The sequence below is a fragment of the Nonomuraea sp. NPDC002799 genome (genome assembly GCF_053592075.1).
Genome location: NZ_JBSFVA010000020.1, coordinates 1 through 109,441, shown reverse-complemented (window position 1 = coordinate 109,441; position 109,441 = coordinate 1). Strand labels below are relative to the sequence as shown.

Here is a 109,441-nt window from a genome sequence, read left to right as displayed (position 1 = left end):
ATCGCGGGGGAGAACCCGCACGTCAATGCGTCGGTCTGCCTGAATCTCCGCATTGCAGGCGTCCTCAACGGCCTGCTTGAAGCCGGGGGGAACCTCGGGCAGGTTGAAGTCCATCCGAGCGATCCCAACGGTCTGCAGTTGGGGAGACATGGATTCGTCCATGTTGCCGCCGGTGACCAGGCAGCCGTAGTCCCTGAACACCACGCCGCACAGCACGTGCAGCCCCGAGTGCGTCCGCATGAGCGCCGAGCGCCGCTCGTCGGCCACCGCCGCCTCGACCACGGTCCCGGCGGGCGGGATGGGGTCACCCTCCACCGGGATCAGGTAGAGGTCGTCGCCCTTGCGTACCCCGGCGATGCGCGTCTCGACACCCTGCCACACCAGAACGCCGTGATCCGCCGGTTGGCCGCCCCCACCTGGATAGAATGCCGACCTGCTCAGCACGATCCCTTCGGGCGTCGCATCCAGCACGACGGCCTCGAAGTCACGCAGGCCCTGGTCCGCAAGCTCCAGCCGCTGCGTGCGCCCGTGGAGGTCGAAGGTCATGTCGGCAGCCTAGCGCCCGAGGTGGTAAGTGCGTGGCCTGAGGCCCTGGTCCCGGATCGCACCGGTCGTGGCGGTGCTGGGACTCATCTCGGGATGTGGCGCGGGCGTCCCGCCGATGCGCGCCTCGGTGGCGCCACGCGTCCCGGTGGCCGGGGCGCCACCGGTGATCATGTTCGTGGGTGACAGCTTCACCGTCGGGTCCGGTCCCGTGCCGCGCCGGCGGTCGTACGCGTCGCTGGCCGCGCGCCTGCTGGGCGGGCGGCCGGTCATCGCCGGCGCGGGCGGCACGGGCTTTCTGAACGAGGGCCGCGTCGGGCGTACGTTCGGGCGCTCGTTCGAGGAGGAGCTGTCCTGGCGGCCGGCTCCCGCGCTGCTGGTCATCTCCGGCGGCCACAACGACCGCCGGTGGAGCGCCGCCCGGGTGGGGCGCGCCGCCGCGAGCCTGCTGCGGCAGGTGCGCGGGCGCTGGCCCGGCACCAGGATCGTCATGGTCGGCCCGATCTGGCTGGGCGCCGCGCCGGAGAAGGCCTTCAGGGTGCGCGACGCGCTGGCCGAGGCGGCCGGAGGGGCGGGTGTGCCCTTCCTCGACCCGCTGCGCAGGCGCTGGCCGCCGGAGGCGCTGCTGCCGGACGGCGTGCATCCCACGTCCGCCGGTCACGAGCGCATCGCCGCCTGGCTGGCCGGCGAGCTGGCCTGATCACCAGGGGCCGTAGGGGCCGCTGTTGCCCCGCCCGCCCATGCCCTTGACGGCCGGCTTGACGTCCACGATGTAGATGGTGGCGGCGATGACGGCCAGGATCGAGAAGAAGCCCAGGCCGATGCCGATGAACTGCACGGTGCCGACGAGCAGGAACGCGTTGAAGTAACTCCACGCGCCCGCGCCGGAGAACAACGTCGCCAGCACGAGGATCACCAGCCACAGCGGCTTCTGGAGCTTGCCCGCCGAGACGAACGAGGCAGTCGGGATCCGGAGCGCGTGCACGAGCGCGTAGATCGACATGCCGAAGATGACGGTGGCGAGCACCAGGAAGAGAAGGTTGAAGACACCGTTGATCAAGTTCATGTTGTTGGCTCCGCCCAAAGGCCGCGATGAGATCCGGCTTCAGCCTAATGGGCACCCCCGACAGGCGGGCACCCCCAAAAGGAAAGGCCCGCCTCCCGATAGGTGAGAGGCGGGCATTCCGGTCAGATCAGGACTGTGCCTTGGTGGTGCGGGTCTTCTTGACCGGCTGAACAGGCTCGGCGACGGCCGGCTCGGCGGCCTCCGAGAGCTCTTCGAGCTCAAGGGCGGCCTCGCCGGTCGCCTGGCTGACGACCCGGCGGCCGCGGGTGGCGAAGTCCTCGTAGACCTCGGTGGCCTTGTGGCCGAGCAGGTCGGCGTAGTCGCGGGCCTTCTCGGGGAACTCCCTGGCGAAACCCTCGGCCTTGTCGGCGTAGGTGCGGGCCCGCTCGGGCAGGTCCTTGGCCAGCTCGGTCCGGCGCGACTGGAGCTTCTGGAGCTGCTCGGGCAGCTCGCGCAGCTTCTCCACGGCGTAGTCGCCGACACCCGCGACGACGTAGAACGGCTTGGAGTCGGTGAGCTTCTTGACCTCGGTGGCGAGCGTCATGGGTTAACCTTCCTTGGTTTCCTGGGTGCCGTTGCCGTTGCTCGAAGGCGCCGCGAAAGGCTCAAGGGCGGCGAGAAACTCCTCGGGCAGCGGTTCGTCGTCCGATGCGGAGTCGCGCTGGGGGCGAGCGTTCTGGGAGGTCTGCTCGTCCTCGGCGTGCCGCTCCTTGCGGAACGACTCATAGATGTCGATCAGCACCTGGCGCTGGCGCTCTGAAAGAAGCGCGTCGGCCCTGATCGCGGTGATCACGTCGCTGGGCGGCTCGCGGTCCTCGATGAGGCCCGCCTGCACGTAGAGCGCCTGTGAGGAGATGCGCAGACCCTTGGCGATCTGGTTGAGGATCTCCGCGCTCGGTTTGCGCAGCCCGCGCTCGATCTGGCTCAGGTAGGGGTTGGACACTCCTGCCGCCGCGGCGAGCTGGCGCAGCGAGATCTTCGCCTGCTGCCGCTGGTCGCGGATGTATTCACCGATCGAGCCGACTTTGGGTAGTGCCATGCCCCTAGTCTGCCGCGCTGTGCTTGCAATTGCAAACGCGGTGATTAACTCCAGCAAGCATCAGAGCTGGATAACCCACAGAAAGGGGGTGGTGGTGAGCAATGTCACAGACAGCGCGATGTAGCCGTAGCGCACCGACGCGGCCAGCTCGGGCCCCGGCTTGAGCAGGCGATCCACCCTGGCCATGACGTTGTGGGCGTGCACGCCCATCATGCCGTGCGGCGTGGGCATGGCGCCGGCCGTGCCGAACCGCAACAACGCCGTGGCGAGCCTGCGTGGCGAGCAGTAGCGGCGGGCACGGTCGTCGGCGGCCATCTCGATGAGCAGCTCCACCTGCGCCTGCGCGTCCGCGGCCACCTTGGACCAGGGCAGCGCCCGGCGCAGCGCGGCGAACGGCAGGAGCACCAGGTCGTGGCGCTCGCGTACGTGCGCGGCCTCGTGCGCGAGCACGGCCGCCATCTCGTCCTCCGACAGCAGCTTGAGCGCGCCCTCGCTGACCACGACCTGCGAACGCAGGCCCGGCACGCAGTAGGCCGCGGCGCTGGGATGGTCGAGCACCCGCACCCCGGGCACGCCCGGGTTTTCGTGGGAGATCAGCGCGAGCAGCATGCGGTGCCGCCGGCGCGCCCGCAGCGCCTGCACCCCCGCCGAGGCCAGCACCACGACCAGCACGGCGAACGCGGTGAGCCCCGCGATCAGCGCCAGCACGTGCAGCGGGTCCCACGCCCGCACGGGGGGCTCGCCGCGGATGAAGGCCACCAGGCCGGGCAGCACGCCCGTCCCGTAGGGCTGGACGGCGTAGGCCAGCATGGCGCCCGTGGTGGCCAGGCCCCAGGCCACGCCGACGGACTGCCAGACGATGATGGCCAGCCGGGGCGCCCGTGAGGTCCACCGGGCGGTGGTGAAACGCCAGGAGCCAAGCGCGCACGCCATCGCGAGCGCTGCCAGCATCGCTGCCGTGATCACTCTTCCTCCAGCTCCGTAAGGACTCTGCGCAGGAGCTCCGCCTCGGGGCCCGACACGGCCTGGGCGAAGCGGGTCAGGGCGGCCGATCGGTCGCCCGTCATGTCCAGCGCTTCAAGCATAAGCTCGGCGACGTAGGAGTCGCGGCTTTCGGCGGGCTGATATCTCCACGCGCGGCCGTCGCGGGTGCGCTCCAGGAAACCCTTGCGGGTGAGGCGGTCGAGGACGGTCATGACCGTGGTGGGGGCAAGATCGCGGTCGGCTATCAGTTTGCCGACCTCGCGGGCGGTCAGCGCGGTGCTCTCCGCCCAGAGGATGTCCATGATGCTGCGTTCAAGCTCGCCGAGACCCTTCACGCCCTTCAGCGTAGCTCTACAACCTGTCGAGCTGGCATTCGGGTCACACGATTTCCGGCCGTGCCGGCGGCGCCGCACCCGGTTTCCACGGGGATGTTTGCCTAGGACCCGCCGCCACTGCCACCCTCGGTGAGATGGACATCACGCTGGTGCGAGGCGACATCACCGAGCAGCGGGCGGACGCCATCGTCAACGCCGCCAACTCCTCCCTCATGGGCGGCGGCGGTGTGGACGGCGCGATCCACCGCCGCGGTGGCCCCGAGATCCTGGACGAATGCCGTAAGTTGCGGGCCTCCCATTACGGCAAGGGGCTGCCGACCGGTCAGGCGGTGGCCACCACGGCCGGGAGGCTGGGCGCGCGGTGGGTGATCCACACCGTCGGGCCGGTCTACTCGCGCTCGGAGGACCGCTCCGAGCTGCTGGCCTCCTGCTACCGGGAGGCGCTGCGGGTGGCCGACTCGCTGGGCGCGGCGTCGGTGGCCTTTCCCGCGATCTCGACCGGCATCTTCGGCTGGCCGATGGACGACGCCGCGCGGATCGCCCTGGCGGCGGTGCGGCAGGTGGACACGGGCGTGGCCGACGTCAGGTTCGTGTTGTTCGACGGCGCCGCCCACACCACGTTCGAGGCGCGCCTGTGGGGTCCCCAATGACGCCCGGGGCGCGCGCCTCTGTGCCACGTCAGGGCGCAGAACGTGGCGTCCTGGTCGAACAGCGCCGTCCCGTCGCTTTGCGACCGCTCAGGAAGGGCCGACCGCCGACCACGGCAGCGTCAGCTCGCCCAGCCGCCACCGCGCCGGCCCGCCGAGCGGCGGCCGCGCGGGCACGGGCCACGACCCTGACAGCGCGCGCACGGCGGCCAGCCAGCGCTGCCGCACCCCGTGGGCCCCGAACGGCGCGCTGACCGCCCAGGCGTGGTCGAAGTCGCGCAGGAACGCATGAATGCGCTCACCCGGCACGTTCCGGTGAATGAGCGTCTTCGGCAGCCGGTCGGCCAGGTCGGAAGGCCGCTCGAAGGCGTCGAAACGCGCGGAGAAGGTGATGGTCCTGGGCCCATCGGGCGCCAGGCCCACCCAGACCGCCCGCCGCCCGTTCTCGGACGAGGTGCCCTCGACCAGGACGCCGCCGGGGGCCAGCTTGCCGCAGAGCACGTCCCAGTAGCGCCACGCCTCGGCCTCGGCGTACTGCCGCAACACGTTGAAGGCCCGCACCAGCGCGGGCGGGCGCGGGACCGGCAGCTCGAAGCCGCCGAGGCGGAAGCTCAGCCCCTCCCGCTCGTACGGCGCCGCCACCGCCACCCGCGCCGGATCGATCTCGACGCCCACCACCTCGACCCCGGGCGCCACCCGGCGCAACCGGGTGAACAACTCCAGCGTCGTGGTGTGCGAGGCGCCATACCCCAGATCCACCACGAGCGGCCGCCCGGCCGCCCGCAACATCGGCCCGTGTACCGCGGCGATCCACCGGTCACAGCGGCGCAGCCGGTTGTGCCCGGTCGTCCCGCGGGTGATCGAGCCGACCGGCCTAGTCACTGACGCGGTGCACCCGGTGCTGCGCGGCCTGGGCCCGGGGGCGGATGACCAGCCGGTCCACGTTGACGTGGGAGGGCCTGGTGACGCACCAGGCGATGGCGTCGGCCACGTCGTCGGAGCTCAGCGGGCCGGGCACGCCCTCGTAGACGCGCGCGGCGGCCGCCTCGTCGCCCCTGAACCGGTTGACGGCGAAGCCCTCGCTCTGCACCATGCCCGGCGCGATCTCGATCACCCGCACCGGCTGCCCGACCAACTCCAGGCGGAGCGTCTCGACCATGGAGGTCTGAGCGTGCTTGGCCGCGCAGTAGCCGCCGCCGCCCTCGTAGGACACCAGCCCCGCCGTCGAGGTCACCGTCACCAGCACGCCGTCGCCCGACGCGATCAGTTTGGGGATCAGCGCCTGGGTCATGCGGAGGGAGCCGAGCACATTCGTGTCGTACATCCGCTGCCAGTCATCCAGCCGCCCGTCCGCCACCGATTCGAGACCGAGAGCGCCACCGGCGTTGTTGATCAGGACGTCGCAGCGCTCCAGCGACGCCGCCAGCGCGTCGACGGACTCCTGTGAGGTCACATCCAACGTCACCGGCCTGATCGAGGGGACGTCCACGGCCAGCTTGTCCAGCCGGGCACGGCGCCGGGCCCCCGCGACCACCTCGTAACCCTCGGCGGCGAGCCGCCGGGCGGTCGCCTCCCCGATGCCGCTGCTCGCCCCGGTCACCACAGCCGTTCTCCGCATGAGCCCCATCCTGCCAGGACACGCCGGAGGAACGCCTGTCGCACCCCACTGTGACCCGATGTCGGGAATGTCGCAAAAATCTGGACTGTTGTATCCCGCTTGGAGGTGGTGTCGAGTGAGGCGACGACGGGTCAGCCGGGTCGCGACGATCAGCATGCACACATCGCCGCTGGACCAGCCCGGCACGGGCGACGCCGGCGGCATGAACGTGTACATCGTCGAGTCCGCCAAACGCCTGGCCAGGCTGGGCGTGGAGGTGGAGATCCTCACCCGGGCCACGGCCCGTGACCTGCCGCCCGTGGCCGAACTGGCCCCGGGCGTCCTCGTGCGCCACCTGACCGCCGGGCCGTACGAGGAGATGGACCGGGCCGACCTGCCCGGCCAGCTCTGCGCGTTCCTGTCCGAGGTGCTGCGCACCGAGGCCATGTACGAGCCCGGCCGCTACGACGTCATCCACTCCCACTACTGGCTGTCCGGCCAGGTCGGCTGGCTGGCCAAGGAACGGTGGGGCGTGCCCCTGGTGCACACCATGCACACCATGGCCAAGGTCAAGAACCTCCTGCTCGCCGACGGCGACAAGCCGGAGCCCCCGGCGCGGGTGTTCGGGGAGCAGCAGGTCGTCGACGTCGCCGACCGCCTCGTGGCCAACACGGTGGACGAGGCCCGCGAGCTCATGGACCTGTACGGCGCCCCCGAACAGCGCGTGGCCGTCGTGAACCCGGGCGTCAACCTGACCGTCTTCCAGCCCGCCTCGCAGGGCGCCGCGCGACACCGTCTCGGCCTGCCCCAGGACGCGCACGTGCTGCTCTTCGTCGGCCGCATCCAGCCGCTCAAGGCCCCCGACGTGCTGCTGCGCGCCGCCTCCAGGATGCTCATCGACGACCCGTCGCTGCGCGGCCGCCTGGTGGTGGCCTGCGTCGGCGGCCCCTCCGGCAACGGCCTGGCCCGGCCGTCCATCCTCACGGAACTGGCCGCCGAGCTGGGCATCTCCGACATCGTCCGGCTGGTCCCCCCGGCCCGGCAGGAGGAGCTGGCCGACTGGTACCGCGCGGCCTCGGTGACGGTCGTGCCGTCCTACAGCGAGTCGTTCGGCCTCGTGGCCCTGGAGTCCCAGGCTTGCGGCACCCCGGTGGCCGCGGCGGCCGTGGGCGGCCTGCGCACCGCCGTACGCGACGGGGTGTCGGGCGTGCTCGTGGCGGGCCACGATCCGGCGGACTGGGCGCGCGAGCTGCGCCGCTTCGTCGACGCTCCCCGCTGGCGCGACCAGCTCGCCGAGGGCGCCCGCGCGCACGCGGCCGCCTTCGGCTGGCAGGCCACCGCCGCACGCCTCATGGAGGTGTACGGGGGCGCCGTCGCGCACCTCCACAAGGTGCCCGTGGCACTCACCTTCTAGCGCGTACTTTTATTCTGGACGGCATGCGCGATGTCGTCGAAGCAGCACTCAAGGCCGCGGACGTCTCCTACGACGAGCCGCGGCCCGGAGCGTTCCTCATCAAACTGCCCGGACACCACAAGCTCGCCACCATGACCTGGCTCATCGTCGGCGAGCGGGTGCTGCACGTCGAAGCCTTCTTCTGCCGCCAGCCCGACGAGAACCACGCGGAGTTCTACCGCTGGCTGCTGGGCAAGAACGGCACGACGTACGGCGTGCACTTCTCCCTCGACCCGGTGGGCGACGTCTACCTGGTGGGCAAGGTGCCGCTGGCCGCCGTCACGGAGGAGGAGGTGGACCGGCTGCTGGGATGCGTGCTGACGTACGCGGACGACTGGTTCGACCGGGCCCTGGAGCTGGGCTTCGCCTCGTCGATCAGGCGGGAGTGGGAGTGGCGGGCCAAGCGCGGCGAGTCGCTGGCCAACTTGCAGGCGTTCGCCCGCTTCGCCGACCCCGGCACCACAGGCGAACCATAGGATTGGCCGTATGGCGACTTTGGTGCTGTTGCGGCACGGCGAGAGTGATTGGAACGCGAAGGGCCTGTTCACGGGCTGGGTGGACGTGAGCCTGTCCGCCAAGGGCGAGGAGGAGGCCCGGCGGGGCGGCAAGCTCCTCGTGGAGGCCGGGATCCGGCCCGACGTCGTCCACACCGGCCTGCTGTCCAGGGCCATCCAGACGGCCCAGCTGGCGCTGGGGGAGGCCGACCTGCTCTGGATCCCGGTGAAGCGGAGCTGGCGGCTCAACGAGCGCCACTACGGCGCGCTGCAGGGCAAGAACAAGGCGCAGACGCGCGAGGAGTTCGGCGACGAGCAGTTCATGTTGTGGCGCCGCTCCTACGACGTGCCGCCGCCCCCGATCGCGGACGACGACGAATACTCCCAGGCCGGCGATCCGCGCTACGCCCTGCTGCCCCCCGAGCTGATGCCCCGCACGGAGTGCCTCAAGGACGTCGTGGACCGCATGCTGCCCTACTGGTATGACGAGATCGTGCCCGACCTGGCGGCCGGCCGCACGGTCCTGGTGGCCGCGCACGGCAACTCCCTGCGGGCCCTGGTCAAGCACCTCGACGGCGTCGGCGACGAGCAGATCGCCGGCCTCAACATCCCGACGGGGATCCCGCTGCGCTACGAGCTGGACGACGACTTCCGCCCGCTCCAGCGCGGCGGCGAATACCTCGACCCCGAGGCCGCCAAGGCCGCGATCCAGGCCGTGGCCAACCAGGGCCGCTGACCGTCCGCGCGCGGACTCAGGGCCAGGTGTCCCAGGAGGCCGACGGCGGATTGCCGGCGGCCTCGCTGAACCGTCTCGCCCGCTCCAGGCAGTCGGGACAGATCGGCTGGTCGGCCGAGCGGGACACGGCCTCGGGCCTGGCCGGCCGCAGTGTTCCTAGGGCCGACATGCCCGGCGGCAACCCCGTCTCGGGGTCGATGAGGAGCGTCTCCACCAGTTTCGGGTCATAGGTGAACGTGCGCTTGCACGAGCAGCACCGGCCCGTCATCGTCTCGCCTGGCTCGCCCTGCTCGTCGGCCATCTGCGTTCCGCCCTTCCGGCCTCGCGGCGGGCCTAACCCGTACGGCTTCCCGTGACCAGGTAAACGACGTCCTGGGCCACGCGGACCGCATGGTCGGCGTACCGTTCGTAGTAACGGCCGATCAACGTGATGTCGATGGCCGGCTCCACCCCATGTTGCCAGTCCTTCGCCAGGATCTTCTTGAACAGCCTCCGATGCAGTTTGTCCATCGCATCGTCGTCCTGCTCCAGCTCCAGCGCCGACTCCACGTCCCGCGAGATCACGCAGCTGCCGGCCTTGGTGACGAGGATCTCGGCGATCTGTCCCATCTCCAGGATGGTGGAGCGCAACTCCGGCGGGATCGCCGACTCCGGGTGGCGGAGCCTGGCGACCTTGGCGACATGGACCGCGAGGTCGCCCATCCGCTCCAGGTCGGTCCCCATACGCAGCGCCGTGATGACCGAGCGCAGGTCCACCGCGACCGGTTGCTGCCTGGCCATCAGCTCGAAGATCGACGTCTCGATGTCGGCGAACGTCGCGTTCACCTCCGCGTCGCGGGAGATGACGCTCTCGGCGAGCTGCAGGTCGGCGTCGAGGAGGGCCGTGGTGGCCCGGGAGATGGCTGAGCGGACCAGCCTGGTCATTTCGACCAGCCTGTCGGTCAGCGAGTCAAGTTCTTCATGGTACGCGTCGCGCATGTCGTCACCGTACGTGCCGATCGGTGAACGAACCCCTACAGCCAGATGAACTTTCCACGAAAGGGCCATTCATCCCCTGATGAGAGGGTCTGTACCTTGATGAACGCCGCCTACCATCGAGGACATGAGTGAGATGGCCATGAGCTTCGCGGCCCTGGCCGGGTTCGTCGTGGGCGCCCTGGCGGTCCTTTTCTATCGCAACCAGATCGAGGCGCCGAGCCGGACCGACACGGCCGACGGCGTGGAGTCAGGAGCGGCGCTCCCCCAGGGCGTCGCCTCCGTGCTGGCCGTGCTGCCCTCGTCCGCCGTGGTGCTCGACGCGCATGACCGCGTGTTGCGCGCCAGTTCGGCGGCCCGGGCGTTCGGGCTGGTCAAGGGCGACCGGCTGATGGCCGCCGAGTTGCTCGCACTGGCCCGGCAGGTGCGCCGCGACGGAGAGATCCGCGAGAGCGAGATCGACGTCGCGGGGCACAAGTTCGGCCAGGAGACCACCAACTTCGCCGTCCGCGTGGCCCCGCTGGGCTCCTACGGCCAGGTGCTGGTGCTGGCCGAGGACCAGACCGAGCGGCGCAGGGTCGAGGCCGTGCGCCGCGACTTCGTCGCCAACGTCAGCCACGAGCTGAAGACCCCGGTGGGCGCGGTGAGCCTGCTCGCCGAGACCATCCAGGACGCCGCCGACGACCCCGAGGCCGTCACCCGCTTCGCCGGGCGCATGCAGCACGAGGCCGCCCGGCTCAACTACCTCGTCCAGGACCTGATCACGCTGAGCAGGATCCAGGGCGCCGAGCCCATCCCCACCCCTGGACAAGTCTCCATCGACGAGTCCATCCAAGACGCCATCGACCACTGCAACACCAAAGCCGCCGCCAAGGACATCGACCTCGTCAGCGGCGGCACCGAGGGCCTGCGCATCTGGGGCGACGACGACCTGCTCCTCACCGCGCTGCGCAACCTGATCGACAACGCCGTCGCCTACAGCCCCGAGCACACCAGAGTCGTGGTGAGCGTGCGGCCCGCGGGCGACTCCGTCGAGATCAGCGTCAGCGACCAGGGCATCGGCATCCCCGAGGAGGCGCTCGAACGCATCTTCGAGCGCTTCTTCCGCGTCGACGCGGCCCGGTCGCGCGCGACCGGCGGCACCGGGCTCGGGCTGGCCATCGTCAAGCACGTCGCCGCCGCGCACGCCGGCGAGGTGTCCGTCTGGAGCAAGGAAGGGTCCGGCTCCACCTTCACGCTCCGCCTGCCCGCCTTCGGCGGCACGGCGGTGGCGGTACCACCCCCGATCCCCCTGGAGGCAGCCCGTGACTGAGCGGCGCGAAGCAACCATTGGACACGGCACCCTGCGGGGCACGAAGCCGGCGAAGGAGAGCTCATGACCCGCGTACTCGTGGTGGAGGACGAGGAGTCCTTCTCCGACGCCCTGTCGTACATGCTGCGCAAGGAGGGCTTCGAGGTGTCGGTCGCGTCGACCGGGCCCGAGGCGCTCGACACCTTCGACCGCAGCGGCGCCGACCTGGTGCTGCTCGACCTGATGTTGCCGGGCCTGCCCGGCACCGAGGTGTGCCGCTCGCTGCGGCAGCGCTCCAAGGTCCCGGTCATCATGCTGACGGCCAAGGACAGTGAGATCGACAAGGTCGTGGGCCTCGAACTGGGCGCCGACGACTACGTCACGAAGCCGTTCTCCTCACGCGAGCTCGTCGCCCGCATCCGCGCGGTGCTGCGCCGCCAGGGCGACGTCGCCGAGGAGCTGGAGACCGCGGTGCTGGCCGTCGGGCCGGTGCGGATGGACGTTGACAGGCACGTCGTGGCCGTCCGCGGGGAGCAGGTGCAGTTGCCGCTGAAGGAGTTCGAGCTGCTGGAGGTGCTGCTGCGCAACGCGGGGCGGGTGCTCACCAGGGGACAGCTCATCGACCGCGTCTGGGGAGCCGACTACGTGGGCGACACCAAGACCCTGGACGTGCACGTCAAGCGCCTGCGCGCCAAGATCGAGGCCGACCCGTCCAACCCGCGCTGCATCCTCACCGTGCGCGGCCTGGGCTACAAGTTCGACGCGGTGGAGGGGTGACGAGCCCTTGTTCCGGTACGCGTGGCGTACCGGAACAAGGGCCGTCGTCGTCTCAGTGAGTCTCTTCGGCGTGCTCGGCGGACGGCGAAGCGGACGGGGACGGCGTGGGGGCGGGCACGGCGTTGGGGGCCGGCGGGTAGTCCTTGAAGTCGCGGCTGCGCGTGACCACAGGCACGTTCAGGGACACGACACCGGCATTGGCGAACTGGAGGTCCAACTTCACGCTCTCGCCGCCCCTGAGGCTCTTGGGGATCGCCTCCAGCATGAGCTGAGGGGCCGGCTTGCCGGTGTTCACGAGCTGGTTGCTGGGGAGCTGGACCGGGGCCGTGACCTTGACGGTGCCCATGGCGCCCGCGGAGACCGACTGCAGCGTGTCGGGAGCGCCGGCGGTGTTGAGAATGTTCAGGTAGATCGGGGCGGAGCCGCGCCAGGCGAGCTGGCCGCCGGAATCCGGGCCGAGGATGAACGCCTGCGGGATCTGAATGCCACGCGTGCCGTAAGCGCCGTTATCGATCAGCACTTGCGCCTCGTTCGGGGCGTACGGCTTGTTGGTGGTGGCGTCGAATCCAGCCCCGCAGCCCGTGAGCACGGGGGCGGCCAAGAACGCGGCGGCTACGACAATCCAGCGACGGCTGGTCACGGGCGGGTACTCCTTGATCTTGCGCAGGTCTCGCGCGTGCGTGATGTGCGGGCACTCACGCGCCTATGGGGTACGCCTGAGTGCAGCGCCCACCATATCGACCCGAATGCATGGTCATATCCGCACCCCTGCAGGTCATTCGCTATGTCCGGAAATGCGATTCATAGAGTTGAGCGCTTGTCAAGCCCCAATATGCGGCTTTGACCTGCAGTTATGAGGGTTTCACTGTTCCGGGAGGCTGTGGATACGTGGTACTCTGGAGTACAGCGGAAGGGGTACTTGTCACATGACTTTCCAGGTCGGCGACACTGTCGTCTACCCCCACCATGGGGCTGCTCGGATCGAAGCAATCACGAAGCGATCCATCAAGGGTGAGGAAAAGACCTACCTGGTGCTCAAGGTCGACAAGGGCGACCTTACCGTCCAGGTGCCAGCAGAAAACGCAGAACTCGTCGGTGTGCGCGATGTTGTCGGTCAGGAAGGCCTGGAGCGGGTTTTCGATGTCCTTCGGATGCCGCACACGGAAGAGCCGACCAACTGGTCTCGTCGCTACAAGGCCAATCTGGAGAAGCTCGCGTCCGGCGATGTGAACAAGGTCGCCGAGGTGGTCCGGGACCTGTGGCGGAGGGATCGCGAGCGCGGTCTGTCCGCGGGCGAGAAGCGCATGCTCGCGAAGGCCCGCCAGATCCTGGTCAGCGAGTTGGCTCTGGCCGAGAAGACCAATGAGGACAAGGCTGAGGCCCTGCTCGACGAGGTTCTCAACTCCTGAACACGAATCTTCCACGGGTGGGCGTCGGAGTCGACGTCCACCCGTTCGCTTCGGGGCGCGAGCTCAACCTCGCCGGTCTGCACTGGCCGGGCGAGACCGGGCTCGCCGGTCACTCCGACGGCGACGCGGCCGCGCACGCGGCCTGCGACGCGTTGTTGTCCGCGGCCGGCCTGGGTGATCTGGGCCGGCTGTTCGGCACCGCGGACCCGCGCTGGGCGGGCGCCTCCGGTGCCGTGCTGCTCGAAGAGACCGCGCGCCAGGTGCGCGCCGCGGGCTACGAGATCGGCAACGTGGCCATCCAGGTGATCGGCAACCGGCCCAAGCTGGCGCCACGCCGCGAAGAGGCCGAGAAGGCCCTCAGCGCCGCCGTGGGGGCTCCGGTGAGCGTCAGTGCCACCACGACCGACGGTCTGGGGCTGACGGGCCGTGGAGAGGGCGTCGCGGCGTTCGCCACCGCCCTGGTGGTCAACCTTTCCTGAACGCCGCGCGTCTTTACGTTGGGATGCGTGAGGGTGTCCTGGCGGGGTCGTGGCCGAGCCCGCCGAGTGCGGAGGCGGCGGTTCGTCACTGGCGCGGTACGGGCCGCCGCCTTCCCATGTGGGTAGTTTGCCTGTTCACCGGGTAGGTGAGCCCCTAAGACATGTGAACGTCTCGGGGGGAGCTACACATGATCGGCGCGATTATTTCCGCGATAGTCATCGGCGCCATCGTCGGTGCGCTCGGCCGGCTGCTGGTGCCCGGCCGGCAGAACATGTCCATCGGCCTCACCCTCATCGTGGGCATCGTGGCCGCTCTGATCGGCACGTTGATCGCCCAGGCGTTCGGGTGGGCCGACACGCGCGGGATCGACTGGATCGAGCACATACTCCAGCTTGTGCTGGCGATCGCCGGCGTGCTCCTGGTGACCCGGATGGGCGCGGGACGCGATGGTGGACGTCCGCGGCGCACGCAGACCTGACCTGAACTGCGCGTTCGTAAAATAGGCGCATAAAAGCCGTAGATCGGGTAGCGAGCATCCCCGTGAGAGTGAACCGCTCATTCTCGCGGGGAGGTTTCGTACCATGACAATTCAGTCCATCCTTGGCGCCATCGTGATCGGCGCCGTAGTTGGCGCAATCGGTCGCCTGCTGCTTCCCGGCAAGCAGGCCATCGGGTGGATCCTCACCATCGTCGTCGGAATCGTCGCCGCGCTGGTGGGCACGCTGCTCGCGCAGGTGCTCGGTGTGGAGACGACCTCCGGGATCGACTGGATCGAGCTCGTGATGCAGGTCGTTCTGGCGATCGTCGGTGTCGGTCTGGTCGCAGGGCTACGGCGTGGTCGCAGGGTCTAGGCGGCGGATAGATGAACCCGTCCGGGAGTTAGCCTCCCGGACGGGTTCTTTCATTTCTCCGGCTCCTCAGGGCGGCGGGGGGTGCTGCGCAAGCGGCCTGAGGGCGCCGGGGTGCCGTCGTCGATCACGGGGTGGGGAGCGGTGTCCTCGTCGTCGCGGCGTTCTCCCGGGCCGGCTTGCGGGGCCTCGTCGTCGAAGACCGGGTGCGGCTGGGTGTCGGCGTCCTCGTCGTCCTCGTCGTTCCTGGCCGGGCGGGGGTGGACGAGAACGTCGGTCGGCTTGACGCGGTCACCCCAGCGGACGGGGCGCGTCTCGGGCTCGGGCTCTGGTTCGGGCTCTGGTTCGGGCTCGTGTTGAAGTTCGGGCTCGGGCCTTTGCTGGGGGATGGGCTCCGGCTGTGGCTCTGGCTCCGGTCCCGGCTCTGGCTCCGGCTTGGTTCTCGGTTGCGGGATGGGGTCGGGTGCCGGCTGGGGTTCCGGTCGCGGACGGGGGACGGGCAGTGGCTCCTCGTCGTCCAGGACCGGCCACTCGGTCACCCGCGCCGAGATCGGCGGGGTCTCGGGGGCGGCGGTGGGGCCGACCAGCGGGGTGGGCTCCAGCACGGGTGCGGGCGCCTCCGTGACCAGCGGAGGCGGCGTCGCCTCAGCCGATCTGGACCGGTGGAACGGCACGATGTCCGGCTCCGCCGCGGGCCCGCCGGCCCGCGCCGAGCCCCGATGACCCTGCACCTGCTTGATCAGCAGCAGCCAGAGCCACAGGGCCACGGCCAGCATGACCCAGGGGGCCAGGGCCACACCCACGGCCGTCGGCCGCACGTCGAAGGTGAACCGCACCGCCGTCGCGACGTTCGTCGCCGCGGCCGCGACGAAGAGCAGGACCAGCACGAACGCGGCCTGCACACGCACCACCGGTCTGGCGGGGCGCAACAACAGCACGGCGGTCAGCGCGACCACCAGCAGCGCGTCGAAGGCGGCGGGATAGAGGAAGGCGAGGTCCTGCCTGGCCTCGCCGGTGATGGCCAGGGCACGCAGGTCATCGAAGGTGAGCGCGCACGCGGCCCCGGTGAGGGCGGCGACCGCGACGCCGGCCAGGGCGATGCCCAGGCGACGAAGCATAGAGGGGGGAGTCACGTCCATGGCGGTTTCGAGCCTACAGAAGAATGGGGATCAAGACCGATCTAGGGAGAGACATGGCTGAGCTGTCGGAAGCTGCGCGCGACCTCCTGGACGCGCCGAACTACGCGACGGTGACCAGTATCAACCCCGACGGCGGGCCGCAGTCGAGCGTGGTGTGGGTGCGTACGGACGGCGACGACGTGCTCTTCTCCACCGCCAAGGGGCGCAGGAAGCCGCGGAACTTCGAGCGTGACCCGCGGGCCAGCCTGCTCGTCATCGACCCGGCGAACCCGTACCGCTATCTGGAGGTGCGCGGGCGCGTGACCGTGACGCCCGATCCCACCGGAGCGCTCATCGACGAGCTGTCGCGGAAATACCGCGGGCAGCCGTGGCAGGAGGAGAAGGCGGGCACGGAGCGGCTTATCGTACGAATCACGCCGGACAGGGTGGTGTTGCGGAGCTGATTTGTCGGCCCGACGGCGGGATTTATCGGCCTGATGGCGGGCCTGAGGCGTTAGCCTTGCCTTCGTGAGCCTGCACATCTACGACACGAGCACGCGCGCCATCCGTGAATTCGTTCCGGTCGAAGCCGGCCGGGCGTCGATCTACCTGTGTGGGGCGACCGTGCAGGCTCCCCCGCACATCGGGCACATCCGCTCGGGCGTCAACTTCGACGTGCTCCGCCGCTGGCTGGCACGTTCCGGATATGACGTGTCCTTCTGCCGCAACGTCACCGACATCGACGACAAGATCATTCGAGTCGCGGCGGCGGAGGGCGTGCCGTGGTTCGTCGTGGCCGAGCGCAACCAGCGCGCCTTCACCTGGGCGTACGACACGCTGGGCTGCCTGCCGCCGACCGTCGAGCCCCGCGCCACCGGGCACGTGCCGGAGATGATCACGCTCATGGAGCGGCTGATCGAGCGCGGCCACGCCTACGCCTCCGGCGGCGACGTCTACTTCGACGTGCTCTCCTACGCCGACCGCTACGGCTCGCTCTCCAACCAGAGGCTGGAGCACATGCGGGGCGCCGGCGACACCGACGACGAGTCCTGCAAGCACGATCCCCGCGACTTCGCCCTGTGGAAGGGCGAGAAGCCCGGCGAGCCCACCTGGCCGACTCCCTGGGGCCCCGGGCGGCCCGGCTGGCACCTGGAGTGCTCGGCCATGGCGACGAAGTACCTCGGGCCGGCGTTCGACATCCACGGCGGCGGGATCGACCTGATCTTCCCCCACCACGAGAACGAGATCGCCCAGTCGCAGGCGGCGGGCGACGGCTTCGCGCGCAACTGGATGCACAACGGAATGGTGAAGATCGGCGCGGAGAAGATGAGCAAGTCGCTCGGCAACTCCCTGCTGATCCCCGAGATGGTGCAGAAGGTGCGGCCGGTGGAGCTGCGCTACTACCTGGCCGCCCCGCACTACCGCTCCTCGATCGACTACTCGGAGGAGGCGCTGCGCGAGGCCGCCGCCGCCTACCAGCGCATCGAGGGCTTCGTGACCCGGGCCGCCGAGGTCATCCACGACGTGGACGCCGACGCGCCGCTGCCGCAGGCGTTCGCGGACGCGCTCGACGACGACCTGGGCACGCCGCAGGCGCTGGCCGTCGTGCACGAGGTGGTGCGCGAGGGCAACGTGGCGCTCGCGAAGGGCGACAAGGAGGCGGTGGCGCGGCTGCTCGCCGAGACCCAGAACATGCTCGACGTGCTCGGCCTCGACCCCCGCTCGCCGCAGTGGCGGGGGGCCGGGTCGGATCTGAGCCCGGTGGTGGACGCGCTGGTGGCGGTGGCGCTGGAGCAGCGGAAGGCGGCGCGGGAGCGTAAGGACTACACGGCCGCGGACGCGATCAGGGATCAGCTCACGGCGGCCGGCATCGTGGTGGAGGACACTCCGCACGGGGCTCGGTGGGAGCTGAGCCACTAGCCGGTTGCTCGTGATACTTCCCCCCGACGTGTCACGTCCAGCGCGTATAGCGAGATACGGTGCCGTCTCCAGCGCCTTGTCCCTCCTCAGCGACCACCGGCTCGCCGAGCTCGTGGACGCGGCCGGCGTCCTCGGCTCCGGCATCGGCGGCTCGTCCATGCTGGTCGAGGTCGAGGGCGTGCCCGTCTTCGCCAAGCGCATCTCCCTCACCGACCTCGAACGCCGCCCGGCGAACGTGCGATCGACGGCCAACGTGTTCGGCCTGCCCGCCTTCTGCCAGTACGGCGTCGGCAGCCCCGGTTTCGGCGCCTGGCGCGAGCTCGCGGCGAACATCATGACCACCAACTGGGTGCTCGAAGCGCGCAGTGAGGCGTTCCCGCTGATGTACCACTGGCGGCTGCTGCCCGGGGCGGCGCCGGTGATCGAGGAGCACGCGGACCTCGATCGGACCGTGGCCTACTGGGGCGGCTCGCCGGCGGTACGCGAACGGCTGGCCGCGCTCGCCTCCGCGTCGGCGAGCATCGTGCTGTTCGCCGAGTACATCCCGCTCAACCTGCACGACTGGCTGGCCGCGCAGCTCGCCGCCGGACCCGAGGCCGTCACCTCGGCCGCCGCGCTGGTGGACCGGCGGCTGCGCACCGATGTGGCCTTCATGAACGCGAACGGCCTGCTGCACTTCGACGCCCACTTCCGCAACATCCTCACCGATGGTGAACGCCTCTACTTCGCCGACCTCGGGCTGGCCACGTCGCCGCGCTTCGAGTTGTCCGCCGGCGAGTCCGACTTCGTCATCCGGAACAGCAGCCACGACCAGGGTTATACGGTGATGCACCTGGTCAACTGGTTGGTCACCAACGTGTGCGGAGTGGCCAATCCGCCGGTCGGGGGTCCCGCTCCGCGTAACGAGTACATCCGGCGGTGCGCGGAGGGGGAGTGGCCCGAGGGCGTGCCGGAGCCGATCGCGACGATCATCAACCGGTACGCGCCGGTGGCGGTGGTCATGAACGACTTCTACTGGGACCTGTTCGGGGAGAGCCGGGCCACGCCATACCCAGGCGACGCGGTCACGCACGCCGTCGCCCGGCTGGACCGGGCTTGACGCTGCCAATTGCCGCAAGTCGGCAGGGGTCCAACCTGCCGCAAGTCGCCGCCCAGAGCAGCGGCGACCGCCGTCAAGATCCCCAATGGAAAGAGCTGGGCGGCGGTCCGAGTACCCTTGATGACATGGCAGCAGGCGGTAGGGGCTCGGGCAGGCCCGCGAAGAAAAAGGGCCCGTCCAAAGGCGCCGGAGGGCAGGGCCGCCGGGGCCTTGAGGGCAGGGGTTCGACTCCGCCTGCCGAAATGCGTCACTGGTTCAAGGACAAGGCACGTACCGAGCGCATCTCCCGCGAGGACCGCGGGGAGCCGCGGCGTCCCGCTCCGGGCACCAGGCAGCGGCGTTCGGAAGACGCGCCCGAATACATCGGCGGTCGCAACCCGGTGCTTGAGGCCCTGGTGGCGGGGGTGCCGGCCAACGCGCTCTACATCGCCCAGCGCCTTGAGGGCGACGACCGCGTACGCGACTCCATCAGGGTCGCCACCGAGCGCGGCATCGCCCTGCTGGAGGTCAGCCGCGACAAGCTCGACCGCCTGACCGAGGGCGCCGTGCACCAGGGGATCGCACTGCAGATCCCCGCCTACGACTACGCGCATCCGTCGGAGCTGGTGGAGCTGGCCCAGGACGCCGCCGAGACGCCGCTGATCGTGGCCCTCGACTCGGTCACCGACCCGCGCAACCTGGGCGCCATCGCCCGCTCGGCCACCGCCTTCGGCGCCCACGGGCTGCTCATCCCCTCCCGCCGCTCGGCCGGCGTCACGGGCGGAGCCTGGAAGACGTCCGCCGGGACCTTGGCCAACCTGCGCGTCGCCCGCGCTTCCAACCTGACGGCCGCCCTCCGCGAATACCGGGAGGCGGGCCTGTTCGTGATCGGCCTCGACGGGGCCGGCGCCACCGACATCGGCGACGTCGACCTGCTGACCGAGCCGCTGGTGGTGGTCGTGGGCTCCGAGGGCAAGGGGCTCTCGCGCCTGGTCCGGGAGCACTGCGACGTGGTGACCCGCATTCCGATGCAGGCGGCTGCCGAGTCGCTCAATGCTGGAGTGGCGGCTGGGGTGGCGTTGTACGAGGTTGCTCGTCACAGGCGTCGCTAAGGTCTACACTGGTAGGCCGTGCCGACGTAGCTCAATCGGCAGAGCATCTGTCTTGTAAACAGAAGGTTTGGGGTTCGATTCCCCACGTCGGCTCTGCAACCAAAAGGCCCCTGAACGGGTGTTACGCCGTCAGGGGCCTTCTGCTTTCCGATCTTCAACCGGTGTCTTCGGTTCCTTGGGAGCCACCTTGGAGCCACCGGGGGCTGTTTCCCCAGGAGGGCGGTGGAGATGGCTTCCGTTGCCGCCCGCCGGTCGCCTTCGATTAGGTGACCGTAGACGTCCTTGGTGACGGCGATGCTGGCGTGGCCGAGGACCTCGGACATGACGTGGAGCGGGGTGCCCTGGGCGAGCATGAGGGATGCGCCGGAGTGACGAAGCTCGTGCGGGTGCCAATGGCCGAGGCCCGCCTTCTTGGCCAGGCGGGAGAACCGGTGCGAGAAGGTATCCGGGTCGGACGGGTTGCCGCAAGCTGTGGGGAACATCAGGCCGTGCTCCGTCCAGTCTCCTCCCGCCTTGAGGCGTTCCTTGTTGTGAGCGGCCTTGTGGCGCTTGATCACTTCGACCAGCTCGGGAGTGAGGCAGAGGGTACGGCGTGATCGCCTGGTCTTGAGTTCGCTGATCACGATGCGCGTTTTGGTAGCGGCGCTCGGGTCGCGGTTCTTGAGGCGCTTGACGGAGTGGGTGACTCGGAGGGTACGAGCCTCCGAGTCGAAGGCGTTCCACATGAGTCCGAGCGCCTCGCCACGACGCAGGCCGAAGACAAGGGCCAGGAGGACCAGGGCACCCATGCGGTGATCGGCGACAGCGTCGAGCAGCCTTTTGCCCTCTTCCACTGTGAGCGTCCGACCCCCTTCTACGGGGACGTGCGGAGGCATCGACAGTGCTGCGACGTTGCGCATGACGAGGCCCTCTCGCTCTGCTTGCCCCAGGGCCTTACGGAGCACGGCCCGCATGTTGCGGATGCTGTTCGCCTTATAGCCGGCCTTGCGTTGGCCTGCCACAGGGCATCGACCTGGGCAACGGTGAGCTTGGTCAGCTTGTGGCGACCGAGTCCGGGCTTGAGGTGCAGTCGCACCGTGTCCTCGTAATCGTCCAAGGTCCCATCCGAGATGTGGCCGGGCAGGTGGAGCAGCCAGCGATCGAGGAACACGCCGATCGTCAGGCGGTCATCCGGGACGGGTGCGCCCTTGGCCAGGGTCTCCTTGAGCTTGCGAACCTTCTCGACGACTTCGGCGCGAGTCTTGCCGGAGACCTTCTTGCGGACACGCTTGCCGTCCGGCCCATAGCCCAGGGAGACCGCGCCGCGCCAGCGTTCGCCATCCTTGTAGATCGAATCCTCGTTCTGGCCGCGCTTCTTGGTGCTCATGCTGCTTCCTGTTCAAGCCGGGTGACGAACTCGGTCAGTGCGGTTGCTGGAACACGGCGTAGGGTCCCGATGCGAACGGATCGCAGCGCGCCGGAGCGGATCAGCTCGTAGACCTTGGTCCGGCCGATCCCGAGATAGTCCGCTGCCTCTTCCGGTCGGAGGAGAAGCGGGGCGATGTTCATGGTCATGCGGCCCTCCCCACGTCCTCGGTTGCCGAAAGGTCTTGTCCGGTTGCTCTGGCCTCCAATTCACGGAGGTGGGCTCGCCAGCGTTGGCGTTCGTGGACGGAGCGGAGGAGGCGGAGGGCGAGTGGTGGCACGTTGGCGTCTCCGGCCGGGACGGGGCGCCAGATGTAGCGCTGTGGGTCGGTGGGTTCGTCTGCCTGGCCGAGGGCTTCCAGGACCCAGGTGCGGCGGTCCTGCTTGTGTTCGGCGAGGGTCTTGTTGGACCACTTGCGGGAGACGAGGATGCGGCGTCCGGCGTAGCCGAGGTGTTCGGGCTTGTGGGCCTTGCCCCGGCAGCGGCTCGGGAGCATGCCAGGTTTGGCGTCCTTGGGCTGGATGCCGTAGCGCAGCCAGTTCGGGCAGGTGGGTGAGCAGGGTTCGTAGCGGAAAGCGTCGAGCATGCGGGCGGCGTGCTGTTGCTGGGCCTGGCCGCCGTCGAGGGCGTCGCCGATGGACTTGGTGAGGTACTTGGACAGGTAGCGCATGCACTGGTCGGCGTCCGGGCGTTCCACGGATGGCCATGTGCAGGTGCGGGGCGAGCAGCTTCTGAGGCTCCACTGAGGCGAAGTACTGCACGTCATAGCCTGCGACGCGGCGTAGGCGTCGGGATCAGTGGGTGCGCCGTCGCGAACCTTGCCGTACGAGGGCAAGGTGAGCGTGACGAACAGGGACGGCCGGTAGGTCTTGCCGTCGGTGCCTTGGAAGGTGCGTCCCAGGGTGGTGGTCATCTTGCGCTTGGGCAGGTCGGGCGCGTCCTGGCGCCGTCTGGTGGAGCGGGAGCGCTTGGCGGTGGTACGGCCCAGGACATTGCCGCGCATGCCCGCTGCGTTGATCTCCTCGTCCAGGCCGGTGATGATCGCGTCCAGGTCGGTGGTGTCGTCGTCGGCCTTTTCGGCGCCATCCCGCTGGGCTTGGATGTCGGCGCGGAACTCCACCAGCCAACGCTGTTCCTCGTTGGCCTCGTTGGCCTCGTTGGCCTCGTTGGCCTCGTCGGGCGTGATGGCAGGTTCGGCGTCGAGGTGCCAGCCCTCGCGGCACTGGGCCTTGCGCAGTTGCTTGTTGCGCTTGGCGCATGGCGGGTACTTGCTGTCGAGCGTGGCCCCGCACGGAACGTCGATGATCTCGGATTTGCCGGTGACGATGTCGAGGCGCTTGAGCGGGATGGGCGGATGCAGACGCCGTGGAGCTTGGCGACCTCTACGAGCACGTCTCGGGCCATCGGCATGGCCTGGCGGACGGCTCGGGGTAGTGCGCGGTCGTGCGCATGCGGTCCTCCCTTCGTCGGGGTCGGTGAGGATGAGCGCGGTCTGGCTGCACTCGACCAGGGCGCGGACCGGGTTAGTCGCAGTGACGGAAAGTCATTGATCAGGGGATAGCCTTTGCCCGAAAGGAGCCCTTCGTGCCAAAGGTTTCAATGGTTGCGTTCGATCTGGACGGAACGCTCACAAGGGGGCCTAGCTGCCTGGAGGTGCTCGCGCAGAGGTACGGGTTCGCCGACCAGATGGCGATCTGGGAGCAGGCGCGCGAGCCTGCTGAGATCGTGGCCGCACGCAGGGGCGTCCGTGAGTTGCTGGACAATCAGCCCCCGATGGACCAGTCCGAGGCTCTCCATGCACTTGAGCTCGCGCCCAGGGCGATCGAGGGAATCGAACTGCTCCACGCCCACGACATCGAGACCGTCATTGTCTCTTTGGCTTACAAGTCCCACGCGAACGTGCTGGCCGAGCGTGTCGGCATCAGACATGTGATTGCCACAGAGTTGCTTGACGATGGCACGTTCAATCATGTCTTTCCTGCGACAAAGCCCCTACTTCTCGCAGAATATGCGAATCAGCTCGACATGGATCTCTCCGCAGTCGCCGCTGTCGGCGACTCGGTAGGCGACGTGCCCATGCTCAGCTCTGTTGGGACTTCGATCTACGTGGGATGGTCGCTACCCGACGGGTTTCAGCCAACCATGCATCTCCCACACGGAGACATCCGGGAACTTGCCCATCACTTGCTCGATCACACGATCGGGTAGGCATCTTCCAGCTCGTGACGTCTGCCGGGAGCAGAACTTTCACGACGGCTAGAGGCCGGCCGGAGGCGTCACGGACCGCGCCGAAGACCGCCAGGAGCGGGACGTTCTTGGGCATGCTCAGCTGCTTGACCTCGTCGGCCGAGGGCATGCGGGCGGTGATCTGCTCCACGATGTGATCGAAGCGCACGCTCTTGCGCGCTTGGAGGTGCTCGCGGAAGCCCTGCCGCAACAGCTCACCGCTGATCAGATCGGTCCCCTCGGATAGTTCCAAAGACAACCAGAGCGACACCAACTCCGTCGGTTCGCTATCGCGGGTGATCAGCCGTCGCCGTACGAACACCTTGCTCTTGGGCTGCACGTCAAGCAGAACGGCCAGGCGATTCGGCACGGCCACCGCGCCCACCTCGACGACCTCGCCCGCCGATTCGGTCTCCGGCCTGGTCAGGTATGCCTGCCCCGGACGCTTCTGCTCCACCGAAGCCATCGCCGGCCGCCCACGCACAAAACGACCCTTGCCCTGCTGGGACTCGATCCACCCCTGCTCACGCAGCACACGCAGAGCGGCGACCACGGTGGGACTTCGGGCGGCAGGTGATCACAGACATGGAGGAGCGGATCGCTGAGCTTGAGCGCAGGGGGGCGCCGGCTGGCGTCGAGCTGGACTTGGGACAGTTGCGCACCGAGCACGTGCGTCGGGCGGCCTTTCCTCGTACGGCGATGAGTCGAGTACCTGCAACTGATGTGGCGGAGGTCGTGCAGGCGGGCGTGGGGGAGCTGGGCTCTCGGGTCCTGGGTGTTGTGGGTCTCGATGAGCTTGGGCATCAGGGAGCTGGGCGTATCTGAGCGCTGTGACGGCGATGCGGCGAGAGCCGTCGATGCGGAGTGAGGGCACTGCGCCGGTGGCGAGCAGCTGGTAGAGCTTGCTGCGTGAGATGGCCAGGGCTTCGGCGGCTTCGGGGACGGTGAGAAGGAGTCGGGTCAAAGATGGCCTCCCGAAGTGGTGCCGGTAATGGCTGCGGCGAGGAGTGCGTCACCGGCCGATCGGCCTTGTCCGGCGTACTGCCAGTGAGCGATGACCAGGACGGTGTCCTCCTCGAAGAGCGGGAGCCGCCCGCTGGTGATCTCTTCGGCGCGCATGTGCTCTTCACGGGCCGCGCCCAGAGCGCCAAGCGTGGTGGAGTAGCGGCGGCTTTCGGTGGAGAAGTGGCCGCGGAAGCCGAGCATGTGCGCCCAGTGCGCGAGCCTGAGTTTGGCCAGGTCGGGGTGGCTTCCCAAGCGCATGCACACGGCAATCAGGTGGCGGGCGTGCTCGCTTCCCAACGACTTTCCTCGTTCAGGATTGGGTAGGGCCGTGCCAGCGGGGGCGGGTAAGGACAGTGCGGTGAATCCGGACCGACTCCCACCGGCAAGCGACGACGAGTTTACGAACCACAAGATTCACCGCTACGTCACGGCTTCACTTCTGTTCTGCTGGGCGCACGGAAGATCGAGCCTAGAGAATGCGCTTCCAGTAAGTGGAGAGGAATTTCCGGGCGATCTCCCGGTCCAATTTCAAGCTCGCGTGCTGGTCATGCCAGAGGCCCGTAAAGCCTCGTTGAAGATCGTACGCGAATGTTCCCTGTTTGAGATTGAGCTCGACGGTCTTGTTGGGGAATGCGCCGAGCCACCCGGGCTTTCCGGCCAGATCCGCTTCGTTCCAGCGTGGTCCCAGGATGGGCCCGAGCGCCGCTACTGTTCTCTGTCTGTCGGGGGTCAATAGCGGTCGGTCGTTTACGACCGACATGTTTGCCTTGATGATGACGTTGTAGAGCATTTGAACGTTCTCGTCGAGAGTGGTTCGCGCCCACCCATGACCAATGCTCGTACGTTCGCCACTACCGCCTTTCATGCCGTCGGTTATCTTCATCGTACGGCCCTTGGCCATGTCGAACTCGTGGCCGAACTGGCCGACCCGTTTCTGGAAGAAGAAGGGATTCCTTCCGTCCTCGGCAAACTTTGCGAGCGCGAAGATGGCGTTCGCAGGAGTAGCGATCAGGAGAATTCCGGTGGCCCACTTGACGTCATGCCATCGCTTGGCCGGGCTCTGCTTCCATTCTCTGCCCCTTAGGCTCGCATAGGGTGGGGCAGGCCAGGACCGAGTGGCGATACCCGCGCCGGTGCTGAGTGCGGCCATGCCGAAGCCCATCGCAGCGGCGTGCTTCCAATCCCAGCCGGCGCCGCTGGCCCATCCCGCGGTTGCCAGCACGGTTGAGCTCACCGCCCCGCCGACCATGATCCGGGAGAATGCCCGCTCCCATGTGGCCGACTCCATGGCCTCGGCCAGGCCCGTGAGCGCGGTTCCGCCTCGGCGCAGCAACGCGGGCAGCGCGCCGTGCGCACCGGCCATCAACCCGCCGGCGAGCGCTCCGTGCAACATATCCCGAACCAGTTTCCTGACATCGATGGTGCCGGTGGCGAACAACTGGTCAATCGCGCTCAGCCCGCCGGAGTACATCGCGCCCAACGCCGCCTGACGGATGATCAGCAAAGTGATCCGCAGTACCTGGCCCTCTGTTCGGATCAGCCTTTTCACCACGGCGTCGAGGAGCGGGCCAAGCCGGGGGGCCAGTAGCTTTGCAATGAGTATCAGTGTCACCACGAACGCCGCGGATGCCAGGAATCGCCATCTGGCCTCCACGATCGCGTCGTAGCCGATCTGGCCGCTGTCGGCGAGATGCGCGCACCGCCGATGCAGGTCCGCCAGCTGCCCATTCTCGCCGTGCACCACCTGCGTGGTCCGTCTGAATACAGCCGTGGCCAGCCCGGACCCGGCCCCGGTCACCCGCCCGGCCTGCCCGGCGACCTGCTCTTGGACGTCAGCGACCACGCGTCCCACCGTCGTCGCGGCATCCCGCAGCCGCGCCACACCGTCGAGATCACCATCCGGCCACGCGGACCCGGCTCCTACAGATTCGAGGAACCAGATCGCCTGGCTCACTGAGTCAGGCGCTGGTGTGGTCGTCGGCAGACCGCTTGGGCCCAGCTCGGGCTTGTACGCATCCGGATTCGTCAGCCATCTCGGGTACCGCTGCGCGTACGGGATCCCGGTGGTCGCCTCCCCGGCCTCGGCGTACCTGCCCTGGGTAATCATCCCGGCGTTCACGTCCTCGGTTGCGGCATACCCGCAACCGGCGACGACCATCCCGGCCGCCATCGCGCGGAGCAGGTTCACCGCTCCGACCAGGTCTTTCAGCAGGTCGTCACGTTGCCGGGCGAACCCCGGCATGCCCGCCTCGGGATCGCCCTCGAACAGCGCCCGGCCTAGATCGTCCTGACCGAAGGGCCGCTCATCTATCGCCCGGCAGAACGCGTCCACGCCCTCGGCCAGATCATCAGCGGCCTTCCGGACGCCTTTCCCCGCGCTGATCCAGTTCTCCGGGTCGAATTTCAGTACCCCCGAACGGGCCAGATCATTGGCGGCGATATTCCTCAACTCCATGGTCTGCAGCAACCGCTCGGAAATCTTTAATGGAGCATCTACGCCGGCGGATGCGGGGCCGCCTTCACTGTCGGTCGGCAGGCTTGGCGCAGTGGTGGTCAATGCGTGTTCGGCAACGTAGCACACCCGCCGATGGCGAGCGTCTTGGGGGCCAGACGAAGCCGCGTACTTGAATTTCCCCTGCTGAATAAAGAGCTCGTTCGATCAAAAGTCGATGCACTCAGAGTGGGTGGGGTAAGTGTGTACGAAGACTCAGTCGCTTGCGGCCGTCCCCTGGGTGCGGCTGGAGCGCCAACTTCCGGGACCGCGGCTACGGAGAATCCTGTACCCACGAAAACTGTGCGGAGGTTTATGTTTAGCATCCTCCTTCCATTAAGTCAGAAATTCAGGCAATCGATCCTCGCATCAAATGTCGATGTCTTCGCCAAGGACCAATGTCACATAAAATACCCTATTTATACCGCCAGTATGATCACGAGTCAACGCCCTCTTGTTCGGTCGCTACTTGGCCGTAGTCCTCACCCATATGACCGCCCCGACTGCCGGAAGTGCGGCTACAGCGCCGATCTCGCGAGGCGACGAGGCCGCATACGCCGGGCGTCGGCGTGGCGGTGTGGGAGGCGGTTCCCCGGCCTGCCCGCGTTCTTGCCAGGCTGCTGTTCGGCGTCGACGTCGTCGACGCCGAACGGCCAGTTCGGCGACCACTTCAGGCGATCCCTGCTCGGCCGCGACGTGTAGCGGCTTTTCAAAGATGCGCACGCCGGAGTTGGGATCAGCGCCCGCGGCGAGCCGGTCGCGGATCAGGTCGAGGTCTGTCCACCCGTCATGGCCAGGGCCGACATTTTGGTCGGCACCTTGCGAGGCACCGGAGAATTGGGCAGTCCAAATGGACCCTGCCTCGGAAGCGTTCCGCGACCCAGATGTCGTGATCCTGCTAACAACGGCCTTGGACGATCGTAGGTGGACTAACCCCCACGGTGATGCGCGAGCTGGGTTATCGAAGAGTCGTGGACGGCTAGGATAATTCCGAACTGGCTTGTAACAGAAGGTTTGGGGTTCGATTCCCCGCGTCGGCTCGCAGTTTCGATGGAGGAGTCCCAGTGGCAGAGACTCGGATGCTCACGTTTGCCGCGTGGCGTGACGGTCATTGCTTGGGTCTCGAAGAGTTGCTCAGGTCTCTCGGGCCCCTGATCGACAGCTACGAGTGGCGATTGGCGATCGACTGGCTGATTCCCGAGATCGAGATACCTGAGGATGTGTGGCTGTCGACGGACCAGGTTCTTCAGTTGTTCGATTCTCACCCACAGCTTGTGGATGGAGAGGCGGAGGGGCGCAGGGCCGGTTCATCGACACCTGATGTAGTTCGCCTGCGAGCTTTCGACAGCACCTCGTGGGATGTTCAGATGGCGAGACCGGACGTTGCGAGGAGGATCGGTGAGCTCTTCCCTGATGCGGTTGAATTCGAGAAATGGTGAGGGCACTCCAGGTGAGCCCATGGAGTGCCTTCTAGGCAGTTCTAGCCAGGAATGAACTTTTCGAGGGTCGAGGCCGGCGTTGAGAAGATCGAGCGCTCTGCGTGTTTCCGGCGATGGGATCTGGGTGTAGACGTTCATGGTGACGCTGATCTGTGAATGCCGGAGGATCCGCATCGCCACGCGCGGGTGCACGTCGAGGGCGGCCAGGAGTGAGGCGCAGGTGTGCCGGGTGTCGTGGAAGCGGATGCGTGGGACATCGGCGTTCTTGCAGTGGGAGTCGAGGCGCGGTTTAGGTTCCTCGGTTCGATGGGCGTGCCGCACTTCGTGGTAAAGACCAGGTCCGACTTCTTCCACTTGGCGTCAGCCAGACCGAGGACCTCACCACGGCGCAGGCCGAGGAAGAGGACGAGCACGTACGCCGCGTAGAGCGGATCGTCCTGGACCTGCTTCAGGAACCGGCGAGCCTCATCGACGCTCCAGACGGCCTGCTGTCGTCGGCGAAGACGTCAGCGGCGAAGACGTGAAGCGGAGTGCCCTGGGCGAGCATCAGCGACGCGCCGGAGTGGCGAAGCTCGTGCGGGTGCCAGTGGCCGAGACCCGCTTTCTTGGCCGGCCGGGAGAACAAGTGCGAGAACGTGTCCGGGTCGGACGGGTTGCCGAATGCCGTTGGGAACATCAGGCCGTGCTCCGTCCAGTCTTCGCCGGCCTTGAGGTGTTCCTGGTTGTGGGCGGCCTTATGGCGCTTGATCGCCTCGATCAGTTCGAGAGTCAGGCAGAGGACGCGCCGTGACCGCCTGGTCTTGAGTTCGCTGATCACGATGCGGGTCTTGGCGGTGGCGTTCGGGTGGCGGTTCTTGTGGCGCTTGACGGAGCGGGTGACTCGGAGAGTACGAGCGTCCGAATCGAAGGCGGTTCCGTCGGAGATGTGGCCGGGCAGGTGGAGCAATCAGCGATCAAGCGGCGGCGCGGCGCGCCGCCGAAGCCTCGGCCCTCCGGACAACGTGGCTGATCACCGTATAGACGGTGGGCGGCGATGAGTTCAGCGCTCAGTTCGTGCATCCGAGGCCCCGCCCGTTACCGTGCGAGCGTCTCCATCGCCAGCCCTACGACAAGTCGTACTCGTCGATCCATAGATCGGCTCCAGCTCTGTGAAGAAAACCGATGGCTTCTTCGTCAAGAACGAGCCCTCTCGGGCTGAAGCCCTCTCCCGGTTCAAACGAACGAAGCATGACCAACGTGGCCACTGCGCCACCAGCGGTCAGCTCTCCGATTCGATCCCAAGCGCCGGCCAACTGATTCTTCACGGCTTGCACCTGCTCATTGAATGAGGTGGTCTCCGCAAGGCCGGAGTCGAGCATCCATTCGTGTCGTGGCGGTACCAGGCGCCCGCTCTTCCTGCCGCGTCGTGACTCCTTCGCCTCAGATCGAGTCGGCTCGACGCCCACGTACTGGGTGATCTGACCAGGATCCAGTTCATCGGACTGAATCATAAAGTAGACCTGCTGCTCGACGATCACGTGGACACGGTAGTGGTTCAGGGGTTGGCGGGCGCTTGCATGACTTGGAAGGGCAATCGCGTCCAAATCCACCGACCTTTCTGCGAGCCACTTCTGGAGCCACCCGAGCGGACGATCATGAACTGCGGGGACGGAGGCGAACAGTGAGGATGCCGCCGGCTCGACGCCGTCGCCGCCGAGCTGAACTCCAGACCTCGCAAGACGCTCGGCTGGGAGACTCCTGCACAGCGCCTTACCGAGCTCATGACGGCCTGCCTCTGACCTGTGGGAGCAGCAGGACGGCCAGTGCTCCCGGTGGGCTAATCAGCCGCAGTGTTCCCGGTTCTGCCCGTCGCGCTGCCGGATTCCAGCTCCTCGGACAGGAGCTGCAACAGGCCGGGCAGATGACGCTCGATGTCCTGCCTGGGCAGTGAGACGGCGCTGCCGTTGCCGTGGTCACGCTGCATGATCAGCCCCGCCTCGCGCAGCACCCGGAAGTGATGCGTGCGCGCGGCCTTCTTCACCGGCAGGTCGAACGAGCCGCACGCACGCTCCCGGTCTTCGGGATCGGCCGCGAGTTCGGCCACTACCTGGCGGCGGGAGTCGTCGGCCAGCGCGCGGAACACCTTGCCCAGATCCATGGCTCACTCCTAGGTACGATTTGCATCATACCTGGCTGATGGCTAGCGTTAGCAGGTATGAAAATTGTCGTACCTGAAGGAGGCGGGGCGGTTGGTATCTACGGCTTCGCCCGGCCGAAGCCCGAGCGCGCCGATGAGCTGGAGCGGCTGCTGCTGTCATTCGTGGAGCCGACCAGGGCCGAGCCTGGCTCGATGCAGTACCAGGTCCACCGCGACGTGGCTGATCCCAGCACGTTCGTGTTCTACGAACTGTGGCGGTCGGCCGACGACCTGCGCGCGCATCTCGCGCGTCCCGAACTCGCACACTTCCAGCAGCACCGCATGGACTACCTACGAGAAGACCTGGAGATCCACTGGCTGACACCCCTCAGCGTGACCCCCTGACCCCCATTGTCAGCGTATCCACGCCGACACGTTGGACAGAGTGACCGACCTTGGCCAGGCGCCCACCACATGCGTCGGTTCCCGGAGAATCTCGCCGTCGTCCGCATCGCATGAGCGCCTGCGGGCTCTGAGGTGTACCGCTACTACCAGCGCCTTCTCAAGGGTCACTGGCTCGAGAACGGTGTCTGCTGGACCATTGTCGTTCCCGATGGTGAAAAGCGGCTCTCGCTCACCGAGGTTGGCGAACGGTTGAGTGATGGTGCGGATCAGGTGGTCCAGGAGGTGGCGCGCGCCGAAGACGCCTACCCGGGCGAGGCCGCCTGGGCGGTGCTGGTGGGTCAGTCCGGCTCGGTGACCGAGCTGTTCGAGTACGGCTTCCGTGGCGCCTGTCCTCCGGTGCTTCCGCGGCTCAGCGTCGGCGCCCGTGCCTACAGCATCTACTGGAACGTGAACGGCAACAACTGCGTGGCCTTCGCTGCCGACGGAGAGATGCTGCTCGCGGTCGATGCCATGTATCCGGAGAGGTGGGTGCACGAGCCGAATCTCGCCCATTGGCCAGAGCTGACGGCCATGGCGCCACATTTCAGGTGGAGGAGGGGCAAGAGCTGGCGCGCGGCAGCGCTCGCGACGGTCGAGCTCACGACGGGGGCCAGATTGAGCCCGGAGTGGCTTGGGCAGGAGCGGCCGTATCTCACGTGTCAGGACGCCGTGGTGGACTGAACCCAGCCAGGTCTGAGTAGCCCCGGGCAAGCTGTCCTGGCCTACAAGGCGCCTCTCGGGTCCGGTGGAGCACTTCCACGCTGTTGGCCGCCCGCTCGTGACCTGCTTCGGCGAGACGTAAGCCATGGACAGGCAGGCTTGCCGGAGGTCGTGCGGGCACCGGGCCAGGGGCGAAGCTAGCTTCCTCATGTCCCAATCAGGACTATCGCATCTGTGGCGGTGATTCTGCCCGAGGTGCGATCTTCGAGAGCAGTGATAGCTCTCAATACTGAGATGCAGAGATTCGCCCGTGATCGTGCCCCATGTATGCCCAGAAGAGCGTCCCTCTCTTTCGCGTGCTGGTGTTTCCACAGGTCAGAGGTCTGGGGTAAGCCTGGAGAAGACTCCTCTTAAAACAGAAGGTCAGGGGTTCGATTCCGGTGTCCTTCGCACCCAAGATCGGTAGATCAGGTACACGCGGTCCCCTTCGCGGCGGACGGGTCTGGCAGCGCGAATACGGTGTGACGATCGCCAGGTTCCTTCCAGTACATGAGGATCCCGGAGGCGTCCCCTCCGTCGAGGATCACGTTCGGGTACCTGAGGGCCCGCGTGTCCTGAACCTCCGGTTCCGAAGCCTCTGGAAGTTCGGGGGCGTCGAGCAGTCCGGTCTTGCCCGTGCAGCGGTCGTAGATCACCACAGCGTCCCCCAGGACGCCCATCGCAGAGCCCGGGTCGATCGTCGACTGGTCGCGGGCCGCTTCTGGCGCGTCGAACACCCCGTAGCGCTCGCCGGAGAAGAGCCCGTCGCGCATGATCCGCCCGGGGACGCGCCGCCGGTCCGAGCCGTTCAGCCGCTGCACCACCACTTCGAGGTTCTCAAACTCGGCATCCTCGCTAGCGCTGACGCACCACTCGGGGCCGCAGCGGACATCGTGGCCGTAGCCCACCTGCGTGTCGCGCTTCTCGCCGGTGACCAGGTTGACGACGCCGTCCTTCCCCTGATGGCCCCAGGGCCACCGGCTGATGTAGTCCAGCCCTTGATGGCGGCTCGCTCTGGGCTCTCCGCCGGACAGCGGCACCTCATAGCTGGTCCCATCGTGCTCCCACCACACGACCTCCCTACCCTCCACGACCATTCCCGCGACTGGCGAGGGCTCGGAGAAGCCGGCGGTGACGAGCCTCGCGGTGCCGCCTGACCGTGGGATCGACCACAAGGCCCCGGGCAGCGTGTTTCCCTGCATCAAGACGATCTCGCCGTCCCCGATGACGGCGCTCAGCACATCGCCGAAGAGCTCCTTCCCCGGCGCCCTGGCCAGTACCCGATGCCGCCTGGTCCTGTGGTTGTAGGCCAGCATCGCCGTACGGCTTCGCAGCAGGACCTCGCGGGCGTCGAGCAGGGCGACGGGCGTCACGGCACCGAAGCCCTTGATCTTCTGCGGGACCTCGAAGAAGGCCCTCGGCCACAGCTGCCTGGCAGGCTCAGGAATGGGCGGGGGGCCGGCCCGCGAACAGCCGCATAAGACGCCCACCAGGGCGATGATCACGGCCGGCGATCGACGGGATCGCACATGTCCTCCCCCTGACCGGTAGGTGAAAGGCATCTATTTGATCAGCTGGGCCGGATGAGGGAAAGATCGACGGCCAGGGCTGTGGTGATGATGTCGCGGACCAGGACGAAGGCTGAGGTGCCACGAGGATTCCGCGATCGTCAGCCTGCCGGCAGCGCGAGCTTCTTCGCGTACCCGCTCAGACCGGTCATCGGCGCACCCGATAGCGCAGGTGGAGCACCCGGTCGCCCTGGATCGCCACGTCAGGATCCTCCAACAGGTGTTGTGCGTCGACCGGCCCGAAGTAGCGCTTGCCGGACCCGAACACCACGGGCACGACGTCCATGGCGACCTCGTCGACGAGCCCCGCGGCCAGCATCTGGCCGCCGACGTCGCCGGCGGCGACCTCGACCGTGCGGTCGCCCGCAAGCTCCTGGGCCTTGGCCATGGCGGCCTCGACGCCTTCGACGAAGTGGAACGGCGCCTCGGGGTGCCAGCCTTCGGGCATCGGCCGGTGCGACACGACGACCATGTGGTCGATCCCGGCCGGTGGCGTGCCGCCCCAGCCGTCCGTCAGGTCGAAGACATGGCGGCCGACGATCGTCACTCCGATCTGGTCCCAGTACGGCCGGGTGTAGTCGTAGGACGCCTGCGACACCTTCGCCTCCCCGGTCTCGTCCAACGGGACGTCACCGCTGGACATCCAGTCGAACAGCGGTCCGACCTGGTCGTTCTTGTCCGCGACGAAGCCGTCCACCGACACCGTGCCGTACATGACCACTTTGCCCATGGGGCTGTCTCCTCTGCTCGGGCTGCGCCCATACTGGCGTGCCGGGAGCCCCCGGCTCTTGTAAGAAATCAATCGGCCGGCAGCGGCCCGACGTCGAGTGCGTGGCCGGGATGTTCGCGCAGGAACCGCCGCCGGACGTCGACGTACCGGGTCGGTGTAAGCCCCGTGAACATCCGGATCTCGTGCCCGAGGTGGGCCTGGTCGAAGTAGCCGGCGCGACCGGCGAGGCCGGCCCAGTCGACCGGTCCGGCGGGGTCGATCGCGAGCACGGTGGCGGCGAAGCGGTAGGTGCGGGCGAGCCGCTTCGGCGTGACGCCGATGAGCTCCTTGAACCGCTGCGCCAGATGGGTGCTGCTGACGCCGGCCGCCGCGCTCAGGTCGCCGATCGCCACCGCTCCCGTGGCCGCCGCGATGACGCTGCTCGTGTGGCGTACCAGGTCCAGGCCGGCGGTCTCGCGGAGCCGTCGCATCAGCTCGTCCTCGAGCAGCGTCAGCATCTCGTACGCCCCGGCCGCCGTGGCCAGCCGGTCTCGCAGCTCAGCAACGGTGGGGCGGCCCCAGACCTGCTCCACCGTCACCGGCCGGTCGCACAACTCGGCTGCGGGCATCGACAGGAACGACGCCGGCCCCCACGGCTTGAAGTGCACGCCGACTGACCGGGTCCCCGGTGGGTAGCCGAACTCGATGGCGCGGGTGGGCGTGGTGACCATGCAGCCGTCGGCGTACTCGGCTGTCTCGATGTCGGTGCCGGCGCGGATGTGGAACGGTGGCCCGAGGTTGAGAATGAGCACTGCCGACGGCATCGGCGGCAGCATCAGCCGGGGGTAGGGTGGCGCGCCCTCCAGGTAGTAGAGGTCGTCGATCAGCTCGTCCAGCGGCGGTCGCGGCACTCTGGACACGTACTTCACGCGTCACAGCATCGCCGATGCACGGGCGGGCCGCCAGATCGTCGTAAGTCGTCAGCCGCGATGGCTTGCAGCCGGTCATCCTGCGCTTCCGGCAGGGGACGCGAGCGTTCGCGGCCCGGTCGTGGTCGCCCGCAGCGGTCGTGGTTGCGTGAGCTTGGAAGGGCGAGCAGGATTCATGGCGAGGTCGGAGATCATGAACACCGTAGGACGCCCGGGGCCGAGCCAGGCAAGGGACGCCGGTAGGAAGAGGATCCGTATATCGGTGTGGCTGTGCGCGCCGTGTGAGGTAGACGCGCCGGTTTTCCCCTCTGGTGACCGTGATGGCCTGTGTCAATGGACGGGTGCGTGTTGCACGGCCACGGACAGCCTGAGCTGTGAGGAGTTGCCAGCCGCGTTGGCCGAGCAGTACGCGGTGACCGCGGTGCTGTTGGTCGAGATCGACCAGGTGAAGCGGCGATGGAGATTGACTCCTCCAACTCGTCTTTGCCGCCGGGGTCTGGCGGTGTGGGCCAAGCGAGCCAAGAAGTGGTGTGGGCCAAGCGAGCCAAGAAGTCGAGGAAGCCTTCGCCCCGGTCGCGGGGCCAAGCAGATCGGGGCATGAGGGTCATGACCTGAAGTGGCGAGCCGAACCGGACCAGGCCACCATCGTGGCTTTGCAGGCAGGTCGCCGCCAATGTGCGAATGATGAGGCAGGGCGACGCCCCGGGAGTGGAGGTGCTCACCGGGGCGGTGTACGACGGCGAGAATGGGATCGCGGTATGCGAGGTGTCCGCAGCGTAAAGAGGTGTAACTTCGCCTCGAAGCTTGAGATCATCCGACCATGTCAGACGACACTGCAGGACGGTACCGAGCAGGTGAGACTGCACTGCTGGTCGTGGTGCGAGAAGCTGAGCCAGTGGTCGGGCGCTGGCGGCAGCTTTTCGACTCCTCTACCTCGGCTGGGGTTCCCGCGCACGTGACGGTGCTCGTGCCGTTCCTGGACATCGGCCGCGTCGACGCTACGGTGATCGACGAACTGGGGGCACTGATCGGCGAGCACGGGCCGTTCACTGTGCGGTTCGACCAGTGCCGGCGGTTCTCTGACGTGCTCTACCTCGCGCCGACAGCCGATCAGCCGTTTCGCGCCCTGACCGAGGCCGTCGCGGCACGGTGGCCCGAAGCGCCGCCCTACGGTGGACAGTTCACGGAGATCATCCCGCACCTGACTGTCGCTTGCAGTCAGCAGGCGCATGTGCTCGACGAGGTGGAAGCCGAACTGACCGCACGACTGCCCGTCTCTGCCGGCGTCGCGTCGGTCAGCCTCTTCGTCAGCGACGGCGACCGCTGGCGCCCACACACCGAGTTCCCGTTGCTCGGATGACCCATCGCACGGTGCGAATGGGCGCAGCCCCGTGGATGGTTCTCATCGGTCCGGCCGCAGCAGGAAAGAGCACACTTGGGAGCGGGCTGGCCTCAGCGACAGGAAGGAGTTTCGTCGACGTTGACGCACTCGGTGAGAGCTATTACGCCGAGGTGGGATGGAGCATGGACAAGCTGCGTGACCGGATTCGGGCCGTAGGCAGAGTCGCGGCCGAAGATGAGTGGGAGCCCGCGCGCGCTCAGGCCGTGGGACGTCTTGTGGCCGACTACCCCGGCGCGATCGTTTCCCTTGGGGCCGGCCACAGCCACTACGTGCAGGCCGAATTGTTCCAGCAGGATGGCGTGCCAGACAGGACGGGCAACGTGGAACCGGTGGGCGCCCAGGTTGGCAAGAGGGACGGCGGTCAAGTGTGGGCATGGGCGTCGCAGAACCCGTCGCGTCGTTGCCGTTGTCGGGCTAGGGCCTTGCTCTAGTACGGGCTGGCGCACCGGTCCGGTTCATACGCATACCTGGGCGAACTACTCGGGTCTGATAGCGATGCTGCTGCCACACACTGAGGCCATGGGATACCCTCCACAGCCTCATCCGCAAGAACCATGGGGTCCGCAGGGACAGCCGGAGTCCGGTCAGCCGTCCGGTCAAGGGGCCCCGCCGCCGGGGTACGGGCCGCAGGGGCCTCGGCATGGCCGGGATCAGGGGCCTGGCCCTCTGCCCAGGCAAGGGGGGCCGCCACCTGGCTTCGGCCGGCGGCCCGGTGAGGACTCAGGCCCGTACGGCCCGCCCGGGGCGACGCATCATCCGCCCGAGGAGCCGCGTCATCTGGCCGGGGAGTCGCGTCATCGGTCCGGGGCGCCACATGGTGCGCACGCTTCGCAGGGCCCGCAGGCCCCTTATGGTGCGCAGGATCCGTACAGCGCGCAGCCTCCGTACGAGGCTCAGGTCCCGTACAACGCTCAGGGTCCGTACGAGGCTCAGGGTCCGTACGAGGCTCAGAGTCCCTACGGGGATCACGGTTCATACAACGCTTACGGTTCGTACGACCCGCGAAACTCGTACGACGTCCGAGATCCGTACGACTCCCAGCCCCGGTACGACGCGCAGTCGCCCTACGACCTGCGGAGTCAGTACGACCAGGGCGGCACCTACGGCACGCTGCCCGCACAGTACGGCCAGCCTCCCAGGCGGGGCAATGTTCTGCTGATCGTGCTGGCCGTCGGCCTGGGGGTGCTTCTTCTGGGCGGTGGCACGGTGGGAACGGTCACGTACCTCAGTGCCTCCGATCCCGAGACGCCCGCCGCTCTGCCGAGCGCCCCGCCGACGTTCCCGCCGACGGCGCCGCCGCAGTTCGAGCTCCCGTCGCCGTCGGCCGAGCCGTCGGACGAGGTGGCCGAGCCGGACGCCGAGCCCACGGACACCCCGCCGACCTCGTCGCGCGCGGTTCCGGGGTCGCCGATCAGCGACAACGAGTTCGATGACTGGCGGTTCGAGCTGGGCGACGTCAAGTTCGACGCCAACAAGGCCGGCGGCTGGACGTACGACACGTGTGACCCGGTCGACGGCCAGGGTGTGATGGCCAAGAACAACTGCGAGCGCGCGCTCCAGATCGCCTACTCGGCGTATCGAGGGCACCTCAAGGCGGTGCAGGTGCTGTTGTCGTTCCCGACGGAGAAGGCCGCCAAGGCCACCGCCACCCGGCTGACGAAGCTGAGCTCGAACGCGGTGAACGTCCGCAGCGACATGACCCTCCCCAACTTCACGTACGGGAAGTTCTTCACGGGCGCCTTCAAGAAGTACGTGGTCATCACGATCGTCACCGCGGACAAGACGGCCAGGTCCAAGGCGGCGAAGTTCCACCTCTATCTGCAGGCGGACACCGCGGGCTACCTTCTGCTGCGCGACCGGACCCTCACCAGCTGACCGCGACGGGGAAGCGGGGAGATCGGGGAAGCGGGGAAGCGGGGAAGGGCGGGCCGTTGCGGCCCGCTATGCAGGCAAGTGACACGTAGCCATCTCGGAACCCGTGATGGGCGGGGTGGCTACGCGTCGCAGCGCGCTGAGCGGTCGACGCGGAGGGCCAGGCGCCGTCGCGAGGTGCTACGCATGCGGCGGGTGCCGCTCGCGTGGTCAGGCGGAGTTCTTGGGTGATCGGCCGCGCCGCTCGACCTCCACGTTCCAATGTTCACGCAGCCACTCCACCCCCGCGTAGAAGGCGACCACGCTCGGGATCGTGAAGAACGCCGATCCCCACCCCTGCTTCACCTGCACGTTGACGGCGGCGAAGGCCATCAGGGGGCCGAGGGTTCCCCACGTTCGCCGGTCGGAGGCGAGCATCCAGCAGGCCAGCCGATGGAGCCGGTGCAACCGCGGCCGGTGCGGTGCCCGCAGGGCCGCCCGAAGTTGCCAGACCCGCCGGATCTGCTGGAACGAGTACATCACCTGGAGCGACTCGGAGGCGTTCGCCTCCGCGAGGGCCTGCAACTCGGCACGGAATTCGTCGGAGAACCGGCTGCGGTGCCCGGCCGGGAGCAGCCGTAACTCCATGGAGAGCAGCCGTTCGCCGACGCGTGACACGGTCATGCGCGGCCGGCGGTGCGGCTGCTCGACGGCGGTTTCGCGGAGCGTCCATCGGTGACGGAGGTCTTCGGCGATGGTGTTGCTCACCGTGAAGGCCGCCGACAGCGCCGCGCGGAAGTTGTCCTTGAGCCAGTAGTAGCTGTGTACGGAGGCGCAGATGAAGTCGAGGTCACGGGCGAGGTCGCGAGCCAGGTTGTAGGTGTGGTCGAGGTGGTCGTCGTCGGCCAGGTCGCCGGCAAGGTCCCGGGCGAGGTTGATGGCGTCGTCGATGTCGCAGGCCAACTGGTAGTCCCCAGTACGGCTGCGGGCACGGTCGCCGACGGAGCGGATGTAATCGAGGTTCCAGGCGAGCCTGGAGTCGAGGTCCCGGACTCGGTCGAGGTCCCGGACGAGGACCCGGGCGAGGTCGCGTACGTGATCGAGGTCGTGGGCGCCGGGCCGTGCGGGCTCGGGCGCGCCGGGCGGCCGGCCGGTCACGATGGCCCCCCGGCCGGCTTGGCGCGGAGCCCGAGCAGGCCCGTCATCCGGCTGTGGGCCTGGGCGAGGGCGTCGCGGGCGAGTTCGGCTCCGTGCGTGGTCAGCCGGTAGTAGCGGCGGCGTGGTCGTCCCGCCTCGTGCGGATCGACGTCCTCGGGGTGGGACTCCAGCCAGCCGATGCCCTCGAACCTGACGAGGATCGGGTGGATGGTGCCCGGAGCGAGTCCGGCGGCGCGGCAGATCTCCAGCCCGTACATCTCGCGCGTGGGGTCCTCAAGGAGGGCACGGAGGACGAGCTGGGTGGGGAGAGTCATACGAGGCGTCTTACCCATGGCTGAACTCTAACTAGGGACAGGCGGGTGTGGCTAGGAATGACCTGGTTGGGCAGGTAATAAACCGTGATGACCGAACGTGTCAGGCTCTCCGCGTCCGAGCAGGAGACCATGCGTGAGCTGCTCGACGAGGACCGGCAGCAGACCACGATCCGCGTCGCCATGCTGGGCCGCGACCGGGACCAGCTCGTCGAAGCGTCGGCCCAGACGGTCTCCGACGACGAGCACGACCCCGAGGGCACGTCCACCGCCTTCGAACGGGCCCACGTCCAGTCGCTGCTCGACCAGGCCATGGGGCATCTCACCGAGCTGGACCTCGCCTTCGAACGGCTGCGCGACGGCACCTACGGGATCTGCGCCCGCTGCGGCCGGCCCATCGCCATCGAGCGCCTGATGGTCCGGCCGGCCACCAAGACCTGTGTGAACTGCGCCTCGTCCCGCCGTTGACCGGGCCGCGCATCAACCGATCGGTGGATTGCCCGGTCATCCGCATCCGAGGCCGATCCTGGCCGGCAGGCCGATTCGCCGCGGAGGCCGGCAGAAGAGGCTTGGAGGCATGGCAGTCATCGAGGTCACAGACCTCCGCAAGAGGTACGCGGACCTGACGGTTCTGGACAGCGTGTCGTTCTCCGTGGCGGAGGGCGAGATCTTCGGCATCCTCGGGCCCAACGGCGCCGGCAAGACCACCACCGTCGAGTGCGTGGAGGGGCTGCGCAAGCCCGACAGCGGGTCGATCAAGGTGCTCGGGCTTGACCCCGTCCAGGACGGGCGCGCGCTGCGCGAGCAGATCGGGGTGCAGCTCCAGCACACGCAGTTGCCGGAGAACATCAAGGTCTGGGAGGCCCTCGACCTGTACGCCTCCTTCTACGCCGACCCGCGTGACTGGCGCGGGCTGCTCGGCGAGTGGGGGCTGGCGGACAAGCGCGATGTGCGCTTCGGGAAGTTGTCGGGAGGGCAGAAGCAGCGGCTGTTCATCGCGCTGGCGCTGGTGGGCAGGCCACGGGTGGCCTTTCTCGACGAGCTGACGGCCGGGCTCGACCCGCAGGCTCGCCGGACGACCTGGGAATTGATCAAGCAGGTACGCGCGAGCGGCGTGACCGTGGTCCTGGTCAGCCACTTCATGGACGAGGTGGAGGAGCTCTGCGACCGGGTCGCCGTGTTCGACCGGGGCACGGTCGTCGCGATCGACAGTCCGGCCGGGCTGATCGACGGGGTCGACGCCGAGCACCAGATGAGGTTCACGCTCATGGGCGGGGATCTGGTCGAGCTGGACGGGCTGCCCGGCGTGACCGGGGTGAGCAGGAACGGAAACCACGTCGTCGTCACCGGACGGGGCGACTTCCCCACGGTCGTCACCGCCCGGCTCGCCCGGGAGCACATCCTCGTCAGCGATCTGCGCATCGACAAGCGCACGCTCGACGACGCGTTCCTCGCCCTCACCGGCCGCTCGTTCACCTCTCACCACTGACGGAGACCCGCCATGACCGCTCTTGCCAAACTCGCCTCCGTCGAGCTCAAGCTGCTCGTCAGGGAGCCGGGGTCGATGTTCTCGATCCTCATCCCGCTGTTCATCCTGGTGGTCTTCGGCAGCTCCATCGGGCCGGGCGACACCGTGTTGCTGCCGATGGCGCTGGCCATCGCCGTGGGGCTCGTGGGGTTGTACATGGTGCCGACCACCATGGCGACCTACCGGGAGCGGGGCATTCTGCGCCGGCTCTCGACCACTCCGGTACGCCCCATGAGCATGCTGGTGGTGCAACTGGCGCTGCAGTTCGTTCTCGCGCTGGCCGCCTGCGCCCTGCTGGTGGTCGTGGCGGGCACGGTGCTGGGTGCCCGCCTGCCCGCCCAGGTGCCGCTGATCGTGGTGACCTTCCTGCTCGGCACGGGGGCGTTGTTCGCCATCGGGCTGCTCATCGCGGCCGTCGCCACGAACGGGCGCACCGCCAACGGCATCGGCGTCCTGCTGTTCTTCCCGATGTCCTACCTCGCCGGACTCATGCAGCCCCGGGATCAGATGCCGGTTATCCTGGCCAACGTCGGCGAATACACCCCTTTGGGCGCTTTCCGGCAGAGTCTGCAGGACGTCTGGGCGGGTGGTGCGGCCGACCCCGTGCTGCTGGGGGTGATGGCGGCGTACGCGCTGGTCCTCAGCCTCGTGGCGGCCAGGTTCTTCCGCTGGGAGTGAGAGATGACTGGGCGGCTCGATCGCTGGGAGAAGCTCCTTGAGCGCCAGATGGCGGTGACGCCGTACGTGCTGCTGGCGATCTCCACGGTGCTCTCCCTGCTCACGGACGGCCCGTCGTGGCTGACGCTCGGGCTGGCCGCGCTCGTGGCCGCCTGGATCCGGGTGATGTCGCGCAGCGCGTGGAAGATCCTCTACGTCAGCGGCCTGGTGATCCTCATCGGCGTGCTCAGCACGCGCGGGGTCTGGTTCGCGAGCTTCTTCGGCTTCTCCGGATACATCTACTCCTGGCAGTACCTCAGGGGATGGTGGCGGTTCGTAGGGGTGGCGGCCACGGCGGCGATCTGTGTCGCCGCCTACAGCGGCGGGCTGCCCGACCCCACCCCGGCCGGGATCCTCACCTACCTGTTCCTCACCGCCGCCATCGTGGCGCTGGTCGGCCTGTTCAGCTTCGTCGGCGAGATCACGGCCGAGCGCAGCGCCGAGCGCGAGCGGATGGTGACGCGACTGGAAGAGACGATGCGGGAGAACTCGGGTCTGCATGCGCAACTGCTGGTCCAGGCGCGGGAGGCGGGGGTGTTCGACGAGCGTCAGCGGATGGCGGCGGAGATCCACGACACGCTCGCCCAGGGCCTGACCGGCATCATCACCCAGCTCCAGGCGTCGCAGCAGGCCGAGGACTGGCGACGGCACGTGGACAACGCGGTGCGACTGGCGCGGGAGAGCCTCGCCGAGGCACGGCGCTCGGTGCACGCCGTCGGGCCCGGCCAGCTGGCGGCGGCGCCGCTGCCCGAGGCGCTGCGGGACCTCGTGGAGCGGTGGGGGAAGCTCAACGGGGTACGTGCTGATTGCACCACGACTGGTACGGTCCGTCCCATGCATCCGGAGGTGGAGGAGACCCTGCTCCGGACGGCCCAGGAGGCCCTCGCCAACGCGGCCAAGCATGCCGGCGCGACCCGGGTCGGGCTCACCCTGTCGTACATGGAGGACGTGGTCACTCTGGACGTGCGCGACGACGGCGGCGGCTTCGACCCCGAACGGGTCCGTGACGGCGGCGGCTTCGGCTTGACGTCCATGCGCAACCGGGTCAGCCGCCTGGCGGGCACCCTGGAGATCGAGTCCGAGCCCGGTGGCGGCACCGCCGTCTCCGCGAGCCTGCCGGCGGTGCCTCGTGACTGAGACGCCGATCAAGCTCCGCGAGCCTGCCGGCGGTGCCACGTGACGGAGACGCCGATCAAGCTCCGCGAGCCTGCCGGCGGTGCCACGTGACGGAGACGCCGATCAAGCTGCTGATCGCCGACGACCATCCCGTCGTCCGCGACGGCATCCGCGGCATGTTCACCGGCGACCCGGGCTTCGAGGTGCTCGCCGAGGCGGGGGACGGCGCGCAGGCCGTCGAGCTCGCGCGGGCGCTGCGCCCCGACGTCATCCTCATGGACCTCCGCATGCCGAGGATGGACGGCGTCACGGCGATCAAGGAGCTCGTCCGGCTGGGCGTCGCGGCCCGCGTGCTCGTCCTGACCACGTACGACACCGACAAGGACGTCCTGCCCGCCATCGAAGCCGGGGCCACCGGCTACCTGCTCAAGGACACCCTGCGCGACGATCTCATCAAGGCCGTGCGCACGGCGGCGCGCGGCGAGGCCGTGTTGTCGCCGTCGGTCGCCACCCGCCTCCTCGGGCAGGTGCGCGCGCCCGCCGATCCGCTGAGCGCGCGGGAGCTGGAGGTGCTGCGCCTCATCGCCGAGGGCGCCACCAACCGGGAGGCGGCCGCGCGCCTGTTCATCAGCGAGGCCACGGTCAAGAGCCATCTGCTGCACATCTACGCCAAACTCGGCGTGAACGACCGCGCGGCGGCCGTCGCCGTGGCGTTCCGGCGCGGGTTGCTCGGCGGTGAGCAGGACTGAGCCGCACGCGGCGGAGGACGATGGGGGTGGCGCCTGGTGGATGACGTCTACCGGCATTACCGGCGGCTGCTCGACACCAGCTGGCTGGGCGGCGCCATCTGCTGGACGGTGCTGGTGCCCGACGACGGGCGTGCGCCGGATCTCGCGGACATCGGCGAACGGGTGAGCGGCTCGGGCCGCTTCAAGGTGCACGAGACGGCCGCCTTCGAGCGGCAGGAGGACTTCTTCGGCCTCGCCGCCGACGCCGAGTGGGCCCTGCTGGTCGACGATGCGGCGGCACCCGTCACGCTGTTCGAGCACAACGGGTTCCAGTGCGTCTATCCTCCGGTTCTGCCCCGCCTGAGCGAGGACGGCCGGGCCTACAGCGTCTACTGGAACGTCAACGGCACCAACCGCATCGGCTTCGCCGCCGGGGGCGAGATGGTGCTCTCCTTCGACGGCATGGACGTCAGAGACGCGGCGGGGCGGCCGGGATGGGAACGATGGCCGCAGCTGGGCGAGCTGCTGCCGTATTTCGACTGGCGGCACGGGGGGAGCTGGCGGGCCGCGGCCTTGACCGCCATCGAGCTGGCCACGGGGGCGAGGCTGAGCATGGAGTGGCTGACCCGGGCCCGCTCCTGCCTGACCGGCTGAGATGGCTCAGCGCGGGTCGCGGCGCAGGGGATGGTCGGCCGGGACCTCCACCAGGACGATGCGGTGACCGTCCGGATCGGCTATCCACATCTCCAGCAGGCCCCAGGGTTCGAGCTTGGCCTCCCGCGACACCGGGACGCCCTGCCGCCGTAGCCGCTCCTCCGCACGGCCGAGGTCGCGTACCTGCAGCCAGATCGACAACCCCTCCCCGGCCGGCGGCGAGCCGGCTCGCCCCGACACCTCCAGGAAGCCCTGGCCGAGGAAGAACACCACGCCCGGCTGGTCGGCCGGGCCGAACTCCCGGTAGACGGCCAGGCCGAGGGTGTCGGCGTAGAAGCGGCGGCTGCGCTCGGGATCGGTGGGCCTGAGCAGCACGCGGCTGCTCAGCACGTCGATGCCGGGCGCCTGGGGATCCGCCGCACCATCGTTGGCTTGCCCGCTTTTACGAGCCGAGCACACGACTTCGCTCGCTCTCCGCGGGACCGGTGTCGAAGCTGCGGCGCAGGCCCGCGTTCTGCTCGGCCTTCGGGGGTGGCGCCTGGCCGGCTATCGCCTCGATCGCCCCCCTGCGCCGCTCGATGCCCGCGTCGTTCATGCTGATCCGCTGCCTGGTCCGGCTCTTGTCGTCGGTCACGGTGGGGAGTGTATGAGGGTGGCCACCAACGGAGGGCAACGGCAATGTCCGCGATGGGTGTGGTGCCAGCGGGCGCGTACGCGGCGTCCGTCCGGCGAGCCCCCGATGCGGGCCGGGGGCTCGCACCCGTCTCAGGTGCTGTCGCGCTCCTCCGTCAGCCGATCGATCCGGAGGCTCACGTCGATCAGCTCGCAGCGCAGAGCGTCGAACGCCCGCACCATGGCAGCCTGGGCCGCGGCGAAGTGCTCGTCGGCCTGCTGCCGCAGGTGCACCATTTCGGTGCGGACGGCCGCGATGCCCTGGGACAACTCGATGTGCAGGTCCGCCAGGTCGGCTCGTACCTCGGCGCTGGGGATCGACGCCGCGGTGATGTCGCCAGGTCTGCCGAGCAAGGGTGTGTCGCTCTGCGCCTGGCTGTTCGTGTGTCGGCGTCGTGCCCTGAATCCGCCGGGGGTCAGGCTCGCTTCGAGCGCTTCCACACGGAGTTTCAAGTCGCGAATCTCCGCTTCTACGTCCACGTACCCCTACCTTCGCCGTCTACGGAGGGATCCGGCGCCTGCCGGCGGCTGGGCCCCGCTTTGTTATGCGTACATGGTCGCAAGCCTGCCCCGATGCTGCAGAGGGGGCGGCCGGCGTCCGGGTGTGGTTTTTTCCGTCTCGGTGTGGTGGGGATCGACGACGGACGTAGGTCTCCGGTAGATGGGTCCATGACGAGAAAGACGTCTGCGCGAAAGGCCTCGCAGCGAACTTTACCGGCGGGTGCGCGCGAGCGTCCTGAAAACCGGCAACCCCTTGTCAGTGCTCCTGACAGCGGAGCGGCGGGCGGCGGCCCCACGTGGCCCAGCGCCACAACCACTCCAGCGGGCCCTGGCGGAAGCGGCGCGACCAGAGGGTGGAGAAGATCCACTGTGCGGTGAGGATGGCGCCGGCGATCAGGAACACGGCCCCCCACGGCATGTCGTGCCGCAGCCCGAGAAGGTGGGTGCCGGCCAGGACGAGGACCGTGGCGGCCAGGTAGTTGGTCAGCGCCATCTGGCCGAGCGGCGCGAACAGGGCCCGCAGCGGCCGGCGGAGCGGGGTCCTGAGCAGGACGAGCATGGCGCAGACGTACAAGCCGGCGGTCAGCAGCCCGCCCGTGGCGAACGCGTCCGCCTGCACGGCCGGCACCGCCGCCGCCGCGAAGAGCACGCACAACACAGCCGGTACGCGGGCAGAGCCCTCGATCCGGTCGATCACCCCGTACCTGGACAGCGCCGAGCCCAGCAGGAACAGTCCGGGCACCAGGGAGACGCCGCCGCCACCGAAGATGAGCGCGGCCGCGATGAAGGCGACGGCGAGCACGGGCACGAGCCGGCGCGGCAACCAGGTCGAAGGCAGGAGCACCACCAGGCCGACGGCGGCGTAGATGGTCAGGATGTCGCCCTGCCAGAGCGTGAACATGTGGATCAGGCCCACGCCGAGGAGCACGAGCAGGCGGCGGAGCAGGAGCAGGCGCGGGTGCGGGACGCGGTCCCGGGCGGAGGCCAGCAGGAGCGAGAACCCGACGCCGAACAGCAAGGAGAAGATGGGGAAGAAGCGCTGCTCGACGAGCAGGCCCAGCCACAGGTCGGTCAGGCCGGTCGCCGCGTCGGTGACGACGACGCCGCCCCGGTTGGTGATCGGCCGGACGTTCGCCAGGAGGATGCCGCACAGCGCGAAACCGCGTATGACGTCGAGGGCGGCGATGCGGGGGCGGGAACGGGAGGGTGCCGGGGCTGCCTGGTGTCGCATGGGGCCCCATCCTGCGAGGCCGGGACCGGCGGCGGTACGGGCCGAAAGCAGGATTCGCGACGTCAGAGGCGGTACTTTCGGCTGAACATGCGGTCCCCCTGCTCCAGCTCCCCGGTGCGGCCGGGGAGCTGGAGCCCGTTCATTCGGCGGCCAGGCGTTCGGCCTCTTCGTGCAGCGCCACGATGAGGATGAGCTCCAGGTGCAGCTCGTCGAGATCGGACGTCGCGCCGCCAGGTAGGACGCGCATGGTGGGCCTCCCTGGCTATAGGACGCCCCACCCGTCACATTGGTTGACCCCTCAGGTCTCGCTCCGGAAACGTTCCCAGGCGGACTGGCGGGTCATGTTGAGCGAGACGCCGATGCGCTCCCAGCTCACGTCCCTGCCGCGCAGGTGTGCCACCCAGTCGCGCAGGTTGTCGTCCACCTGCGCCTGCACGACGGCGATCTTGGGAAGGTGGTCGAGGATCTGGTCCTCGGTCATGGTCTCCCACGCGGGGAGCCGGGGCTCGGTGGAGGCGGTCAGCCGCTCTCCTTCGAGGATCTCGACGCACAACCCGATGCACTCGTCGCAGATGTGCACGCCGGGGCCGGCGACGAGCTTGGCCACTTCGGTGCCGTTCTTGTGGCAGAAGGAGCAGCGGAACTTCTCTTTCCAGTCAGGCATGGCCTGACAGTAATCCGTCAGGCCGCCCCTGACAACCCCGGGCGGTCCCGCTCAAGGTGCGCCTGCAGGATCTCCTGGCGCTCCTCGGTGATCTTGGCGCAGAGCGTCACGTACCCGTTCAGCACCTTGCAGTAGAGCCCGCGCGCCTCCTCCAGTTGCTCGCGCAGGGTCGCGACGCGATCGGCGTCGCCGCGCTCCTCGGCCTCGGCCAGCAGCGCGCGGGCCTCGTCCACGATCTCTTCGGAGCGCATCCTCGTACGGCGCAGCAGTGCGGAGCACTCATACAGCTCAGCCAGCCGAGCTGAGGAGATGATGAACTCAGCAGAGTGCACGGCCGACCCGTCAGCCGTCAGCCTGCGGAGATCCGATGCCATATCGCGCCACCTCTCGGTCAAGGTTGCCTAACTGTAGACGCGTAACACCCTCTGGGGGATCACGCGCGACGGCCGGGAGTGTCCCCATGCACCTGGCGGGAGAGGTTTCTCTATCCGTGGAGGAAATCCTCGCCCCTGAACCCCGTTCGGTGTCGGTCGAAGATGCTTGTTTGGCCGTGTTCTCGCTGGTTATCGGCTGAATGCGGCATATCTCCGTTGCGGGCAAAAGCCGGGGATGAAGACCTCCGATCGCCCTCCGCGAGCACGCGCGATCGTCACATACTGAAACGAGACGACAGCACAACGTGACCTTGAATGAACGGTGGGAGCGGCGATGCCGGAACCGGGTAACGATGACGACGCGGTGGACGTCAGCGTCGTCATTCCCGTGCACAACTGCCGGGATTATCTGGATCGGTGCCTGACCGCCGCGCTCGTGCAGCGGGTCAAGAAGGAGATCGTGGTCGTCGACGACGGCTCCACGGACGGCAGCGCCGAGCTCCTCGACCTTTACGCCACCTATCACAAGGACAGCGTGAAGGTGATCCACATCGAGCGCAGCGGCGGCGCCGGCCGGCCGCGCAACGTCGGCATCGAGCACGCCACCGGCCGCTACGTCTTCTTCTGCGACGCCGACGACTACCTGGGCCCCGAGGCCCTGGAGCGCATGGTGGCCGTGGCCGACAGGAACGGCTCCGACATCGTGCTCGGCAAGGTCGTGGGGCACGGCAGGCGGGCGCCGGTGTCGATGTTCCAGCAGAGCGCCGAGCGGGTGGAGCTGGGCGACAGCGCCGTCTACAACAGCCTGACCTGCTTCAAGTTGTTCAGGCGCGACCTGCTGACGCGCCACCGCGTCAGGTTCGGCGAGGACGTGCTCGTCGGCGAGGACATCCTGTTCACCGTGCACGCCTACTGCCACGCCAGAGGGATCTCCGTGGTGGCCGACCACGAGTGCTACCACCTCATGGCAAGGCCCGACGGCAGCAGCATCATGCAGCAGGCGGGCAGCAGGGACCCGCTCGCCTGGCTCGCCATGATCCGGCGGCCCATCGGGCTCATGGCCGCGCACGTCGAGCCGGGGCCGCTCCGCGACCACCTGCTGCGCAGGCACTTCAGGCTGGACGTGTTCGCGCAGCTCGGGACGGTGTTCCTGGAGAGCGACGACGTGCGGCGCAAGGACATCGCGCGCGAGGTGGCCGCGATCTGCGACGAGTGGTACACCCCCGGCGTGCACGAGCGGCTCAACACCATCGACAAGCAGCGGGCCGGCGCGCTCGACGACGTCGACCGGCTGGTGCGCCTGGCCCGCATCGAGACCGCCACCGTGCGCCGCCGGCTGACCGGCCTGCGCTGGGACGGCGACCGCCTGATGGTGACGGGCGCCGCCCAGCTCGACGGCATCACCAGGGACGACGGCCTGGCCCTGGTGCTGCGCCCGCGGCTCGATCCGGCCGCCGAGATCGTCGTCCCGGCCGAGCGCACGGGCGGTGAGTTCGTCGCGCGCGTGGACGTGGGCACGCTCGGGTCGGGTATCTGGGACCTGCGGGTGGCGGTCGAGATCGAGGGCGTCGTACGGCTCGGCCGCCTCGGCGCGGACCGCGACAGCGGCATCGCCCGCCCCGCGCCCCGGCTGATCGGCGGCGTCGTGGCTCTGCCGTACTTCACCAGGGACAACGGCAACCTCAGCATCGACGTCGGCGGGCACGTGGTCGCGGTGCCCGGCACCGCCCGCCTGATCAGGACCAGGTGGGCCATCGGGCACCGGCTGCTCGTCGACGGCGAGGTGACCGTCGCCGGCACCGTGCCGGCCGCCTCCTCGATCCGGCAGATCGTCTGGCGCGAGCGGCGCACCGGACGCGAGCGCACCGATCGGGTGGTGGCGCTGCCCGCGGGCGGATTCACCGGCAGGCCGGCGGTGGGCCGGCTCGCGCCGGGCACCTGGGACGCCTACCTGGACCTCGATCTGGGCGGGCCGCCCGCGCGGTTCAGGATCGAGACGGACGCCGAGACGGTCGTGGCGGCCCGTCGCTGGTGGGGTGCGGCCCTGCTCAGGAGCGTGCGGCCGTACGCCACCCCGGGCCGGGGGCGGCTGAGCGCGGTGGTGCGGCGGCTGACGGCCAGGGCGCTGCTCAAAAGGATCGTGCGCTAATTGCCATCTATGTGCAGGTGCAAGACGATGTCCTAAAGTAGGAGCGTTTGTTTCCTATGGGAGGTAGCGCCGTGCACGTACCAGATGGCTTCTTCAACGCTGTGACCTCCATCTCGGCCGGGGCCGTGGCCGCCGCCGGGGTGGGCGTCTGCCTGCGTGGCGCACGGCGTGAGCTCGACGACCGGACTGCGCCCATGGCCGGGCTCGTCGCGGCCTTCATCTTCGCCGTCCAGATGCTGAACTTCCCGGTGGCCGCCGGGACCAGCGGGCACCTGCTGGGCGGCGCGCTGGCGGCGATACTCGTCGGGCCCTATACAGGCGTGCTCTGTATGGCGGTGGTCCTCCTGGTCCAAGGCGTGTTCTTCGCCGACGGGGGGCTGACCGCGCTCGGCGTCAACGTCACGATCATGGGCATCGTCACCGTGATCGTCGGCTGGGGCGTCTTCCGGCTGGTCACCGGGCTGGCCAGGGGGAAGGTCGTGGTGGCCGCGTTCCTGGCCGCGCTGATCTCCGTGCCCGCGGCGGCGCTGGTCTTCACGCTGCTGTTCTGGATCGGGGGCACCGCGCCGATCGAGGTGGGCGCGGTGGCCGCCGCCATGGGCGGCGTGCACGTGCTGATCGGCATCGGCGAGGCGGTCATCACGGCCGTGACCGTCGGCGCGGTGCTCGCCGTGCGGCCCGACCTCGTGTACGGCGCCCGCGGCCTGAGCAAGCCGCTGGTCCTGCGGGACGCCGATGGCGCGGTCACGACCGTGGCGGAGGAGCGGCCGGAGGTGGCCGCCTCCAAGCGGTCGCGCGGTTTCCTGCTCGCGGGGGTCGGCGTCACGGTGGTCCTGGCCGGGGGAGTGTCGTTCGCCGCGTCCTCCTCGCCCGACGGGCTGGAGGCGGTCGCGGAGAACAAGGGCTTCATCGGCCAGGCGGGCGACCACCACTTCGGCGGCTGGGCGCTGGCGGACTACGGGGACGTGGGCGGGATCCCCGTCGGGGTCGCCGGGGTCATCGGGGTCGCGCTCGTGCTGGTCATCGCCGGCGCCCTGGCCTACGCCGCGCGGAGCCGCCGCAAGACCAGGGTCTGAGCCGTGGGCGCTGGGCACCGTCATCAGCTCTACCTGCCGGGCGGCTCGGCCGTGCACCGGCTGCCGCCGCAGTGCAAGCTGCTGGCCGTCCTCTCCTTCGCCATCGTGGTCGTGGCCACGCCCCGGGAGCGCATGTGGGCCTTCGCCGTCTACGCGCTCCTGCTCGGGGCCGTCGCGGTGGCCGCGCGGGTGCCGCTGGGGCACATCCTGCGGCGGATGGTGGTCGAGCTGCCCTTCGTGCTGTTCGCCTTCCTCATCCCGGTCATCGGGCTGGGGGAGCGCGTCACGGTGCTCGGGTTGTCGCTCAGCGAGCCGGGGCTCTGGGCGTCCTGGAACATCCTGGCCAAGGCCACGCTCGGGGTGATCGCCTCGATCCTGCTGGCGGCCACCACGGAGCCGCGGGTCATCCTGCTCGGCGCGCAGCGGCTCAGGCTGCCGAGCCTGCTGGTGCAGATCGCCATGTTCATGTTGCGGTACATGGACGTGATCGTGGATGAGATGCGGCGGATGCGGGTGGCCAGGGAGTCTCGTGGGTTCGAAGCACGAAATTTCCGGCATATTCCGGTGGTGGCCCGGTCGGCCGGGGCGTTGTTCATCCGGTCGTACGAGCGGGGCGAGCGGGTGCATCTGGCGATGCTCAGCCGCGGATATTCTGGGCAGATGCCGATAATTCAGGACTTTTCGGCATCCGCTGGCCAGTGGGGTGCCGCCCTCGCCCTCCCCGCCCTGGCCCTCGCAGTGTGGGGACTGTCGTGGTGAACTCTCTCGAAGTCGCGTCGCTCGCCTACGCCTATCCGGACGGCACGCAGGCGCTCTTCGGCGTGAACCTGTCGATCGCCCGGGGCGAGCGCGTGGCCCTGCTCGGCCCCAACGGCGCCGGCAAGACCACCCTCGTCATGCATCTCAACGGCATCCTCACCGCAGGGCATGGAACTGTCACCGTGGCCGGCACCCCGGTCCGCAAGGACACCCTCAAAGAGGTCAGGCAGCGCGTCGGCCTGGTCTTCCAGGACCCCGACGACCAGCTCTTCATGCCGACGGTCAGGGACGACGTCGCCTTCGGCCCCGCCAACGCCGGCGTCGCGGGCGAGGACCTCGACCGCGTGGTCAAGGAGGCGCTGGAGCGGGTCGGCATGCTGGAGGCCATCGACCGGCCGCCGCACCACCTGTCGTTCGGGCAGCGGCGCCGGGTGGCGGTGGCGACCGTGCTGGCGATGGAGCCGGAGATCCTGGTGCTCGACGAACCCTCGTCCAACCTGGACCCGGCCGCCCGCAGGGAGCTGGCCGAGGTCCTGCGCTCGCTGGACGTGACGGTGCTCATGGTGACGCACGATCTCCCGTACGCGCTGGAGTTGTGCGAGCGGGCGCTCATCCTGTCCGGCGGCGTGATCGCCGCCGACGGTCCCACCCGCGAGCTGCTCGCCGACGCCGGTCTGCTGGCCGAGCATCGCCTGGAGCTTCCGTACGGCTTCGCCATCCCCGTCGTCTGAGCAAGCTGGCCTTCCAGGTGGCAGGACCGGCTCCCGCATGGGTAGGAATCCCGCAGGATGGCATTCGACGGGCGTTTCATACGTTTCTAGGCCCACCTTGTCCCCCTGTATCCGACTTTTCGTAGTTTGTGCATGCCCGGTAGCCGGGGATGTCGAAGTACAGTGGCTCATCGAGGAGGGGCCAAATGAAGCTGCGGCTTGCGCGACACGCCCTAGGTGACGCCGTGGTGGTGGCCGTCGAGGGTGAGCTCGATCTGTTCACCGCACCGTTCCTGCGTGATGAGGTGCGTGACGCCATCAAGCAGGACGGCGCCAGGCTCGTGCTCGATCTGCAGCAACTGTCGTTCATGGACTCCAGCGGCCTGTCGGTGCTGATCGAGGCCTGGCGCCTGGCGACGGGCGAGGGCGGCGGCGTCTCCCTGGCGGCGCCGCAGGCGCCCGTGGCCCGCATCCTGCGCACGACGGGGCTTGACCGGAGAATCAAGGTGTACTCGGATGTGGACACCGCCGTGGGCGAGATTTAGCCACCCCCGAGTAGAACTTCATTCGGTTCCCAGGTTAGGGTCCGGGATATGGACGTGAACGGATCTGCAGCAATAGTTTCCGGCGGCGCCAGCGGCCTGGGTGAAGCCACGGCCCGCGAGCTGGCCAGGGCCGGTGCCACCGTGGTCATCGCCGACCTCAACGAGGAGCGCGGCAAGGCCGTGGCCGACGAGATCGGCGGCGTGTTCGCCAGGACGGACGTGTCGGACGACGCGCAGGTGCAGGCGGCCGTGGACGCCGCCGTGGCCACCGGCAAGCCGCTGCGCGTGGTCGTCAACAGCGCGGGCATCGGCTGGGCCGAGCGCACGGTCAACCGTGACGGCAGCCCGCACAACCCGGCCACCTTCCGCAAGGTGATCGAGGTCAACCTGATCGGCACGTTCAACCTCATGCGCATCGCGGCGGCCGCCATCGCCAAGACCGAGCCGGCCGACGAGGACGGGCAGCGCGGCGTGGTGATCAACACGGCGTCCGTGGCGGCGCTGGAGGGACAGACCGGGCAGCTCGCGTACTCCGCCTCCAAGGGCGGGATCGTGGGCATGACCGTTCCGGCGGCGCGCGACCTGGCGGCGATCGGCGTGCGGGTCAACACGATCTGCCCCGGCATCATCGACACCCCCATCTACGGCTTCTCGGCCAACGCCGACGAGTTCAAGACCAAGCTGGTGGCCCCGGTGGTGTTCCCCAAGCGCATGGGCCGGGCCGGCGAGTTCGCGCACCTGGTCAGGTCCCTGGTAGAGAACGACTACATGAACGCCGAGGTCGTCCGCTTCGACGGCGGCATCCGCTTCCAGCCCAAGTGAGGTTTCGTGTCTGACGAAGTGCTCGTCGAGGAGTCCGGGAACGTCGCGATCATCACGATCAACCGCCCCAAGGCCCGCAACGCGGTCAACGGTGCGGTGGCCAGGGGCATCGCCGAGGCGCTGGACGCGCTCGATGGCCGGCCTGACATTTCGGCTTATGTTCTGACCGGTGCCGGTGGCACCTTCTGTGCGGGGATGGACCTGAAGGGCTTCCTGTCCGGCGACTTCCCGATCGTCGCGGGCCGCGGGTTCGGCGGCCTGACCGAGTCGCCGCCGAAGAAGCCGCTGGTCGCCGCCGTGGAGGGTTACGCGCTGGCGGGCGGGTTCGAGCTGGCGCTGGCGTGCGACATCATCGTGGCGTCGTCGGAGTCGAAGTTCGGGTTGCCGGAGCCCAAGCGCGGGCTCGTGGCGGGCGCGGGCGGCATCATGCGGTTGCCGCGCCGGATCCCGTACCACGTGGCCATGGAGATGGCGCTGACCGGCGACCACTATCCGGCCGCCCGGCTCTACGAGCTGGGCCTGGTCAACCGGATCGCCGAGCCGGGCACGGCCCTGGACGGGGCCGTCGAGCTGGCCGGGAAGATCGCGGCCAACGCCCCGCTGGCGCTCGCCGCCACCAAGCGGGTGGTCATCGAGTCGCAGGACTGGTCGCTGGAGGAGATGTTCGAGAAGCAGGGCGCGATCATCCAGCCGATCTTCGCCTCGAAGGACGCCATGGAGGGTGCCGCCGCCTTCGCGGAGAAGCGCCAGCCTCAGTGGAAGGGCGAGTAGCCCGTCAGCCGATCCCTCCCGTTTTCTCATGAAACGGGAGGGCTTTCCTTAGCGCACGCATAACTCTTCCTGCGTACGGTAAAAGAGAGGCGACGATCTACCGGGAGAGCGCATGAGCGAGCATTCGGGTTCCAGGTTCGAGTCCGCCAAGCGCGGCGCCGGTACCCTGCTGACCGGCGCGCTGAGCGCCCTCATCATCGTGGTGGCCATGCTCGCCGTCATGTGGGCGCTCGAAGTCGTCGATTACCTGGCCGACGGCGCCCTCGACCGCTACGGCATCGTCGGCTGGGACCCCGACGGGCTGGTCGGCATCCTGTTCGCGCCCTTCCTGCACGGCGGCTTCGGTCACCTGATGGCCAACTCCCTGCCGCTGCTGATCCTCGGCTTCCTGGCCGGCCTGCGCGACATCGGCAAGTTCCTCTGGGCCAGCCTGATCATCATCCTGATCGGCGGCATCGGCACGTGGGTGTCGAGCCCCGGCGTCATCACGATCGGGGCCAGCGGCCTGGTCTTCGGCTACTTCGGCTACATCCTGGCCCGGGGCCTGTTCGACCGCCGCATCGTCGACGTCGTCATCGCCGTCGGCGTGGGCATCGCCTTCTACGGCATCCTCACGGGCCTGCTGCCCAACCAGGTGGGCATCTCGTGGCAGGGGCACCTGTTCGGCCTCATCGGCGGCGTGGTGGCCGGCTGGGTGTTGCGGCGGAGGAAGCGGGAGCAGCCGCTCGCCTACTGAGCGGGCGGATGCGGGCGCGTGCGCTCCGCCGGTGAGCCGGACAGCAGGCGGTCGATGAGGGCCAGGCCGACGGCCGAGACCACGAACGCCAGATGAATGATCGTCTGCCACATGATCTTGTCGTTCGGCGTGCTCTGGGCCCGGATGAACGTCTGCAGCAGGTGCACCGACGAGATGCCGATGATGGCCGTGGCCAGCTTGACCTTCAGCACGTTGGCGTTGACGTGCGAGAGCCACTCCGGCTCGTCGGGATGGCCGTTGATGTTGATCCGCGAGACGAACGTCTCATATCCCCCGATGATCACCATGATCAGCAGATTGGAGATCATCACCACGTCGATCAGGGCCAGGACCGTCAGCATGACCACGACCTCGGGCGGAGCGCTCGCCGACGACACGGGCTCGGTGTGCAGGAACACCGTCGCGATCAGGTGCCAGAGCTCCACGCCGAACTGCCAGACGTAGACCGCCTGGGCCGCGACCAGCCCTAAGTAGAGCGGGACCTGCAGCCAGCGGCTGGCGAACATGAGGTGGCCGAGGTGCTTGGGCCTGGCTGTCCCCTGGCCGAATGGGGGGTTTTCGGGCAAGAATGTTTCCTACTAATCGATCCGGAAGGATGTCGGTCAGTTGGCGCACCTGGGATCCCTGGAGCACGCGATCATGGACGTGCTGTGGGATGCCGGGAAACCGATGCGGGTGCGCGAGCTGCTGGTCAAGCTCAACGAGGACCGCGAGCTCGCCTACACCACGGTGCAGACCGTGGCGGAGCGGCTGCTGCGCAAGGGCCTGCTCGTCCGCACGCCGTACCGCAACGCCTTTCGCTACGCCGTGGTCCTGCAGCGGGACGAGCACGTCGCCGGCCTCATGCTCGAAGTGCTCGAAGCCAGCACCGACAGGCTGCCGGTGCTGGCCAGGTTCGCCGACGCCGTGGCGGACGACGACGCGCTCGCGCTCCTGAGAGAGCTGTCGCGCAGGACGGGTCAAAGACGCTCGACCACGTAGTCGACGCAGCTCGTCAGCGCCTCGACGTCGGCCGGGTCGATGGCCGGGAACATCGCGACGCGGAGCTGGTTGCGGCCCAGCTTGCGGTAGGGCTCGGTGTCGACGATGCCGTTGGCCCGCAACACCTTGGCCACCGCCGCCGCGTCGACGTTGTCGGTGAAGTCGATCGTGCCGACCACCTGCGAGCGGAACTCGGGCGCGGCGAACGGCGCGGCGAAGGCGGACTTCTCGGCCCAGGTGTAGAGCCGCTGGCTGGAGTCGGCCGTGCGGGCGGTGGTCCAGGCCAGGCCGCCGTTGCCGTTCATCCAGTCGAGCTGGTCGGCCAGCAGGAACAGCGTGGCCACGGACGGGGTGTTGTAGGTCTGGTCCTTGGCGGAGTTGTCGATCGCGACGGGCAGGCTGAAGAACTCCGGCACGAAACGGCCGGTCGCGGTGATCTCCTCGACCCTGGCCAGGGCGCGCGGCGACATGATCGCGATCCACAGGCCGCCGTCGGAGGCGAAGCTCTTCTGCGGGGCGAAGTAGTAGACGTCGGTCTCGGCGATGTCGACGGGCAGGCCGCCGGCGCCGGAGGTGGCGTCCACGAGCACCAGCGAGTCGCCGGAGCCGACGCGGGCGATCGGCATGGCGACGCCGGTCGAGGTCTCGTTGTGGGTGAGCGCGTAGACGTCCACGCCGTCCTCGGCGACCGCCGTCGGGTAGGTGCCGACCTCGGCGGTGATGACGCTCGGCTCGCCGAGCCACGGCGCCTTCTTGGTGACGGTGGCGAACTTCGAGGAGAACTCGCCGAACGACAGGTGCTGCGACCTGTCGCGGACGAGCCCGAAGGCCGCGATGTCCCAGAACGCGGTGGTGCCGCCGTTGCCGAGCACGACCTGATAGCCCTCGGGCAGCGAGAACAGGTCGGACAGTCCGGAGCGCACGCGGCCGACCAGGTTTTTGACCGGCTTCTGGCGATGGGAGGTGCCCATCAGGCTCGCGCCGGAGGCGGCGAGCGCAGCCAGTTGCTCGGTGCGAACCTTCGAGGGCCCGCAGCCGAATCGGCCGTCGGCGGGCTTGATGTCAGCGGGAATCACGATGTCAGCCACGTGACGAGCCTACCGACCGGGGTGGCATGGCTCGCACGCGGTCCGAAATCTGAGACCGAAATCTGGGACCAGGGAGAACGTTCCCCGGCTCACTGGCCCCGGCTGACCGGATCCACGCGCGCGAAGGTGAGCAGATCCACCATCCGGAAGTCGCCGGTGCCGCCCGTCCGGCGGGGCAGCGTGGGCCGCCAGGACGGGCTGGCGGCGAGGAAGGAGGCCGGATCGAGCTGCAGCAGCCCGATGAAGACCTCGCCCACGATCCGCGCGCCCACCCCGGCCAGCCTGAGCCCGCCGCCCAGGATCTCGGCCTCCTTGAGCACGTAGTACCAGAGCGGGGTGCTGGCGGGCAGGCCGTGCCCGATCGTCTGCAGCTCGGGGAAGTGCTGCGCCTCCAGGGCCGGCACGCCGATCGCGCGGGCGATGTTCTGCCCGGACGGGATCGACCAGGTGACGTGGCGCAGCAGGTTGCGCTGGGCCAGCGAGGTCGGCGCGTCCGCGGACGGGATCGCGGCCAGGGGCAGGTTGAACAGCGGGGTGGAGATCTTGCTGTCGATGCGCTTGTTCGGCCGCACCTGGCCGTCGCCGAAGTCGAAGAACGTCTGCCAGCCGATGAAGCGCCTGGGCGCCCTGGCGCCGCCGCGCAGGTCCACGGGATCGCTCTGCCCCTGTCCCGCCGGGTCGAAGATGAACCCGAAGAACGCCGTGCCGTCCGGGTTGCCCGCGAGGTTGGCCCGGTAGGAGGGCCGGACCATGCTGTGCCCGAACCGGTAGGCGGCGCCCTGGAACTCCACCGGAATGAACTGCTGACCCGCCGCCGGGCGGTAGAAACGCCGCCCGTTGGCGAGGATGTCGTTGACGACGCTCGGCCCGATGATCAGCGGCAGGAACTCCTTGAGCACGATCCACTGGTAGTGCCACCTGACCAGTTGCCTGGCGGCCTCGAAGACGTTGCCCTGCTGGCCCTGGGCGCGCAGGTGGTCCACCACCCGGTTGTGGAACAGCAGGAAGGCGGCGTGCAGGCCCGCGATGATCAGGTTCTCGTCGTTGCGCGGGTCGGCGATGATGGCGGTGCGGTTCGCCCGGCGCGGCAGGTCCTCGAACCTGCCGCCGCTCTCCAGCCGGAACTTGGCGGGGTCGGCGGGGTCGTAGAGCTGCGGGTCGGCGGCGGGGCCGCCGCCGTAGAGGTTGTCCAGGTCGAGGCCCGGCGTCCTGGTGTTGGGCGACTGCTCGGGCGGGGTCGGCACGCCGAGCGGGGAGGACTCGTCGAAGGTCATGTCGTGGTCGACGAACTGCCCGAAGAACGTCACCCCGGCGGTGTGTGTGCCGTTGTCGAGGTTGTTCGGGCTGAGCTCGGGGTTCGTGATCAGCCGGATCGGGCCCTCCTGCAGCGGGTCCTTGGCGTCGATGAGGCCGCTTGGCCGCCCCATCTCGATGAGGGCCTGCCGGAGGCTGGGCGCGTTCAGGTCCGCGAAGGGGGAGAGGTTGAAGACGCGGCCGAACCGGTCGGGGGCGGTGGCCAGCCCGCCCGCCTGAACGGTCACGACCTGGGCGAGCGCCGCGGCGGGAGTGAGCGTCAGCGCCGCGCCCGCTCCCACGCTCGTGAGGAAACCGCGTCTGGTCAGAGCGGACCTTGGCTCGTTACTGTGTTCGGGCATGACCCGCCTCCTTACTGACTCCCGCTGACGGGGGGCGGGCGCGTGCCAGGGCCGGTCGGCATGCTGGAACACACCCGCTCGCGGGAGGTCTGGGGGTTGCCTGAGGTCAGGCTGATCCCGCGGCAGGAGGCGGTCAAGAAGCACTTTCCCCTAGTGCTTTTTCCGCTCGGGACGGTGCCCGGAACACGAAAACGGCTACCGCGGGCGAGCCACGCGATAGCCGTTACAACGAGACGGCTACCGCGGGCGCGAGCCGCGCGGTAGCCGTTACGGAGATCAGAACCGGCCGACGACCTCGTCGGCGCCCGGCACCTCGCTGAGCGGGCGCGAGGCGGGGCCGATGTAGTGGGCGCTGGGGCGGACGAGCCGGCCCGTGAGCTTCTGCTCGAGGACGTGCGCCGCCCAGCCCGCGGTGCGGGCGCAGGTGAACATCGAGGTGAACATGTGGGACGGGACCTCGGCGAAGTCGAGCACGACCGCGGCCCAGTATTCCACGTTGGTGGCGAGCACCCGGTCGGGCTTGCGCGCGTGCAGCTCCTCCAGCGCGGCCTGCTCCAGCGCCGCCGCCACCTCGTAACGAGGGGCGTCGAGCTCCTTGGCGGTCCGGCGCAGCACGCGGGCGCGCGGGTCCTCGGCACGGTAGACGCGGTGGCCGAAGCCCATGAGGCGGTTGCCCTTGTCGAGCTCGCTCTGGACGTACTTCTTGGCGTCGCCGAGCTGCTCCACGCCCTCGATCATGTGCAGCACGCGGGCCGGGGCGCCGCCGTGCAGCGGCCCTGACATGGCGCCGACGGCTCCGGAGAGGGCGGCGGCCACGTCGGCGCCGGTGGAGGCGATGACGCGGGCGGTGAAGGTGGAGGCGTTCATGCCGTGCTCGGCCGCGGAGGCCCAGTAGGCGTCGATGGCCTTGACGTGCTTGGGATCAGGCTCACCGCGCCAGCGGATCATGAAACGCTCGACGATGGTCTTGGCCTCGTCGACCCGGCTCTGCGGAACCATCGGCAGGCCGAGCCCGCGCGCGGACTGCGCGACGAACGAAAGAGCCATCACGGAGGCGCGCGCGAGCTGGTCGCGGGCCTCCTCGTCGGTGATGTCGAGCAGCGGCTTGAAGCCATAGGCCGGAGCCAGCATGGCGAGTGCGCTCTGTACGTCTACGCGGATGTCACCGGAGTGGACAGGGATGGGGAACGGCTCCGCCGGCGGAAGGCCCGGCTGGAACTTGTTGTCGACCAGCAGGCCCCATACGGCCCCGAACGGGACACGGCCGACCAGCTCTTCGATGTCGACACCCCGGTATCGAAGGGCGCCCCCCTCTTTGTCCGGTTCCGCGATCTCGGTTTCGAAAGCTACGACGCCTTCGAGTCCGGGTTTGAAGTCGGACATGCTCGGCCGCCTCCCTTTCTTCTTGCCATGTTTGGGCAATGCCTTGATGTCGAGATACCGGCGGGTCAATTTAACCCCCTGCCGGCTCATGGTCGGTCTCGGGACCCGCCATAAGCCCATACCCGCTGGTGGGGGGTGGTGCGTGGGATCCGCCACACAAGCGCGCAAGAATACCGTCTCGTGGATGCCACCCCGCGCCCGCCCTTGCTGGCGGGGCTTCGCCGAACGTACGAGGGCGAGCCGTTGCTCGAATCAGACCTCGCGTCCGACCCCATCGCGCAATTCACCACCTGGTTCCAGGAGGCGCTCGACGTCGGCCTGCCGGAACCCAACGCCATGATCCTGGCCACCGCCTCCGCCGGAGGCCGGCCCAGCGCCAGGACGGTCCTGCTCAAGGGCTATGACGAACGCGGATTCGTCTTCTACACCAACTACGAGTCGCGCAAGGGCCGCGACCTGGCCGAGAACGCCCGCGCGTCCCTGCTGTTCCCCTGGCATCCGATCCGCCGCCAGGTGCGCGTCGAGGGCGCGGTCTACCGCATCTCCCACGCGGAGTCGGCCGAATACTTCGAGTCGCGTCCCTACGGCTCCCGCATCGGCGCCTGGGCCTCGCGGCAGTCGGCCGTCGTGCGGTCCAGGGAGGAGCTGGAGGCCCGCTACGAGGAGCTGGCCGCCCGCTGGCCGGAGGATCCGCCCGTGCCGGAGTTCTGGGGCGGGTTCCGCGTGGTCCCGGCCGAGATCGAGTTCTGGCAGGGGCAGCTCGACAGGATGCACGACCGGCTCCGCTACCGGCGGACGCGACCCGGCTGGGTCCTGGAGAGACTTGCACCCTAATGTGCCTTAGGTGGCATTCGCGGAGCTGGTCAAACGTCATCTGGTGGACACCCGGCCGCTGAGCGTGCCCGCCTACCGGCGGATCTGGCTCGGTCAGGCCGTGTCCCACGTCGGCGTCGGCGCGACCGTGGTCGTCGTCGGGCAGCAGGTGTGGCAGCTCACCGGCTCCTCGCTCTGGGTCGGCCTGCTGGGCATGGCCAACCTGATCCCGCTGGTGGTCTTCGGCCTGTGGGGCGGGGCGGTCGCCGACGCGGTGGACCGGCGCAAGCTGCTCATCGGGGGCTCGCTCATCGCCTGGGCGGCCACCCTGTGCATCCTCGTCCAGGCGCTGCTCGACCTGCGGAACATCTGGCTGATCTTCGGCGCCGTCGCGCTGAACGCCACCGGCTTCGCCATCACCGGTCCGACCAGGGGAGCCATCATCCCCCGGATCATGGAGGCGGGGCTGGTGCCGGCGGCCAACGCGCTCAACTCGCTGGTCTACAGCATCGGCGCGGTGGCCGGACCGATGATCGGCGCGGTCGCGCTGCACTGGGGCGGGTACGCGGCGGCGTACGGGATGGACGCCCTGCTCTTCACCGGCAGCCTCTACGCGGCCCTGAGATTGCCCGCACTGCCTCCGCTGGGCGCGGTGAGGCGTCCAGGCGCGCGGGCCGTGCTGGAAGGGCTCAGTTTCATCCTGAGGAGCCCGGTGTTGCTGATGTCGTTCGTGGTCGACATCATCGCGATGGTGTTCGCCATGCCGCGGGCGCTCTTCCCCGAGCTGGCCGCCGAGCGGTTCGGCGGCTCCACACTGGCGCTCGGCTGGCTGAACTCCGCGATGGCCATCGGCTCCGTCGCCGGCGCGCTGTTCTCCGGCTGGGTGGGGCGGGTGTCGCGGCAGGGCGTCGCGCTGGTGATCGTCATCGCCGTCTGGGGCCTGGCCGTGGCCGCCGCCGGGTTCGCGCAGGAGTTGTGGCTGGTGGTCGCGTTCCTGGCCGTCGGCGGGATGGCGGACGTCTTCTCCTCGGTGTGGCGGCAGTCGATCCTGCAGTTGTACGCGCCTGACGAGATGCGGGGGCGGATGCAGGGGGCGTTCATGGTGGTCGTGGCGGGCGGGCCGCGCCTGGGGGACCTGCGGGCCGGGGCGACCGCGACGGCGTTCGGGGTGGCCGGGGCGTGGGTGGGCGGCGGGATCGCGTGCGCCGTCGCGGTGCTGGCCGTCGGCCTGTCGGTGGCGCGCTTCAGGAACTACCGGGGGCGGTGACCCCCTCGCGGGCTTCTGTCCGAAATTCGGCTTTGCGGGAGCCGGCGAAGGAGCGCTCCCCGGCGGTCACGCCCTCGCGGCGGGCTGGGGCAAGTCACGATCGATCTCGACGGGAAGGAACGGGAAGGAACTCGGCCACCCCGTTGTTGCCGACCTTAAACATCGCCGGCCGTTCTCCCAATAAGGTTCTTGTATCCCCTGTGCCCGCTGCGGACGGGCGCAGTCCCCGCCACTACCGACGTAACATTCAGTTAGGAGGACTGCCTTGACCGCACACGGCCTGATCGACACGACGGAGATGTATCTCCGCACGATTTACGAGCTCGAAGAGGAGGGCATCGTCCCCCTTCGCGCCCGGATCGCCGAGCGCCTGGCGCAGAGCGGCCCCACGGTGAGCCAGACCGTCGCCCGCATGGAGCGTGACGGGCTGGTCCGCGTCGAGGGTGACCGCCATCTGTCGATGACCGACCTGGGCCGCACGCTCGCCACCCGCGTGATGCGCAAGCACCGGCTCGCCGAATGCCTGTTGACCCAGGTGATCGGCATGCCCTGGGAAGAGGTGCACATCGAGGCGTGCCGCTGGGAGCACGTCATGTCCGAGTCCGTCGAGGCGCGCCTGGTGACGCTGCTCGACAACCCCACCGTCTGCCCGCATGGCAACCCCATTCCCGGGCTGGGCGAGCTGGGTGCCAAGGAGGCCGCGGAGGGTGGCGCCAACGTGCTGACCTCCATGTCGGATCTGGCGGGGCCGAGGGACATCCCGGTGGTCGTGCGGCGAATTAGTGAACAAGTGCAAAGCGATCCTGCTGTGATGCTTAAACTCAAGCAAGTTGGGATACAACCCGGACGCGAGGTGACGCTCGCGGCGAGCGACGACGGTGTGCGGGTGACAGGTGACGGTGATGGTGACGACACTCCCGCGGAGCTTCCGCGCGATGTCGCCGCGCACGTTTTTGTCTCCAAGCGCTGACGCGCGCGCAGCTACTTGGTTGAATCCCTCTTGGGAGGCCCTCCACTCTCCCCTGGCCAAGACTGTTGCAGGAGCGCCCGTGGTCCGTCTTGCTGGCACGCCACCCCGAGGAGTGGTCTCCGGATGAAGCGATGGGGGGATGTGTCACCAGAAGCGGCTGATCACCTTTCTGCCGGGTCAGTGCTCGATCACGCCGAGATGGCGGTGGTCGTCACCGACCGTTTCAGCAATCTCCTCTACTGGAACCCGTTCGCCGAGAAACTCTTCGGCCGCCCGGACAGGTCGTCCACGCGTGACACGTCCGTCCTGTCCCTCGGGATCATGGAGAAGGACCATCCGCTGGCGATCGAGCTGGCCAAGCACGTGCTCAAGGGCGGCGTGTGGGAGGGCACGTTCGACGTCAAGCGGGTGGACGGCACGATCGTCTACGTCCGCGCCCAGGCCGTGCCGCTGCGCCACTCGTCGGGCTCGGTGACGGGCATCGTCATCCTGGCCCGCGAGGCGCTGCGCAGCAACGAGCGCGAGAAGGACCGCTTCGGGCTGCTGGAGCGCATCGGCGAGCGGCTGGCCGGCTCCCTCTACGTCGAGGAGACGCTCAAGCGCGTCGCCGAGATGCTGATCCCGCAGTTCGCCGACCACTGCTTCATCGAGCTGATGGAGGGCGACCGACTCGTACGCCGGGTCTCTCAGCACGTACAGGGGTGGACGCCGCCGTCGGGAACATGGAAGCCGGTGGGCGCGGAGATCCGCTACCCCGCCGGCCACTACGCCGACACCGCACTCAGACGCCAGGAGACCATCCTCGTCGAGGACTTCTCCACCAGCAGCTTCCCCGCCACCGCCGAGGGCAGCGCGCGGTTGTGCGGCGAGATCGGCATGACCTCGGCCATCGTCGCCCCGCTGCTGGTGCGCGGCGAGACGCTGGGGCTGATGTATCTCGGCCTGTCCAACCTCACCGACCGCCGTAGCCCCCACTACGACGCCTTCGACCGCGACTTCGTGGGAGCCATCGCCACCCGGGTCGCGCTGGCGATCGACAACGCGCTGCTGTTCGAGGAGGAGCGCCACACGGCGGAGTCGTTTCAGAAGCACCTCCTGCCCCGGGCGCTGCCGCAGCTCGACGGCCTGCAGATCGCGGTGCGCTACTACCCGGCCGCCCCGCTGGTCTCCCACGGCCAGGGCATCCAGACCCAGGTGGGCGGCGACTGGTACGACGTGATCCCGCTCTCGGCGGGCCGCGTCGGCATCGTGATCGGCGACGTCGAGGGCAGGGGCGCCAAGGCGGCCGCCATCATGGGCCAGCTCAGGGCGGCGCTGCGGGCCTTCGCGCAGGACGACAAGTCGCCCGCCGACATCCTCGCCAGGCTCGACGAGTGGACGCGCATCATCGCCACCCCCGAGCACGACGACAACGGCGCCGAGGTCAGCATCCCGCCCATCGTGACCTGCCAATACCTCGTCTACGACGCCTGGTCGCGCCAGCTCTCCTTCGCCAACGCGGGCCACGCGCCGCCGCTGCTGCTGGTCGACGGCCAGTGCGTCGAGCTCGACATCGAGGAGGTCGGCCAGCCGCTCGGGGTGCGCGCCAAGGGCATGCACGCCGACCTGGTCTACAAGGAGGAGACCCGCACCCTGCCACCGGGCGCGGCGCTGCTCCTCTACACCGACGGCCTGATCGACCGCCGTCCCGGCCGCGACGGCCGGATGCCGAGCGAGGAGGAGACGCTCGGCGTGCTCTGCGACAAGCTCGCCAAGATCTCCGACGCCGAGGTCGAGCGTGTCGCCGAAGTCGCCACGGTCGCGGTGCCCGGCGAGATCGACGACGACATGGCGATCCTGGTCGTCCGCTCCAGCGACGTGGACCTCGACGTCGAGGAGCGCACCTTCCCGGCTCAGCCGATCATGGTGGGCGAGGCGCGCCGGATGGCCGCCGAGGCGTTCTCGGGCTGGAACGTGCCGGATGAGCGGGCCGAGCTCGCCTGCCTGCTCGTCTCCGAGGTCGTGACCAACGTCGTGCTGCACGCGGCCACCGCCACCGTGCCGCGCAGGGAGCTGGTCGTGGAGGGCCCGCCGCTGCCGTTCGAGGAGTCCTGGGACGTGCCGGGCTTCGAGGACGAGGTGGTCGGCGACAAGGAGTTCACGCTGCGGCTGCGCAGAGGCGAGGAGGCGGTCTGGGTCGAGGTGTTCGACCAGGACCTGCGCCTGCCGCGGATCCGCAGCGCGGGGGAGAACGACGAGGGCGGCCGCGGCCTCTACCTGGTGGATCAGCTCGCCAGGCGTTGGGGGTCGAGACCTACCAGGGAAGGCAAAGCGGTCTGGTTCGAGATTCCCACGCGCGGCAGGTGAATGATTCACTGGCGCCATGGAGCTGGCCTTCGAACGCCGGGGCAGCGGCGACCCGCTGATCCTCGTCCACGGCATCGGCCACCACTGGCAGGGATGGTCGCCGGTGCTGGATCGGCTGGCCGTCTCGCACACGGTGATCGCGCTCGACCTGCCGGGCTTCGGCAGGTCGAGGGGGCTGCCCGACGGCATCCCCTACACGGCGGAGTCGCTGGCCGACGCGGTCGAGTCGTTCTGCGCGCTGCTGGGCGTGCGCGAGCCGCACGTGGCGGGCAACTCGCTCGGCGGCTACATCGCCCTTGAGCTGGCCGCGCGCGGCCTGGTCCGCACGGCCACCGCGCTGTCGCCCGCGGGCTTCTGGTCACGCGCCGAGCTGGTCTACTGCCGGTCGATGTTGCGCGCGCTGCGTGCCTCGGCCCGGGCGCTGCCGCCGGAGCAGGCGCTGCGGACGGCCGAGAATCCGGTCCTGCGCGCCCTGTCCGGCGGGATCCTGGTCGCCCACCCGTCCAGGCTGGAGCCCGCCGCGCTGGTGGCCGCCACCCAGGCGCTCGGCGCGGCGACCGGCTTCGACGAGACGCTGGAGTCGTTCGCCGGGCTGATGCCGCCCGCCCCGCCCAAGTCGCCGATCACGATCGCGTGGGGCGAGCACGACCGGCTCCTGCCGCGCCGCCAGGCCGTGCGCGCGGCCCGGTGGTCGGGGCAGCGGGTCAAGCTGCTGAAGGGCTGCGGTCACGTGCCGATGAGCGACGATCCCGAGCTCGTGGCGCGCGTCATCCTGGCCTCAACCGCTCAATCCTGAGGTCAGGCACGCTCGTGCTGCGTTTTGAAGGTCAGGCGCGTTCGGGGTGGCGTTGTCGTACGGGCGTGGCCAGCGCGACCAGCGCCAGCACCAGGCAGGACGCGCCGGCCAGGACGAACACCGCCGTCGCGCCATGACGCGCGGCGGCCCAGCCGAGCACGGCCGCGCCCACCGGCCCGAGCGAGAAGTGGATCGTCCAGAACGCCGACGTCACCCGGCCCAGCAGGTGGGCGGGTGTCACCTGCTGCCGCAGCGACATGGAGCAGATGCCGCCCACGCTGACGCAGGCCAGGTAGAGGGCCATGATGGCGGCCACGCTCCACACGGAGCCGGCGAGCCCGAGGCCGAGGATGGCGAGCCCCGCCGCCACCTGCGCGCCGATCCACAGCGGCCCGAAGCCGAGGGCCCGCCGCATCCGGGCCACCAGGATCGAGCCGATCATCGTGCCGGCCGCCCCCACGCCCAGCACGACGCCGACCACGGAGTCCTCCTGGCCGAGGTCGTGCTTGAGCCGGTAGATCACGATGTCCGTGAGCCCGAGCGTCATGAAGATGAAGAACGACAACAAGATGGTCAACGTCCGCAGCACCGGGTGCCGGAGCAGGAACTCCGCCCCGGCCAGCAACTCCCGCCACGGCCGTTTCGACGGAGCGGGGTCCACCGGCTCGGCGGCCTCGATGGCGTACCGGGAGGCGCGGGTCAGCAGGACGCCGATCGCGGACACCCCGAAGCTGCCGGCGTTGATGGCGATGGCGGCGGTCGTGCCGAAGTGGCCGGCGAGCACCCCGGCGAGGCTGGGGCCGAGGACGCCCGTCGCGGCGGCGGTGGCGTACAGCATGCCGTTGGCCTCGGTGACGCGGCTCTCGCCGGCCAGCCCGCGGACCGCGGCCACGTAGGTGACCTGGAAGACCATGCCCACGGCCGCGGCCATCGGCAGCACCGCGTACAGGAGCCAGACCTGCTCGCCGAAGGCCCAGACCACGGGGATCGTCACGTAGAGGAGGAGCCGGATGACGTCGCAGGCGATGAGCAGCCGGCGCCGGTCGACCCGGTCGGCGAGCACCCCGGCGAACACTCCGGCGAGCACCGCCGCCGCCCCGGACACGCCGGTGAGCAGGCCCATCTGGGCGACGGAGCCGGTGGCGTTCAGGATCAGGAGGGGCACCGCGATGAGCGCGAACGAGTCGCCCGCCACCGACAGCGTCTGCGCGCCCCAGAAGATCAGGAAGTCGCGGTCCCGCCACAACGAGCCGGTCGCCGGCCGCGTGTCAGCCTCCATCGGCGCACACGGCGCGGGCCCGCCCGGAAGGGGCGATACGCGCGGATTCGGGGATGATCACGCACGGAAGCCTAACCGTCCCGGCCCGGGTGCCGCCGTCCGGCCGCTGGGGGAGCCACGGCGCTAGCGCATGGTCTGGCCCCAGACGAGCAGCATGGCGATGACGAACACGATCATCACGCCGGCATAGCCGACAGGGCCCAGGCGCAGCGCCCGGCGCACACGATTGAGCAACCAGGCGAACAGCAACGCCAGGAAGACCAGGAGGATCAGGCCGCCGTACATGTTGTCCAGTATGCGGTGTCGGGCCCCTCCCGCGCGGGTGCGATCAGAACCCGAAGGACCGCCCGATGATCTCCTTCATGATCTCGGTGGTGCCGCCGTAGATCGTCTGGACGCGGCTGTCCAGCCAGGCCCTGGCGACGGGGTACTCCATCATGTAGCCGTACCCGCCGTGCAGCTGCAGGCAGCGGTCGATGACCTTGTTCTGCAACTCGGTCGTCCACCACTTGGCCTTGGCCGCGTCCACCACGGTGAGCTGCTCGGCGTTGAGCGCGCGGATGCACTTGTCGACGTAGTGGCGGGCGATCTCGGTCTCGGTGGCCAGCTCCGCCAGGACGAAGCGGGTGTTCTGGAACGAGCCGATGTTCCGGCCGAAGGCCTGGCGGGTCTTGCAGTACTCGATGGTCTGCTCAAGGACGGTCTCGGCCGCGGCCACCGCCGCCACCGCGATCGACAGGCGCTCCTGCGGCAGGTTGGCCATGAGCTGGAAGAAGCCTTCGCCGTCGTTCGGGCCGAGGCGGTTGGCGACGGGCACGCGGACGTTCTCGAAGAACAGCTCGGCGGTGTCCTGCGCCTTCATGCCGACCTTGTCCAGGTTGCGGCCGCGGCCGAACCCCTCCATGCCGCGCTCCACGACGAGCAGCGTCGTCCCTCTGGCGCCCGCCTGCGGATCGGTCTTGGCCACCACGACCACGAGGTCGGCGTTGATGCCGTTGGTGATGAACGTCTTCTGCCCGTTGACGACATAGTGATCGCCCTCGCGGGCGGCCGTGGTCCTGATGCCCTGCAGGTCGCTGCCGGCGCCCGGCTCGCTCATCGCGATGGCCGTGATCAGCTCACCGCTGACGAACCCGGGCAACCACCGCCGCTTCTGCGCGTCGTCGGTCAGCTCCACGACGTACGGCGCCATGACGTCGTTGTGCAGCGAGAAACCGAGCCCCGACGCGGCACTCCTGATGATCTCCTCGACGATGACCGCGTTGAACCGGAAGTCCTTGACCCCGGCGCCGCCGTACTCCTCGGGCACCCCGAACCCGAACATGCCCAGCTCGCCGGCCTTCTTCCACACCTCGCGGGGGACGATGCCGGCCTTCTCCCACTGCGCGTGGTGCGGCACGACCTCTCGGGTCATGAACTCGCGCACGGTCTCCCTGAAGAGCAGGTGCTCCTCGTCGAAGAGGTCTCGCTGCATCGGCCGCCTCCCAGCAGGTGTCGTGCACGACAGAATACGATTCTGTTACTCGGAGGTATACCCACTTCGCGGGACGCGTGGGCCACTGGACACGGGTTCATCACAAGTGCTGGAAGATGCGGCGATCCGTGTGTGTTGCGGGTGGTTTCGACTCTAAGATCTACCCTCGGTCTAGTGTGGGTGATCGGAGTCTCCCGTGAGTCGATGGCGCAAGGCGTTAATCGCCGCATCGGTGGGCATGGCGGCATCCGCGGCGTTCGTCATGACGCCCGCGGACGCCGAGTCGTTCAACCTCGTGGTCGACTACAGCTGCACGGGGGGCATCGCGGGCGCCGGGCCGGTGAAGGTCAAGGCACGGGTGAACATCCCGACCGTGGTCCGGGTGGGCAGCTCGCTCAACCTCGGCTGGTCGCTCGAATACGACGAGGTCCGCAGGTTCCTCTCGCCGGGATACTTCGAGGCCGGCGCCCTCACCTCCATGGTCGGCAACATGAAGCTCGCCGGCGCGTGGAACGGCGTGCTGGAGGCCCACGGCACCAAGGACCAGGCGGAGCTGCAGCCCAACGTGGGGTTGGAGATGCCCACCTCGCTCAGCTCGTCGGCGCACCTCACGGACAAGGGCGTGATCAGCCTCAGACCCCAGGGCATGACCGTGGACTTCACCCCACCCGCCGGAGAGATCACCGTCAACAACAACGAGCTGGATCGCATCGACTATCTGGGGGCCTGGGAGCTTAAATCGTCCACGCCTCAAGAGTACAAAGATTATTTGAGTGACGTGCACACCAGCCCGAACGGCACCGACGAGGCCAGTATCTCCTTCATCGGCACCGGCTTCGAGTACATCGGACGCCGCATGCCGGGCGTCAGCAGGGTCAACGTGACCGTCGACGGCGACAACTCGGGCACCGTGGACCCCAAGCTGACCCGGAACGGAACTCCGACGAACGCGACCGACGGCAACGTCTCCCTCTGGCAGCGGACCGACCTGCCTTACGGCGAGCACACCGTCAAGATCAAGGGCTTGGACAACACGCCCATCAACCTGGACGCGTTCAAGCTGCACACCCGCGCCATGGTCGAGCCGCCGACGCTGCACCGGAGCACCTGCCGGGTGGTCAGCGCGCCGGACGTCGTCGAGATCACTGTGACGGGCGGAGACACCTCGCCGCCGCCGACGACCACGGGCACGCCCACGACCACGAACACCCCGACGACCACGCCGACGACCACCACGTCGCCCAGCACGTCGCCGAGCGGATCGGCGAGTGCCACGCAGCCGCAGGGCACCTGGCCCACGGACGGGCTGGTGAGCGTCATCCCGGGGAACGTCAGCACGACTCCCACAACCTCGAAGTCCGCGTCGCCCACGGCGACGAAGTATGTGAGAGCGCAGGTGGCCAAGACGCCGAAGGGCGGAGTCGGCACGGGTGAGGCGCCCGATCCACCGGCCGGTGGCGGGGCGTACGGGCTGATTCTGAGCGGGTCCGTGATGATCGCGGGCAGCGCGACCGGAGGTCTGCTGTTGTGGCGCCGTCGCGCCGCGCACGCCGGAGGGGTGAAGTGATGACCGAGGAGAAGCCGGCGCAGTCGCCGCTGAACAGGGCGCTGCCGGGCCTGCTGATCGCCGGTTCCCTGGCCGGAGTGGGCGCCGTCATGGTGGGCCTGCTCTCCCTGGCGCCTCCGGTCGACGACGGCTCAGGGCCGGGGCCGGTGGCCCTGGACAAGCCGTCCACGGTGCAGATCGAGAACGCGGGCGCGTTCGTCCTGCCGGCCACGGTCGGCCCGGGCGGCTCGGCGGGCCTGACTCCCGCCCGCATCGGCGCCCCGGCGCCCCTGCCCGCCGTGCAGACGGTGGCCCCGATTCCGGCGGCCAAGACGCAGGCCGCCAAGACCAAGGCCAAGCCGTCGCGCATCAAGATCCCCAAGATCAAGGTGAACGCGCCCGTGGGCCAGGTCTCGGTCGACATCAAGGGCGTTCTCGGCACGCCGTCCCTCACCAGGCAGAACCTGGCGGGCTGGTACCGCTTCTCGCCGCTGCCCGGCGAGGCGGGGCCGACCGTGATCGACGGCCACGTCAGCACCCGCAAGGGACCCGCCGTCTTCGCCCGGCTGTCGGAGCTGGTCAAGGGCGACCAGATCTACGTGTACCGGTCGGACGGCAAGATCGCCCGCTACACGGTGAGCGGGATCGAGCAGGCCAGCAAGTCGCAGTTCCCGACGGCGCGGGTGTACGGCAACACCGGCGGGGCGCAGCTCAGGCTCATCACGTGCGGCGGCGTCCTCGACAAGGGCGCGCACAGTTACAAGGACAACATCGTTGTGTACGCAACGTTGTCAAAGAAGAAGATTTGATGATGTTTGCGGCCGATTTGCCGGTTTGCGGGAAGTTGACAGGGACAGTTCGTAGGATCTACACCTGACCGTGACCAATGGCTGTAATTCTGGCACGACTGTAGATACTGCGCTGAATTGGAGATGGAAGTGCTGACGTCAAAGGCGCGGCGGCGCGTCGCCCTCAAGACATCTGCCATGGCCGTCGTAGGCGCAGGGATCTTCGGCGCGCTGCCCATGGTGGCCGCGCTGGCGGCACCGGTAGACGTGGTCTACAACTGCTCTGTCGAGGGCGGCCCGACCGCCGCAGTCCCCTTCCGGATGGAGCTGCGGACCCCCGCGGCGGCCATCACGCCCAGTGCCACGCTCACCGTCACGTGGGACATCGCCCAGCCGACCGCCTTGGCGAGCCAGCTTCTCGTCGATGTGCCGATCACCCCGACCAGCACCGTCGTGGCCTCCGGAGTCGTCACTCCCAGCGGCTCGCCGGTGCCCTCGGCGCCGGTGACGGTCGGCATGACGGCCATACCGGCCACGACGATCACGGCCGGTGCGCCCATGCCGCTGCCGACCATGACCATGGTGGTCAAGCCGACCGCCACCGGCACGGTCGGCTTCAAGGGCGGCGACTTCAACCTGATGGTGAACGGCGCGACCATGCTCGCCTGCCAGCCGGGCACCTCCGGCGGACCTTCGGCGAACATGGTCGTCACGACGGGCAGCACCGGGTCGTCGACGCCGAGCACCACCCCGACGCCGACGCCGACACCGACCCCCACGCCCACACCGACCCCCACGCCGAAGACCACGAACACCCGCACCGCGACGGTGACCGTCACCCCGGCGGAGGACAAGTCGAAGACCCCTAAGGCCGGGGCCGACACCGGGGCCGGTGGCACGATGGGGCCCGACGGGCGGATGTTCATCCTCACCGGCACCGTCCTGATCGGCGCCGCGGCCGCGGGCGGGCTGCTCATGCGCCGCCGTAACGCGACCAAGGGCTGACGGGCATGTCGGGGCAGTATCCGTACGGCGGCCCGGCCGGGCCGCCGCCCGCGGACAAGGGCGGCACGGCGCTCAGGACCGTGCTCATCGTGGCCGCCATCGCCGGCGTCGTCACGGTGGTGGCCGGGCTGCTGATCGTGTTGCGCTCCCCGAACGAGTACGGCCTGGCGAGCAGCGACAGGGACAGCCTGGCCCTGCCGTCGCAGCCGGCGTCCGGCAAGCCCGAGCAGGCGCTGTTCCAGGCGGCCCCCGACGTGCCGCCGCCGCTGCCGCAGATCACCCCCGCGCCCGCGATGTTGCCGTCCACCCCCGTGCGGCTGGTGATCGCAAGGCTCGGGATCAACGCGCCGATCACCTCCGTCGGGCTGGCCAAGGACGGGACGATCCAGGTGCCGCCCTCGGAGAACCACAACCTGGCCGGGTGGTACCGCAACATGTCCGCCCCGGGCCAGGCCGGCCCGGCCGTGCTGCTCGGGCACAAGGACACCAGGACCCGTGCCGCCGTCTTCAACCGCCTGTTCCAGATCGAGAACGGCGACAAGATCGAGGTCAAGCGGCAGGACAAGACCACCGCGGTGTTCACCGTCGGCGGCGTGGAGCAGGCGAGCAAGAAGACGTTTCCGACCCAGCGGGTCTACGGGCCCCAGGAGACCGCGCAGCTTCACCTGATCACCTGTGGCGGGACGTACGATCGGCGCACAGGGCACTACACCGACAACATCATCGTCTACGCGACGATGACTGGCTCTTACCGAAGCTGAGCGCGGAGGCGTGCGATGGGCTGGATGGCGAAGCGGCGACTGCGGACTGGCCCGACGGCGGCGTTGCCGGCCAAACCCGATCCGGCCGAGCTGCTGCGCATCGTGCGGCTCGCGGATCCGGACGCCAGGAAGGACGGCGACGACATCGTGGCCGCCGACGTCCGGGTCTCGGCGGCGGTGGAGGCCGACGCCGACCTGACGGGTGGCGTGCTGGAGAAGGTGTGGGCGGTCAAGGTGGCCGCCGAGGGGCCCCTGCCGCTGGACTTCTTCGACCGCTACCTCGCCGAGGGCATCGCCTTCCGGCTCAAGGGGCTCGCGGTGTGCCGTGGCGAGGTGAGCGATCCCGCCGATCTGGAGGGCACCGGCCCCGCCGTCATCCTCCCCGTACGCCCGGCGCCCGAGGAGCTGGCGCCGCTGCTGGAGCCGGTGGAGGACGACGATTACACCTTCACCGCGGGCGACATCAAGGCCGTGCTGGTGCCTCAGAAGGGGCAGCCCCCGGCCGTACGGGAGTTGCTGCCCTTCGCCACCGAGCTGACCGCGATCGAGCTGCGCGGTGACGAGCCGGTCAAGCTGGGGGCGCTGGCCCTGGAGTTGTCCGAGGCGCTGAACGGGCTCGTCGTCGACCGCTGGCGGTTCAGGATCGACGAGGCGGAGGGCCTTGTGCCTCCGGCGTAGGCAGCCACAGAACGTCGTTCTGTTGTACTCTGCACCTAGTTACCGAATAATGCTCGGTTTCCAGGAGGCACTGTGGCAGAGGCGTACATCGTCGGGGCGGTTCGCACCCCCGTCGGCAAGAAGAAGGGCGGCCTTTCCACCGTCCACCCCACTGACCTGGCCGCGCACACGCTGAGGGCGCTCATCGACCGCACCGGGGTCGATCCCGAGGCGGTCGAGGACGTCATCATGGGGTGCGTCATGCAGTTCGGCCCCCAGAGCATGGACATCGCGCGCAACGCCTGGTTGTCCGCGGGTCTGCCCGAGACCACCGCCGGCGTCACGATCGACCGGCAGTGCGGCTCCTCACAGCAGTCCATCCACTTCGCCGCCCAGGGCGTGCTGTCCGGCACCCAGGATCTGGTCGTGGCGGCCGGCGTCGAGTCGATGAGCGTCGTGCCCATGGGCTCCTCGATCACGGCCGCGCTGGAGAAGGGCATGCCGTTCCCGTTCGGCGACAAGTGGGTCGAGAGGTACGGCAAGCAGGAGATCTCGCAGTTCCGCGGCGCGGAGCTGATGTGCGAGAAGTGGGGCTACACCCGCGAGGTGCTGGAGCAGTACGCGTTCGAGTCGCACCAGCGGGCCGCCAAGGCCATCGCGAACGGCTACTTCAAGGACCAGATCGCCCCCATCAACGGCGTCGAGGACGACGAGGGTCCGCGCGCGGACACGACGCTGGAGAAGATGGGCGGCCTGAAGACCCTGAAGGAGGGCGGCCAGATCACCGCCGCCACCTCCTCGCAGATCTCCGACGGCTCGGGCGCGGTGCTGATCGCCTCCGAGGACGCGGTCAGGGAGCACGGGCTGACGCCGCGCGCCCGCATCCACCAGCTCGCGCTCATGGGCGACGACCCGATCTACATGCTCACCGCGCCGATCCCGGCCACCCACCGGGCGCTCAAGAAGGCGGGCATGAAGATCGAGGACATCGACGTCGTCGAGATCAACGAGGCGTTCGCGCCGGTGCCGCTGGCCTGGATGAAGGAGCTCGGCGCCGACCCGGCCCGCGTCAACCCCAACGGCGGCGCCATCGCGCTCGGCCACCCGCTGGGCGGCACGGGCACCATCCTGATGACCAAGCTCCTGCACGAGCTGGAGCGCACGGGCGGCCGCTACGGGCTGCAGACGATGTGCGAGGGCGGCGGCCAGGCCAACGTCACGATCATCGAACGGCTCTGACGCGATCACCGGCACCCCGGCCACTACGGCCGGGGCGCCGGGTCCCGTCGGCCGGCTTGCCGGGTCCGGTCCGCTGAACCCAGCCGCGTCCCGTCCGCTGAACGCGGCCAGGCCGCGACTCTGGCCGCCGCGACGATCACCCCCGCCAGCGCCATCACCACCAGGGAGATCGACAACGGCGCGGGGAAGTAGGCGAGCTGCTCCCAGGTGACCGTCCGGCCGTTCGACAGGAACGAGATCACATCCGGGTAGGCGGCCAGCACCGCCGCCGGCAGCAACACGGGCACCAGCCGCAGCCCGATCCGCCACCACGGCCGGCCCGCCCGCCTGGCGGTCCACCGGCGGGCCCGCAGCACGCCCAGGATGCCCAGCCCGGCCGCGACCGCCGCCATCGCGCCCAGCACGAGCTCGAACAGCTGCCGGTCGCCCCCTGGGGCCTCTGGGGTCCGGCCCTCGCTCATCGCCGTCAGGCCGAGCATGATGGCGTAGGTCTCGTCGGTCAGCGCGGCGCTGTTGCTCATGACGGCGAAGCCGTATCCGGTCTTGGGGGAGACGGCCTCGGCGGCGGTGTAGGTGAACAGGTTCCCCGAGTGGGTGAGCTGTCCCGTGTCCTCCTCGATGCTCCAGCCCATGCCGTAGTCCTGGATCTCGGTGGGCGCGTGCATGGTCTCCAGGCTCTGCCGCTTGACCAGCGGGCTGCCGTCGCCCGTCTGGGCGATCAGCCACTTGCCCATGTCCGCCGCGGTGGTGATGACGCCGCCGGCGCCGCTGTCGTCGTGGAAAGCCGGCATCTCGGGCCGGGGAAGCCAGGCGCCGAAGATCGAGTTGTAGCCGTCGGCCGGTCTGACCACCTGCTCGCTGACGGCGCTGGACTTCATGCCGAGCGGGCCGAAGATGCGGTCCCGCATGAAGTCGCCGAACCGCAGGCCGCTCGCCACCTCGACCAGCCTGGCGGCCAGGTCGTAGTTGACGTTGCAGTACTCCCAGTCGGTGCCGGGCTCGGCGGCGAGCCGGGAATCGGCCAGGCGGGCGGTGTAGTCGGCCAGGGAGGTGGCCTCCTCCACCCGGCCGATGTCGACCGTGGTGTCCGACAGGCCGGAGGTCTGGTTGAGCAACTGGCGCACGGTGATCCTGGCCGCGCGCGGGTCCGCCATCGCGAAGCCGGGAAGCTGCCCGGCCACCGGCTCGTCCAGCGCGATCTTGCCGCGCTCCACGAGCGTCATCACCGCCATCGCGGTGAACGACTTGCTGAGCGAGGCCACGCGCATCGGGGTGTGCTCGGTGACCGGGCGTCCCTCGGAGTCATGGCCGTACCCGGCGGCGTGCACCACCTCGCCGCCGTGCGTCACGACCACCGACAAGCCGGGCAGCCCGGTCGACTCCATCGCCTGCCGCAGGTAGGCGTCGATGGCGGCGGGCGTCATCTGGGGGGCCGGGGTGAGGGTCAGCGCGGCTGAGAGGCCGATCAAAAGGATCTTCACTGGTTCTCTCCGTTTCAGGGTGACGGGAGAAACCTAGAAGGGGGAGTCCGTCCTTCGGATCGGCCGTCCGTCCAGAACCATCCCTGACGAAAGTCAGGTCGATGCTCGCCGTTCCAACAAAATCCGGTTATAAACGGCGCAAGGCGCCGTCAGGCGGGCAGTACCCACTAGCACAAGACGGCGCAACGTCTGGAGGTGCTATGACCGAGCACGCCAAGTACGCGGAGTCCAGGCAGGTCGGTGAGCAGGCCCGGGAGAAGGAGTGGACCCGGCCGAGCTTCGCCAAGCAACTCTTCCTCGGAGACTTCCGGCTGGATCTCGTGCATCCGGCGCCCACGCTCTCCGATGAGGCGACCAAGCGGGGTGAGGAGTTCGTCCGGGCCGTGCGGCGCTACCTGGACGCGCACGTCGATCCCGCCCTCATCGAGCGCACCGCCCAGGTGCCGGACGACGTGGTGCGCGGCCTGGCGGAGCTCGGCGCGTTCGGGATCACGATCAGCGAGGAGTACGGCGGCCTCGGGCTGCCCTACCTGTACTACTGCCGCACGCTCACGCTCATCGGCTCCTACTGCCCGGCGCTGGCCACGCTGCTGTCGGCGCACCAGTCGATCGGGGTGCCGCAGCCGCTCAAGCTGTTCGGCACCGAGGAGCAGAAACGAGAGTTCCTGCCCCGGTGCGCCAGGGGCGAGATCTCGGCGTTCCTGCTGACCGAGCCCGACGTCGGCTCCGACCCCGCTCGCCTGTCCACCACCGCCGTCCGCGACGGCGACGACTACGTGCTCGACGGCGTCAAGTTGTGGACGACGAACGGCGTCGTCGCGAACCTGCTCGTCGTCATGGCCAGGACGGGCAAGAAGATCAGTGCGTTCGTGGTCGAGGCGGACTCCCCGGGCATCACGGTCAAGCGGCGCAACAGCTTCATGGGGCTGCGCGGGATCGAGAACGGCGTCACCGAGTTCTCCCAGGTCCGGGTCCCGGCCAGGAACCTGATCGGCAAGGAGGGGCACGGCCTCAAGATCGCGCTCACCACGCTGAACACCGGCCGCCTGTCCCTTCCCGCGACCTGCGCGGGCAACGCCAAGTGGGCCGTCAAGATCGCCAGGGAGTGGGGCAACGCGCGCGTGCAGTGGGGCCACAAACTCGGCCGGCACGAGGCCGTGGCCACGAAGATCGCCTTCATCGCGGCCACCGCGTACGCGCTCGACGCCGTCTGCGAGCTCACCAGCCGCCTGGCCGACGACCAGCGCAACGACATCAGGATCGAGGCGGCCCTGGCCAAGCTGTACGCCTCGGAGTTGTCGTACCAGGCGCTGGACGAGCTGGTCCAGATCAGAGGCGGGCGCGGCTACGAGAGCGCCGAGTCGCTGGCCGCCAGGGGCGAGCGCGGCGTGCCCGCCGAGCAGATGTTGCGCGACTCCCGCATCAACCGCATCTTCGAGGGCTCCTCCGAGATCATGCGGCTGATGATCACCAGGGAGGCGGTGGACGCCCACCTGACGGCGGCCGGCGAGCTGATCAACCCGGAGGCGTCCCGGCAGGAGCGCGCCCAGGCCCTGGGCCGGGCCAGCCGCTTCTACGCCAGGTGGCTGCCCACGCTGGTCGCCGGGACCGGCAACCTGCCCACCTCGTACGCCGAGTTCGGCCCCCTGGCCGGGCACCTGCGCTTCGTGGAGCGGACCAGCAGGAAGGTGGCCAGGTCCACCTTCTACGGCATGTCCCGCTGGCAGGGCGGCCTGGAGCACAAGCAGGGCTTCCTCGGCAGGATCGTCGACATAGGGGGCGAGCTGTTCGCCATGACGGCGGCGTGCGTCAAGGCGCACGAGGACGCGCGGGACCTCGGGCGCAGGCCGTACGAGCTCGCCGACACCTTCTGCCACCAGGCCAGACGCCGCGTGGCCGCGCTCTTCGAGCGGCTCTGGGACAACAGCGACGACGAGGACGTGCGGCTGGCCGGGTACGTGCTGGACGGCCGCTACACCTTCGTCGAGGAGGGCATCCTCGACCCGTCCATCGAGGGACCGTGGATCGGCGCACCCCAGGGCGGGGAGAACGTCCGGCGGAAGATCACCTGACGTCCGGTCTAGACCGGTTGTGCGCATAATCGGTCGTGAGTGTTGCCAAACCGCAATAAGCCGGTATAGACCGCCTCCGCAACGCAGGCTTACGCTGACGCAAACGCGTGGAGCTGCGGCCCGCGCGGTTCCATCCCCCAGGGCGGAGTCCGCTGGCTGGTACGGACCAGCTTCACCCGTCCGACGAGAAGGCGGTATCACCGGTGAACATGAAGCTTCTGGGCGGCGCCGCTCTCGGCCTCGCCACGATGCTGGTCCTGTCGAGCTGCGGCTCCGGCGGCTCGGACGGCGGAGGCGGCACCCAGGCCTCGGGCGGCGGTCAGGTGACGCTCAAGATGGTCGCCGCCGACTACGGCGACGGACCCGGCAAGCCGAACTCGGGCGAGACGTTCTGGAAGGGCGTCGTGGACGAGTTCCAGGCCGCCAATCCCACCATCAAGGTCGACGTCCAGGTCATCAACTGGAACGACATCGACAAGCAGGTCGCCACCATGGTCCAGAACGGCCAGGTGCCCGACATCCTGCAGACCGGCGACTACTCCGGCTTCGTCAAGGACCAGCTCCTGTACAAGACGGACGAGGTCCTGTCCCCGAACGTCTCCAGCGACATGCTGCAGAAGTTCGCGGAGTTCGGCAAGGTCGACGGGACGGCGTACGGCATCCCGTTCGTCTCCTCCGCCCGCGCCCTGTTCTACAACAAGGACCTGTTCACCAAGGCCGGCGTCGCCGAGCCGCCGAAGACCTGGGACGAGCTCAAGGCCGCCGCCGAGAAACTGAAGGCGGCCGGCGTGACGCAGCCGTTCGGCCTGCCGCTCGGCCAGGAGGAGGCCCAGGGCGAGTCGTTCCTGTGGATGCTCGGCAACGGCGGCGGCTACAAGGACGCCGCCGGCAAGTGGGCGATCGACTCGGCGCAGAACGTCGAGACCTTCACCTACCTGAAGGGCCTGGTCGACGCCGGGCTGACCACCCCCAACCCGGGCACCAAGGACCGCAAGACGGTCTGGGAGGACTTCGGCGCCGGCAAGGTCGGCATGGTCAACGGCGGACCCATGTCCATCCCGATCTTCGACGCGGCCGGGCTGAAGAACTACGGCGTCGTGCCGATCCCCGGCAAGGCCGGCGCGCTCGACACCACGCTCGGCGTCATGGACTGGATCATGGCGTTCAACAAGAACGGCCACGCCGCCGAGATCAAGAAGTTCTTCGACTTCTTCTACACCGGCAGCGCGGCCACGAAGATCAGCGACACGTACAAGCTGCTGCCCGTCACCAACGGCGGCATCCAGAAGCTGGCGAGCGACGAGAAGCTCAAGCCGTTCCTCGACGCGCTGCCCAACGCGAGCTTCTACCCGTTCCAGGACCCGAAGTGGGCCGAGGTGAACCCGGCGATCAAGCAGACCATCGGCGGGGCCGTCAAGGACGACCCGGCCAAGGTTCTCGGTGAGCTCCAGAAGACCGCGGAAGCGGCCGGCTGATCCACCGAGGGTCCGTACGGCCGGCGCTTCCCCGGATGCGCCGGCCGTACCGTCATGGAAGGTTGCTCATGAGAAGGTTGCGCGCCCTCGAACCCCTCGCCTGGGTCGGGCCCGCCGTGGTGCTGATCGCGCTGGTCGTCGTCTGGCCCGTGATCGAGATGATCAGGTCGTCGTTCCTCAAGATCAGCCGGTTCGGCGTGGTCCAGGGCGGCAACGGCTTCGCGAACTACGACAAGTTGTTCGCCGAGAAGGACTTCGCCGACATCATGGTCCGCAGCGTGATCTGGGTGGTCGCGGTCGTCGTGCTCACCGTGCTGATCTCGCTGGCCCTCGCCCAGCTGTTCAACCAGCGCTTCCCGCTGCGCAAGCTCGCCCGCTGGGCGCTGATCGCGCCGTGGGCGGCGTCCGTGCTGATGACGGCGATCATCTTCAAGTGGATGCTCGACCCCGAGGTCGGCGTGATCAACCAGATCCGCCTCAAACTCGGGCTGATCGACGCGATGGGCGGCGCGGCGGCCGACCAGCTCGGCGACGCCTCGACCGCGATGCCGTGGCTGATCTTCGTCGCGGTCTTCGTGTCGGTGCCGTTCACCACGTACGCGCTGCTGGCCGGCCTGGCCACGATCCCGTCCGACGTCTACGAGGCCGCCCGGATGGACGGCGCCGGGCTGCTGCGGACCTACTGGTCGATCACGCTGCCGCTGCTGCGCCCCGCGCTCACCGTGGCGGCGCTGATCAACGTCATGAACGTCTTCAACAGCTTCCCGATCATCTGGGCCATGACCCGCGGCCAGCCCGGCTATTCCACCACCACCTCGACCATCCTCATGTACCTCCTGAAGAACTCCAACATCGGCGAATCGGCCGCCATGTCGGTCGTCAACTTCGGCATGGTGATCGTCCTGACCCTGGTCTTCCTCAAGGTGTCGCGCTGGAACAAGGAGGTGGCGTGATGGCCGTCGACACGGTGCCCAAGACCGCCGCACCGCACCACCACGCCCGGCCGCGAGGATCGGGGCCGGGCCGCATGCCCAGGCTCAAGACGGTGATCGTCGCGGCCTGCGCGTACGTCATCGCGTTCATCTTCCTGTTCCCGTACGTGGTGATGCTGCTGACCTCGCTGCGCTCCCAGGGCTCGCTGCGCGACGTGACGTTCTGGCCCGACGAGTGGGTGTGGTCGAACCTCGCGGACTTCTGGACCAGCGGCCTGGCGGGCAACCTGTGGGTGACGCTCAAGGTCGCCGGCGGCTCGACGCTGCTCGTGCTGCTGGTGGCGCTGCCGGCGGCCTACTACACGGCCCGGCACGACTTCCGGGGGCGCACCGCGTTCCTGATCCTGGTGCTGATCACGCAGATGTTCCAGCCCACCGCGATGCTCGTCGGGATTTATCGGGAGTTCTACCAGTTCGGGCTGGTGGACTCCATCTGGTCGCTGATCCTGGTCAACGGCGGGTTCAACCTGGCGTTCGCGGTGTGGATACTCAACGCCTACTTCGCCTCGATCCCGCGGGAGCTGGAGGAGGCGGCGTTCATCGACGGGAACGGGCGCTTCGGCGCCCTGTTCAGGATCACGCTGCCGCTGGCCATGCCGGGCGTCATCACCGCGCTGATCTTCACGTTCATCGCCGCGTGGAACGAGTTCGTGGTCGCGCTGACCCTGACCACCACCCCGGCGAACCAGCCGCTCACCGTGGCGCTCAACTCGTTCGTCGGCCAATATCAGGTGGACTGGCAGAACCTGTTCGCCGGGTCGGTGATCGCCACGATCCCGGTGATCATCCTGTTCGCGCTGATCGAGCGGAAGGTGGTGGGCGGCCTCACCGCCGGCTCGATCAAGTGACCGCGCCCGGGGCCCTCCACCAGAGGTCTACTTCTGGGGCACCCGGGCCACGCAGAACACCGTCTGGCCGAAGGGCGGCCGGATGAAACGCTCGATGAAGCGGGTCGTCGGCACCACCGTGCGGTCATAGATCTTGACCAGCCGCGGGTCCGGGTAGCCGACGCCGCCCCGGCGCACGGCCGCCCACCAGGCGATGCCGCCCAGGAAGTTGATCGGCTTGAGCACGTCGACGTCGAGCCCCGCCTTGGCGACCGTCGCGCGCAGCGTCTTGGGCGTGTAGCGCTGGACGTGGCCCACCTTGCGGTCGAAGTCGCCGTAGAGCTGCGGGTAACCGGGCACCCAGATGATGATCCGGCCGCCGGGCAGCGTGACGCGGGCCAGCGAGCGCAGGGCCTCGGCGTCCTCCTCGATGTGCTCCAGGACGTTCATCATGACGACGGTGTCGACCTTGTCCTCAAGCGGGATGTCCGTCGGCAGCCCGAACTGCAGGACGCCGATGTCGTCGCGGCCCTCGAAGCGCTTTTCGAGCTGCTCGACGCAGTAGGGGTCGAAGTCGCTGACGACGAGCCTGTCGAGGCGCGGCAGGAACTGCTCGGCGAAGTGGCCGAGCCCCGAGCCGATCTCCAGCATCGAACGGCCGACATGCGGAGCGACCATGTCGAACTCGTACTGCCGATAGTTCTTGGCCTCGTCCCCACCCAGGTGGTTCTCCAGGGCCTCGTCACCGGCCGCCGGTTGCACTACACGGTCATACCCAGACATAGTCCCGTTCCTTCAAGGCGGCTCACGGATTGCCCGAGTCTAGTGCCCCGATCAGGCCCGAGGGTCACATGCCGGACGAAGACCCTTCCCTCACGGCCCGCCGATGCGGTGGAATCTGACTCGTCATGGACGACGACGAGGCGATCGCCCGCTCGCTGGACGGAGACCTTGCTGCCTACGAGGAGCTGGTCGCCCGCTACAGCGCGCTCGCGCACCGGACCGCCGCCATGCTCGGCGCCGGTGACGAGGCCGAGGACGTGGTGCAGGAGGCGTTCGTCAAGGCGTTCCGGCATCTGGCGAGTTTCCGCAGGGACGCGCCGTTCCGCCCGTGGCTGCTGCGGATCGTGGTCAACGAGACCCACAACCTCACCCGGTCGCGGGGGCGCAGGTCCGATCTGGCGCTCCGGCTCGGCTCCGTCGCCGACGTACGCGCGCCCGACGACCCCGAAGGCGCGGCGATGGCCGCCGACCGGCGCTCGCGGTTGCTCGCGGCCGTCCGCGGGCTGCCCGAGCGGGAACGCCAGGCCGTCGTCTGCCGGTACTTCTTACAGCTGACGGAGGCGGAGACCGCGCAGGTGCTCGACTGGCCCGTCGGCACCGTGAAGTCCAGCACCCATCGGGGGCTGGCCCGGCTGAGGGAGGAGGTGGGCAATGAGCTCGCGTGAGCCTTTCGACGACCTGGAAGCCGAGCTGCTGGCGCTCGGTGAGCTCCTCGACGTGCCCAGCCCGCAGCCCTCCGACGTCGCCGCCGCCGTCCGCGCCCGCCTCGCCGACGCACTGCCCGCCGACGCCCTGCCCGCCGACGGCCTGCCCGCCGCCGATCCCCTGCCTTCTGACGGCCACTCCGCTGATCCCGAGCGCTCGCCCGATCCGGCGCATGGGCCCTTCCCGAGCCCGGTCCTGCCTCAGCCCCGGAGGCCGGCGCGGCGCGCCCGGCGGACGCGGTGGCGGGTGGTCGCGGCCGTGGTCGTGGTCGTCATCGCCATCACGGCCGCGACCCCCCAGGGCCGCGCCGCCGTTCGGACGATCCTGCGTTTCGCCGGCATCGAGTTCCGGATCGGCGACACGACGCCCGAGCCCGTCACCACCACGGCCCCCATGCCCGGCGAGCACCCCGTGCCCACCGCCGAAGTGACAAGCGCCAGGTTCGGGGTCAAGACGCTGACCGCCCTCGGACCACCGCAGCGGGCCACGGTCGCCGACGGCGGCAGGGTGGTGTCGATGTTCTGGCCCGGCGGCGTCAGGCTCGACCAGTTCGACGGCGGCGTCGACCCGATCCTGTTCAAGAAGCTCGGCCCGCCCGGCCCCGACTGGCTCGAGGTGGGCGTCTACGACGCGTGGTGGGTGCCGGGCGAGCACCCGCTCGGCTACATCCGCCGCCAGGACGGCACCGAGGTGCCCCTGCGCCAGGCCGGCCCCACCCTCATCTGGCAGCAGGAAACGCTCGGCCTGCGCCTGGAAGGCGTGCGGACGCGGGAAGAGGCCGTCCGCATCGCCGGGTCACTCCGGTGAGCTCGTGAGCCAGTCGTCCACGCCCTTGAGCAACTCCTTGCGTACGGACTCGGGGGCGGCGGACGACCGGATGGACTGCCGGGCCAGCTCGGCCACCTCGGCGTCCTTGAAGCCGTAGACGTCCCGGGCCAGCTCGTACTGCCGCAACAGCCGCGTACCGAACAACAGCGGGTCATCCGCCCCCAGCGCGATCGGCACCCCCGCGTCGAACAGCCGCCGCAGCGGCACGTCGGCGGCCTTCTCGGCCACCCCCAGCCCCACGTTGGAGGTGGGGCAGATCTCGCAGCAGATCTGCCGGTCGGCCAGCCGTTGCATCAGCCGATCGTCCTCGGCCGCGCGCACCCCGTGCCCGACCCGGTCGGCGCCCAGGTCGTCGACGCACTGCGCGACGCTGCGCGGCCCCATCAGCTCGCCCCCGTGCGGTACGGCCACCAGGCCGCCCCGCTTGGCGATCCGGAAGGCCCGCTCGAAGTCGCGTGCCTGGCCCCGGCGCTCGTCGTTGGACAACCCGAAGCCGACCACGCCCTGGCGGGTGTACTGAAGGGCGAGCCTGGCCAGCGTGTTCGCGTCGAGCGGATGCCGGGTCCTGTTGGCCGCCACGATCACCGCGATGCCGATCCTGGCGTGCTCGGCCGCGTTCGCCACGGCGTCCAGCATCAGCTCCAGCGTGGCCGTCAGGCCGCCGAAACGTTGCGCGTAGCCCGACGGGTCCACCTGGATCTCCAGCCATCGCGACCCGGCCGCCACCTCGTCCTCCGCCGTCTCCCGCATCAGCCGGTAGACGTGCTCGGGCTGGGTCAGCACGGACCTGGCGATGTCGTACAGCCGCTGGAACCTGAACCAGCCACGCTCGTCGGTGGCCCGCAACCTGGGCGGCCAGTCCTGCTCCAGGGCGTCGGGCAGATGCATGCCCTGCGCCCAGGCCAGCTCGATCAGCGTGGAGTGCCGCATGGAGCCGGTGAAGTGCAGGTGGAGATGGGCCTTCGGAAGCGTGTGCAAGGGCCGTGGCATTTACATATCTTGCCATTCAACCTGGCAGTGGGTTCGTGGGTTGCGGACGAGGGCGGACGGGGGATCAAGGAGGCATGATGCCTGAGGGGCTCGGCGGCGGCATCGGGCAGGGATGGCGCGCGGTGTTCGCGACGGTGGCGCTCGGCGTGACGGCCTTCGTCATCTACGGGCTGTTCGCCTCGGGCTTCGGCCGCCCCCGTCCCGCCGCCTCCGTACCGGTCGTGCTGGAGGCGCCCGCCCCCACCGCCATGGAGACCTTCGCGCCGTCCGCGCCTGTTCCGTCCGTGTCTGTTCCGTCCGCTTCTGGGGCGGTCGGACCGGTTCGCGGCGTGTCGTCGGTTCAGGCCACCCTCGCGGTGATCTCCGATGACCTCTGGCTCACCTACCTGCCCGCCGGGCTCGTCCGCGGCGGCGGGCAAGCGATCCGGGGGCCGGGCGACTGGGCCATGTTCCGCTCCTCCGCCGGGTACGTCGAGGGTCACGTCGAGCACGGCGCCGCCACGGCCTCGTGGCAGAGTTTCCGGGAGCGGATCGGCCTGCTCAACGCCCATGTCACCACGGTGCGCGGCAAGCCCGCCGTGATCGGCGCGCACCCGGGCGGCGGGCTGCTGATCGCCTGGCTGGAGCGCGCCGGCACGGGCGCGTGGATCCGGGTCAGCGACTCGCTCGGCAAAGAACTGCTCGCTATTGCCGCCTCGGCCAGAGCTCCTGTAGGAGACTAGAAGCCTTTTCCCCGTCCTTTTCGCGGGAATTACCACTTACGTCAGGGGGGTCGATGCGGCGTCTGGCAGCGGGGTTCCTCCTGCTCGCGCTGACCGCCTGCGGGACCGGCGGCGAGGCGCCGCGGCCCCGCGCCGAGGAGACGGCCCCTGCCACGCCGCCGCTCGCCGAGCCGGTGCCGGGCAAAAGCTCCGGGCGGCTGGGCTGCGGCGCCACCAAGGTGGCGTTCCCGGCCATGCCCGCGGGCCTGACCAGGGAGGGTTCGTTCGCCCGTCTGGGGTCGCTCACCCGCCGGCTCACGGTCAAGGGCACGACCTGGCGGGAGAACGACGAGCAGGTGTACGTCGGGGTGGTGTGCGGGGTGCGCGCGGCCGAACAGTTCGCCACGCTGGTCGACAGGTCGACGCTGACGGCGTACAAGGGGCGGCCGGCGCTGCGCTGGACCACCAGGACCGGGATGTACAACTTCATGTGGCTGGCGCGCCCGGGCACGGCCGTCTACATCGCGGCCACGCCCGGACTCGCCACGGAGATCAAGCCGATCGCCGCCGGCGTCACCACCTCAGGCTGACCCCGCCTTCGCCCGGCGCGGCAGGTGGCCGGAGGGCTCAGCGTGCTTCGGACAGGAGCTTGGCCAGGCGGGCGATCCCTTCGGCCAGGTCGTCATCACCGAGCGCGTAGGACAGCCGGAAGTAGCCCGGCGTGCCGAACGCCTCCCCGGGCACCACCGCCACCTCGGCCTCCTCCAGGATCAGCTCCGCCAGCTCACTCGACGACTGCGGCCGCTTGCCGCGCAGCTCCTTGCCGATCAGCTCCTTGACCGACGGATAGACGTAGAACGCCCCCTTCGGCTCAGGGCAGAACACGCCCGGGATCTCGTTGAGCAGCCGCACGATCGTCCGCCGCCGCCGATCGAACGCCGTGCGCATCTCCGCCACCGCCGACAGATCGCCGGAAACCGCCGCGAGCGCCGCCATCTGCGCGACGTTGGAGACGTTGGAGGTGGCGTGGGACTGCAGGTTGGTGGCCGCCTTCACCACGTCGGCGGGACCGATCAGCCAGCCCACGCGCCAGCCGGTCATCGCGTACGTCTTGGCCACGCCGTTGAGGATCACGACCCGGTCGCCCAGCTCGGGAACGGCCGTGGCGATGCTGGTGAACTCGGCGTCTCCGTACACGAGATGCTCGTAGATCTCGTCGGTGACGACCCACAGGCCGTGCTCGGCCGCCCAGCGGCCGATCGCCACCGTCTCCTCGCGGGAGTAGACGGCGCCCGTCGGGTTGGACGGCGAGACGAACAGCAGGACCTTCGTCCGCTCGGTGCGCGCGGCCTCAAGCTGCGCCACGCTCGCCAGGTAGCCGGTGGACTCGTCGGCCACCACGTCGACCTGCACGCCCCCCGCCAGCTTGATCGCCTCGGGGTAGGTCGTCCAGTAGGGGGCGACGACCAGCACCTCGTCGCCCGGGTCGAGCAGCGTCGCGAACGCCTGGTAGACGGCCTGCTTGCCGCCGTTGGTGACGAGCACCTGCGAAGCCTCGACGGCGTAGCCGGAGTCGCGCCGGGTCTTGGCGGCGATGGCCTGCTTGAGCTCAGGGAGGCCGCCCGCCGGGGTGTACTTGTGGAAGCGGGGGTTGCCCGCCGCCTCGATCGCCGCCTCGACGATGTAACCGGGCGTCGGGAAGTCGGGCTCACCGGCGCCGAAGCCGATGACGGGGCGTCCAGCCGCCTTCATCGCCTTCGCCTTGGCGTCGACGGCCAGCGTGGCGGACTCGGAAATCGCGGAAATTCTCGCTGAGATGCGCGGTCGGATGGACATGCCTCCATGCTCCCACGCGGCCCCGACGCGCGCGTGACCTGGGCGATCACCAATCGGTTCGACGTACCCGGCAATCCCCCGTATGATTTCGCTGGTCCTGCCGCCGCATGTCGGCGCGCGGTTCGGTCTAGGCAGTGAGTCGATCGGGGTAGGCTGGTCGATGACATAGGGCACTGGCGCAATTGGTAGCGCACCGGTCTCCAAAACCGGCGGTTGGGGGTTCGAGTCCCTCGTGCCCTGCGAGTGCGGTCCGCGCAATAATGGCGTGTAAGCGCGCCGCAAAACTGCGTTGGATACGACAGATTCAGGTGAGGACTGTGGCGATCGACACGCGCGGCGAGACCGCAGGCAAGCCGAGTGGCGAAAAGAAGACACGCACTTCACCTGCCCTTTTCTATCGGCAGGTCGTCAACGAGCTCCGCAAGGTCATTTGGCCGACACGCAAGGATCTCGTCACCTACACCACGGTTGTTCTGATATTCGTTCTGATCATGGTCGGGATCGTGTACGGGCTCGACGCCGCCCTTGGCTGGGCGGTCCTCCGCGTCTTCGGCGGGCAGTAAGTAAGCCTGCGCACGCCGCATGGTGTCCACTGACGGGGACGCCATTCGATACGACGAAAGAGGAAAGGTCACGTGTCCGAGTCTTCTGTTCCGGCCGAGGACCCTCGCGACAAGCGGGGCGACGAGCTCGGAGAATCCACTGACAAGTGGGGCGACGAGCTGGGTGAGGCCCGCGACGAGGGCGTCGAGGCGACCCTTGAGGAGGCCGACGAGGCCGAGGTCGAGGAGACTCCTGCCGCGCTGGAGGACGCTGCCGTAGCGGCCTCCGCTGAGGCGGACTCCGACGACGAGGACTCCGAGGATTCCTACGACGAGGACTCCTACTCCGACGACGATGACGAGGACTCTGACGACGACTCCGAGGACGAGGAGTCCGACGAGGCGGACGCCGTGGCGGAGTCCGCTGAGGCGGAGGAAGAGGACCTTCCCGAGGTTGACCCGGTCGAGGAGTTCAAGACCACGCTGCGGGGCCAGCCCGGCGAGTGGTATGTGATTCACTCCTACGCCGGTTACGAGAACCGGGTGAAGTCCAACATCGAGAGCCGCAACGTGTCGCTCAACATGGAGGACTACATCTACCAGGTCGAGGTGCCGACGCACACCGTCCAGGAGTTCAAGAGCGGCAAGAAGGTTCCGGTCAAGGAGCGGGTGCTGCCCGGCTACGTGCTGGTGCGCATGGAGCTGACCGACGAGTCCTGGGCCGCCGTGCGTAACACGCCTGGCGTGACCGGTTTCGTGGGCCTGTCCAACAAGCCGAGCCCGCTCAGCCTCGACGAGGTCGCCAAACTGCTGGCGCCGGAGCCGACCGAGGAGAGCAAGAAGGCCTCCAGCAAGACGGCCACGGGCCCGACGGTCGAGTTCGAGATCGGCGAGTCGGTCACGGTCATGGACGGTCCCTTCGCCACGCTGCCCGCCTCGGTGAGCGAGATCAGCCCCGAGTCGCAGAAGCTCAAGGTGCTCGTCTCGATCTTCGGCCGCGAGACTCCGGTGGAGCTCTCGTTCAACCAGGTCTCAAAGATCTAAGACGATCACATACACTTAGACGTTCGGCTGGCCGCCTTCGCGACCAACGAGACCCATCGCACGATGGACTGCCGCCAATGACTTTGGCCAGACGCGGCAGTGCGGTGTGGCGGGTCGCTCGTTGAGTAAGGCGGCCTCCGACATGTCGGGCCGTAACCGCGGCACTGACGGCATCGCAATCAGGACCCGGAGAAGGACGAATGCCTCCGAAGAAGAAAATTGCCGCACTGGTGAAGGTCCAGCTTCCCGCTGGACAGGCCACCCCGGCGCCGCCGGTGGGTACCGCCCTCGGTCCCCACGGCGTCAACATCATGGAGTTCGTCAAGCAGTACAACGCTGCGACGGAGTCTCAGCGGGGCAACATCATCCCCGTCGAGATCACCATTTTCGAAGACCGTAGCTTCACCTTCATCACGAAGACGCCGCCGGCGCCTGAGCTGATCAAGAAGACCCTCGGTCTCGACAAGGGCAGCGCTGTCCCGCAGCGTGACAAGGTCGGCCGGCTGAGCCGCGAGCAGCTTCGCAGCATCGCCGAGACGAAGATGCCCGACCTCAACGCCAACGACATCGAGGCGGCCGAGAAGATCATCGCCGGCACCGCCCGGTCGATGGGCATCACGGTAGCCGACTAACTTTCCCCAGTCCGTGGGAGGGCCTTGCCACACGAGGCCCGCGTACCACAAGGAGTCATCATGAAGCGCAGCAAGGCGCACAAGGACGCGGAAGCCAAGATCGACCGCGACAAGCTCTACACGCCCGCCGACGCCGCGAAGCTGGCCAAGGAGACGTCGGCCACCAAGTTCGACGCCACCGTCGAGGTCGCGCTGCGGCTGGGCGTCGACCCGCGCAAGGCCGACCAGATCGTGCGCGGCACGGTCAACCTCCCGCACGGCACCGGCAAGACCGCCCGGGTCCTGGTCTTCGCGACCGGTGACCGTGCCGAGACGGCCCGCGAGGCGGGCGCTGACATCGTCGGCGCCGACGAGCTGATCGACGAGATCGCCAAGGGCAACCGGCTCAACGAGTTCGACGCCGTCGTGGCGACCCCGGACATGATGGGCAAGGTCGGCCGCCTGGGCCGCGTGCTCGGTCCGCGTGGTCTCATGCCCAACCCGAAGACCGGCACCGTGACGCCCGACGTCGCCAAGGCCGTGACGGAGATCAAGGGCGGCAAGATCGAGTTCCGCACCGACCGGCAGGCCAACCTGCACTTCATCATCGGCAAGACGTCGTTCCCCGAGCGCCAGCTCATCGAGAACTACGCCGCCGCCCTTGACGAGGTGCTGCGTCTCAAGCCGTCGGCCGCCAAGGGCCGCTACCTGAAGAAGGTCACCTTCTCCACGACGATGGGCCCGGGCGTCCCGGTCGACCCCAACGTCACCCGTGGCCTGGTCGGCGACGCCGCCGAATAACGCTTCTTCCGGCCGGCGGGACAGGTGCCCGCATCTGTCCTCCGGCCGAGCAGGTGTTCTTCAGACAGACGAAGAGCCTCGTCCGCTTTCGCGGGCGGGGCTCTTTTCTGCTTCTCGGCGCTTATCCGCACCAGGCCGATCTTGGCAACTGGGGCGCCGCCATCGCCGGGTCAGGCAGTCTGTTTGCTGCCGGCGCGACGGCAGACGTTGAGTCACGGTTCGTTGTGGCCTGTTAGGAGGTCAGGTCGATCCCTGCCTATCCCCGGGCCGAATCGGTGCCGGTATTCCAACGGAGTGAGCCCGATCTTGCGACGCATCAGCGCACGCAAATTGGTAGCGGTGCCCAGCCCGCTGTGCCGCGCGACCGTCTCGAAGCGCGACTCGCCCCGCTCAATCAGCCGGCATGCCAGGGCGAGTCGTTCGCCTGTGAGCCACGCCAGCGGTGTGGTGCCCATCTGCACCTGGAAACGGCGGTGCAGGGTGGCCGGACTGACCGAGGCGCGCGCTGCGAGGTCGGACACCGTAAGCGGGGCGTCCAGATGCTCCTGCGCCCAGGAAAGGATAGGCGCCAAGGACTCGTCCGGCACCACAGGCACGGGCCGCTCCACGAACTGCCGTTGCCCACCGTCGCGGTGGGCGGCGAAGACGAGCCGTCGGCTCACAGAGTTGGCGACTTCCGCGCCGTGATCGCGGCGGACGATGTGCAGGCCGAGGTCGAGCGCGGCTGCGCTCCCCGCGGCCGTGAGGATGTCGCCGTCGTCCACGAACAACACGTCTGTTTCGAGCCGGACAGAAGGGAAGCGGGCCCGGAAGGAATCCGCCCACTGCCAGTGCGCGGTGGCCTGGCGCCCGTCGAGGACTCCTGCCTCGGCCAGGGTGAAAGCACCGCTGCAGAAGCCGACCAGGCGGGCGCCGCGCGCATGCGCCCGCCGGATGGCATCGAGCACGGCGGTTCTTCGGGGCACCTCGACGTCGGGACGGTTGGGGACGATCAACGTATCTGCCGATTCGGCCGCTTCCAGGCCGGCGACGCCCGTGAGTGTGAAGAACCCGTCCCTCATCAGGGTGCGCGGCTCGGGGGAACACAGGCGAAAGTCGTAGAGATCGCGTCCGAGCTCGGGTCTGCGCAGGCCGAAGATCTCGGTCGCGCAGCCCAGCTCGAAGGGGTTGGAGTTCTCGTCCACGATCACGATGACCCGGTGCGGGCCCGCAGCATGGGCGACGTGCGAGGATCCTTGCGTCATATGCTATTCCTAGCACTCACGCCGAGCATGCTCGATGGACCAGGATTTATGCGTGAGCATCGAACCCATTGTCCTCAGTAAGGCCCTCGCCACCTTCGACGACCTGTGGAGCCCTCGCATCGTCACGCGCGTCAACGACTACGACGTACGCATTGCCAAGGTCGAGGGCGAGCACATCTGGCACGTCCATGACGACACTGACGAGTTCTTCCTGGTTCTCGATGGGGAGCTGCACATCTCCTTGCGTGAGCCCGGTGGGGAGCGCGCGGTCCGGCTCCCTGCGGGCGCGGTATTCACCGTCCCCCGCGGCACGGAGCACAAGCCGTCTGCGCCCACCGGAGCCGCGATTCTCATGTTCGAGCCCACGGGGACACCGACGGTCGGCGACCGCCATGCCGAGATCCCTGACCACATCGACGCAACGACAGGGCACGCGCTCGGATCCTGAGGACGTACCTCTCCGCCGCCGCCCAGGGATACCGGGTCAGGTTCGTCCGCTGCTTCGGGTTGACGTTCAGCATCGGGCAGCGGATGCGGGCTTCTCTGAACTACGGGCTTCTGCTGGGCCCGCACCACGTCAGCGAGGTCGTCGGCCAGTTGAGGGTTGCTCGACGCTTGGTCCGCCCGTGTGCGGCATCTGGACGTAGCCTTCGGCAGGCACGGGAAGCGCCTCGACGCATGTCGTCGAGAACACCTGCGGCGTCGACTCCTCACTCATCCGCTCACAGTAATGTCACAGCAGGCGAGGTGTATGTGCGATTTCGGTGCTCAATGATCTTCGCTCCTGGTGATGGGCATGCCGGGACCGACGACTGTCGCAGCCGCGTCCCCTTCGGGATGACGAAGATCTGTCTGCGGCAGGTCACCGGGCTGCAGTCGCTCAAGGCAAGGTTCTCCAGGTACTCGGTGACCGGGCGGATCTCCTCGGTGGCCGGTCGACAACGACGACCGTTGGACGCCATGCCCTCGTCCCGGGGCCATTTCTTCCTGGCGGTGCGGTCACCTTCGCGTTTCCCTGGTGCGGTGTGTTGTGAAGGGAGCGTGCAGAACTTGTGGGGGAGAACCCTGGGTTTTCCCCTATTTGTGCGGGGAAGAAGCAACGACACCAGAACTTAAACGTAGGGTCAAAGACATGCTGAAGCGCACGATAGGACTCACCGCGGCCGGTGCCGCGCTCGTTGTTGCGGCGGTCGCGGGTTGTGGATCGAACGCCCAGCCGATCCAGATCAATCTGGCCGCCTCGGAAGTGCTCAACCAGGCCGCGCAGAAGACCGCGGAAGTCACCAGTTACACGGTCGACGCCGTGGTCAACGTCGGGAGCCCGCAGGAGGGCAACGGCAAGGTGCAAGGGCGCATGGTCTACCAGAGCAAGCCCCAGCTCGCCGTGGACCTCACCCTCGACAGCATCGACATGGGCGGCAGGAGCCTGCCGGGCGGCGTGCGCGCCGTGCTGCAGGGCGACACCGTCTACGTCAAGGTCGAGGCGCTCAAGGAGCTGGTGGGCGCCACGAAGCCGTGGATCAAGGTCTCGCTCAGCGAGGCGGGCAACTCCAGCGAGGTGAACCAGTACCTGGGCCAGATCCAGCAGTTCGATCTGGGCAACGTGACCAAGCTGGTCACCGCATCGAAGGACGTGAAGTCCGTCGGCAACGAGACCGTCAACGGCGACGACACCACGCACTACAGCGGCTCGTTCCCGGTCGACGCGGCCGTGCAGCAGCTTCCTGCCGACGAGCAGGAGCAGGCTCGTACGGGCCTGGCCGAGCTCAAGGACGTCAAGTTCGACATCTGGGTGGGCTCGGACGGCCTGCCGCGCAAGCTCGCGCTGAACGGTGCCAAGGAGGGCGCCACGCTCGACGCCACCCTGTTCTTCAAGGGCTTCAACGAGCAGGTGAAGATCGAGGCCCCGCCCGCCGACCAGGTCGGCGAGCTGCCCAAGGGCACGACCAACTGAGAACGATTTGGAAACTCGGCGGCCAGCACGTAGTGTGGTCGTTGCCAAAGACCGCCGGTCGTTGTCAGGTGCCTCATAGCCTGATGACCGAAGGATCCACGTCATGTGGACGGCCCGCGCAGGTGTGATACGAGTTTCCCATATGGTCTGATCCATATGTGCGAGCCCCGTGCGCCCTGCGCCCGGGGCTGTTCTCATTTCAGCGCCTTCGCCGGTGGCACATCTGGAAGGAGGCCCATGGCGAGGGCGGATAAGGCGACAGCGGTTGCCGAGCTCAAGAGCGAGTTCGAAGGCAGCGCTGCCGCCGTTCTGACCGAGTACCGCGGTCTCACCGTCGCGCAGCTCAAGGAGCTGCGCGTCTCTCTCGGTGAGAATGCGAAGTTCGCCGTGGCGAAGAACACTCTGACCAAGATCGCGGCTGATCAGGCCGGTCTGTCGGGCCTTGAGGGCCTGCTCGCCGGTCCGACCGCGATCGCCTTCGTCAACGGTGACGTTGTCGAGGCGGCCAAGGGTCTGCGTGACTTCGCCAAGGCCAATCCCCTCCTGGTGATCAAGGGCGGTGTCCTCGACGGCAGGACGCTCGACGCCGCCGAGATCACCAAGCTTGCCGACCTCGAGTCCCGCGAGGTTCTCCTCGCGAAGCTTGCTGGCGCGCTCAAGGCGAAGCAGAGCGGTGCTGCCGCGCTGTTCGCCGCGCTGCCCACGCAAATGGCTCGGCTGGCCGAAGCCCTGCGCGCGAAGCGCGACGAGGCGGGCGAGTAACACGGGGATTGCCGCACTTCCCGCGGTCCCGGTCCTAGTTTTCTGCAAGTCCTAAACGTAAGGAAACCATCATGGCGAAGCTCAGCAACGACGAGCTGCTCGACGCGTTCAAGGAGATGACCCTCCTCGAGCTGTCGGACTTCGTGAAGCAGTTCGAAGACGTCTTCGACGTCAAGGCCGCCGCCCCCGTCGCGGCCGTCGCGGCCGCTGCCGGCGCCGGCGCCGAGGCCCCCGCGGTCGAGGAGCAGGACGAGTTCGACGTCATCCTCGAGGGTGCCGGCGAGAAGAAGATCCAGGTCATCAAGGAGATCCGCGCCCTCACCTCCCTGGGCCTCAAGGAGGCCAAGGACCTGGTGGACGGCGCTCCCAAGTCCGTCTTCGACGGCAAGGTCAACAAGGAGCAGGCCGAGAAGGCCAAGGCCGCCCTCGAGGGTGCCGGCGCCAGCGTCACCGTGAAGTAACTTCCCTCTTCACGCAGGCTTTCCGAAAAGAGGCGGCTGCACCCTGGTGCCGGGTGCGACCGCCTCTTTTTGTATGCCCGGGGTGCGCCCTGAGGGTGTCTTCAGTCCCCGAGAGCAAGATCGCGATCTGGTCCGGAGGAGACTGAGGCAACACCGCCGGAAAGACCTTGTTCGCCGGGAAGATCATCGAGGGCGATGTGCCCGGATGTCCACAGGGCGTCCATCGGGATCACGAGCCGTCATCGTCCATTGCGTGGGCAGGGTCTCGATCTCTCCTACCGACTGCCCGGCATCCAGGATCCGTTCGCGAAGCGCGCACAGGTGAGCGTATGTGCCCACGCGCAGACCCCAACCCGCCCGGTTCAGGGGATCAAGATCGAGGGCGGGGACGGTAGCGGTTTCGACGAGCATCAGATGGTCGGCCCCGCCGACATCGAGGACCGCGATCCGCGGATCAGCAGAGGTTGCGGCCCGTTCGAACGCGAGCGTTGCTCCGAGCATCTCCGTGTAGTACGCCACGAGCCGGTCGAGGTTGGTCGTGGACAGTGTCAGATGGTTGATTCCGAACAGATCGGTCATGATCCACCGAGCGTAGCCCGGCCGCATCTCGATCGTGCGGACACCCCCTGAGGCGGCTGCACCTTGATGGTCGGGTGTGACCGCCTTTTGCGTGTGCCGGAGCGGCTGCAGCTTGATGGGGTGTGATCGCTTTTCGCGTGAGTTCGGGGTCAGACCTGAGGCGGCTGCACCTCTGATATTGGGGTGTGACCGCCTTTTTTCCTGTGTGTCCGAGGTGCGGTCTGCCAAGTGGGCCCGTGCGCCGTGGCGCGCCTGGGGTGTCCGTGCACTCGCCAGGGCCTGCGGTGTTGCCGGCGCGGTGCTGCCTTAGAAGATTCTCATGCGCGTCTCATCGCCTCGCCAATCGCCTTGCCTAGCGTTCTGGTTGTGGTTACTGAAGCGAAGTCTCGTTGGGCCCTGGCCGGGCTGCTCCTCGGCAGCGGTGTGCTCTACATCTGGGGGCTCGGCTCCTCCGGCTGGGCCAACTCCTTCTACTCGGCGGCCGTGCAGGCGGGCAGTCAGAGCTGGAAGGCGTTCTTCTTCGGGGCTTCCGACGCCGCCAACGCCATAACCGTCGACAAGACGCCCGCCTCGTTGTGGCCGATGGTGCTCAGCGTGCGGCTGTTCGGGCTCAGCTCATGGGCGATCCTCATTCCGCAGGCGCTCATGGGGGTCGGCTCTGTGGCGATGGTCTACGCCACCGTGCGCAGGCTCTTCAACGCGTGGGCCGCGCTGCTGGGCGGGGCCGTGCTGGCGGTGACGCCGGTGGCCGTGTTGATGTTCCGGTTCAACAATCCCGACGCGTTGCTGGTGTTGTTGCTGACGATCGCCGGATACTGCGTGGTGCGGGCTCAGGAGCGCGGGGCGACGCGGTGGCTGGTGCTGGCGGGGGCGGCGATCGGGTTCGCGTTCCTGGCGAAGATGATGCAGGCGTTCTTGGTGCTGCCGGGGTTCGCGCTGGTCTATCTGGTGACGGCGCCGGTGGCCTTCTGGCGGCGGATGTGGCAGTTGCTGCTGGCCGGGGCGGCCATGGTGGTCGCCGCCGGATGGTGGTTGCTGGCCGTGGCGCTGGTGCCTGCGGCCGATCGGCCGTACATCGGGGGCTCGCAGAACAACAGCGTGCTGGAGCTGGCGCTCGGATACAACGGCATCGGGCGGCTCAACGGTGGTGACTACGGCGGGCTGGGAAATCTGAACCAGCAGGCCGGATGGTTGCGGTTGTTCGACACCGAGGCGGGCGGGCAGATCGCCTGGTTGCTGCCGGCGGCGCTGGCGTTGCTGGTCGCGGGCACCTGGCTCACCCGGCGGGCGCCGCGGGTCGATCCGGTACGGGCCGGTTTGTGGGTGTGGGGGAGCTGGCTGGTCGTGACCGGGCTGATCTTCAGCCTGATGCAGGGGATCTTCCACGCCTACTACACGGTGGCGCTGGCTCCGGCCATCGCGGTGCTGGTGGGCATGGGGGCGGCCGTGGCGTGGGAGCGGCGGGCGTACAGACTGCTCGCCGTGGTCACGGCCGGCACGGTCGCGTGGTCCTACCTGTTGCTGGCGCGTAGCGCCGACTGGAACTCCTGGCTGGGTTTCGCCGTGCTCGTGGCCGGACTGGGGGCGGCGCTGGTGATGTTGTTCGTCCGCCGGGCCCTGGCGGTCGTCGCCGTCGCCTCAGTGGCGTGCGTGGCGTGCCTGGCGGGGCCGGCGGCTTATGCCATGGACACGGCCGCGTCGCCGCATACGGGGGCCATTCCGACGGCGGGTCCCACCACCGGCGGTTTCGGGCAGCCTGGCGGTGGCGGGTTCCAGCGCTCCGGAGCCGGGGGAGGCGGTCGGTCGTTCGGGCAGGGAGTGCCTGGAGGTGGCCAGCCGTTTGGACAGGGGGCGCCTGGAGGTGGCCAGCCGTTCGGGCAGGCGGCTCCTGGAGGTGGTCAGTGGCCCGGTGGGCCTGGTGGCACTGCTCAGCAGCCGGGTGATGGGCGAACCCGGGGGAGTGACGGGTCGGGGGCCGATGGCATGGGTCGTCGCGGTGGGATGGGTGGCGGCATGGGCGGGTTGCTCAGCGCGGGCACCCCCGCGGCCGAGCTCACCGCGCTGCTGAAGAACGGCGCCGCCGGCCATGCATGGGCGGCGGCCACCGTCGGCTCCAACAACGCGGCCGGCTATCAGCTCGCCAGCGGACAACCCGTGATGGCTGTGGGCGGGTTCAACGGGACCGATCCCGCTCCGACGCTGGAGCAGTTCCAGCAGTACGTCGCCGAGAAGAAGATCCACTACTTCGTCGGGACGGGTATGGGGGGCTTCGGTGGGAGAACGGCCGGTGCGACCGGCGGTGGCGCGAGTGATGATGGCACAGGTGGCAGTGATGCGGCGTCCCGGATCGCGGCGTGGGTGCAGGAGACCTTCACCAGCACCACCGTCGGCGGGACCGCGGTGTTCGATCTGACCAAGAGCTGACTTCGCAGGCTCCACTAGGACCTGCCAGAGCTGACTTCACCAGCGCCACCGTCGGTGGAGCGGAAGAGGTGGTCGGGGTCAGGTTGAGGCGGTGCGTACGCGGGTGATGGCGCTGGTGTCCATGTAGTCCCTGGTGTGGATGATCTGGCCGTCCCTGATCCGGAGTACCAGCAGACCGGGGACGGCGATCGTCTGGGTGCCGGCCGTGACGACGGTGGTCTGCTCCACCACCACGACCTCCGGATCCTCCGTGCGGTGCAGCGCGATCAGGCGTACCTCTTGGGTCTCGAACCCCGACGGGCCCCACATCGCGTGATAGCCGGCGCGGATCTCCTCCCTCCCCTTGAACGGCGGCAGCCCGCCGAACGGGAACTCGTGCAGCCCGTCGGCCGCGTAGAGGTCGGCCAGCTCGTCGGGGTCTTTGTGCAGCATGGCGGCGTGGTACCCGGTGACGATGGCGTCGATGACCATGGTGAGCCCTTTCGCTCAACGAGTGTTGACTCAACGAGCGTAGAGCGAAAGGCGGCGTTCAGTCAACGCGGTGAAGGGGGAGCGGGAGGGTCGGGCGACGCGGGGCAGACGGAAACGGCAGGGTCGGCGACCGCGGTGAAGACGGAAGCGGGAGGGTCAGGTAACGCGGGGGAAAGGGGAGACGGGAGGGTTGGGCGGCGCGGGTAGAGTCGGGGTCGTGGGCGAGAGACTGCTTCCGCGGGCTGAGAGGCGGCGCAGGAGCGAGGAGAGGATCCTCGGCGCGGCCAGGGCGTTGTTCGCCGAAGTGGGCTACGAGCGGGCCACGATCCGGGGCATCGCCAAGGCGGCCGGAGTCGACCCCGCCCTCGTGATGCAGTACTTCGGCAGCAAGCAGGAGCTCTTCCAGCAGGCCGTGCGCGTGACCCCGCCCCCCGACGGTGCTCTGGGCGGCGAGGAGCTGGTCGAGCACCTGCTGGGCACGCTCACCGTGAAGATGGGCGAGCTGCCGCACAGCTCCCTCGCCATGCTGCGGTCCATGCTCACCCATCCCGAGGCCGCCGAGTCGGCGCGGGGGGTGCTGGGCCGGCAGATCGACCGGCTCGCCGAGTCCCTGCCCGGCGATGACGCGCGGCTGCGGGCGGCGCTGATGACGACGATCCTGCTCGGCGTGACCGTCGGGCACCAGTTGCTCGATCTCGACGAGCTGCGCGAGGTGCCGCAGGAGGAGATCGCCCGGGTGTTGCGCCCCGCCCTCAGGGCGCTTACTGGACCTGAAGTCTCATAACTGGCAAGTAACAACTTACGGGTGCGGGTTCGCTTTCGACGGAACGTCGCTACGGTGATGGCCAACTGCAAGTAAAGTGTTCGGCACGTAATCCTCTGGATACTCCCTGCTACAGGCGGCGGAAAGGGGTGGCCCGTGGGCGTCGAGGTCGTGGTCGACGGGTTGACCAAGTCGTTCGGCCGTCAGGTCATCTGGGAAGACGTCTCGCTCACCCTGCCCGCGGGTGAGATCTCGGTTCTGCTCGGCCCCTCGGGCACCGGCAAGTCGGTCTTCCTCAAGACGCTGGTGGGCCTGCTGCGGCCGGACCGCGGCCACATCTGGATCAACGGCCACGACCTGGCCAACTGCAGCGAGAACAAGCTCTATGAGCTGCGCCGGCTGTTCGGCGTGCTCTTCCAGGACGGCGCGCTGTTCGGCTCGCTCAGCCTCTACGACAACATCGCCTTCCCGCTGCGCGAGCACACCAAGAAGACCGAGACCCAGATCCGCCAGATCGTGATGGCGAAGATGGAGCTGGTCGGCCTGCTCGGCGCCGAGAAGAAGCTGCCGGGGGAGATCTCCGGCGGCATGCGCAAGCGGGCGGGGCTGGCCAGGGCGCTGGTGCTGGACCCGGAGATCATCCTGTTCGACGAGCCGGACTCCGGGCTCGACCCGGTCCGCACCGCCTACCTCAACCAGCTCATCGTCGACCTCAACGCCGAGATCGAGGCGACGTTCCTGATCGTCACCCACGACATCAACACCGCCCGCACGGTGCCCGACGGCATCGGGCTGCTCTTCAGACGTGAGCTGATCATGTTCGGGCCGCGGGAGATGTTGTTGTCGAGCGACGAGCCGGTGGTGCGGCAGTTCCTCAACGCCAGGAAGCACGGGCCGATCGGCATGTCGGAGGAGAAGGACGTCTCCGAGCTGGAGGCCGAGGCGCAGCAGGGGCACGATCCCGGCGCGCTGCCGCCGATCCCGCCGCAGCTCATGCCGAGCGGCAGCCGGCTCCGGCGCACTCAGCAGCCGCCTGGCACCTGGCTGGCGGCCAACGGCGTGATCCCGCCGCAGGGCTCGTTCGTGGACGAGCGCGGCCGCAACTGGCTGGAGGAATATCCCCGCCTGATCAACGCCCACGTCAACGGCGTCAGGTAAGCCCTTGAGCAATGCCGGCAGGTGGCCTTTCGCGGCCCAGGGCGACTACTTTGCGTGCGTGGGCGAGCGCTCATGGTGATGGTGGAGATCGGGCGGTTCGTCGCCATGTCGCTCGACGTCCTCCGGGTCGCGGGACGGCGGCCGTACCAGGGGCGGGAGTTCGTCCGGCAGGCGTGGTTCATCGTGAGCGTCAGCGCGCTGCCCACCGCGCTGGTCGCCATCCCGTTCGGCGCCGTGCTCGCCATGCAGACGGGCAACCTGATCCGCCAGTTCGGCGCGCAGTCGTTCACCGGAGCAACAGCCGTGCTCGGCATCGTGCGCGAGGCCGCCCCCGTGGTCACCGCGCTGATGATCGCGGGCGCGGCGGGCAGCGCCATCTGCGCCGACCTCGGCGCGCGCAAGATCAGGGAAGAGATCGACGCCATGGAGGTGCTCGGGCTCGACCCTCTGCATCGCCTGGTCGTGCCCAGGGTGGCGGCCTGCGCGTTCGTGGCGCCGTTGCTGAACGGGCTGGTCACCACGGCCGGCCTGATCGCCGGCTACCTGTTCAACGTGGTCGCCCAGGGCGGCTCGCCGGGCGCCTACCTGCAGTCGTTCAACACGCTCGCGCAGGTCTCCGACCTGTGGGTGTCGGAGGTCAAGGCGCTGGTCTTCGGGGTCTCGGGCGGTCTCATCGCCGCCTACAAGGGGCTGAGCGCGGCCGGCGGGCCGAAGGGCGTGGGGGAGGCGGTCAACCAGACGGTGGTGTTCGCCGCCATGGTGCTGTTCGCCGAGAACTTCCTCATCAGCGCCGTCTACAACCAGGTCGTGCTCACGTGAGGGCGCTCAACGAGCAGGGCGAGTTCTACGCCAGGGCCATCGGGTCCGTGCCGGCCGCCGTGCGCTACCGCAGGGAGGTGCTCAGGCTGCTGGCCGAGGTCAGCCTCGGCACGGGCGGCCTGGCGGTGATCGGCGGCACGATGACGATCGTCGCGTTCATGACCTTCTTCACCGGCACCGAGGTCGGCCTGCAGGGTTACCCGGGGCTCGACCGGCTCGGCGGCGCGGCGTTCACCGGTTTCCTGTCCAGTTACGTCAACACCCGCGAGATCGCGCCCATCACGGCGGCGATCGGCCTGTCGGCCACCGTCGGCGCCGGGTTCACCGCCCAGCTCGGCGCGATGCGGATCAGCGACGAGGTGGACGCGCTGGAGGTCATGGCGGTGCCGCCGGTGCCGTTCCTGGTGGGCACGCGGCTGATCGCCGGGTTCGCCGCCGTCGTGCCGCTCTACGTGCTCGGCCTGCTCGCCTCCTACGTCTCCACCCGGTTGATCGTCACTGTCTTCTACGCCCAGTCGACCGGCACCTACGACCACTATTTCCACCTGTTCCTGGCGTCCTACGACGTCTTGTGGTCGTTCGGCAAAGCGATGGTCTTCGCCGTGCTGGTGATCCTCATCCACTGCTACTACGGCTTCCACGCGACGGGCGGTCCGGCGGGGGTGGGGGTCGCGGTCGGCCGGGCCGTGCGCGCCGTCCTGGTCACCGTCAACGTCGCGAACATCCTGCTCGGCCTGGCCATCTGGGGCACCACCACGACGGTGCGGCTGGCCGGATGAGGTACGGCGTCGTGCTGCTGACGGTCATCGCCGCGTTCGCGGCGCTGACCGTGGCCGTCTACCTCAAGGTCTTCTCCACGGCCAAGCGGGTCACGTTGATCGTTCCGGCGGCGGGTCTGCAGCTCGACCGGCGGGCGGACGTGAAGGTCCACGGCGTGGTGGTCGGCGAGGTGGCCGACCTCCAGCCGGACGCGGCGGGCGCCCGGCTCACCCTCGCCCTCGACCAGGACGTCGACCGCGCCTCGACCGCGGAGCTGCTGCCGAAGACCCTGTTCGGCGAGAAATACGTGAACCTCCGCCCGCCGGCCACCCCGCGCGGCCCGATCCGCGACGGCGACGTGATCAGGGCCTCGGCCACGGCCGTCGAGCTGCCCCAGGTCCTCGACCGTCTCCTGTCACGCCTGCGCGGCGTGCGTCCGGACCGCCTCAACGCCACCCTGAACGCCCTGGCCACCGCACTCGAAGGCCGTGGCGACCGCCTCGGGGCGACCCTGGCCAGGGCCGACGCCTACCTGGCCACGCTGCGGCCGTACCTTCCGGCGATCAGGCGCGACATCTCCAAGCTCGCCGACGTCACCGCCCTGTACGGCGACGCCGCCCCCGACCTCCTGCGCACCCTCGCGAACACGGCCGCCCTGAGCCGCACCGTCACCGCCCGCGCCGGAGAGATCGTCCAGATCACCGAGGACGTCCCCAGAGCCGCCGCCAAGGCCGACCGCCTCCTGCGCGACTCCGAGACCGGCCTCGTCGGCCTCCAGCACGTCGCCCGCCCGGCGCTCGACCTCACCGCCCGCCACGCCCCGGCGCTGCCGTGCGTCCTGCGGGGCCTCGACCGCCTGAGTCCGCTGCTGGACGACGCCTTCGGCCACGGCAGTCTCAAGGTGCACCTGGAGATCGTCAGGCCGCGGCCGCCGTACCTGGCGGGCCGGGACACGCCGGCGTACGACGACCGCCGCGGCCCGCGCTGCTACGGCCTGCCCGACCACCCGCCCGTGCCGTTCCCGCGGATCAGGTTCGACGACGGGACCGGCGACGAGCCTGATCCGTTCGCGCGCATGAGGACCGGCGACCTGGCGGGGTTGCTGCTGCGATGACCACGCTCTGGCCCGGCCTCAAACTGGCCGCGTTCGCCCTGGTGACGGCGTTCTGCGTGGCGACGCTCGCGATCACGATCACGGGCGTGCCGTTCGCCGCGTCCACCGCCTACGAAGCGCTCTTCACCGACGCGTCGGGCCTGCGCGCGGGCGACGACGTCCGCGTCGCGGGCGTCCGGGTGGGCCGCGTCGACGAGGTCACGCTGGCGGGCACGCGCGCCCGGGTCGCCTTCTCGGTACGCGAGCGCACCCGCCTCCCCCACTCCGTCGTGGCCGCCATCCGCTGGCGCAACCTGGTGGGCGACCGCTACCTGAACCTGTCCACGGGCAGCGGCGGCCCCGGGCTCCTGCCGCCCGGCGCCCGCATCACGAGCACCCGCCCGGCGCTCGACGTCACGGCCCTGTTCAACGGCTTCAGACCGCTGCTGAACGCCATCCGCCCCGCCGACGTCAACCGGCTGAGCTGGCAGATCGTCCAGGTCCTGCAGGGCGAGGGCGGCACGGTCGAGAGCCTGCTCGGCCACATCGGCTCGCTCACCGGCGCCCTGGCCGACCACGACGCGGTGATCGGCCGGGTGATCGACAACCTCGCCGCCGTGCTCGGCGCGGTCGCGAGCCGCGAGCACGAGTACGGCGAGCTGATCACTGACCTGCGTGCCCTGGTCGGCGGCCTGGCCAGGGACCGCGAGGTGATCGGCGGCTCCCTGGCCGCGCTCGACCGCCTCACCGGCCTCACCGGCTCCCTCATCGAGCGGGCCAGGCCGGACCTGCGCGCGGCCGTCGAACACGCAGACAGCCTCCTCGCGGCGCTCAACGACCGCGACGAGGTGATCGACCAGGCGCTCCAGCAGGCCCCGTCCCGGCTGAACCAGCTCGTCAGAGCCACCTCCTACGGCTCGTGGTTCAACTTCTACCTCTGCTCGCTGTCCGTCAGGAGCGGCGAGGCGACCACGCCGAAGATCGTCAACGAGAGCCCGCGATGCCACTGACCCCCTTCAGGAGACGCGACCCGATCCCGCTGGCCGTCGGGGGCATCGCCGTGGCGCTCGCCCTGGTGGCCGCCGCGCTGGGGGTGGGCGAGCTGCCCTTCGGCACCACGTACGAGGCCGCGTTCGCGGAGTCGGCGGGCCTGCGTCCCGGCGACGACGTCATGATCGCCGGTGTGCTGGTGGGCGAGGTCACGGAGGTCGAGCTCGAAGGCGACCACGTACGCGCTGAGCTGCGGGTGGCCGGCGAGGTCGGCCTCGGCTCGCTGACCCGCGCCGACATCCGGATCAAGACCCTGCTCGGCGCCCACCACGTCATGCTCGATCCCCGGGGCCCCGGCCGCCTGCGGGGCCCGATCCCGCTGTCGCGCACGAGCGTCCCCTACGAGGTCATGCCGGCCGTGGCCGACCTGTCCCAGGCCGCCGGGCGCATCGACGAGCGCGCGCTGGCCTCCGCGCTGACCGTGCTGGCGCGGACGGTCGACGGCTCGTCGGAGGAGATCAGGTCCTCGCTGGACGGGCTGGGCCGGCTCTCCCGGACGATCGCCTCCCGCGACGCCCGGCTGCACGACCTGATGCGCCGCGCGCGTTCCGTCACCGGCCTCCTGGCGAGCCGGAACACCGGCCTGAGCGGCCTGGTCAGGGACGGTGACCTGGTGCTGCGCGAGATCGCCGCCAGGCGGGCCGTCATCCACGCCCTGCTCGTCGACACGGTGCTGCTGTCCGGTCAGATCGACGGCCTGGTCGCCGACAACAGGACCACCATGAGGCCGGCGCTGGAGCGGTTGCGCGCCTTCGCCGGGGTGCTCAGGCGCAACGAGGAGAGTCTCGGCCGATCGCTGGAGCTGCTCGCGCCGTTCGCCCGGCAGGTGGCCGACGCGGGGGGCAACGGCCGCTGGATCGACACGATCGTCCAGAACCTGGTGCCGTTGCCCGCCTCGATCCAGCCGCCGCCCGACCGCGGTCTCGGCGGTCTCGTCCGATGAGTTTGGTCAGGGGGTGGGCCGCGGGGGTCGTCCTGCTCTGTCTCACCGGTGGTTGCGGGTTCGAGGGTGCCGGGTCGCTGCCGCTGCCCGGCGGCGCCGATCTGGGCGGGCGGCCCTATTCGGTGACGATCGAGTTCGCCGACGCGCTCGATCTGGTGCCGCAGTCCCTCTGCAAGGTCAACGACGTGACCGTGGGGGAGGTCACCGGGATCGAGCTGGACGACGGCTGGCGGGCCGGCGTGGTCTGCGCCGTACGCGGCGACGTCGTCCTGCCCGACCGCACCACGGCGGCGATCGCGCAGACGAGCCTGCTGGGGGAGAAGTTCGTCAAGCTGCTGCCCGCCGGCCGGGGGCGGCTGGGCGGGCCGATCCCGCTGGCGCGCACGCGGACGAGCGCGGAGGTCGAGCAGGTGTTGTCGGCGGCCTCGCTCCTGGTGAACGGCGGCGGTCTGGACCAGCTCGCGACCATCAACATCGAGCTCGGTGCCGTCCTCGACGGCCGCTCGGACACGATCAAGGACCTGTTGCGCAGGCTGGACACGTTCGCCGAAGGGCTGGACGGCTCCAAGCGGGAGATCGTCCGGCTGATCGACGAGCTCGACGACCTCACCGCCACGCTGGCCGGTCAGCGGGGCACGATCGAGGCCGTGGCCACGGAGGCCGGCCCGGCGGTCGAGCAGCTCCGGCGGCAGCGCCGCGATCTGACCGGCCTGCTCGCAGGTCTCGGCCGCCTCGGCCGCACCGCCGGCCGCGTCGTGGAACGCTCCCAGGCCGACACCCTGGCGAACCTTCGCAGCCTCCGCAAGATCCTGAAATATCTGGATCAGGCGCGGCGCAGCATCGCGGGCAACCTGTCCACCGTGCTCACCTTCCCGTTCCCCGCTTCGGCGGCCACGATGTTCAAGGGCGACTACGCCGACACCGACGTGGTCGTGGACGTGTCGCCCGGCAGGACGTTGCGCAACCTCCTCGGCGGCGAGCGGTGATCGCCCGGCTGGTGGCGTTCGCGGTCATCGGGGTGGTGGCGGTCACGTACACGCTGGTCAGGTACGCCCGGGTGGGCGCCGACCTGTTCGATCCCGCCTACCGGGTCACGGTCGACCTGGCCGACGCCGGCGGTCTGTTCGAGAACTCCGAGGCGACCTACCGGGGGGTCGCCATCGGGCGGGTCGAGTCGCTGGCCGTGGCCGGCGGCGGCGCCCGGGCCGTGCTCAGGCTCGACCCCGCGCGGCCGGTGCCCGCGCGGGGGCTGCTCGCCTTGGTGGCCAACCGGTCGGGCGTGGGTGAGCAGTACCTGGATCTGCGCCCGTCCGGGGCGGCGGGGCCGTACCTGCGGGACGGGGACGTGATCGGCCGCGAGCGCACCCGCCTGCCGATCACCACCGCCCAGGTGCTCGGCGACACCGACCGGCTGCTCGCCTCCGTGGACCCCGGCGACCTGGAGACGGTGGTGACGGAGCTGGAGAAGGCGTTCAGCGGGCCGCACCTGGGCCGGCTGATCGACGCGGGCGGCACGCTGCTCGGGCAGGCCGAGGAGGTGCTTCCCGAGACCGTCTCGGTCCTTGATGACGGAGAGACCGTGCTGGACGCTCAGCGGGCGTCTGGGAGCCATCTGAGGGCATTCGCGGGAGATCTGGCCACCTTGACTGGTTCGCTCAGGAAAGGCGCCCACGACCTGTCGAACGTCCTCGGCCGCACCCCGCGCGCGGCCCGGTCGGTGGAGCGGCTCGTGGACGGGGTCGATCCCCACCTCCGCCCGCTGCTGGCGCACCTGGTCGTCGGCGGGCAGACGGTCTCGGCCCGCGTCGCGGCGCTGCGCCAGCTCATGATCGGCTATCCGGCGGCCGTGGCGGGCGCCTTCACGGTGGTGGGCGAGGACGGGCTGCGCCTCGGGCTCGACCTCAACGTCAACGTCCCGCCGCCGTGCCGGCGCGGCTACGAGCACGTACGCAGGCGCCATCCGCGCGACGTCGCCCCCCGGCGGGCCGACCCGGCGGCGTACTGCAGGGAGCCCCGCGACAGCGCGACCACGGTACGCGGCGGGCGCAACGCCCCGGCTTCCCAACCGGCTCCGTCGATTGCCGGGCTGGGCGCCTGGGTGGCGCGTTATGATCCGGCGACCGGGCGGGGAAGAGGTGAGCTGAGGTGGCAGGACTTGCTGTTCGGCCCGCTCGCATCCTGATCGCGGCACTCTGCGGGACGCTGGCGGTGCTCGTCGGCACGGGCGGGTGGATCGCCGTTCAGGCCCGCGACGAGCAGGGCAGGGCGGGCGACAAGCAGGCGGCGCTGCTGGCGGCGGGCACCCACGCCAAGAACCTCGTCTCGCTCGACTACAAGACCGTCGACGCCGACGTGCAGCGCATCCTCGACACCTCCACCGGGGCGGCCAGGGCCGAATACGCCGCCACCACGGGCAAGCTCAAGTCCACCACGCTCGCGAACAAGGTCGTCCAGCACGGCGTGCTGCGCGCGACGGGGCTCGTCTCGATGAGGGAGGCCGCGGCCAAGGTGCTGGTCGTGGCGGACGTGGAGATCCGCTGGGACGGCTCCAAGAGCCCGCCCCAGCAGCGTTACTACCGCTGGTCGATGGACGTGAGCAAGATCGGCGGTGGCTGGCTGGTGTCCAAGGTGGTGCAGGTGACGTGAGAACGTTCGTGATCGTGCTGCTGGGCGTCCTCGTGGTCGTGGCGGGCGTGCTGGTGCCGACGATGTGGGTCAACCTGCGCGACCTGCGCGACGCCGACGCGGCCGGGGTGGAGGCGCTGGCCGTGGCCAAGGACGTCGCGCCCGACCTGCTCTCCTACGACTACCGGACGGTGGAGGAGGATCTGGCGCGCGCCGGGCAGCTCACCACGGGCGCGCTGACCAAGCAGTACGCCGCGCTGACGACCTCGCTGGCCTCGAGGGCCAAGGCCGAGAAGACCGTGCAGACGGTGGCCGTGGCGGGGGCCGGGATCGAGCGAGCGGAGCCTGATCGCGTCGAGGTTCTGCTCTTCGTGAACACTGGTACGGTCAAGGAGATCCCCGGTAAAGGCGAGGCCCGGCAACAGGTCACGCAGAACCGGGCCAGGTTCGTCATGGTGCGGCAGGATCGTCGCTGGCTGGTGGCCGACCTGTCGACGCTGCTGGGGACCGCCTGAAGCTCCGGGACCCGGTGGGCGCGCCGCTTCTTTCAATTGTTACCAAAAATCAGGTTTAGCGTAGCCCTCGATCAGGGTAATCCAGTCACTGCTACACCGGTTGTCGGCATGGGTTCGACCCCCAGTGTGACGGAGCGTTAACCGCCCACGATCGCGGGTATCGTCTTGGGCCTGGCGGTAGGCGTCCGGTCACGCAGAGGAGAAAACCCAGCGTCCGGGCCCCTAGTCGGCTAAAAGTCGGGCTTTCGGGCTTGACGTTTGCGCCTGAACGGGCGATGCTGCGACCAACGTGGAGCATGCAGCGAGAGCGAAGTGGACAGGCGTGTGCCGTTCGGCTACACTGCCCCTTTGCGCTGCCCTTTGACGACCCGTGATGCTTGCTCACGTTGCGAGGTTGTCTGGCGTGCGTGTAGTCAGTCCGCCGCGAGCCCTCGGAAGGACATCTGTTGGCAGCCTCGCGCAACGCCTCCGCCGTACCCGCTGGTCCCAGTCGCGTCTCTTTTTCGCGCATCCAGGAGCCCCTCGAAGTTCCTGACCTTCTCGCTCTGCAGACCGAGTCTTTCGACTGGCTGCTCGGCAACGAGAAGTGGAAGGCCCGGGTAGAGGCGGCTCGCCAGGCCGGGCGCAAGGACGTCCCGACCCAGTCGGGCCTCGAA

At 69.0% G+C, this 109,441-nt stretch carries 122 protein-coding genes, 2 tRNA genes and 4 pseudogenes (1 of these 128 cut by a window edge); 79 read left to right on the top strand and 49 right to left on the bottom strand.

Features of this window, described 5'->3' with window-relative positions; all coding sequences use genetic code 11:
- Positions 1–546: the 5' portion of an alanyl-tRNA editing protein gene (locus ACWD0F_RS31560; RefSeq protein ID WP_449881765.1), read on the bottom strand. The gene continues 216 nt to the left of window position 1, outside the view; the window shows 546 of its 762 coding nt (coding positions 1–546); it begins with the start codon at positions 544–546; its stop codon lies beyond the left edge, outside the window.
- Positions 547–574: 28 nt separating this feature from the next.
- On the opposite strand from ACWD0F_RS31560, the gene ACWD0F_RS31555 reads away from it, so the two are divergent.
- Complete coding sequence (locus ACWD0F_RS31555; protein WP_449881763.1) at positions 575–1,243, top strand: SGNH/GDSL hydrolase family protein; 669 nt, start codon at positions 575–577, stop codon at positions 1,241–1,243.
- Here the strand turns inward: ACWD0F_RS31555 and ACWD0F_RS31550 are convergent, their stop codons facing one another.
- From ACWD0F_RS31550 to ACWD0F_RS31530, 5 genes are all read right to left on the bottom strand, one after another.
- The gene (locus ACWD0F_RS31550; RefSeq protein ID WP_449881761.1) at positions 1,244–1,609 is read right to left on the bottom strand and encodes a DUF2516 family protein; all 366 of its coding nucleotides are present in this window, start codon (positions 1,607–1,609) and stop codon (positions 1,244–1,246) included.
- A gap of 127 nt (positions 1,610–1,736) precedes the next feature.
- Entirely contained in the window at positions 1,737–2,153 is a 417-nt protein-coding gene (locus tag ACWD0F_RS31545; RefSeq protein ID WP_449881760.1) for a hypothetical protein, read from the bottom strand.
- A gap of 3 nt (positions 2,154–2,156) precedes the next feature.
- Complete coding sequence (locus tag ACWD0F_RS31540; protein ID WP_449881758.1) at positions 2,157–2,648, bottom strand: helix-turn-helix domain-containing protein; 492 nt, start codon at positions 2,646–2,648, stop codon at positions 2,157–2,159.
- A gap of 60 nt (positions 2,649–2,708) precedes the next feature.
- Positions 2,709–3,599, bottom strand: coding sequence for a M56 family metallopeptidase (locus ACWD0F_RS31535; protein ID WP_449881756.1), 891 nt, complete (start codon positions 3,597–3,599; stop codon positions 2,709–2,711).
- A gap of 11 nt (positions 3,600–3,610) precedes the next feature.
- On the bottom strand, positions 3,611–3,967 hold the full coding sequence (locus ACWD0F_RS31530; protein ID WP_449881754.1) for a BlaI/MecI/CopY family transcriptional regulator: 357 nt from the start codon (positions 3,965–3,967) through the stop codon (positions 3,611–3,613).
- 134 nt (positions 3,968–4,101) lie between these two features.
- On the opposite strand from ACWD0F_RS31530, the gene ACWD0F_RS31525 reads away from it, so the two are divergent.
- Positions 4,102–4,617 (top strand): O-acetyl-ADP-ribose deacetylase, encoded by a 516-nt coding sequence (locus ACWD0F_RS31525; RefSeq protein WP_449881751.1) that lies wholly within the window; start codon positions 4,102–4,104, stop codon positions 4,615–4,617.
- A gap of 87 nt (positions 4,618–4,704) precedes the next feature.
- Here the strand turns inward: ACWD0F_RS31525 and ACWD0F_RS31520 are convergent, their stop codons facing one another.
- Together ACWD0F_RS31520 and ACWD0F_RS31515 are read right to left on the bottom strand one after the other, a co-directional pair.
- The gene (locus tag ACWD0F_RS31520; protein ID WP_449881748.1) at positions 4,705–5,496 is read right to left on the bottom strand and encodes a class I SAM-dependent methyltransferase; all 792 of its coding nucleotides are present in this window, start codon (positions 5,494–5,496) and stop codon (positions 4,705–4,707) included.
- Positions 5,489–6,232, bottom strand: a complete 744-nt coding sequence (locus ACWD0F_RS31515) for an SDR family NAD(P)-dependent oxidoreductase (protein ID WP_449881745.1) — start codon at positions 6,230–6,232, stop codon at positions 5,489–5,491. Before ACWD0F_RS31515 ends, ACWD0F_RS31520 begins: the two co-directional genes overlap by 8 nt.
- Before the next feature lie 115 nt (positions 6,233–6,347).
- Between ACWD0F_RS31515 and mshA the strand changes: the two genes are divergently transcribed.
- From mshA to ACWD0F_RS31500, 3 genes are read left to right on the top strand one after another with little or no spacing between them, the layout of a single operon-like run.
- Positions 6,348–7,625 carry a D-inositol-3-phosphate glycosyltransferase gene (gene mshA, locus ACWD0F_RS31510; protein ID WP_449881742.1) on the top strand — a complete coding sequence of 426 codons (1,278 nt, stop codon included), beginning with the start codon at positions 6,348–6,350 and terminating at the stop codon, positions 7,623–7,625.
- 23 nt (positions 7,626–7,648) lie between these two features.
- Entirely contained in the window at positions 7,649–8,140 is a 492-nt protein-coding gene (locus tag ACWD0F_RS31505) for a YbjN domain-containing protein (RefSeq protein ID WP_449881739.1), read from the top strand.
- A gap of 10 nt (positions 8,141–8,150) precedes the next feature.
- Positions 8,151–8,894: a phosphoglyceromutase gene (locus ACWD0F_RS31500; protein WP_449881736.1), complete on the top strand. Its 744-nt coding sequence runs from the start codon at positions 8,151–8,153 to the stop codon at positions 8,892–8,894.
- A gap of 16 nt (positions 8,895–8,910) precedes the next feature.
- Here the strand turns inward: ACWD0F_RS31500 and ACWD0F_RS31495 are convergent, their stop codons facing one another.
- Complete coding sequence (locus tag ACWD0F_RS31495; RefSeq protein WP_449881733.1) at positions 8,911–9,195, bottom strand: hypothetical protein; 285 nt, start codon at positions 9,193–9,195, stop codon at positions 8,911–8,913.
- Between the two features lie 32 nt (positions 9,196–9,227).
- Positions 9,228–9,872 (bottom strand): phosphate signaling complex protein PhoU, encoded by a 645-nt coding sequence (gene phoU / locus ACWD0F_RS31490; protein WP_449881731.1) that lies wholly within the window; start codon positions 9,870–9,872, stop codon positions 9,228–9,230.
- 133 nt (positions 9,873–10,005) lie between these two features.
- Here phoU and ACWD0F_RS31485 point away from each other — a divergent pair, with 133 nt between their 5' ends.
- Both ACWD0F_RS31485 and ACWD0F_RS31480 read left to right on the top strand, forming a co-directional pair.
- The gene (locus ACWD0F_RS31485) at positions 10,006–11,181 is read left to right on the top strand and encodes a sensor histidine kinase (RefSeq protein WP_449881951.1); all 1,176 of its coding nucleotides are present in this window, start codon (positions 10,006–10,008) and stop codon (positions 11,179–11,181) included.
- Positions 11,182–11,244: 63 nt separating this feature from the next.
- Positions 11,245–11,937 carry a winged helix-turn-helix domain-containing protein gene (locus tag ACWD0F_RS31480; RefSeq protein WP_449881728.1) on the top strand — a complete coding sequence of 231 codons (693 nt, stop codon included), beginning with the start codon at positions 11,245–11,247 and terminating at the stop codon, positions 11,935–11,937.
- A 52-nt stretch (positions 11,938–11,989) separates the two neighbouring features.
- Here the strand turns inward: ACWD0F_RS31480 and ACWD0F_RS31475 are convergent, their stop codons facing one another.
- The gene (locus ACWD0F_RS31475; RefSeq protein WP_449881726.1) at positions 11,990–12,577 is read right to left on the bottom strand and encodes a copper chaperone PCu(A)C; all 588 of its coding nucleotides are present in this window, start codon (positions 12,575–12,577) and stop codon (positions 11,990–11,992) included.
- A 286-nt stretch (positions 12,578–12,863) separates the two neighbouring features.
- On the opposite strand from ACWD0F_RS31475, the gene ACWD0F_RS31470 reads away from it, so the two are divergent.
- From ACWD0F_RS31470 to ACWD0F_RS31455, 4 genes are all read left to right on the top strand, one after another.
- The gene (locus ACWD0F_RS31470; RefSeq protein WP_043624891.1) at positions 12,864–13,346 is read left to right on the top strand and encodes a CarD family transcriptional regulator; all 483 of its coding nucleotides are present in this window, start codon (positions 12,864–12,866) and stop codon (positions 13,344–13,346) included.
- Positions 13,347–13,363: 17 nt separating this feature from the next.
- On the top strand, positions 13,364–13,825 hold the full coding sequence (gene ispF / locus ACWD0F_RS31465; RefSeq protein ID WP_449881723.1) for a 2-C-methyl-D-erythritol 2,4-cyclodiphosphate synthase: 462 nt from the start codon (positions 13,364–13,366) through the stop codon (positions 13,823–13,825).
- Between the two features lie 188 nt (positions 13,826–14,013).
- Positions 14,014–14,304 carry a GlsB/YeaQ/YmgE family stress response membrane protein gene (locus ACWD0F_RS31460; protein WP_449881721.1) on the top strand — a complete coding sequence of 97 codons (291 nt, stop codon included), beginning with the start codon at positions 14,014–14,016 and terminating at the stop codon, positions 14,302–14,304.
- Between the two features lie 103 nt (positions 14,305–14,407).
- The gene (locus ACWD0F_RS31455; RefSeq protein WP_449881719.1) at positions 14,408–14,677 is read left to right on the top strand and encodes a GlsB/YeaQ/YmgE family stress response membrane protein; all 270 of its coding nucleotides are present in this window, start codon (positions 14,408–14,410) and stop codon (positions 14,675–14,677) included.
- 50 nt (positions 14,678–14,727) lie between these two features.
- Here ACWD0F_RS31455 and ACWD0F_RS31450 read toward each other — a convergent pair whose 3' ends face one another.
- A complete protein-coding gene (locus ACWD0F_RS31450; protein WP_449881716.1) occupies positions 14,728–15,792 on the bottom strand; it encodes a DUF2637 domain-containing protein in 1,065 nt (354 codons plus the stop codon).
- A 74-nt stretch (positions 15,793–15,866) separates the two neighbouring features.
- Between ACWD0F_RS31450 and ACWD0F_RS31445 the strand changes: the two genes are divergently transcribed.
- The 5 genes from ACWD0F_RS31445 to ACWD0F_RS31425 all read left to right on the top strand — a co-directional run bounded on the left by ACWD0F_RS31445 (position 15,867) and on the right by ACWD0F_RS31425 (position 19,995).
- On the top strand, positions 15,867–16,256 hold the full coding sequence (locus ACWD0F_RS31445; protein WP_449881713.1) for a PPOX class F420-dependent oxidoreductase: 390 nt from the start codon (positions 15,867–15,869) through the stop codon (positions 16,254–16,256).
- Between the two features lie 64 nt (positions 16,257–16,320).
- Positions 16,321–17,712, top strand: coding sequence for a cysteine--tRNA ligase (gene cysS / locus ACWD0F_RS31440; RefSeq protein ID WP_449881710.1), 1,392 nt, complete (start codon positions 16,321–16,323; stop codon positions 17,710–17,712).
- A gap of 76 nt (positions 17,713–17,788) precedes the next feature.
- Positions 17,789–18,811, top strand: coding sequence for a serine/threonine protein phosphatase (locus ACWD0F_RS31435; protein ID WP_449881708.1), 1,023 nt, complete (start codon positions 17,789–17,791; stop codon positions 18,809–18,811).
- A 125-nt stretch (positions 18,812–18,936) separates the two neighbouring features.
- Positions 18,937–19,902 (top strand): 23S rRNA (guanosine(2251)-2'-O)-methyltransferase RlmB, encoded by a 966-nt coding sequence (gene rlmB, locus ACWD0F_RS31430; protein WP_449881705.1) that lies wholly within the window; start codon positions 18,937–18,939, stop codon positions 19,900–19,902.
- Between the two features lie 20 nt (positions 19,903–19,922).
- Positions 19,923–19,995, top strand: a tRNA-Thr gene (locus tag ACWD0F_RS31425).
- Positions 19,996–20,177: 182 nt separating this feature from the next.
- Here the strand turns inward: ACWD0F_RS31425 and ACWD0F_RS31420 are convergent.
- The 4 genes and pseudogenes from ACWD0F_RS31420 to ACWD0F_RS31405 form a co-directional block, all read right to left on the bottom strand.
- Positions 20,178–20,777, bottom strand: a pseudogene (locus ACWD0F_RS31420) (site-specific integrase); the annotation flags it as partial.
- Positions 20,756–21,268, bottom strand: a complete 513-nt coding sequence (locus ACWD0F_RS31415) for a tyrosine-type recombinase/integrase (RefSeq protein ID WP_449881702.1) — start codon at positions 21,266–21,268, stop codon at positions 20,756–20,758. The gene ACWD0F_RS31415 and the pseudogene ACWD0F_RS31420, both read right to left, overlap by 22 nt.
- Positions 21,265–21,456: an excisionase family DNA-binding protein gene (locus tag ACWD0F_RS31410; RefSeq protein WP_449881700.1), complete on the bottom strand. Its 192-nt coding sequence runs from the start codon at positions 21,454–21,456 to the stop codon at positions 21,265–21,267. The genes ACWD0F_RS31415 and ACWD0F_RS31410 overlap by 4 nt, the downstream gene beginning before the upstream one ends.
- Positions 21,453–22,610 carry a replication initiator gene (locus ACWD0F_RS31405; protein WP_449881949.1) on the bottom strand — a complete coding sequence of 386 codons (1,158 nt, stop codon included), beginning with the start codon at positions 22,608–22,610 and terminating at the stop codon, positions 21,453–21,455. The genes ACWD0F_RS31410 and ACWD0F_RS31405 overlap by 4 nt, the downstream gene beginning before the upstream one ends.
- 281 nt (positions 22,611–22,891) lie before the next feature.
- Between ACWD0F_RS31405 and ACWD0F_RS31400 the strand changes: the two genes are divergently transcribed.
- Complete coding sequence (locus tag ACWD0F_RS31400) at positions 22,892–23,515, top strand: HAD family hydrolase (protein WP_449881697.1); 624 nt, start codon at positions 22,892–22,894, stop codon at positions 23,513–23,515.
- Positions 23,516–23,546: 31 nt separating this feature from the next.
- Here the strand turns inward: ACWD0F_RS31400 and ACWD0F_RS31395 are convergent.
- Positions 23,547–23,999: pseudogene (locus ACWD0F_RS31395) on the bottom strand (UTRA domain-containing protein); the annotation flags it as partial.
- On the opposite strand from ACWD0F_RS31395, the gene ACWD0F_RS31390 reads away from it, so the two are divergent.
- Positions 23,963–24,358: a DUF5984 family protein gene (locus tag ACWD0F_RS31390; protein ID WP_449881947.1), complete on the top strand. Its 396-nt coding sequence runs from the start codon at positions 23,963–23,965 to the stop codon at positions 24,356–24,358. The pseudogene ACWD0F_RS31395 and the gene ACWD0F_RS31390 overlap by 37 nt on opposite strands.
- Before the next feature lie 10 nt (positions 24,359–24,368).
- On the opposite strand, the pseudogene ACWD0F_RS31385 reads toward ACWD0F_RS31390, so the two are convergent.
- The 3 genes and pseudogenes from ACWD0F_RS31385 to ACWD0F_RS31375 all read right to left on the bottom strand — a co-directional run.
- Positions 24,369–24,497, bottom strand: a pseudogene (locus ACWD0F_RS31385) (helix-turn-helix domain-containing protein); the annotation flags it as partial.
- Positions 24,494–24,835: a replication initiator gene (locus ACWD0F_RS31380; RefSeq protein ID WP_449881694.1), complete on the bottom strand. Its 342-nt coding sequence runs from the start codon at positions 24,833–24,835 to the stop codon at positions 24,494–24,496. The gene ACWD0F_RS31380 and the pseudogene ACWD0F_RS31385, both read right to left, overlap by 4 nt.
- A gap of 172 nt (positions 24,836–25,007) precedes the next feature.
- Positions 25,008–27,095 (bottom strand): sugar transferase, encoded by a 2,088-nt coding sequence (locus ACWD0F_RS31375; RefSeq protein WP_449881691.1) that lies wholly within the window; start codon positions 27,093–27,095, stop codon positions 25,008–25,010.
- Positions 27,096–28,093: 998 nt separating this feature from the next.
- On the opposite strand from ACWD0F_RS31375, the gene ACWD0F_RS31370 reads away from it, so the two are divergent.
- Complete coding sequence (locus ACWD0F_RS31370; protein WP_449881954.1) at positions 28,094–28,468, top strand: hypothetical protein; 375 nt, start codon at positions 28,094–28,096, stop codon at positions 28,466–28,468.
- Between the two features lie 180 nt (positions 28,469–28,648).
- Here the strand turns inward: ACWD0F_RS31370 and ACWD0F_RS31365 are convergent.
- The 4 genes and pseudogenes from ACWD0F_RS31365 to ACWD0F_RS31350 form a co-directional block, all read right to left on the bottom strand.
- Positions 28,649–28,789, bottom strand: a pseudogene (locus tag ACWD0F_RS31365) (hypothetical protein); the annotation flags it as partial.
- Between the two features lie 127 nt (positions 28,790–28,916).
- On the bottom strand, positions 28,917–29,414 hold the full coding sequence (locus ACWD0F_RS31360) for a tyrosine-type recombinase/integrase (RefSeq protein WP_449881689.1): 498 nt from the start codon (positions 29,412–29,414) through the stop codon (positions 28,917–28,919).
- 157 nt (positions 29,415–29,571) lie between these two features.
- Complete coding sequence (locus ACWD0F_RS31355; RefSeq protein ID WP_449881686.1) at positions 29,572–29,985, bottom strand: DUF4279 domain-containing protein; 414 nt, start codon at positions 29,983–29,985, stop codon at positions 29,572–29,574.
- 299 nt (positions 29,986–30,284) lie between these two features.
- Positions 30,285–30,605 (bottom strand): ArsR/SmtB family transcription factor, encoded by a 321-nt coding sequence (locus ACWD0F_RS31350; protein WP_449881683.1) that lies wholly within the window; start codon positions 30,603–30,605, stop codon positions 30,285–30,287.
- Positions 30,606–30,662: 57 nt separating this feature from the next.
- On the opposite strand from ACWD0F_RS31350, the gene ACWD0F_RS31345 reads away from it, so the two are divergent.
- Both ACWD0F_RS31345 and ACWD0F_RS31340 read left to right on the top strand, forming a co-directional pair.
- Entirely contained in the window at positions 30,663–30,989 is a 327-nt protein-coding gene (locus ACWD0F_RS31345; protein ID WP_125644822.1) for a putative quinol monooxygenase, read from the top strand.
- A 132-nt stretch (positions 30,990–31,121) separates the two neighbouring features.
- The gene (locus ACWD0F_RS31340) at positions 31,122–31,709 is read left to right on the top strand and encodes a hypothetical protein (RefSeq protein ID WP_449881680.1); all 588 of its coding nucleotides are present in this window, start codon (positions 31,122–31,124) and stop codon (positions 31,707–31,709) included.
- Positions 31,710–32,155: 446 nt separating this feature from the next.
- On the opposite strand, the gene ACWD0F_RS31335 is transcribed toward ACWD0F_RS31340, so the two are convergent.
- The 3 genes from ACWD0F_RS31335 to ACWD0F_RS31325 form a co-directional block, all read right to left on the bottom strand.
- A complete protein-coding gene (locus tag ACWD0F_RS31335; protein ID WP_449881678.1) occupies positions 32,156–33,232 on the bottom strand; it encodes a hypothetical protein in 1,077 nt (358 codons plus the stop codon).
- A gap of 211 nt (positions 33,233–33,443) precedes the next feature.
- Positions 33,444–34,025: a dihydrofolate reductase family protein gene (locus ACWD0F_RS31330; RefSeq protein WP_449881676.1), complete on the bottom strand. Its 582-nt coding sequence runs from the start codon at positions 34,023–34,025 to the stop codon at positions 33,444–33,446.
- Between the two features lie 68 nt (positions 34,026–34,093).
- Positions 34,094–34,933, bottom strand: coding sequence for a helix-turn-helix domain-containing protein (locus ACWD0F_RS31325; protein ID WP_449881674.1), 840 nt, complete (start codon positions 34,931–34,933; stop codon positions 34,094–34,096).
- An 820-nt stretch (positions 34,934–35,753) separates the two neighbouring features.
- Between ACWD0F_RS31325 and ACWD0F_RS31320 the strand changes: the two genes are divergently transcribed.
- Both ACWD0F_RS31320 and ACWD0F_RS31315 read left to right on the top strand, forming a co-directional pair.
- A complete protein-coding gene (locus ACWD0F_RS31320; protein WP_449881671.1) occupies positions 35,754–36,293 on the top strand; it encodes a 2'-5' RNA ligase family protein in 540 nt (179 codons plus the stop codon).
- Between the two features lie 1,203 nt (positions 36,294–37,496).
- A complete protein-coding gene (locus tag ACWD0F_RS31315) occupies positions 37,497–38,210 on the top strand; it encodes a hypothetical protein (protein WP_449881669.1) in 714 nt (237 codons plus the stop codon).
- 207 nt (positions 38,211–38,417) lie between these two features.
- On the opposite strand, the gene ACWD0F_RS31310 is transcribed toward ACWD0F_RS31315, so the two are convergent.
- Together ACWD0F_RS31310 and ACWD0F_RS31305 are read right to left on the bottom strand one after the other, a co-directional pair.
- Positions 38,418–39,344, bottom strand: coding sequence for a hypothetical protein (locus ACWD0F_RS31310; protein ID WP_449881667.1), 927 nt, complete (start codon positions 39,342–39,344; stop codon positions 38,418–38,420).
- Entirely contained in the window at positions 39,341–39,658 is a 318-nt protein-coding gene (locus tag ACWD0F_RS31305) for a PadR family transcriptional regulator (protein ID WP_449881665.1), read from the bottom strand. Before ACWD0F_RS31305 ends, ACWD0F_RS31310 begins: the two co-directional genes overlap by 4 nt.
- Before the next feature lie 87 nt (positions 39,659–39,745).
- On the opposite strand from ACWD0F_RS31305, the gene ACWD0F_RS31300 reads away from it, so the two are divergent.
- From ACWD0F_RS31300 to ACWD0F_RS31275, 6 genes are all read left to right on the top strand, one after another.
- A complete protein-coding gene (locus tag ACWD0F_RS31300; protein ID WP_449881662.1) occupies positions 39,746–40,123 on the top strand; it encodes a TraR/DksA family transcriptional regulator in 378 nt (125 codons plus the stop codon).
- A 109-nt stretch (positions 40,124–40,232) separates the two neighbouring features.
- On the top strand, positions 40,233–41,144 hold the full coding sequence (locus ACWD0F_RS31295) for an ABC transporter ATP-binding protein (RefSeq protein ID WP_449881659.1): 912 nt from the start codon (positions 40,233–40,235) through the stop codon (positions 41,142–41,144).
- Positions 41,145–41,156: 12 nt separating this feature from the next.
- Positions 41,157–41,861, top strand: coding sequence for an ABC transporter permease (locus ACWD0F_RS31290; protein ID WP_449881657.1), 705 nt, complete (start codon positions 41,157–41,159; stop codon positions 41,859–41,861).
- A 3-nt stretch (positions 41,862–41,864) separates the two neighbouring features.
- Positions 41,865–43,037, top strand: coding sequence for a sensor histidine kinase (locus ACWD0F_RS31285; protein WP_449881655.1), 1,173 nt, complete (start codon positions 41,865–41,867; stop codon positions 43,035–43,037).
- An 86-nt stretch (positions 43,038–43,123) separates the two neighbouring features.
- The gene (locus ACWD0F_RS31280) at positions 43,124–43,765 is read left to right on the top strand and encodes a response regulator (RefSeq protein WP_449881653.1); all 642 of its coding nucleotides are present in this window, start codon (positions 43,124–43,126) and stop codon (positions 43,763–43,765) included.
- A 36-nt stretch (positions 43,766–43,801) separates the two neighbouring features.
- Positions 43,802–44,398, top strand: a complete 597-nt coding sequence (locus tag ACWD0F_RS31275) for a hypothetical protein (protein ID WP_449881651.1) — start codon at positions 43,802–43,804, stop codon at positions 44,396–44,398.
- A 6-nt stretch (positions 44,399–44,404) separates the two neighbouring features.
- Here the strand turns inward: ACWD0F_RS31275 and ACWD0F_RS31270 are convergent, their stop codons facing one another.
- From ACWD0F_RS31270 to ACWD0F_RS31245, 6 genes are all read right to left on the bottom strand, one after another.
- Positions 44,405–44,794, bottom strand: a complete 390-nt coding sequence (locus ACWD0F_RS31270; protein WP_449881945.1) for a VOC family protein — start codon at positions 44,792–44,794, stop codon at positions 44,405–44,407.
- Between the two features lie 46 nt (positions 44,795–44,840).
- Positions 44,841–45,032 (bottom strand): hypothetical protein, encoded by a 192-nt coding sequence (locus ACWD0F_RS31265; protein WP_449881648.1) that lies wholly within the window; start codon positions 45,030–45,032, stop codon positions 44,841–44,843.
- Positions 45,033–45,163: 131 nt separating this feature from the next.
- Positions 45,164–45,523 (bottom strand): hypothetical protein, encoded by a 360-nt coding sequence (locus ACWD0F_RS31260; protein WP_449881646.1) that lies wholly within the window; start codon positions 45,521–45,523, stop codon positions 45,164–45,166.
- Positions 45,524–45,827: 304 nt separating this feature from the next.
- Positions 45,828–46,802: a DUF418 domain-containing protein gene (locus ACWD0F_RS31255; protein WP_449881644.1), complete on the bottom strand. Its 975-nt coding sequence runs from the start codon at positions 46,800–46,802 to the stop codon at positions 45,828–45,830.
- 298 nt (positions 46,803–47,100) lie between these two features.
- Positions 47,101–47,466, bottom strand: coding sequence for a ClpX C4-type zinc finger protein (locus ACWD0F_RS31250; RefSeq protein WP_449881642.1), 366 nt, complete (start codon positions 47,464–47,466; stop codon positions 47,101–47,103).
- Between the two features lie 17 nt (positions 47,467–47,483).
- Positions 47,484–47,840, bottom strand: a complete 357-nt coding sequence (locus ACWD0F_RS31245; RefSeq protein WP_449881639.1) for a hypothetical protein — start codon at positions 47,838–47,840, stop codon at positions 47,484–47,486.
- Positions 47,841–48,174: 334 nt separating this feature from the next.
- Between ACWD0F_RS31245 and ACWD0F_RS31240 the strand changes: the two genes are divergently transcribed.
- The 8 genes from ACWD0F_RS31240 to ACWD0F_RS31205 all read left to right on the top strand — a co-directional run bounded on the left by ACWD0F_RS31240 (position 48,175) and on the right by ACWD0F_RS31205 (position 55,408).
- Positions 48,175–49,989, top strand: coding sequence for a glycosyltransferase family 2 protein (locus tag ACWD0F_RS31240; RefSeq protein ID WP_449881636.1), 1,815 nt, complete (start codon positions 48,175–48,177; stop codon positions 49,987–49,989).
- Between the two features lie 71 nt (positions 49,990–50,060).
- On the top strand, positions 50,061–51,065 hold the full coding sequence (locus tag ACWD0F_RS31235) for an energy-coupling factor ABC transporter permease (protein WP_449881633.1): 1,005 nt from the start codon (positions 50,061–50,063) through the stop codon (positions 51,063–51,065).
- A 3-nt stretch (positions 51,066–51,068) separates the two neighbouring features.
- Positions 51,069–51,824: a cobalt ECF transporter T component CbiQ gene (gene cbiQ, locus ACWD0F_RS31230; protein WP_449881630.1), complete on the top strand. Its 756-nt coding sequence runs from the start codon at positions 51,069–51,071 to the stop codon at positions 51,822–51,824.
- The gene (locus ACWD0F_RS31225) at positions 51,818–52,555 is read left to right on the top strand and encodes an energy-coupling factor ABC transporter ATP-binding protein (protein WP_449881628.1); all 738 of its coding nucleotides are present in this window, start codon (positions 51,818–51,820) and stop codon (positions 52,553–52,555) included. The genes cbiQ and ACWD0F_RS31225 overlap by 7 nt, the downstream gene beginning before the upstream one ends.
- 185 nt (positions 52,556–52,740) lie before the next feature.
- Entirely contained in the window at positions 52,741–53,079 is a 339-nt protein-coding gene (locus ACWD0F_RS31220) for an STAS domain-containing protein (protein ID WP_043624827.1), read from the top strand.
- Between the two features lie 48 nt (positions 53,080–53,127).
- On the top strand, positions 53,128–53,901 hold the full coding sequence (locus ACWD0F_RS31215; protein ID WP_449881625.1) for an SDR family NAD(P)-dependent oxidoreductase: 774 nt from the start codon (positions 53,128–53,130) through the stop codon (positions 53,899–53,901).
- A 6-nt stretch (positions 53,902–53,907) separates the two neighbouring features.
- Positions 53,908–54,672 (top strand): crotonase/enoyl-CoA hydratase family protein, encoded by a 765-nt coding sequence (locus tag ACWD0F_RS31210; protein WP_449881622.1) that lies wholly within the window; start codon positions 53,908–53,910, stop codon positions 54,670–54,672.
- A 112-nt stretch (positions 54,673–54,784) separates the two neighbouring features.
- Positions 54,785–55,408, top strand: a complete 624-nt coding sequence (locus ACWD0F_RS31205; protein WP_449881620.1) for a rhomboid family intramembrane serine protease — start codon at positions 54,785–54,787, stop codon at positions 55,406–55,408.
- Here ACWD0F_RS31205 and ACWD0F_RS31200 read toward each other — a convergent pair.
- Positions 55,402–55,995 (bottom strand): TIGR00645 family protein, encoded by a 594-nt coding sequence (locus ACWD0F_RS31200; protein ID WP_449881617.1) that lies wholly within the window; start codon positions 55,993–55,995, stop codon positions 55,402–55,404. The two genes, ACWD0F_RS31205 and ACWD0F_RS31200, sit on opposite strands and share 7 nt — an antisense overlap.
- A gap of 40 nt (positions 55,996–56,035) precedes the next feature.
- On the opposite strand from ACWD0F_RS31200, the gene ACWD0F_RS31195 reads away from it, so the two are divergent.
- Positions 56,036–56,410 (top strand): BlaI/MecI/CopY family transcriptional regulator, encoded by a 375-nt coding sequence (locus ACWD0F_RS31195; protein ID WP_449881614.1) that lies wholly within the window; start codon positions 56,036–56,038, stop codon positions 56,408–56,410.
- Here ACWD0F_RS31195 and serC read toward each other — a convergent pair.
- From serC to ACWD0F_RS31180, 3 genes are all read right to left on the bottom strand, one after another.
- The gene (serC, locus tag ACWD0F_RS31190; protein WP_449881612.1) at positions 56,389–57,498 is read right to left on the bottom strand and encodes a phosphoserine transaminase; all 1,110 of its coding nucleotides are present in this window, start codon (positions 57,496–57,498) and stop codon (positions 56,389–56,391) included. The two genes, ACWD0F_RS31195 and serC, sit on opposite strands and share 22 nt — an antisense overlap.
- A gap of 89 nt (positions 57,499–57,587) precedes the next feature.
- Positions 57,588–59,153 carry a peroxidase family protein gene (locus ACWD0F_RS31185; protein WP_449881609.1) on the bottom strand — a complete coding sequence of 522 codons (1,566 nt, stop codon included), beginning with the start codon at positions 59,151–59,153 and terminating at the stop codon, positions 57,588–57,590.
- A gap of 276 nt (positions 59,154–59,429) precedes the next feature.
- Positions 59,430–60,536 carry a citrate synthase 2 gene (locus ACWD0F_RS31180; RefSeq protein WP_449881606.1) on the bottom strand — a complete coding sequence of 369 codons (1,107 nt, stop codon included), beginning with the start codon at positions 60,534–60,536 and terminating at the stop codon, positions 59,430–59,432.
- 180 nt (positions 60,537–60,716) lie between these two features.
- Between ACWD0F_RS31180 and pdxH the strand changes: the two genes are divergently transcribed.
- The 5 genes from pdxH to ACWD0F_RS31155 all read left to right on the top strand — a co-directional run bounded on the left by pdxH (position 60,717) and on the right by ACWD0F_RS31155 (position 66,728).
- Complete coding sequence (gene pdxH / locus ACWD0F_RS31175; RefSeq protein ID WP_449881603.1) at positions 60,717–61,370, top strand: pyridoxamine 5'-phosphate oxidase; 654 nt, start codon at positions 60,717–60,719, stop codon at positions 61,368–61,370.
- Positions 61,371–61,380: 10 nt separating this feature from the next.
- The gene (locus ACWD0F_RS31170; RefSeq protein ID WP_449881600.1) at positions 61,381–62,616 is read left to right on the top strand and encodes an MFS transporter; all 1,236 of its coding nucleotides are present in this window, start codon (positions 61,381–61,383) and stop codon (positions 62,614–62,616) included.
- A 265-nt stretch (positions 62,617–62,881) separates the two neighbouring features.
- Positions 62,882–63,586, top strand: coding sequence for a metal-dependent transcriptional regulator (locus ACWD0F_RS31165; protein WP_449881598.1), 705 nt, complete (start codon positions 62,882–62,884; stop codon positions 63,584–63,586).
- Positions 63,587–63,709: 123 nt separating this feature from the next.
- Complete coding sequence (locus tag ACWD0F_RS31160; RefSeq protein WP_449881596.1) at positions 63,710–65,932, top strand: SpoIIE family protein phosphatase; 2,223 nt, start codon at positions 63,710–63,712, stop codon at positions 65,930–65,932.
- Between the two features lie 16 nt (positions 65,933–65,948).
- Positions 65,949–66,728 carry an alpha/beta fold hydrolase gene (locus ACWD0F_RS31155; RefSeq protein ID WP_449881592.1) on the top strand — a complete coding sequence of 260 codons (780 nt, stop codon included), beginning with the start codon at positions 65,949–65,951 and terminating at the stop codon, positions 66,726–66,728.
- A gap of 31 nt (positions 66,729–66,759) precedes the next feature.
- On the opposite strand, the gene ACWD0F_RS31150 is transcribed toward ACWD0F_RS31155, so the two are convergent.
- The 3 genes from ACWD0F_RS31150 to ACWD0F_RS31140 all read right to left on the bottom strand — a co-directional run bounded on the left by ACWD0F_RS31150 (position 66,760) and on the right by ACWD0F_RS31140 (position 69,481).
- The gene (locus tag ACWD0F_RS31150) at positions 66,760–68,007 is read right to left on the bottom strand and encodes an MFS transporter (protein WP_449881590.1); all 1,248 of its coding nucleotides are present in this window, start codon (positions 68,005–68,007) and stop codon (positions 66,760–66,762) included.
- 123 nt (positions 68,008–68,130) lie between these two features.
- The gene (locus ACWD0F_RS31145) at positions 68,131–68,292 is read right to left on the bottom strand and encodes a hypothetical protein (protein ID WP_449881588.1); all 162 of its coding nucleotides are present in this window, start codon (positions 68,290–68,292) and stop codon (positions 68,131–68,133) included.
- Positions 68,293–68,335: 43 nt separating this feature from the next.
- A complete protein-coding gene (locus ACWD0F_RS31140) occupies positions 68,336–69,481 on the bottom strand; it encodes an acyl-CoA dehydrogenase family protein (protein WP_449881585.1) in 1,146 nt (381 codons plus the stop codon).
- Positions 69,482–69,719: 238 nt separating this feature from the next.
- Between ACWD0F_RS31140 and ACWD0F_RS31135 the strand changes: the two genes are divergently transcribed.
- From ACWD0F_RS31135 to ACWD0F_RS31110, 6 genes are all read left to right on the top strand, one after another.
- Positions 69,720–71,048, top strand: a complete 1,329-nt coding sequence (locus tag ACWD0F_RS31135; RefSeq protein ID WP_449881582.1) for a hypothetical protein — start codon at positions 69,720–69,722, stop codon at positions 71,046–71,048.
- On the top strand, positions 71,048–71,836 hold the full coding sequence (locus tag ACWD0F_RS31130) for a class F sortase (protein ID WP_449881580.1): 789 nt from the start codon (positions 71,048–71,050) through the stop codon (positions 71,834–71,836). Before ACWD0F_RS31135 ends, ACWD0F_RS31130 begins: the two co-directional genes overlap by 1 nt.
- 177 nt (positions 71,837–72,013) lie before the next feature.
- Positions 72,014–72,820: a hypothetical protein gene (locus ACWD0F_RS31125; protein ID WP_449881578.1), complete on the top strand. Its 807-nt coding sequence runs from the start codon at positions 72,014–72,016 to the stop codon at positions 72,818–72,820.
- A 5-nt stretch (positions 72,821–72,825) separates the two neighbouring features.
- Positions 72,826–73,581, top strand: coding sequence for a class F sortase (locus ACWD0F_RS31120; RefSeq protein WP_449881576.1), 756 nt, complete (start codon positions 72,826–72,828; stop codon positions 73,579–73,581).
- Between the two features lie 24 nt (positions 73,582–73,605).
- Positions 73,606–74,259: a hypothetical protein gene (locus ACWD0F_RS31115; RefSeq protein WP_449881574.1), complete on the top strand. Its 654-nt coding sequence runs from the start codon at positions 73,606–73,608 to the stop codon at positions 74,257–74,259.
- Between the two features lie 72 nt (positions 74,260–74,331).
- Complete coding sequence (locus ACWD0F_RS31110; RefSeq protein WP_449881571.1) at positions 74,332–75,477, top strand: acetyl-CoA C-acetyltransferase; 1,146 nt, start codon at positions 74,332–74,334, stop codon at positions 75,475–75,477.
- A gap of 23 nt (positions 75,478–75,500) precedes the next feature.
- On the opposite strand, the gene ACWD0F_RS31105 is transcribed toward ACWD0F_RS31110, so the two are convergent.
- Positions 75,501–76,958: a serine hydrolase domain-containing protein gene (locus ACWD0F_RS31105; protein ID WP_449881568.1), complete on the bottom strand. Its 1,458-nt coding sequence runs from the start codon at positions 76,956–76,958 to the stop codon at positions 75,501–75,503.
- A 200-nt stretch (positions 76,959–77,158) separates the two neighbouring features.
- Here ACWD0F_RS31105 and ACWD0F_RS31100 point away from each other — a divergent pair, with 200 nt between their 5' ends.
- From ACWD0F_RS31100 to ACWD0F_RS31085, 4 genes are all read left to right on the top strand, one after another.
- Positions 77,159–79,030, top strand: a complete 1,872-nt coding sequence (locus ACWD0F_RS31100; RefSeq protein WP_449881565.1) for an acyl-CoA dehydrogenase family protein — start codon at positions 77,159–77,161, stop codon at positions 79,028–79,030.
- A gap of 209 nt (positions 79,031–79,239) precedes the next feature.
- Positions 79,240–80,505 carry an extracellular solute-binding protein gene (locus tag ACWD0F_RS31095; protein ID WP_449881563.1) on the top strand — a complete coding sequence of 422 codons (1,266 nt, stop codon included), beginning with the start codon at positions 79,240–79,242 and terminating at the stop codon, positions 80,503–80,505.
- Between the two features lie 68 nt (positions 80,506–80,573).
- On the top strand, positions 80,574–81,458 hold the full coding sequence (locus ACWD0F_RS31090; protein ID WP_449881561.1) for a carbohydrate ABC transporter permease: 885 nt from the start codon (positions 80,574–80,576) through the stop codon (positions 81,456–81,458).
- A complete protein-coding gene (locus ACWD0F_RS31085; protein WP_449881558.1) occupies positions 81,458–82,345 on the top strand; it encodes a carbohydrate ABC transporter permease in 888 nt (295 codons plus the stop codon). Before ACWD0F_RS31090 ends, ACWD0F_RS31085 begins: the two co-directional genes overlap by 1 nt.
- Before the next feature lie 27 nt (positions 82,346–82,372).
- Here the strand turns inward: ACWD0F_RS31085 and ACWD0F_RS31080 are convergent, their stop codons facing one another.
- Positions 82,373–83,107 carry a class I SAM-dependent methyltransferase gene (locus tag ACWD0F_RS31080; RefSeq protein ID WP_449881556.1) on the bottom strand — a complete coding sequence of 245 codons (735 nt, stop codon included), beginning with the start codon at positions 83,105–83,107 and terminating at the stop codon, positions 82,373–82,375.
- Between the two features lie 125 nt (positions 83,108–83,232).
- Here ACWD0F_RS31080 and ACWD0F_RS31075 point away from each other — a divergent pair, with 125 nt between their 5' ends.
- Both ACWD0F_RS31075 and ACWD0F_RS31070 read left to right on the top strand, forming a co-directional pair.
- Positions 83,233–83,772: an RNA polymerase sigma factor gene (locus ACWD0F_RS31075; RefSeq protein ID WP_449881553.1), complete on the top strand. Its 540-nt coding sequence runs from the start codon at positions 83,233–83,235 to the stop codon at positions 83,770–83,772.
- Positions 83,759–84,619 carry a hypothetical protein gene (locus ACWD0F_RS31070; RefSeq protein ID WP_449881551.1) on the top strand — a complete coding sequence of 287 codons (861 nt, stop codon included), beginning with the start codon at positions 83,759–83,761 and terminating at the stop codon, positions 84,617–84,619. The genes ACWD0F_RS31075 and ACWD0F_RS31070 overlap by 14 nt, the downstream gene beginning before the upstream one ends.
- Here ACWD0F_RS31070 and ACWD0F_RS31065 read toward each other — a convergent pair.
- Positions 84,608–85,630 (bottom strand): adenosine deaminase, encoded by a 1,023-nt coding sequence (locus tag ACWD0F_RS31065; RefSeq protein WP_449881549.1) that lies wholly within the window; start codon positions 85,628–85,630, stop codon positions 84,608–84,610. The genes ACWD0F_RS31070 and ACWD0F_RS31065 overlap by 12 nt on opposite strands.
- 74 nt (positions 85,631–85,704) lie before the next feature.
- Here ACWD0F_RS31065 and ACWD0F_RS31060 point away from each other — a divergent pair, with 74 nt between their 5' ends.
- Both ACWD0F_RS31060 and ACWD0F_RS31055 read left to right on the top strand, forming a co-directional pair.
- A complete protein-coding gene (locus ACWD0F_RS31060) occupies positions 85,705–86,352 on the top strand; it encodes a hypothetical protein (RefSeq protein WP_449881547.1) in 648 nt (215 codons plus the stop codon).
- A 53-nt stretch (positions 86,353–86,405) separates the two neighbouring features.
- Positions 86,406–86,921, top strand: a complete 516-nt coding sequence (locus tag ACWD0F_RS31055; RefSeq protein ID WP_449881545.1) for a hypothetical protein — start codon at positions 86,406–86,408, stop codon at positions 86,919–86,921.
- Between the two features lie 37 nt (positions 86,922–86,958).
- On the opposite strand, the gene ACWD0F_RS31050 is transcribed toward ACWD0F_RS31055, so the two are convergent.
- On the bottom strand, positions 86,959–88,167 hold the full coding sequence (locus ACWD0F_RS31050) for a pyridoxal phosphate-dependent aminotransferase (RefSeq protein ID WP_449881543.1): 1,209 nt from the start codon (positions 88,165–88,167) through the stop codon (positions 86,959–86,961).
- 167 nt (positions 88,168–88,334) lie between these two features.
- On the opposite strand from ACWD0F_RS31050, the gene ACWD0F_RS31045 reads away from it, so the two are divergent.
- The 5 genes from ACWD0F_RS31045 to rplA all read left to right on the top strand — a co-directional run bounded on the left by ACWD0F_RS31045 (position 88,335) and on the right by rplA (position 91,165).
- Positions 88,335–88,407, top strand: a tRNA-Trp gene (locus ACWD0F_RS31045).
- A gap of 77 nt (positions 88,408–88,484) precedes the next feature.
- Positions 88,485–88,730, top strand: coding sequence for a preprotein translocase subunit SecE (secE, locus tag ACWD0F_RS31040; protein ID WP_449881541.1), 246 nt, complete (start codon positions 88,485–88,487; stop codon positions 88,728–88,730).
- A 240-nt stretch (positions 88,731–88,970) separates the two neighbouring features.
- The gene (gene nusG / locus ACWD0F_RS31035; RefSeq protein WP_449881942.1) at positions 88,971–89,753 is read left to right on the top strand and encodes a transcription termination/antitermination protein NusG; all 783 of its coding nucleotides are present in this window, start codon (positions 88,971–88,973) and stop codon (positions 89,751–89,753) included.
- Between the two features lie 200 nt (positions 89,754–89,953).
- A complete protein-coding gene (gene rplK / locus ACWD0F_RS31030) occupies positions 89,954–90,385 on the top strand; it encodes a 50S ribosomal protein L11 (protein ID WP_449881539.1) in 432 nt (143 codons plus the stop codon).
- Between the two features lie 60 nt (positions 90,386–90,445).
- Complete coding sequence (rplA, locus tag ACWD0F_RS31025) at positions 90,446–91,165, top strand: 50S ribosomal protein L1 (RefSeq protein WP_449881537.1); 720 nt, start codon at positions 90,446–90,448, stop codon at positions 91,163–91,165.
- A 212-nt stretch (positions 91,166–91,377) separates the two neighbouring features.
- Here the strand turns inward: rplA and ACWD0F_RS31020 are convergent, their stop codons facing one another.
- Positions 91,378–92,409, bottom strand: a complete 1,032-nt coding sequence (locus tag ACWD0F_RS31020; RefSeq protein ID WP_449881536.1) for a helix-turn-helix domain-containing protein — start codon at positions 92,407–92,409, stop codon at positions 91,378–91,380.
- Between the two features lie 52 nt (positions 92,410–92,461).
- Between ACWD0F_RS31020 and ACWD0F_RS31015 the strand changes: the two genes are divergently transcribed.
- The 4 genes from ACWD0F_RS31015 to rplL all read left to right on the top strand — a co-directional run bounded on the left by ACWD0F_RS31015 (position 92,462) and on the right by rplL (position 95,586).
- Complete coding sequence (locus ACWD0F_RS31015; protein ID WP_449881533.1) at positions 92,462–92,857, top strand: cupin domain-containing protein; 396 nt, start codon at positions 92,462–92,464, stop codon at positions 92,855–92,857.
- Between the two features lie 684 nt (positions 92,858–93,541).
- On the top strand, positions 93,542–94,363 hold the full coding sequence (locus ACWD0F_RS31010) for an LppX_LprAFG lipoprotein (RefSeq protein WP_449881531.1): 822 nt from the start codon (positions 93,542–93,544) through the stop codon (positions 94,361–94,363).
- A 237-nt stretch (positions 94,364–94,600) separates the two neighbouring features.
- Entirely contained in the window at positions 94,601–95,125 is a 525-nt protein-coding gene (gene rplJ / locus ACWD0F_RS31005; protein WP_449881529.1) for a 50S ribosomal protein L10, read from the top strand.
- A 71-nt stretch (positions 95,126–95,196) separates the two neighbouring features.
- A complete protein-coding gene (gene rplL / locus ACWD0F_RS31000) occupies positions 95,197–95,586 on the top strand; it encodes a 50S ribosomal protein L7/L12 (RefSeq protein WP_449881527.1) in 390 nt (129 codons plus the stop codon).
- Positions 95,587–95,769: 183 nt separating this feature from the next.
- Here the strand turns inward: rplL and ACWD0F_RS30995 are convergent, their stop codons facing one another.
- Positions 95,770–96,165 carry a VOC family protein gene (locus ACWD0F_RS30995; RefSeq protein WP_449881525.1) on the bottom strand — a complete coding sequence of 132 codons (396 nt, stop codon included), beginning with the start codon at positions 96,163–96,165 and terminating at the stop codon, positions 95,770–95,772.
- A gap of 366 nt (positions 96,166–96,531) precedes the next feature.
- Between ACWD0F_RS30995 and ACWD0F_RS30990 the strand changes: the two genes are divergently transcribed.
- Entirely contained in the window at positions 96,532–98,589 is a 2,058-nt protein-coding gene (locus ACWD0F_RS30990; RefSeq protein ID WP_449881523.1) for an ArnT family glycosyltransferase, read from the top strand.
- A 78-nt stretch (positions 98,590–98,667) separates the two neighbouring features.
- Here ACWD0F_RS30990 and ACWD0F_RS30985 read toward each other — a convergent pair whose 3' ends face one another.
- Positions 98,668–99,060 carry a nuclear transport factor 2 family protein gene (locus ACWD0F_RS30985; protein WP_449881521.1) on the bottom strand — a complete coding sequence of 131 codons (393 nt, stop codon included), beginning with the start codon at positions 99,058–99,060 and terminating at the stop codon, positions 98,668–98,670.
- A 217-nt stretch (positions 99,061–99,277) separates the two neighbouring features.
- Between ACWD0F_RS30985 and ACWD0F_RS30980 the strand changes: the two genes are divergently transcribed.
- The 12 genes from ACWD0F_RS30980 to ACWD0F_RS30925 form a co-directional block, all read left to right on the top strand.
- Entirely contained in the window at positions 99,278–99,844 is a 567-nt protein-coding gene (locus tag ACWD0F_RS30980) for a TetR/AcrR family transcriptional regulator (protein WP_449881518.1), read from the top strand.
- A 135-nt stretch (positions 99,845–99,979) separates the two neighbouring features.
- A complete protein-coding gene (locus ACWD0F_RS30975; protein WP_449881515.1) occupies positions 99,980–100,981 on the top strand; it encodes an ABC transporter ATP-binding protein in 1,002 nt (333 codons plus the stop codon).
- Between the two features lie 72 nt (positions 100,982–101,053).
- On the top strand, positions 101,054–101,800 hold the full coding sequence (locus ACWD0F_RS30970; protein WP_449881513.1) for an MlaE family ABC transporter permease: 747 nt from the start codon (positions 101,054–101,056) through the stop codon (positions 101,798–101,800).
- A complete protein-coding gene (locus ACWD0F_RS30965; protein WP_449881510.1) occupies positions 101,797–102,579 on the top strand; it encodes an MlaE family ABC transporter permease in 783 nt (260 codons plus the stop codon). Before ACWD0F_RS30970 ends, ACWD0F_RS30965 begins: the two co-directional genes overlap by 4 nt.
- Complete coding sequence (locus ACWD0F_RS30960; RefSeq protein WP_449881507.1) at positions 102,576–103,673, top strand: MCE family protein; 1,098 nt, start codon at positions 102,576–102,578, stop codon at positions 103,671–103,673. Before ACWD0F_RS30965 ends, ACWD0F_RS30960 begins: the two co-directional genes overlap by 4 nt.
- Complete coding sequence (locus tag ACWD0F_RS30955; protein WP_449881504.1) at positions 103,670–104,662, top strand: MCE family protein; 993 nt, start codon at positions 103,670–103,672, stop codon at positions 104,660–104,662. Before ACWD0F_RS30960 ends, ACWD0F_RS30955 begins: the two co-directional genes overlap by 4 nt.
- A complete protein-coding gene (locus ACWD0F_RS30950; RefSeq protein ID WP_449881502.1) occupies positions 104,653–105,645 on the top strand; it encodes an MCE family protein in 993 nt (330 codons plus the stop codon). Before ACWD0F_RS30955 ends, ACWD0F_RS30950 begins: the two co-directional genes overlap by 10 nt.
- Positions 105,642–106,631, top strand: a complete 990-nt coding sequence (locus ACWD0F_RS30945; protein WP_449881500.1) for an MCE family protein — start codon at positions 105,642–105,644, stop codon at positions 106,629–106,631. The genes ACWD0F_RS30950 and ACWD0F_RS30945 overlap by 4 nt, the downstream gene beginning before the upstream one ends.
- Positions 106,628–107,827: an MCE family protein gene (locus ACWD0F_RS30940; RefSeq protein ID WP_449881497.1), complete on the top strand. Its 1,200-nt coding sequence runs from the start codon at positions 106,628–106,630 to the stop codon at positions 107,825–107,827. The genes ACWD0F_RS30945 and ACWD0F_RS30940 overlap by 4 nt, the downstream gene beginning before the upstream one ends.
- Positions 107,791–108,291 carry a hypothetical protein gene (locus ACWD0F_RS30935; protein WP_449881494.1) on the top strand — a complete coding sequence of 167 codons (501 nt, stop codon included), beginning with the start codon at positions 107,791–107,793 and terminating at the stop codon, positions 108,289–108,291. Before ACWD0F_RS30940 ends, ACWD0F_RS30935 begins: the two co-directional genes overlap by 37 nt.
- Entirely contained in the window at positions 108,288–108,785 is a 498-nt protein-coding gene (locus tag ACWD0F_RS30930; RefSeq protein WP_449881492.1) for a hypothetical protein, read from the top strand. Before ACWD0F_RS30935 ends, ACWD0F_RS30930 begins: the two co-directional genes overlap by 4 nt.
- A gap of 446 nt (positions 108,786–109,231) precedes the next feature.
- Positions 109,232–109,441, top strand: a 210-nt coding sequence (locus ACWD0F_RS30925; RefSeq protein WP_449881489.1) for a hypothetical protein, incomplete at its 3' end; no start/stop codon positions are given.

Bases quoted from the DNA above. Each gene is read 5' to 3' on its own strand.
- ACWD0F_RS31535 (WP_449881756.1), bottom strand. From the start codon at position 3,599: ATGCTGGCAGCGCTCGCGATGGCGTGCGCGCTTGGCTCCTGGCGTTTC.
- ACWD0F_RS31320 (WP_449881671.1), top strand. From the start codon at position 35,754: ATGTCAGACGACACTGCAGGACGGTACCGAGCAGGTGAGACTGCACTG.
- ACWD0F_RS30955 (WP_449881504.1), top strand. From the start codon at position 103,670: ATGACCACGCTCTGGCCCGGCCTCAAACTGGCCGCGTTCGCCCTGGTG.
- rplJ (WP_449881529.1), top strand. From the start codon at position 94,601: ATGGCGAGGGCGGATAAGGCGACAGCGGTTGCCGAGCTCAAGAGCGAG.
- ACWD0F_RS31070 (WP_449881551.1), top strand. From the start codon at position 83,759: ATGAGCTCGCGTGAGCCTTTCGACGACCTGGAAGCCGAGCTGCTGGCG.
- ACWD0F_RS31100 (WP_449881565.1), top strand. From the start codon at position 77,159: ATGACCGAGCACGCCAAGTACGCGGAGTCCAGGCAGGTCGGTGAGCAG.
- ACWD0F_RS31085 (WP_449881558.1), top strand. From the start codon at position 81,458: ATGGCCGTCGACACGGTGCCCAAGACCGCCGCACCGCACCACCACGCC.
- ACWD0F_RS31130 (WP_449881580.1), top strand. From the start codon at position 71,048: ATGACCGAGGAGAAGCCGGCGCAGTCGCCGCTGAACAGGGCGCTGCCG.
- ACWD0F_RS31495 (WP_449881733.1), bottom strand. From the start codon at position 9,195: ATGGCCGACGAGCAGGGCGAGCCAGGCGAGACGATGACGGGCCGGTGC.
- ACWD0F_RS31250 (WP_449881642.1), bottom strand. From the start codon at position 47,466: ATGCCTGACTGGAAAGAGAAGTTCCGCTGCTCCTTCTGCCACAAGAAC.
- ACWD0F_RS31155 (WP_449881592.1), top strand. From the start codon at position 65,949: ATGGAGCTGGCCTTCGAACGCCGGGGCAGCGGCGACCCGCTGATCCTC.
- ACWD0F_RS31185 (WP_449881609.1), bottom strand. From the start codon at position 59,153: ATGCCCGAACACAGTAACGAGCCAAGGTCCGCTCTGACCAGACGCGGT.
- phoU (WP_449881731.1), bottom strand. From the start codon at position 9,872: ATGCGCGACGCGTACCATGAAGAACTTGACTCGCTGACCGACAGGCTG.
- ACWD0F_RS31410 (WP_449881700.1), bottom strand. From the start codon at position 21,456: ATGACCATGAACATCGCCCCGCTTCTCCTCCGACCGGAAGAGGCAGCG.
- ACWD0F_RS30945 (WP_449881500.1), top strand. From the start codon at position 105,642: ATGAGTTTGGTCAGGGGGTGGGCCGCGGGGGTCGTCCTGCTCTGTCTC.
- ACWD0F_RS31295 (WP_449881659.1), top strand. From the start codon at position 40,233: ATGGCAGTCATCGAGGTCACAGACCTCCGCAAGAGGTACGCGGACCTG.
- ACWD0F_RS31245 (WP_449881639.1), bottom strand. From the start codon at position 47,840: ATGGCATCGGATCTCCGCAGGCTGACGGCTGACGGGTCGGCCGTGCAC.
- ACWD0F_RS31215 (WP_449881625.1), top strand. From the start codon at position 53,128: ATGGACGTGAACGGATCTGCAGCAATAGTTTCCGGCGGCGCCAGCGGC.
- ACWD0F_RS31060 (WP_449881547.1), top strand. From the start codon at position 85,705: ATGATGCCTGAGGGGCTCGGCGGCGGCATCGGGCAGGGATGGCGCGCG.
- ACWD0F_RS31055 (WP_449881545.1), top strand. From the start codon at position 86,406: ATGCGGCGTCTGGCAGCGGGGTTCCTCCTGCTCGCGCTGACCGCCTGC.
- ACWD0F_RS31075 (WP_449881553.1), top strand. From the start codon at position 83,233: ATGGACGACGACGAGGCGATCGCCCGCTCGCTGGACGGAGACCTTGCT.
- ACWD0F_RS31010 (WP_449881531.1), top strand. From the start codon at position 93,542: ATGCTGAAGCGCACGATAGGACTCACCGCGGCCGGTGCCGCGCTCGTT.
- ACWD0F_RS31460 (WP_449881721.1), top strand. From the start codon at position 14,014: ATGATCGGCGCGATTATTTCCGCGATAGTCATCGGCGCCATCGTCGGT.
- ACWD0F_RS31505 (WP_449881739.1), top strand. From the start codon at position 7,649: ATGCGCGATGTCGTCGAAGCAGCACTCAAGGCCGCGGACGTCTCCTAC.
- ACWD0F_RS31090 (WP_449881561.1), top strand. From the start codon at position 80,574: ATGAGAAGGTTGCGCGCCCTCGAACCCCTCGCCTGGGTCGGGCCCGCC.
- ACWD0F_RS31470 (WP_043624891.1), top strand. From the start codon at position 12,864: ATGACTTTCCAGGTCGGCGACACTGTCGTCTACCCCCACCATGGGGCT.
- rplA (WP_449881537.1), top strand. From the start codon at position 90,446: ATGAAGCGCAGCAAGGCGCACAAGGACGCGGAAGCCAAGATCGACCGC.
- ACWD0F_RS31285 (WP_449881655.1), top strand. From the start codon at position 41,865: ATGACTGGGCGGCTCGATCGCTGGGAGAAGCTCCTTGAGCGCCAGATG.
- ACWD0F_RS31065 (WP_449881549.1), bottom strand. From the start codon at position 85,630: ATGCCACGGCCCTTGCACACGCTTCCGAAGGCCCATCTCCACCTGCAC.
- ACWD0F_RS31180 (WP_449881606.1), bottom strand. From the start codon at position 60,536: ATGTCCGACTTCAAACCCGGACTCGAAGGCGTCGTAGCTTTCGAAACC.
- ACWD0F_RS31050 (WP_449881543.1), bottom strand. From the start codon at position 88,167: ATGTCCATCCGACCGCGCATCTCAGCGAGAATTTCCGCGATTTCCGAG.
- ACWD0F_RS31550 (WP_449881761.1), bottom strand. From the start codon at position 1,609: ATGAACTTGATCAACGGTGTCTTCAACCTTCTCTTCCTGGTGCTCGCC.
- ACWD0F_RS31145 (WP_449881588.1), bottom strand. From the start codon at position 68,292: ATGTACGGCGGCCTGATCCTCCTGGTCTTCCTGGCGTTGCTGTTCGCC.
- ACWD0F_RS31095 (WP_449881563.1), top strand. From the start codon at position 79,240: ATGAAGCTTCTGGGCGGCGCCGCTCTCGGCCTCGCCACGATGCTGGTC.
- ACWD0F_RS31345 (WP_125644822.1), top strand. From the start codon at position 30,663: ATGAAAATTGTCGTACCTGAAGGAGGCGGGGCGGTTGGTATCTACGGC.
- ACWD0F_RS30960 (WP_449881507.1), top strand. From the start codon at position 102,576: ATGAGGTACGGCGTCGTGCTGCTGACGGTCATCGCCGCGTTCGCGGCG.
- ACWD0F_RS31390 (WP_449881947.1), top strand. From the start codon at position 23,963: ATGCCTGCCCCGGACGCTTCTGCTCCACCGAAGCCATCGCCGGCCGCC.
- rplL (WP_449881527.1), top strand. From the start codon at position 95,197: ATGGCGAAGCTCAGCAACGACGAGCTGCTCGACGCGTTCAAGGAGATG.
- ACWD0F_RS31485 (WP_449881951.1), top strand. From the start codon at position 10,006: ATGGCCATGAGCTTCGCGGCCCTGGCCGGGTTCGTCGTGGGCGCCCTG.
- ACWD0F_RS31255 (WP_449881644.1), bottom strand. From the start codon at position 46,802: ATGCGACACCAGGCAGCCCCGGCACCCTCCCGTTCCCGCCCCCGCATC.
- ACWD0F_RS30985 (WP_449881521.1), bottom strand. From the start codon at position 99,060: ATGGTCATCGACGCCATCGTCACCGGGTACCACGCCGCCATGCTGCAC.
- ACWD0F_RS31020 (WP_449881536.1), bottom strand. From the start codon at position 92,409: ATGACGCAAGGATCCTCGCACGTCGCCCATGCTGCGGGCCCGCACCGG.
- ACWD0F_RS31115 (WP_449881574.1), top strand. From the start codon at position 73,606: ATGGCGAAGCGGCGACTGCGGACTGGCCCGACGGCGGCGTTGCCGGCC.
- ACWD0F_RS31300 (WP_449881662.1), top strand. From the start codon at position 39,746: ATGACCGAACGTGTCAGGCTCTCCGCGTCCGAGCAGGAGACCATGCGT.
- ACWD0F_RS30995 (WP_449881525.1), bottom strand. From the start codon at position 96,165: ATGACCGATCTGTTCGGAATCAACCATCTGACACTGTCCACGACCAAC.
- ACWD0F_RS31545 (WP_449881760.1), bottom strand. From the start codon at position 2,153: ATGACGCTCGCCACCGAGGTCAAGAAGCTCACCGACTCCAAGCCGTTC.
- ACWD0F_RS31350 (WP_449881683.1), bottom strand. From the start codon at position 30,605: ATGGATCTGGGCAAGGTGTTCCGCGCGCTGGCCGACGACTCCCGCCGC.
- rplK (WP_449881539.1), top strand. From the start codon at position 89,954: ATGCCTCCGAAGAAGAAAATTGCCGCACTGGTGAAGGTCCAGCTTCCC.
- ACWD0F_RS31080 (WP_449881556.1), bottom strand. From the start codon at position 83,107: ATGTCTGGGTATGACCGTGTAGTGCAACCGGCGGCCGGTGACGAGGCC.
- ACWD0F_RS31205 (WP_449881620.1), top strand. From the start codon at position 54,785: ATGAGCGAGCATTCGGGTTCCAGGTTCGAGTCCGCCAAGCGCGGCGCC.
- ACWD0F_RS31140 (WP_449881585.1), bottom strand. From the start codon at position 69,481: ATGCAGCGAGACCTCTTCGACGAGGAGCACCTGCTCTTCAGGGAGACC.
- ACWD0F_RS31450 (WP_449881716.1), bottom strand. From the start codon at position 15,792: ATGCTTCGTCGCCTGGGCATCGCCCTGGCCGGCGTCGCGGTCGCCGCC.
- ACWD0F_RS31525 (WP_449881751.1), top strand. From the start codon at position 4,102: ATGGACATCACGCTGGTGCGAGGCGACATCACCGAGCAGCGGGCGGAC.
- ACWD0F_RS30970 (WP_449881513.1), top strand. From the start codon at position 101,054: ATGGTGATGGTGGAGATCGGGCGGTTCGTCGCCATGTCGCTCGACGTC.
- ACWD0F_RS31445 (WP_449881713.1), top strand. From the start codon at position 15,867: ATGGCTGAGCTGTCGGAAGCTGCGCGCGACCTCCTGGACGCGCCGAAC.
- ACWD0F_RS30950 (WP_449881502.1), top strand. From the start codon at position 104,653: ATGCCACTGACCCCCTTCAGGAGACGCGACCCGATCCCGCTGGCCGTC.
- ACWD0F_RS31305 (WP_449881665.1), bottom strand. From the start codon at position 39,658: ATGACTCTCCCCACCCAGCTCGTCCTCCGTGCCCTCCTTGAGGACCCC.
- ACWD0F_RS31125 (WP_449881578.1), top strand. From the start codon at position 72,014: ATGGCCGTCGTAGGCGCAGGGATCTTCGGCGCGCTGCCCATGGTGGCC.
- ACWD0F_RS31500 (WP_449881736.1), top strand. From the start codon at position 8,151: ATGGCGACTTTGGTGCTGTTGCGGCACGGCGAGAGTGATTGGAACGCG.
- ACWD0F_RS31515 (WP_449881745.1), bottom strand. From the start codon at position 6,232: ATGCGGAGAACGGCTGTGGTGACCGGGGCGAGCAGCGGCATCGGGGAG.
- ACWD0F_RS31150 (WP_449881590.1), bottom strand. From the start codon at position 68,007: ATGGAGGCTGACACGCGGCCGGCGACCGGCTCGTTGTGGCGGGACCGC.
- ACWD0F_RS31415 (WP_449881702.1), bottom strand. From the start codon at position 21,268: ATGAGCACCAAGAAGCGCGGCCAGAACGAGGATTCGATCTACAAGGAT.
- ACWD0F_RS31240 (WP_449881636.1), top strand. From the start codon at position 48,175: ATGCCGGAACCGGGTAACGATGACGACGCGGTGGACGTCAGCGTCGTC.
- ACWD0F_RS31455 (WP_449881719.1), top strand. From the start codon at position 14,408: ATGACAATTCAGTCCATCCTTGGCGCCATCGTGATCGGCGCCGTAGTT.
- ACWD0F_RS31220 (WP_043624827.1), top strand. From the start codon at position 52,741: ATGAAGCTGCGGCTTGCGCGACACGCCCTAGGTGACGCCGTGGTGGTG.
- ACWD0F_RS31290 (WP_449881657.1), top strand. From the start codon at position 41,157: ATGACCGCTCTTGCCAAACTCGCCTCCGTCGAGCTCAAGCTGCTCGTC.
- ACWD0F_RS31160 (WP_449881596.1), top strand. From the start codon at position 63,710: ATGAAGCGATGGGGGGATGTGTCACCAGAAGCGGCTGATCACCTTTCT.
- ACWD0F_RS31480 (WP_449881728.1), top strand. From the start codon at position 11,245: ATGACCCGCGTACTCGTGGTGGAGGACGAGGAGTCCTTCTCCGACGCC.
- rlmB (WP_449881705.1), top strand. From the start codon at position 18,937: ATGGCAGCAGGCGGTAGGGGCTCGGGCAGGCCCGCGAAGAAAAAGGGC.
- ACWD0F_RS31135 (WP_449881582.1), top strand. From the start codon at position 69,720: ATGGCGGCATCCGCGGCGTTCGTCATGACGCCCGCGGACGCCGAGTCG.
- ACWD0F_RS31120 (WP_449881576.1), top strand. From the start codon at position 72,826: ATGTCGGGGCAGTATCCGTACGGCGGCCCGGCCGGGCCGCCGCCCGCG.
- ACWD0F_RS31540 (WP_449881758.1), bottom strand. From the start codon at position 2,648: ATGGCACTACCCAAAGTCGGCTCGATCGGTGAATACATCCGCGACCAG.
- ACWD0F_RS31330 (WP_449881676.1), bottom strand. From the start codon at position 34,025: ATGGGCAAAGTGGTCATGTACGGCACGGTGTCGGTGGACGGCTTCGTC.